Source organism: Devosia nitrariae (assembly GCF_030160115.1).
Classification (GTDB): Bacteria; Pseudomonadota; Alphaproteobacteria; order Rhizobiales; family Devosiaceae; genus Devosia; species Devosia nitrariae.
The window spans coordinates 344,069-457,653 of sequence record NZ_BSNS01000020.1 but is presented as its reverse complement, the minus strand read 5'-3'; the positions used below and the strand labels follow the sequence as shown (position 1 = coordinate 457,653).

Genomic DNA, 113,585 nt, shown 5'->3' with positions numbered 1-113,585 from the left:
CTTTCTTCCGCGTTCGGATAGTCGATGCTCGGTATCGGTAAACGCCAGCTTTCCCTCTCGACGGTGACCGAGCGAATATGGACTAGCCTCGAAACATTGATTGGTCCGGTGAGACCGCAAGTCGGTCTGCGTGAATCAGACGCACTGTCGTCCGCCCTCCCCGATAAGCTCAAATCACTGTCGGCGGTTGGTGTTACAGATGGTTGAGCAGCCTAAGTCAATGCGGCGGAACTTGCGCCGAGGGTTCGGTCAACTACGAATGACCACCGCGCGCCGACGCATTCCTTCGGCGGATCTCGGTCTTGCGCTGGTCCTCGCGTTCGTTGCCGGCGCAGTGAATTCCGGAGGCTTTGTCGTTCTCGGTATCTACACGTCTCACATGACGGGCCTCGTTTCCATGGTTGCGGTCGGTTCGGTGAGGGGTGCCCTGCCCATCGCCGCATTGGGTGTTGCTGCCCTCGCCGCGTTCGTTGCGGGGTCCGCGACCTCGACGATCACCATTAATTGGGCGCGACAGCACCATCGTAGATACCAGTACGCGGCCCCACTCCTGTTGGAGGCGCTTCTTCTTGTGATCGTGGGGGTAATTGGCGTCACGCCAATTACTGCTTCGGCCGCATTCACCATTCCCGTCCTCTGCTTTGCCATGGGGCTACAGAACGCCACCATCACAAAGATCTCCGGCGCCAGGATGCGAACTACCCACGTAACAGGAATGCTTACCGACATCGGTGTGGAGATGGGCAGGCTCATTGTGGCCCGCTCATCTGGGGGGCTCGTTTCGCCCGCAGTGATACCCCCAGACCGGCGCAAGCTGATGCTGTATGCCTCACTCGTAGCGATGTTCGTCGTCGGCGGCTTCGCGGGTGCATTGGGCTTTTTCGTGTATGGCCTCGGCTTCGCCTTCGCGCTCTCGTTGCCTCTCGTCATGCTTGCGGCTCCCCAGTTTGCCGGCCGCACGAAATCACCGCCTCGGAAGAAGGCGGCGGAAATTTCCAGCGTGGAGTAGGTTTGGCCATCATCAGGACGATAGGTTCGGACCCGTGGAGATCTCTCGTTTGCTGAAGGATCGCATTCGGGATTCACATTTGGAAATCTACCACACCGAGGGCCATATTTGGCTCGGACACGACAATGACGTGGCCGACGAAATCGCAGCTTTTGTTGAGAGCTCCTAAGCAGGCGACCGGCGGTTTGCGGCTCGGCGCTTCGTTCTCCTAATGGCTACCGCGGCAGATCACGGCAAGCGCCTAGTGGGGATACTTGGAACGCACCACATTCGGCCACCTTTGATTTCGATCAAGGTCGTCATTCGCGTTCAGCTTAATCTCTGGACTATGAACCGATTGACCGAACAGCTCCGAATTGTCGCTGCAGTGCTGATCCTCAGCCTGCTTGTGGTGAGCTTCGGATCCCAACCGGCAACGGCATCGCCGTGTGCAAATGGTCATGGTGTCGTTGCCGTGGAACATGGTGCCCACACACACGAGAACTGCGAACAGCAGCCCTGCGCTGATCAGGGAAGGGACCATTGTTGCCTTGGCAGCTGTGCCGCCATCCTTGCTACACAAAAGTCGAGCTTCGCCGCCCGGCTGAAAGACTTGTGGGACGCGAGGCCGGTGGCGGCCTTCAGCGGCCTCGGACCGCTCGTCAACAAGCACCCTCCCCGCGATCCCGCTTGAGTTCGTGGCGCCTCGGCGCCCGAGACCGATGTGCCTTGCCTGCGCTCCTTCATGGACGCTGCAACGGGTGCATCAGCAGCCGTCAACCATCGCATAACGGGAGATTCCAGATGCGCCTCATTCAATCCCTCGCCGCGGCGACCCTGCTCTTGGGGCTGGCCGCACCCGCCTTCGCCCAGGCCGACCCACACCATCCAGAAGGGGCCGAAACGCCGGCCGGCGATGCGCCGGCCATGCCGGTCCCCGCCGATGGCGAAGGCGCCACCGCAACGCCCGGCTGCCCTGATCCCATGGGCGGAATGATGGGCATGATGGACATGATGCAGCCCGGCCAGAACGGTTCGCCGCAGATGCAGGTGATGGGCATGATGCAGATGATGCAAATGATGCAGATGATGCAGATGATGCAGATGCAGCAGATGCAGATGATGGAGCAGATGCATCAAATGCAGCAGGCGATGCCTGCGGCCGAGGCCCCCGTCGAGGAGGGTTCGCCATGAGGGGCTCCCTCGCCAAGGGTGCCGGAGCATCCTTTGTCCTGCTGGCTGCCGCGGGCGTGCTGGTCGCCGGAATAGGCGTCTACTTCATGCTCCTACGCCCCTCTTTCCTGCCTGAGGACCTGCGTTTCATGCAGCTCACGTCGGAGGAACTCGCTCTCATCACGCCTCGGCTGCAAAACTGGCTGGACCACGTGTTCCTGGTCCTTGGCGGCTACGCCCTGGCCACGGGGATACTTACGCTGGCGCTGGCTGCAACAAGCTTTCGCCGGCGCCACCTGGTCGCCGTCGTTGCGGCCATTGTCGGCGGCATCAGCTCGATCGGGCTGATGAGCGCCGTCAATTTCGCCATCGATTCCGACTTCAAATGGCTCCTGCTGAGTTTCGCCCTGGTCTGGGCACTGAGCTTCGTCGCCTACGGAATCGAGGGCCAGCGCGGCCCATTCGTCACACGCCCCGCAAAGGAACCACGTAAATGAAGCGCCGCGATCTGCTTTCTGGCTTCCTCGTCGCAGCGGCCGCCATCTCGTTGCCAAGAGGATTGCAAGGTTCTGCCCTTGCTGGCGAGGACGACGTGAAACGCCTCAGCATTACCCGCCGAACCATCGAGGTGAACGGCAAGGCCGCGAGCGTGTTCAGCCTCACCGGACCCGATGGAAAACCTGGGTTGAAGCTCACGGAAGGTGGGGCATTCAAGGTGCTGCTGCGCAACGAGTCCGGACAAGGCACCATCATACATTGGCACGGGCTGACGCCCCCATGGCCCCAGGACGGGGTGCCCGACGCCCCGTCGCCGCTGATCGCAGCTGGCGACGAGCGGAGCTACGACTTTCCGGTCGGCAAGGGCGGCACGCATTGGATGCACGCCCACACGCTGCAGGAACAGGCGCTGCTCGCCGCTCCGCTCATCGTTTCGCCTGCAAGCCCCGCCGACGAGCAGGAGGTCGTGATCCTGCTGCACGACTTCTCGTTCAAGTCGCCCGAGGAGTTGCTGGCGAGCCTGACTGAAGGTCAATCCGCCGACGCGATGGCCGACATGAACCACGGTGCCCACGGCAACATGTCCGCAGGCACAATGGTAATGGATCTCAACGACATCGAGTACGATGCCTATCTGGCCAACGACCGGACGCTCGATGATCCGGAAGTCATCGATGTGGACCGCGGCGGGCGGGTTCGCCTGCGCATCATCAACGGTGCGACGGCGACAGCTTTCACCATTGATCTCGGCGAGATCGAGGGAGAGCTCATCGCCGTGGACGGGCAGGACATCGTTCCCATCATTGGTCGCCGCTTTCCAATGAGCATGGGGCAACGGATCGATATCAGGCTGGCGCTGCCCGCAGGGACGCGTTCGTTCCCCATCCTTGCGCTGCGCGAAGGCGCGCCGCAGCGCACCGGGATCATCCTCAGGGCCCGCGGCGCGGAAGTGACGAGGCTGGCAACCGAGGACAGCAAGAGCGGACCGGTGCTCGACCTCCAGCTCGAATCGCAGCTGCGGGCGGTCGTGCCGTTTTCCCAGCGTGATGCAACCCGGTCCTACGAGATGAAGCTTACCGGGGACATGGCCGCCTACAAATGGAGCCTTGCCCTCAACGCGCCGATCCTCGTGAACGAAGCCGACCGGGTGGAGATCAAGCTCATCAACACGAGCATGATGGCGCACCCCATGCACCTGCATGGTCATCACTTCCAGGTCGTAGCGATCGACGGGCAGAGGTTTCCCGGTGCCGTGCGCGATACGGTTCTCGTCCCGCCAATGCGTTCGGTAACCATCGCCGTCGATGCCGGCAACCCGGGCCAGTGGGCATTCCATTGTCACCACCTCTACCACATGGCCACGGGCATGATGACGACCTTCGGCTACCAGACCTGAGGCGGGACAAGATGAAGACGGTCACACTCGATGTCGCCGACCTCCTCAGCATTCTCGGCTTTGCCGCCGTGGAAAAACGTTTGACATCCTTCGACGGGGTCGACCGTGTCGCCATCAACGCCGGCTCGAGCACGGTCAGCGTCGACTTCGACGAGACCATCACCAATCCTGAACGCCTCGCCGAGCAGGTCCGCGCCTGCGGCTTCCACTGCCGCGGAGAGGTCGCCCCGAGGCACGTTTGCGTTCCCGGTGAAAGGCTGGTCGAACCGACTCAGACGGGTGAAGCGGCTCATGCACATGCCGGGCATGTGCATGCCGGGCACGCCGGATCCGATACCAAACCGGCCGCTCCAGCCCCGAGTCATGATCCGATGGCCCATGAGATGGGCCATGGTGCCGGCATGAGCATGGATGAGATGGTGCGTGACATGCGCAACCGGTTCCTCGTGAGCCTCTTGTTCACGCTTCCCATCTTCGCGCTTGATCCCATGGGCCTGGCGCCGCCGGTGTTCGAGCCACCGTTCGGGCTCAGCATGGACGTCACCATGTTCGTCCTGGCGAGCGCGGCAATTCTCTGGCCGGTGTGGCCGTTCCTTGTCGCCGCGGTGCGGGCCCTGTGCAACGGCATCCTCAACATGGCGGTGCTGGTCATGCTCAGCGTCGGCACCGGCTACCTGTTCAGCGTCGGCTCGACGTTCATCTACGGAGGCGAGCAGTTCTACGAGGCTGCGTCGGTGCTGCTGGTTTTCATCCTCCTCGGCCACTGGCTCGAAATGCGCGCGCGCGCCGGCGCATCGGCCGCGATAAGGGCCTTGCTCGACCTCGCCCCGCCAAAGGCGACGGTGCTGCGTGACGGGCGGGAGATCGAAGTTGCCACTTCCGGAGTGGTGGTCGGCGACATCGTCGTGCTCAGGCCCGGCAACAAACTGCCGGTCGACGGGGAGGTGATCGAGGGAGAGTCGACCGTCGATCAATCGATGCTGACCGGAGAGTCGCTGCCGGTGACCAAGACGGTCGGCGACCAGGTGATCGGGGCGTCCATCAACAAGAGCGGCACTCTGCGTTATCGCTCGACTAAGGTCGGGGCCGATACGGCCCTGGCCCAGATGGTCAAGCTGGTGCAGGAGGCGCAGAACTCCAAAGCGCCCGCGCAACTACTCGCCGACCGCGCCTCGCAGTGGCTGGTGCTCGCCGCCATCGTCATCGGCCTGCTGACATTCGTGGTGTGGTTCTGGGGTATGGGCCAGCCGCTCCTCTTTGCGCTCACCCTCACCATCACCGTCTTCGTTATCGCCTGCCCGGACGCCCTGGGTCTCGCCACCCCAATGGCAGTGATGGTCGGAACAGGGCTGGGCGCCACTCACGGCATCCTCTTCAAGAACGCTTCCGCGCTCGAGCAAGCCACCAAACTCAACGTGATTGTCTTCGACAAGACCGGCACGCTCACCATGGGCCAGCCCAAGGTGATAGACGTCGTGCCTGCCGCAGGCATTAGCAAAGACCACCTGCTCGCCCTCGCTGCAGCCGTCGAAGAGAATTCCGATCATCCCATTGCACTGGCCATCCGCGAGCGGGCCGAAGGTCTGGTCTGGCCGGACCTGCGCCGGTTCCACTATATGGATGGGCGCGGCGCCAGTGCGCAGGTCGAGAACGCGACTGTGCTGATCGGCAACCGGCGCCTGATGGATGAGAATGCCGTCGAGATGGGCGATCTCTTTGCCCGTGTAGAAGCTCTTATGGGCGAAGGCCGCACCGTGACCTATGTCGCGCGTGCCGGCCGTCTGGACGGTCTCATAACGGTCGCCGATGCGCCGCGTCCAACCTCCGCCGCAACGATCGCCAGGCTTCACGAACACGGCGTGCGGATCGCCATGCTTACCGGCGACAACGAAGGCACAGCCAAGCGGATTGCCGGCATGCTGGGGATCGACATCATCCTCGCCGATGTCCTGCCTGGACAGAAGGCGGAAAAGATCAGGCAGCTGCAGGAGCAGGGGTTGATGGTCGGCATGGTCGGCGACGGCGTCAACGACGCACCGGCCTTGACGCAGGCCGACGTCGGTTTTGCCATCGGGGCTGGTACGGACGTTGCGATCGAAAGCGCCGACGTGGTGCTGATGAAGAGCGACCCCTACGACGTCGTCGGCGCGATGATCCTGTCGAAGGCGACGCTGCGCAAGATGCACCAGAATCTCTGGTGGGCCATCGGCTACAACCTCATTGCCTTCCCGATCGCGGCGGGAGTGCTTTATCCATTCCTGCTCAGCCCGCAGGTCGCGGCGCTTGCCATGTCGGGCAGTTCTGCTCTTGTGGCAGTCAACGCGCTCCTGCTCAAGCGTCTGCGGCTGGAGGGGATTGGCCGGACAGAGCAAACTGCCGCGGCAGCTTCGCTGCAGCCGGCGGTGCAGAACTAGCTAAGACGCCCGGGCCAATCCCGGATGTGCGAAATGCGCGCGCGCATCGGAAACCATCTGCCGCGTGCACCAGTGGGCATAGATGCCGCCAAACAGGAGGCCGAGAGCGCGCGGCAGTCCCCGCGCCGGCAGGTCGTAGCTTATGTCCACCTGCAGCCTGGTTCCGTCTCGCTCGGGCGTCAGCCGGAACCCCATCTCGTACCGGCCGATGACCCAGAGCCGGGGCTCCGTCATCGTCTCCCAGCGCTTGCTGATCGGGGGGTCGCGGGCGATGACGACTTCTGCCACCGCCAGCGGCACGCCTAACAGGCGTCCGCTGAACCCAAATTTCGAGCCGACCCGGCGCGTGCGATCGGCGTCCATGTAGATTTCCATGGTCGAGCCGAGCATCATGCCCGACGGCTTGCTCATGTGGGCGGAGAGGTTCGACTGGTCGTCGAGGAAGTCGAACAGGGTGGCGACTGGAGCGTTCACCCTGCCCAACGCCTCGGCGTATCTGCTATAGGAGCTCATGGCGTCCTCCCGGAGGAAAACTCCAACCGAGCATGGGTCTGCAGACGATGGATTGATCCTGCTCAATTCGGCATTGGCGAGAACTCGATGGTGTGATCATGCCAAACTAGCGAGTCATCACTGTAGGCCCGACCTCGGGCAAGGCCATCACCATTTAAACAAGCCCCGCGGAGTGCCGCGGGGCCGACATTCTTCATCAGACGCTGCGTCAGAGACCGAGTTCGGCATAGACGGCGCCGAAGCGCTCTTCGACCTTTTTGGGTACCGACGTTGCCTTCACCTCTTCGAGATTGGCGGGATCGTCACCAACCAGGATCAGTGCGGCCATGCCCATGGCGAAGTGCGGCGTGCATTTTATGCCATAGGCGCCTGGCACGTCGAAGGTGACCGTGACCTCTTCATTGAACCCGCTTTTGAACGCCTCTGCGCCAACCGGCAGCATGCCGGCAATGGTTTCGACATTGTGGCCCTTGTCCGTCGGAACGAACGTCACCGTATCGCCCGGCTGGATCTGCACGAACGCGGGTTCGAAGACCATTGTGCCCGTCGCGCCCTTGTTGAGCATCTGCACCTCATAGTTGGCGGCCACTGCCGGCATAGCGGCAAATAGCGCGATCGCAGCCCCCGCGATACCGACCCCGAAAATGTTTCGCATTGCTGTTCTCCTTGTATGCAGGCCGTCGAGAAACCTCTCCGGCCGGCACACCTAGTGAATCACGCCCTGCTGTCACGTTGATCCAAATCAAACAAAAAGGCGAAAACTGACAGCCGTCGACAAAGGCAAACGACTTTGCTCCAGATCAAAGATGCTAGCCACAGCTGCTATATTTTCCATCCTGCAGGTAAGGGCGTTCCTACCGGCAGCCATGGAGATAAGAATGACAAATATACACGGAGTTACGCGCCGGGCTTTACTTGTGGGCGCGATGGCCGCTGGCACCGTGGCCCAGCTCAGCACAATGTTGCCCGCGGCCGCCCAGGAAGCCGAAGCCGCACCGGTGGATCTGAGCACGCTCCGGCGCGAGAAGGTCGAACTGCTTCCACCGCCTTTTGCGCACCCGCATGAGCAGATTGCCAGCGGGGGGCCCAAGATCGTCGAGTTCACCCTCACGATCGAGGAGAAGCTGCACGAGGTCGACTACGAGGGCACCAAGCTCTGGGCGATGACCTTTAATGGTTCGGTGCCTGGTCCGCTGATGGTGGTGCACGAGGGCGACTATGTGGAGCTGACCCTCGTTAACCCCGAGGCGAATATGATGCCGCACAACATCGACTTCCACGCCGCGACGGGTGCGCTTGGCGGTGCCGGGCTGACCAATATCAACCCGGGCGAGAAGGCGGTGCTGCGCTTCAAGGCAACGCGGGCCGGCGTCTTCGTCTATCATTGCGCCCACGAAGGCATGGTGCCCTGGCACGTGACCTCGGGTATGAACGGCGCCATCATGGTGCTGCCGCGCGACGGTCTGAAGGACCACGAGGGCAACCCCCTTGCCTACGACCGTGTCTTCTACATCGGCGAGCAGGATTTCTACGTTCCACGCGACGAAGCGGGCAACTTCAAGAGCTACGAGAGCATCGGCGACGGCTATGCCGACACGCTCGACGTGATGCGCAAGCTGACCCCCAGCCATGTGGTGTTCAACGGCAAGGTCGGTGCGCTGACCGGCGAAAACGCCCTGACTGCTGCCGTCGGCGAGCGGGTGCTGATCGTCCATGCCGTGGCCACTCGCGACACGCGGCCTCACTTGATCGGCGGCCATGGCGACTATGTCTGGGCGACCGGCAAGTTCCGCAACCGGCCAGAGGTGGACCTCGAGACCTGGCTGATTCCGGGTGGAACAGCCGGCGCAGCGCTCTACACCTTCCTCCAGCCGGGGGTCTATGCCTACGTCAACCACAACCTGATCGAGGCATTCGAACTCGGCGCGGCCGCTCACCTCAAGGTGACCGGCGAGTGGAACGACGATCTGATGACGAGCGTCTACGCCCCTAACCCGCTCTGATCGGCCGCAACTGGGCTGCACGGCATGACCGGTCGTGCAGCCACTTTTCATTGATGAGGCACCCCGTGGCTGCCGTGACCCACCCGATCGAGAATGCTGCCAAGTCCCTGCTGCTGCCGGCCTTGCTCCTTGCCTGTGGGCTGGTGCTGGTCGCGGTTCAACTGGGAGCGTTTACGTTCGCGATACGGCCAGCCACCGTTGCCTCTCCCGAAACCGTCGTGATCCCGGCGGGCAGCTTCACCTACCGCCCCGAAGGTCACTTCTTTCGCGACGAGCGGGCAATCGACGCCCCGATGATGACAGTCGAGCTGCAGCCGGTGGCGATCATGAAATACCAGGTGCGCCTCGCCGACTATGCGCTTTGCGTCGCCGAAGGAGCCTGCGAGCCTGCCGAGCCGCGGCTTGCCGGCGGGGGTGATGTACCTGTGACCGGCGTCAATTACGAAGACGCCACTACGTACGCCGTCTGGCTCAGCGGGCGCACCGGAGAACACTGGGAGCTGCCGACCGATCGCGAATGGGCCTATGCCGCCGGGCAAACCTTCGAGGCGGAGGCACTGGGGATCGCGGCAACCGACGATCCCGCCGCACTGTGGCTCGCCAAGTACGAGAAGGAGGCGGCACGCGAGACTGATGCTAGCCGCGTTCCACAACCGCTCGGCAGCTTCGGGATCAACGCCAATGGCATCGCCGACATGGGGGGCAATGTCTGGGAGTGGACGCAGACCTGCCACCGGCGCGTGCACATTGATGCCGAGAGTACTGTCCTCAGCGAGGTACCGGCCTGCACCATCCGTGTGCTCGACGGCCAGCATCGCGCCTCGATGAGTTTCTTCATCCGCGACGCCAAGAGCGGGGGATGCTCTGTCGGCATACCCCCCGACAATCTCGGGTTCAGGTTGGTGCGTCGGCATAGTTGGCTGGAGCAGATTCTTCTGGCGGCCGGCTTCGGCGGCTGACTGCGGCGGATTGCCGAGTGCCCCGCTCAGCAACTATCCTATATGTCCAAGCGCGGACTAACGATGGAAGCCCTGCCGTGGCCGGAATTGATCGCAGCCTGGTGCGGGCGCTGCCGCTGTTTGCCCGAATGAGCGATGCCGATCTCGACCGAATGCTGGACCAGGCAACCGTCCGTCGTGTGCCTGCCGGGGAAGCGGTATTCGAGCAGGGGCAGAAGGCGACAGCGTTCTTCCTGCTCCTGCATGGCCGACTCAAGGTCATGCAGGTCACGCCTGACGGGCAGCAGATCATTGTGCGCATGGTCCACCCTGGCGACATCTTCGGCTTCGCCAAGGCGCTCCAGCGCGACGACTACCCAGGAACGCCGGTGGCGGCCGCCGAGAGCCTTGTCCTCTCCTGGCCCGACACACTGTGGGAGGAACTCGTCGAGAAGAATCCGAACCTCGTCGTCAACGCCATGCAGTCGATGGGCCAGCGTCTGCAGGAGGCGCATGTGCGCATCCGCGAGATGGCGACCGAGGCGGTCGAGCGGCGCGTCGCCCACGCCGTGCTTCGCCTGGCTGAAAAGGCCGGCAAGCCCGATGGCGATGGCGTGCGCATAGACTTCCCCATCACGCGCCAGGACATCGCAGAAATGACTGGAACTACGTTGCATACGGTTTCGCGCATCCTCAGCGGATGGGAAGCGCGAGGCTTCGTCGAGGGCGGCAGACAGAAACTCGTCGTGCGCGACAGGGGCGCGCTGGCGACCCTCGCCAAAGGCGGCGAATAGCTTTCGTCCGCGTCGTTGCGCCAGGTCAAGGAACGTGCCGTGGCGGGCATGTAGGGCAATTCGGATGTGAATTCGAGGAGCTCCTGCATGGCAACCACCGACATCGCAGACAAGAGAAAGCCCGTCCCGCGCGGGATCGCCAGTACCGGGCCGGCACTGTTCTCCTACGGCTTTCGGCCGTTCTTCCTCCTCGCGGGCATCTGGGCGGTCGCCGCCATGGGCTTGTGGATTGCCGCACTATCGGGTGCGGCAGAGGTTGGCGGCAGCTACGGCGCGCCGGCCTGGCATGCCCACGAGATGCTCTTTGGCTATTCCTCGGCGGCACTCGCCGGTTTCCTGCTGACAGCGGCCCCCAACTGGACGGGGCGCCTGCCCGTTTCGGGATGGCCGCTGGTGGGGCTCGTCCTCGTGTGGATCGCCGGCAGGCTCGCACTGCTGCTTCCCGACGAACTCGGCATCGGCCCTTCCATCACCATCGATGCCGCATTCCTGCCCCTACTGCTGGCCATCTGCGCACGCGAGATCATTGTGGGGCGCAAGTGGAAGGACCTGAAGGTGCTCGCGGGTCTGTCGGCCCTCGCAATCGCCAATATCGTGTTTCACCTGATGGTCGCACGTGGCGGCGATGTCGCCGTCGCCAACAGGTTGGCGGTCGGCGCCTACGTCATGTTGATCAGCATCATCGGCGGGCGCGTCGTCCCGAGCTTTACCCGCAACTGGCTCGCCAAGCGGCACGCCATCTCGCTGCCGGCGCCCTATGCTCACTTCGACACAGCGACCCTTCTTACCGGCGTCGTTGCCCTGGTGCTCTGGGTCCTCCTGCCGGGAACGCCGTTGACGGGGGCGGCGTGCGCGCTGGCCGGCTCGCTGCACGCCGTGCGGCTCGCCCGCTGGCAAGGCTGGCAGACGGGCGCGGAAGCCCTGGTGCTTGTGCTCCACGTCGGTTACGCGTTTGTGCCGCTCGGGTTCCTCATCACCGGTATGGCCCAGTTCGGCTGGATTGAGCCCGTCGCGGCCCTGCACGTCTTTACTGCCGGCGGCATCGGCGTGATGACGCTGGCCATCATGAGTCGCGCCACGCGTGGTCATACCGGGCTTGAGCTGGCGGCGAGCCCGACGACGGGCATTTCATATCTGCTGGTGCTGACGGCCGCGCTGTCGCGGCCATTGACAGCAATCCTGCCCGAGCTGACCCAGGAACTGCTGGCTTTGAGCGGCATCTGCTGGATGGCGGGCTTTGGCCTTTACGTCCTCGAATACGTGCCGGCTCTGACGAGAAGACGGCGCGACCGGGCCTGAGCGTTACGTCGTTGGCAACCAGCCGACGTCGGCAGGCGCGCCGTCGTCGTCATCTTTGTGGGCACGGCACCACCACCCTGCCGACGGTGACAGCGTAGATCAGGCTAAGATCGACAGTGTTCACCCCGAACTCCGGGTCGATGACGGATCGCATCGGCGAGCGCTTCGGTCCCGCTCATGCCTGCCCTCCGCCCGCAACACACACCAGCAGCCTGTAAGTGGCCCCCGATTCGTCGAAATTGCCGACCCAGGCGTGACCGCGATTGCGCAACTCGGGAATCAGGAAGACCGGCTCGCGGCCGAGCAAGGCAAAGAGCACCTCGCCGGCTTGCATCTCCTCGAGGGCGGCCAGGATATCGACCATAGGTCGAGGCGGATCGAGTTCGGTACAATCGAGATAGCGGACAGGATCCGGCCAATGTAGCGTATCGACCTCATCGAGGCCCGAACCATCACCCGCCTCGCCGGAAACGGCGGACGGTGAAAAGACGACCTCCCAGTCTCCCCCTTCAAGGTGGCGCGGCGCGCTCTCGTAGCCCCGGCGGGCCATGACCTGGAAAAGTGGGATCGGCTTGAAGGTTGCCACCAGCCTCAGCTTTTGGCCGGGCTGAAGCCGACCCACCGCCGCCATGATGGCGGCGAAGGGCTCGCCGCCGCCCCGCAGTATGGGGCGCACATCGAGTTCGAGGTCGTCCATAGATAGCTCCGTGTAGTGACAGTGCCGCGCGGGCTCTTCGAGTGTCAGGCCGGCAGTTGACGGCAGAGCTCCACCCGCCAGACTTCGGGCCCCTGCTCCAGGTAGGTCCAGGAGAACCGGCCTGGATATTCGACCTGGAGCTGGTAGCGAAGCGGGACCGGGTCATGGTCATTGACGATGACGAAGGCGTCGCCCGGCGCGAGCGACTTTGCGAGGACGAAAATACGGGGGTGACGCTCGGCCCTCGGCACGATGCGCACGTCCAGCTTCTGAAGCTGACCTGACACGACAGAGTCTCCTTGATGGCAACGACCTGAACCCGCCGAAGGACTGGCTTCGACGCATCTATCTAACGCCATCGCCGCCGCACCACTTTGTCGTAGGTCAAACAAGCTGCTTCCGGACCCATGTCCGGGGTCGCAACAGCGTTCAGCGTCGATCTTTGAGCCAGATCAAAGACTGCGCGCGCTTTCCCTTTAGGCGTGAGCCAACGGAATTGCTCTCATCCGTAGGGGGACTGCCGACTATGATTGCCGACCTGACGCGCACCGAGCGGCGCTGGGCCTTGACCATTCTTTCGGGCCTGACGGCAACGGGCCTGGCCATGGCGATCGCCGGACGTAGTGATCCGCTCGGAGTTCATGGCTGGGTTATCCTGGCCGCTGGCCTCTTCGGTTGCATTGCCGTGGCGCGGCGCTTCGACCTGCCCGAACCTGCTGCCGAGCGGCTCCACCACTACTACGACGGCCCCACCAAGGCCGGCATCGTCCTCACCCTCATCTGGGGGGTGGTCGGCATGGCCGCCGGCTTCTGGGTGGCTGCGCTCCTCGCCTTCCCCGAGTTCACCTTCGATGCCGCCTGGGCCAGCTTTGGACGCCTGCGTCCGGTCCATACCAGCGGCGTCATCTTCGGCTTCGGCGGCAACGCGCTTATCGCCACGTCCTTCCACGTCCTCCAGCGCACGACACGCGCACGCCTGCCCGACCAGTTGAGCCCCTGGTTCGTGCTGCTGGGTTACAACCTCTTCTGCGTGCTCGCGGCAAGCGGCTATTTGATGGGCCTGACCCAATCCAAGGAATATGCCGAGCCAGAGTGGTACGCCGATATCTGGCTGGTCATCGTCTGGGTCGTCTATTTCGCCATCTACCTGCGAACGCTCGCGCGGCGCAAGGAGCCGCACATCTACGTGGCCAACTGGTACTACATGGCCTTCATCCTTGTGGTGGCGATCCTTCACATCGTCAACAATTTGGCCGTACCGGTGTCGCTGGGCAGCGCCAAATCCTATTCGCTGTTCTCTGGCGTGCAGGACGCCATGACCCAGTGGTGGTACGGGCACAATGCCGTGGCATTCTTCCTGACCGCCGGGTTCCTGGGCATGATGTACTACTACCTGCCCAAGCGCGCCGGGCGGCCGATCTTCTCCTATCGCCTCTCGATCATCAGCTTCTGGGGCATCACGTTCATGTACATGTGGGCGGGCTCGCACCACCTGCACTATACTGCCCTGCCTCACTGGGTTCAGACGCTCGGCATGGCCTTTTCGGTGGTGCTCCTCGTGCCCTCCTGGGCATCGGCGGGCAATGCCCTGATGACCCTCAACGGCGCCTGGCACAAGGTTCGTGACGACGCGGTACTGCGCTTCATGGCGCTGGCGGCGATCTTCTATGGCCTGACCACATTCGAGGGGTCGTTCATGGCGATCCGCGCGGTCAACTCGCTCTCCCACTATACCGACTGGACCATCGGCCATGTGCATGCCGGCGCGCTTGGCTGGGCTGCGATGATCACCTTCGGCTCGATCTATGCCTTGACGCCCTGGATGTGGAAGCGGCCTCGCCTCTACTCGGCCAAACTGGTCGAAGTCCATTTCTGGCTCGCGCTCGCCGGCACCGTCATCTACGTCTTCGCCATGTGGAATTCAGGCGTCATCCAAGGCCTGATGTGGCGCACCTACACCGAGAACGGGACGCTCGCCTACTCGTTCATCGACAGCCTCGTCGCCATGCACCCCTACTACATCGCGCGGGCCGTCGGCGGGCTCCTGTTCCTGCTCGGCGCCATCGTTGCCGCCTACAACGTCGCCATGACCATTCTCATGCCAGTTTCCGCCGACGATGAGATTGCCAGCGACCTGCCTACACAACCTGTCCTTGCCGCCGGAGAATAAGCATCCATGTTCGGGCTTCACTACAACCTCGAGCGTAGCGCGATCGGCATGGTGGTCGCCATCGTGCTCGTTGCCTCCATCGGCGGCTTCATCGAGATCGCGCCGCTCTTTACCATCGACGAGACCGTCGAGGCAGCGCCCGACATGCGGATCTACACGCCCCTCGAGGTCGCGGGACGCAACATCTACATTCGCGAAGGGTGCTACGCGTGCCACAGCCAGATGATCCGCACGCTCCGCGACGAGGTGGATCGCTACGGACCCTATTCGCTGGCCGTCGAGAGCCAATACGATCATCCCATGCTTTGGGGCTCCAAGCGCACGGGCCCGGATCTAGCCCGTCTCGGCAACAAGTACTCGGATGCCTGGCACAGCGCCCATCTCGACAATCCGCGCGACCTCGTGCCCGAGTCCAAAATGCCGGCCTATCCCTGGCTGCTGCGTACACAGCTGCGGACCGATGATCTCGCAAACCACCTGGCGGCGCTGCGCACGGTCGGCGTGCCCTATACCGACGAGATGATCGCCTACGCCAGCATCGATGCCTTCGGCCAGGCCAATCCCGAGAGTGCTCAAGCCTCGGGCGTTGCCGAGCGCTATGGCGAAGCGACCAATATCCGGCTCTTCGATGCATCGGGCCAACGGCTGACGGAGATGGACGCGCTCGTCGCCTATCTGCAGGTGCTCGGCACACTGACTGGTGCCACCGCTCCAACCCAGACAGCAGAGGCCGAATAAGCCATGCCTTTCGATCACGACACGATGGTCGCCTTCTCCAAGTCCTTCGGGCTCTTCTACCTCGTCGCGCTCAGCATCGCCGTCCTCGTCTATGCCTTCTGGCCGAGCAACAGGAAGCGCTTCGAGAACGCCGCCCGCAATCCGGTCAGCAATGAGGAGGACCGGCCGTGGAACTGAACGAACGCGACAAGTTCACCGGTCACATGACGACCGGACACGAGTGGAACGGCATCAAGGAGCTCAACTCGCCGGTGCCGCGGGTGGTCTGGCTGTTCCTCGGGGTGTTTGCCACATTCGGGATCATCTGGACGCTGTTGATGCCGAGCTGGCCGGGGGTGAGCGGCTACTTCCGGGGACTGCTGGGCGTCGATCACAGAGTTGCCGTCGAGCAGACGATCAGCGAGGCCGCCGCGGAGAAGGCCGCCTGGCTCGACCGGATCGCCAGCGAGGATTTCGACGCGATCGGGGCTGACGGCGAGCTGATGGCGGTCGTGCGCGATACCGGCAAGGCGCTCTTTGCCGACAACTGTGCGGCTTGCCATAGCGCCGGCGGCACCGGCAATGCCGGCTATCCCAGCATCGCGGCCGCCCCGATGATGTGGGGCGAAGATCCCGAGACCATCGCCGAAACCATTCGGGTCGGCATCAACTCAACTCATCCGGAAACGCGCTATGCCCAGATGCTGGCCTTCGGGCGCGACGGCATGCTGGGCAGGGCCGAGATCGATGCGGTGGTCGCCTATGTGGAGACGCTCTCCGATCCCGCTATCGCCGAGGCGCAGCCCGAGCCCGTTGCGACGGGAGAACGGCTTTTTGCCGACAATTGCGCTGGCTGCCATGGCGTCGACGCCAAGGGCATGGTGGAGACGGGCGCCCCCGACCTCACCGATCCCTTCTGGACCTATGGTGGAGATCGCCGTTCCATCCGCACCAGCGTCTATGGCGGCCGGCAGGGCGTGATGCCGAGTTGGGAAGCCCGCTTCTCCCCGGCCGAGATCAAGCTGCTGGCGCTCTATGTCCTCGATCTGCGCGAGGGCCGGCAATGAGCGGACCGGTTGGCAGGCGCCGCGCGCGGCGCACGGTCATCAGCGCCTTACTGGCGATCGCCGCGCTCGTGGCCGTTGCCAATGCGCATCTCGTCTACGTGGCCGTCGCGACGCAACCGGCCTGCGTCGACCATATCAAGGACCACGGGGCGCCAGGCAACTTCCGCGCCGCAAAATCGGCCTGCTGATCAAGGATCGGAGAGTTCCATGGCATTGCAATTCCACCAGATCCCCGCCACCGTTCCCCCGCTCCCGCGCGCCGTCGACCACCGTCGGCGTCTGCCGGTCACCGTTGCCTTCGGCTGGCTCGCCGCGGGCTGGCAAGACCTTTGGACGGAAGCAGGAGCAAGCCTTGTCTACGGCCTCGGCGTCGCTACCCTCTCGGCGATCGTCATCTCGGCCATGTTCGTGTTCGGTTGGGAGCAGGTGCTGTTCCCGGCACTGGCTGGCTTTCTGGTCGTCGGTCCGGTCCTCGCCACCGGCCTTTATGAGAAGAGCCGGCGGCTTGCAGCTGGCGAGCCGGTCTACCTCTCGGCAATGATCTGGCCACGCCAGAGCCCGGGCCAGCACCTCTTTTATGTCGGCGCAGTATTGATGACGCTCATGCTCGTTTGGATGCGCGCTGCGGTCCTGCTCTATGCGCTTTTTTTCGGGTGGCGCCCATTTCCCGGTTTCGACCGCGTCATCGAAATGCTGTTCACCACACCTACCGGCATTGCGATGCTCGCGACAGGCGCGGCGGTCGGTGGGCTCTTCGCCGCCTTCGCCTTCGCCGTCAGCGTCTTTTCCATTCCGATGCTGCTGGACAGGCGACTCGATGCCTTCTCGGCCATGGGTAGCTCGGTGTCGCTCGTCTGGAACAACCTGCCGGCGCTCCTCGTCTGGGGTGCCATCGTGCTCGCCCTGACGCTGGTTAGCCTCGCGACAGGGCTCGCCGGGCTTGTCATCATTTTTCCCCTTCTCGGCCACGCGAGCTGGCATGCATATGCGGCGGTACGGGACTAGGCCATGAGCTGCTGCGTCCCGCCTCCCGTGTTCGCCGAAGCGATAGCCGGTCCGCAGCGGGTCGGCCCGGCGGCTGACGAGATACTGCTTTCGAGCCGCGAAGTGGACAAGGGCGTCCGCCAGACGGACCTCTCCGTCCCCTCCATCCATTGCGGGGCCTGCGTGCAGGCGATCGAAAAGGCATTTGGTGCCCTCGATCGCGTGGAGAGCGCGCGTGTCAACCTCTCGACCAAGCGTGTCGCCGTGCGCTGGAAGGGTGAAGCCCCGCCACCGCTGTTCGCGACGCTGGCGCGGCTCGGTTACGAGGCGCATCTGTATGAGACAGGCGACGACGGCAAGGATCCGGCGCTCGGTGCTTTGGTCCGCGCGCTCGCGGTCGCGGCCTTTGCCTCGATGAACATCATGATGCTCTCGGGCTCGGTGTGGTCGGGGGCGGATGCGGCGACCCGCGACGTGTTGCACTGGATCTGCGCCGGATTGACCCTGCCGACTCTCCTCTATTCCGGCCGCGTCTTCTACGTCTCGGCCTGGAAGGCGCTGCGGCACGGGCGCGCCAACATGGACGTGCCGATCACGGTGGGTGTGTTCCTCGCCTTCGCGCTCTCGGTCTACGACACCATCCATTCGGGCACCGAGGTCTACTACGACGCCACGGTTTCCCTGCTGTTCTTCCTCCTGATCGGACGTACGCTCGACCACGTCATGCGCGAGCGGGCCCGCACGGCGGTCAAGGGCCTCGCCCGGCTGGCCCCGCGCGGGGCGCTCGTCGAGCAAGCTGACGGCACACGCGAATACCTGCCGCTGCGCGAGATCGGACCGGGCATGCGCATTCTTCTTGCCGCCGGAGAACGCGTCCCGGTCGATGCGACCATCCTCTCCGGTTCGTCCGACGTCGACCGCAGCCTCGTCACCGGCGAAAGCGCGCCGGCGCCCATGGAAGCGGGAGCGCGCCTCGAGGCCGGCACGCTCAACCTTACCGGGCCGCTCACCATTCGGGCCGAAGCGGGCGAGCGTGAGTCGACCCTTGCCGAGCTCCTGCGGCTGATGGAAGCCGCCTCAGGTGGTCGCAGCCGCTACCGGCGCATCGCGGACCGCGTCGCGGGAGTCTATGCCCCGGTCGTACATCTTGCCGCGCTCGTCACCTTTCTCGGCTGGATGGCGGTCAACGGCGACGTCCACAACGCCGTCACCATCGCCATTGCGGTGCTCATCATCACCTGCCCCTGCGCGTTGGGGCTCGCAGTGCCGATGGTGCAGGTGGTGGCCGCCCGCCGGCTGTTCGATGTCGGGATCATGGTCAAGGACGGTTCGGCGCTCGAGCGACTGGCAGAGATCGACTGCGTCGTTTTCGACAAGACCGGCACATTGACCACCGGCCAACCACAGCTTGCCAATGCAGAGGCCATCTCGGCCGAAACCCTGGCGCTTGCCGGCGGGCTCGCCGTCCATTCGCGCCATCCGCACGCCCGCTCCATCGCGCTTGCGACCGGCGATACCATCGCCGTCGCCTTTACCAACATGCGGGAGGTTCCGGGCGCTGGAATAGAGGGCGTGCTGAATGGGGCCCAATATCGGCTCGGACGAGCCGATTGGGCCCTCACCCGGCCTGCTGGGACGACCGGCACCGTGTTCGCCCGCGACGGAGATCTGCTCGCTCACTTCGACATCCGCGATGCGCTGCGGGCCGGCGCCCGGGAGGCCATCCAGGTTCTGATGGCCGGGGACATGCCGCTGGAGATCGTCTCGGGCGATGAGGCGGTAAGCGTCGACGCGGTCGGGGACGCACTCGGGATCGCCAATCGGTCGGCGGGCGTGATGCCGGGCGGCAAGAGCGCCCGTCTTGCAGCCCTCTCGGCGTCGGGGCGACGGCCGCTGATGGTCGGCGACGGGCTCAATGACGCGCCAGCGCTTGCTGCGGCCTATGTCTCGATGGCACCCGGAAGCGCGGCCGACATCGGCCGCAACGCCGCCGACCTCGTTTTCCTGCGCGACAATCTCGATGCGGTGCCACAGGCAATCGCGATCGCCCGCGAGGCCAGCCGGCTGGTGCGGCAAAACCTGGTGCTCGCGCTCGTCTACAATGCCGTGGCTCTCCCGGTCGCGACCATCGGCCTGATCAATCCATTCCTGGCGGCGGTTGCCATGTCGGCTTCGTCTGTCGTCGTTGTGCTCAACGCGCTCCGGCTTGGCTGGTCCTTTCCTGGCCGCAGCTCGCACACCGCGCTCCTACCGGCGGAGGCAACTGCGTGACGGACTTTTTCTATCTCATTCCCATTTCACTGATCCTGGGCACGGGCGGACTGATCCTCTTCCTCTGGACGCTGCGCAACGGCCAATACGAGGACCTCGACGGCGCTGCCGAACGAATCCTCTACGAGGAGGACGAGCCGCGCCGGGACTGGGATGGGATTTGATCCGGGCCAAAGGCGCGCGCCGTCCCGTTGGGCATAGCGTGACGCCATGCCATCCTGTCCGCGGCCTTCGGAGACGCCATCTTGACCCAGTTCCTAGCGGCACTCGCCGTCTTCATCCTGCTCCACTCCGTTCCCGCGGTTCCGGCGCTTCGCTCGCCACTCATCGGGAGACTCGGGCGCCCTACCTATCTCATCGCCTATTCGCTGGTCTCGCTCATGGCTCTCGCCTGGGTCTTCCATGCCGCCCTGCGCCTCGACTACGTGCCACTCTGGGACGCACAGCCCTGGCAGGCCTGGGTGCCGCTGGTCCTCAGCCCCATCGCCGTCTTCCTGCTGATTGCGGGCCTTGCGAGCCCCAATCCGGCCTCCATTTCGCTGCGCCGAGCCGACCGACGCCCTGGCGCCGTCACCACCATCACCCGCCACCCCGTGCTCTGGGGTTTCCTGCTCTGGGCTGGCAGCCATCTGGTGCCGAACGGGGATTTGCGCAGCGTCATCCTCTTCGGCGCGCTCGCCGCGTTCTCGGCCTTCGGCATGGTGATGGCCGAGCGGCGCGCCCGCCGGCGGCTAGGCGCGGAGTGGCACGTCATCTCCTCCACCACCTCGGTCATGCCTTTCGCCGCGGCAACGTTCGGCCGCACCCGCCTGCGCATTGATCGGACCACCCTCGCCTCGCTGGCAGCGGCCGCAGCCCTGACCGCTTGGCTGCTGACCGGAGGCCACGCCGCGCTCTTCGGTGCCGATCCCCTTGCTTTGGCAACGAGCTGAAATGACAACCGGTACTTCCGACTTCGCGGACCTCGTCGACCGCTACGCAACGCCCGTCCCCCGCTACACCAGCTATCCCACCGCGCCGCATTTCCATGCGGGCGTCACGAGCGATACTTACGGCCGCTGGCTGCGGGACATCCCGGAGAGAGCGACGATCTCGCTCTATCTCCACATTCCCTATTGCGACCGTCTCTGCTGGTTCTGCGGCTGCCATACCAAGCACACGCTGCGCTACGAACCGATCGCCAGCTATGTGGAGGCTCTGCGGGCCGAGATCGACTGGGTCGCCGCGCAACTCGCCGGGCGCGGGCGGGTGACTGCCATACATCTGGGTGGCGGCTCGCCGACCATGTTGACGCCCGCGGATCTGCTGGCGCTCAAGGCGCATCTTTCGGCTGTCTTCACCATAGAAAGAGACGCGCAGATCAGCATCGAGATCGACCCCAACGACCTCGACGACGGGCGGTACGATGCCATGGCCGCGTTCGGACTGACCCGGGCCAGCATCGGCGTTCAGGATTTCGAGCCGAAGGTGCAGCGCGCGATTAATCGACTGCAAAGCTTCGAGCAGACCGCGCACGTCATCGAGGCTGTACGGGCGCGGGGCGTCCGCTCGGCCAACATCGATGCGCTCTACGGGCTGCCCTACCAAACACTTGCCAGCATTGAGGCGACGATGCGAACGATCCTTTCTCTCGCGCCGGACCGCATCGCGCTCTTCGGTTATGCGCATGTACCGTGGATGAAGAAGCATCAGACGATGATCGAGGAAGAGGCACTGCCCAACATCCACGCCCGATTCGCCCAAGCCCAGCTCGCAGGCGAATTGCTGACGGCGGCCGGTCTGGTTCCGGTCGGGTTTGATCATTTCGCTCGACCGACGGACAGCCTCGCCATCGCCGCCGCCAATGGCAATCTGCGGCGCAACTTCCAGGGCTATACCGAAGACGCGGCAGATGTCCTCATCGGTCTTGGCGCCTCGGCCATTGGTAGTCTTCCGCAGGGCTATGTGCAGAACATCACAGCGACCGGCGATTACCAGAAGGCCACCCATCAGGGCGGTGCCGCGACGGCGAGGGGCTTTGCCCTTTCGCAGGCTGACCGCCTGCACCGGGCCGCAATCGAATCGCTGCTCTGTCGCTTCGAGATCAAGCGCAGTGAACTGACTGCCGCATATGGGCACGCCGGCGATGCATTGTTTCGAACCGCGCAGACTATCGCGAATTCCGACCAGGACGGCCTGGTTTCAGCTGACGTTACCCGTTTCTCGGTGACCGAACGCGGGCGCCCCTTCGTGCGCTCGATAGCTGCCCGGTTCGACAACTATCTGGAGGCAGGCGCGGCACGTCATAGCGTAGCGGTTTGACGCGCCTCGAGCGCCGCCGACCCACAGGGAACGGCCGACCATCCCATCCCGGTTCAATGCGAAAGCAGAACCGGCAAGCGCAGGTCGGAGAAAACGCCCGTCGTTGCGCCGCCAAGAACGAAATCGCGAATGCGGGAGTGGCCGTAAGCGCCCATCACGAGCAGGTCAGCGTCGATCTCGATCGCCCGCGCTTGCAGCGCAAAAGACACGGACCTGCCGTTCAGCGAGAGGTTCTCGGCTCCAGCTTCAGTTCCGCGCAATTTGAGGAACGCCGCAAGGGAGGCGGCGACCCCGTGGTCGGACAGTGGTTTCTCGTCGTGAACTGTCAGAACCGTGACTCGGACACCGTGCCCGAGAAGTTGCACGGAATCAGCCAGAGCGCGGGCGGCTACGCGACTTTCATCCCACGCAATCGCGACATGCTTGATTTCGCTTGGCGCCTTGCGGGCGGGTAAGAGGATTGATGGCCGGCCAGATCCGAAGACTATCGATTGGGCAAGATCCTGCACCGCGAGTTCTTTCGACCATGCCAGAAGTGATATGTCGAAATAGCGTGATTTGACGATCGCAATGTCGTCCATTTGACCCGGAACGGCCTTCTGAATAGAGCAAGTTATTGGAACAGCGAGGCTTTTCGCTCGTTCACCGGCCAGATTCGTTAGCCGTCTGCAGTGTTGCCGGCTGTCCTCTTCCGTTGCGCGGATCATGTCGGGAATATTGATGATCCTTCCTGCAAGCGGCGTGTAGACAGGCGGGATATCGACAGCGAACGCCGTGACGTGCACGCGCGCGCCCAGTACAGCCGCGTAGTCTAGCACTGTAAGTACCGTCTCATCGGGTACCGGTTCCGGGTAAGTGGCAAGAGGAACATAAGCGAGACGGTGCGGGTCCATCGGAATCATTCTCCTTCGGCCTCGGTGCGCCCAGCATCTTCCGCTCCGGAGGAGCGCCGCTTGATGCAGGTCAAGCGTTGTTGCGAGGTGCGGATCAGCCGCTCTCCCAGCCGCGATGCAGGTGAAGCACGGTGTCGCGCTCGCCTTCGGCAGTGGCGACCTCTCGCTTGACGGCGATGAAGCTGTCGGGGCTGACCGAGATGCTGTCGATGCCGCACTCGACGAGGAAGCGAGCGAACTGCGGATGGTCGCTCGGCGCCTGACCGCAAAGGCCGATCTTGGCGCCGGCCGCATGGGCCGCATCGATGACGTTGTGGATCATCCATTTGACGGCCGGATCCTGCTCATCGAACAGCCCGGCGAGCTCGGCCGAATCCCGATCGACGCCGAGGGTCAGCTGTGTCAGATCGTTGGAGCCGATCGAGAAGCCGTCGAACCGTTCGGCAAATGCGTCTGCCAGGATGACGTTGGAGGGGATCTCGCACATGACGTATACTTCGAGGCCGTTCCGGCCACGCTCGAGACCGTTTTCGGCCATCACGGTCAAAACCCTGTCGGCTTCCTCGACCGAGCGGCAGAACGGGATCATCACCACCACGTTGGAAAAGCCCATCTCCTCGCGCAGGCGATGGATCGCGCGGCACTCGAGCGCGAACCCCTTGCGGTAACGTTCCGAGTAGTAGCGCGAGGCGCCCCGGAAGCCGATCATGGGGTTCTCCTCGGCGGGTTCGAATTCGGCGCCGCCGAGGAGCCCGGCATATTCATTGGTCTTGAAGTCGCTCATGCGCACGATGATCGGGCGGGGATGGGCAGCGGCGGCGAGACGCGCAAGCCCGCGCGAAAGTCTGTCGACGAAGTATTCGGTCTTGTCCTCGTAGCCTTCGGTCAGATAGCCGATCTGGAGTTTTGCCCCCTGGTTCTCAAGGCGATCGTAGCCGACCAAGGCCATCGGATGGGCCCGGATGGTGTTGGCGATGATGAACTCCATGCGCGCCAGGCCGACGCCGTCCGCCGGCAGCCGCCACCAGCGGAATGCCGCGCCCGGATTGGCAAGGTTGAGCATGATCTGCGTCTGCGTCGCAGGCAGATGGGTGACATCGAGAGTCTCGACCTCGTATTCCGCCTCGCCGGCATAAACGAAGCCCTCGTCCCCTTCCGCGCAGGAGACCGTGACCTCTTGGCCGGTGTGCAGCACTTCGGTGGCGTTGCCCGTTCCCACCACGGCTGGCAGGCCGAGCTCGCGGCTGACGATGGCGGCGTGAGAGGTGCGTCCGCCATGCTCTGTGATGATCGCCCGGGCACGCTTCATCACCGGCACCCAGTCGGGGTCGGTGGTGCTGGTAACGAGAATCGAACCATCGACGAACTTGTCGATATCGCGGGCATCCTCGATGAGGCAGACGGTTCCCGAAACGATCGCATCGCCGACGGCGAGACCGGCGGCGATCAGCGGACCCTTGCGAACGATGCGGTAGGACTGGAAGCTCGAGGCCGTTCGCTGCGACTGCACGGTCTCGGGCCGGGCCTGGACGATGAAGATCCGTCCGGTCTCCCCGTCGCGCGCCCATTCCATGTCCATCGGGCAGCCATAGTGTTTCTCGATAGCAACGGCCCAGCGGGCAAGGTCGAGGATCTCGCTGTCCGAGAGCACATAGGCGCGGCGCTCAACCTTCGAGGTCGGTACATTGCGGGTCGGGGGCGTGCCCTTGGCATAGACCATCTTCACGACCTTTTCGCCGAGGCGCTTCTCGATGATGGGGGAGAAGCCGTTATCGGCAAGTAGCGGCTTGAAGACCTGGTACTCGTCCGGATCGACGATACCCTGCACGACGTTCTCGCCAAGCCCCCAGGCGGCGTTGATCAGCACGACCTTGTCGAATCCAGTCTCGGTGTCGATCGAGAACATCACGCCTGAACCGCCGAGGTCAGAGCGCACCATCTGCTGCACGCCGATGGAAAGCGCCACCTGCATGTGATCGAAACCCTTGGTCTGCCGATAGGAAATGGCTCGATCGGTAAAGAGCGAGGCATAACAGCGCCTGCAGGCGTTCAGCAGTTCGGTTTCGCCGGAAATGTTGAGGAAGGTCTCCTGCTGACCAGCAAAGCTGGCGTCCGCGAGGTCCTCAGCCGTGGCGCTCGAGCGTACGGCAACGTCGATCTCGTGCTTGCCGGCCCGTGCCGAGAGCTCGCGATAAGCGCCCGTGATCGCGTCGGCGATGCGGTCGGGCCAGGTTCCCTTGAGGAAGAGATCGCGGATGGCAGATCCAGTCTCCTGCAGGCTTGCCCTGCCCTCCTGCCAATGGGCGAGCAAGGTCTCCATTCGCTGGCGGATGTCGTTGTGCTCGACATAGAGCCAGTAGGCATCGGCAGTCGTGGCGAAACCGGGCGGTACGGCGATGCCGCTGGACGAGAGCGCAGCCACCATTTCGCCGAGCGAGGCGTTCTTTCCACCAACGCGACCTACGTCGCCGCGCTTCACGTTCTCGAACCAGAGCACCAGTTCATCGGGTGTCGTCATCCCAGGTCTCCCAAGCAGCTTCGTGCGGAGTGCGGGATCCGCAGAACTCCATCCCTGACACTCACGCGGCGCAACGAAGAGCGCCTTGATCCTGATCAAGCTTGCCTGCGGCCGGCAGCATGACGCAGATCAAGATGCCTGGCGTCGAGCCGGGGTACTTCATCGTCAATGAACCCACTCCGAACAGGGAGCAGACGGATATGAAGGACTATTCGCGCAAGGCACTCGTGGCGGACGTCGGCGGCACCAACATCCGCTTTGCCATCACCGACATCGACGAACTGACCATCGACCATTTCGCACTGTTGGCGAGCCACGACTTTTCCCGGTTCGAAGATGCGCTCAACCAGTATCTGCGCAGCATTCCGCGTTGCCCCGACAAGATCGGCATAGCCGTTGCGGGGCCCGTCATCGGCGGCAGTGCGCAGATGACCAATCTGCCGTGGGCGGTCTCGATTCAGGGCATACGCGGGCTCACCGGCGCCGCGCATATCAGCCTCATCAACGATTTCGAGGCACTGGCCCTGGCGCTGCCGCACTTGACCGACTACGACCTCTACCGCATCGCCGGCGGCACGCCGGCCGAGACCGGCACCAAGGCCGTGCTGGGACCTGGCACGGGCCTCGGCGTTGCCGCTCTCGTTCACGACAGCGACGGCTGGATCACAGTCCCCGGCGAGGGCGGTCATCTCGCCTTTGCCGCGCACGATCAGGAGGAGTTCGACATCGTCTCGGCGATCAAGGGGGACAGGGACTATGTCTCCGCCGAACATCTCATCTCGGGTCCCGGGCTCGTCGCCCTCCATCAACTGCTTGCTGCCCGCCAGGGCCGGCCGGCTGCCGCCCTCACGCCCGCCGACGTGGTCGAGGCGGCGCGCGACGGCAACGACCCGATTGCCATCGAGGCGCTCGACCGGTTCGTGACCTGGCTCGGTCGGTTCGCCGGCGACATCGCCCTGGTCTACGGAGCTCGTGGCGGGGTTTATCTCGGCGGCGGCATCGCACCCAACATCATCGACCTGCTGAATACGGATCGCTTCCGGACTGCGTTCGCGGGCAAGGGGCGGCTCGCCGCCTACCTCGCCGACACACCGGTCCATGTGATCAAGACCGGCGCCGATGCCGGCCTGCGCGGGGCAGCGGTGGCGCTGGCGCGTGTAGTGACGACGGCGCTCGCGGCATAGTGGTGCTGCAATGCGGATCAGCGAGGCCGTCCAAAGAGTCCTCAATAACTATGGGGGCGAGCGGCCGGGTGTCAAAGCGAACCTCGCCCGCCTATTGATGCATGGGCGCACCGGCGGGTCGGGCAAGCTCGTCATCCTGCCGGTCGACCAGGGCTTCGAGCACGGGCCGGGACGCAGTTTCTCGGTCAACCCGGCAGCCTACGATCCGCACTATCACTTCGAGCTGGCCATCGAGGCGGGGCTGAGCGCCCTCGCTGCCCCCCTGGGCCTGCTCACGGCCGGGGCCGACCGCTTTGCTGGCGCCTTACCGCTGATCCTCAAGGCCAACAATGCCGACAACCTTTCCGACGATAGGGACCAGGCGGTGACGGCAGGCGTGCGCGATGCGCTCCAGCTCGGCTGCTCAGCCATCGGCTACACCATCTATCCAGGGTGCGACCGTCAATACGAGATGTTCGAAGAGGTGCGCGAAGGCATCGCTGAAGCAAGGGACCATGGCCTCGCGGTGGTGGTCTGGGCCTATCCGCGGGGGCGGCATCTGGGCAAGGACGATGAAACGGCGCTCGACGTCGTTGCCTATGGTGCGCAGATCGCCGCTCAACTCGGCGCCCACATCATCAAAGTCAAGCCACCTTCGGCCGTCATCGCGCAGGCCGAGGCGCGCCCGGCCTATGAGGGCATGGATCTTTCAGGGCTTGCGACGAGGGTCAGGCATGTCATGCAGGCGGCCTTCGCAGGCCGGCGCATCGTGGTCTTCTCCGGCGGACCGGCGAAGGACGTCACGGCCCTTTATGACGAGATCGCGGCCATCCGCGATGGTGGCGGGCATGGCTCGATCGTCGGTCGCAACAGCTTCCAGCGTCCGTTCGGCGAGGCCCGTGACATGCTCGGCAGGATCATCGACATCCATCTGTCGCAGGCCGGAGGGCAAGGGCCATGAACCAGGAGCCGATCCTGACGGTGACACTCAATCCCGCCCTCGATATCACCACGTGGACCGAACGTGTGCTGCCACACGGTAAGCTGCGGTGCAGCAGCCCGCGCTACGATGCCGGCGGGGGTGGGGTCAACGTGTCCCGTGCCATCGAGGAACTAGGCGGGGAGAGCGAAGCCTTCGTTGCCCTCGGTGGCGCCATAGGTGATCAGTACGCGGAGCTTCTCGCCGTCACCGCGACCGCCACACATTTTTGGCCGCTTGAGGGCGAGACGCGGTTCTCCCTGACGGTGATGGAGACCGAGACCGGGCAGCAATATCGTTTCGTGCTTCCTGGTCCCCTGCAGGTGGTCGAGGATGGCACGCGTCTGCTGGCAGAGCTGGAACGCGCTATCCAGGGACACATCAGATTCGTCGTCGCGAGCGGCACACTGCCTCCGGGCCTTGCAGAAGACATCTACGCCCGGCTGATCCGGCATTGCCACACGAGAGGCGTGCGGGTGATCCTCGATACCTCCGGGCCGCCGCTTCGGGCTGCGGCTGTGGAACGCCCCTTCCTCATGAAACTCAACCAGTTCGAAGCCAGGGATCTGGCGGGTGACGGGGCTGACGCAATTCCGACCGGCGAAGCGCTCGCCCGGACTTTAGTCGATCGTGGCGTGGCCGAAACGGTTGTGCTCACGCTTGGTGACATTGGCACGGTGCTCGCAACGCAAGGCCAGCAGCTGCTCATTCGCCCCCCGCTGGTCAAGGTGGTCAGCGCCGTCGGGGCCGGCGACAGTTTCGTCGGCGCCCTGACCTTGTGCCTCGCGCGTGGCTGGGAACTGGCTGACGCGGTTGCCATGGGCGTTGCAGCTGCGGCCTCGGCAGTGACCACCGAGGCGACCGAACTCTGCGAGCGCGACAGCACGGAGCGCTACTTCAGGCAGATCCTCGGTGACATCGAACAGATTGCCTGAGCGTGAAAGCCCGCTGCGTGACGCAGATCAAAGCGCCTCCGGTCGTCGCGGCCTAGCGTTGGGCAAAGGCAGTCGGAGGTCGGCATATGCGCCTATTCGCCCTTGGTGGCCAGAGCGCCCTGGCGGACGCGGTGGCCGCATCCATCGGAATAGAGCTGGACCCGCTTGAGGAACGTGAGTTTCCGGACGGCGAGCACAAGTCACGGCCGCTGGTGAGCGTACGCAAGCAGGACGTCTATGTCGTCGCGGGCCTCCATGGTCGTGGGGGGCGCACGGCGGGCGACAGGTTGCTGCGCCTGCTGTTCTTCATGGCGACCTGCCGGGAGAACGGCGCCGACAGGGTGACCGCAGTGGTGCCCTACCTGCCGTTCATGCGCAAGGAGCGGCAGACCAAGCCGCGCGATCCCGTTACCAGCCGCTATGTGGCGGAACTGTTCGAGGCGGTCGGGACTTCGATGGTCGTCACCCTTGAGGTGCACAATCCCGCCGCTTTCCAGAACGCCTTCCGCTGCCCGACGACCCATCTCGATGCGCATCACCTGCTTGCCCGCCGCATGAAGGAGATCGCCACCGGCGGGGCGGTGGTGCTGTCGCCCGACAGCGGCGGAATGCACCGAGCGAATCTCGTGCGCGATGCCCTCCAGCGCGAGGCCGGCGCTGAGATCGGCATGGCGATGATGGAGAAGCACCGCAGCCTGGACATACTTTCGGGGAATTTGTTTGCCGGCGAGGTGCATGGAGCCGACGTCTTCATCGTCGACGACATCATCGCGACGGGCGGCACGATCCTGCGCGCGGCCGAGGCCTGCCGCGAGCGCGGGGCCAACAGGGTCTTCGCGCTCGCCACCCATGGCCTCTTCTCGCCCGAGGCGGGCCAGCTCTTCGAGCAGGGGCGGCTCGACGGGGTTATCGTCACCGACAGTACGGCACCGTTCTCCCTGCCGGCCGGTGCCACGGATAGGCTGGAGGTTCTTGGTTGCGGACCGCTCCTCGGCCAGGCGATTGCGCGCCTTCATGGCGGTGGATCTATCAATCGCCTGCTCAATCCGCAGGGATGACGCTCACCCGCGCGCCTGCAAAAGCCTTGACGCACATCAAACCGGGCGGCCCGCCCGGAGGTAATCTGCGAGCCGCTAGGTCCGATCAACTCCCTGCCACGAAAGGCTAGGCAAATGGCACATAAGCAGGTTCTGTTCCGTTCCGAGGCACGCGGCAAGATCCTCGATGGCGCGACCCGGCTCGCTGACGCCGTCAAGGTCACTCTTGGTCCGCGCTCAAAGTCGGTACTGATCGACAGGAAATGGGGCGTGCCGCTGGTATGCAATGACGGCGTGACCATCGCCAAGGAGTTCGACCTCAAGGACCCGGAACAGAATCTCGGGGCGCGCATGCTGCGCCAGGCAGCCGAAAAAACCGGGGAAATGGTTGGCGACGGCACCAGCACCGCTACCGTTCTCGCCCACGCCATCTTCGCCGATGGCGTCCGTAATGTCGTGGCAGGCGCCAGCGCCATCGACATCAAGCGCGGTCTCGACCGTGCGGCGGCGCGGGCGATCGAAGAGCTCAAAACGATCTCGCGGCCGGTCACGGCGCGCAAGGAGAAGGAACAGATCGCGACGATCTCCGCCCACAACGACACTACCATTGGCACCCTCGTCGCAGAGGCCATGGACAAGGTGGGCGAGGAAGGCGTGATCACGGTCGAGGAAGCCAAGACGACGGAAACCACACTGGAAGTGGTCGAGGGCATGCAGTTCGACCGCGGCTTCATCTCGCCCTATTTCGTCACCAATCCCGAACGGATGGAGGCGATCCTCGAGACCCCATACGTCCTTATCGTATCCGGCAAGATCAGCGCACTCGCCGACCTTTTGGAGCTGCTCGAGGGGATGGCCAAATCGGGCACTCCGCTCCTCGTCATCGCCGAGGACGTCGAGGGGGATGCGCTCGCAACCCTCATCGTCAACAACCTGCGCGCCACCTTCCGCAACTGCGCGGTCAAGGCACCGGGTTTCGGCGACCGGCGCAAGGCAATGCTGGAGGATATCGCGGTGCTGACCGGCGGGCAGGTGATCGCCGCTGAGCTCGGCATCAAGCTTGAAAGCGTGACGATCGATATGCTCGGGCGCGCCGAGCGCGTCGTCGTCGACAAGGACAAGACGACCATCATCGGCGGCAAGGGGAACAAGCCTGCCATCGACGGCCGCGTCGACATGATCCGCCGCGAGATCAAGGCGACCACCAGCGACTACGACAGGGAAAAGCTCGAGGAGCGTCTGGCCAAGCTTGCCGGAGGCGTCGCCGTCATCCGTGTCGGCGCTCCGACCGAGGCCGAGATGCGCTCGCGTAAGGATGCGCTCGATGATGCCATCAGCGCGACAAAGGCGGCGGTTGCCGAGGGCATAGTGCCGGGCGGAGGCCTGGCGCTGCTGCGCTGCGCCGAGGCTATCGACGACGAAACCACCAAGTGCGAGGGCGACGAGCGTACAGGCGTCCAGATCCTGCGTCGCGCGCTCGAGGTCCCTGCCCGCCAAATTGCCGAGAACTCGGCGGTCGATGGCGGCGTTGTCGTCGCCCGCATGCTGGAGGCCAAGGGCAATACCGGGTTCGACGCGGCCAGCAAAACTTATGTCGACCTGATGGAAAGCGGTATCATCGACCCGACCAAGGTGGTGCGTGTCGCCCTCGAAAACGCGGTGAGCGTGGCGAGCGTCCTGCTGCTGACCGAAGCGACCATGACCGAAATTCCCGAGCCAGAGCCCGCGCACACTCCGCTCGCGGAGATGGCCGGCTAGCACATGGCGGAAGGCACAGCGCCCCGAGGAGGCAATGGCATGGACAAGCGCCGCCAGTACACGCTCTGGTACTGGATTGCCGCCATGATCGTTTTCGCTGCCATCCAGTTCTGGCTGGCCTATCGCGCCGTGGTGACGATTTCCTATAGCGAGATGCTCGACTATCTCGGCAACGGCGCCATCGCTGAAGTGTCGATTTCGGACAGCCTCATCGAAGGCCAGTTCCACGAGCCGCAGGACGGATACGACTATTTCGTCACCCGCCGGGCGGACCCGCAACTCGTCGACCTCTTCACCGATGCAGGCGTGACCGTGCGCGGCTCAAGCGACGAGAACTGGCTGACGATGCTCCTCTCCTGGATCGCGCCGGCGCTGATCCTGGTCGGGCTCTGGTGGTTCGTGTTCCGCGGCGTTGCCGAGCGCGGGGGCCTCGGCGGCCTGACCGCCATCGGCAAATCCGGCGCCCGGGTCTATGTGGAAAAGGACACGGGCGTCACCTTCGACGACGTCGCCGGGATCGACGAGGCCCGAGCCGAACTCATGGAGATCGTCTCCTTCCTCAAGGACAAGGAGACCTATGGCAGGCTAGGAGCGCGCATCCCCAAAGGCGTGCTGCTGGTTGGCCCGCCCGGCACCGGCAAGACCCTGATGGCGCGGGCCGTCGCCGGAGAAGCGGGTGTGCCGTTCTTTTCGATTTCGGGATCGGAATTCGTCGAGATGTTCGTGGGCGTTGGGGCTGCGCGCGTACGCGACCTTTTCGAGCAGGCCCGCAAGGCTGCGCCCTGCATCATCTTTATCGACGAGCTGGACGCCTTGGGGCGCGCCCGTTCGCCATTTGGAAATCTCGGTGGCGGCGACGAAAAAGAACAGACGCTCAACCAACTGCTCTCCGAGCTCGATGGGTTCGACCCGCGCGTTGGCATCGTGTTGCTGGCGGCGACCAACCGGCCGGAGATCCTCGATCCCGCACTGCTGCGCGCCGGCCGGTTCGATCGCCAGATCGCCATCGATCGCCCGGACATCAAGGGACGCGCCGCCATCCTTGCGGTGCATATGCGCAAGATTAGGACAGCCCCGACCGTTGCCGTCGAGGAGATCGCCGCACTCACCCCCGGCTTTACCGGGGCGGACCTTGCCAACCTCGTCAACGAGGCGGCCATCCTCGCAACGCGGCGCCACGCCGACATGGTTTCGATGGACGATTTCACCGGCGCGGTCGAGCGAATCGTTGCGGGCGCCGAACGCAACCGGCTGCTTTTGCCCAGCGAGCGCCGCCGTGTCGCCTATCACGAGATCGGGCACGCCCTGGTTGCCGCCTCGATCCCCGGGTACGACCCCGTTCATAAGGTCTCGATCATCCCCCGAGCGATCGGCGCCCTGGGCTACACCATGCAAAGGCCGACCGAGGATCGCTACGTCATTACCTCGGGCGAACTCCTCGACCGAATGGCCGTACTGATGGCTGGAAGGGCGGCCGAGTTGATCGCTCTTGGAGACATATCGACGGGGGCTGCCGATGATCTGGCAAAGGCGAGCGACATCGCCCGCCAATACGTAGCCCGCTTCGGCATGCACGAAGCCACGGGCCAGGCGGCTCTCGAGCAGGCGAGGCAAACCTATCTCAATGTCGCCGAGCCGCGCGTGCAGCGCGACTATTCGGAAGCGACGGCTCGCGAGCTCGATATTGCCATGCGCGAACTCATCGCGTCAGCCTTCGAACGGGCAAAGACCATCCTCAGCGGCCGCCGGAACGATCTCGAACAGGGCGCCGGCCTGCTTCTGGAGCGCGAAGTGATCACTCCTGAAGATTTCGAGTCGTTGAGGCCTGCGCAGGTACCCGCGAGAGACGAAGCCCCTACCGCCGCTGCGCCCGCGAGGGCTGCCGGCTCCCGGGCGTAGATTGTCCTCCGCGCAGGTTGATGAAGGTCAATGCAGGTCTGCTTGTTGTCTGCAACTCTGGCCTGCAAACGAGGGAGTACGAGATGGACGGCGCTCCAAAACGCAACCGCCTGCTGCCGTGATTCATCGGCCTGGCGATAACCATCGTGGCCGTGGGATACGTGGGCTACCAGATGGTAGTCACAAACTGTCCCGTAACCCTGCCGGTCGTTCTGCTGGTTCTGGGTGTTGTGCCGATCGTCTATCTTGCTTTGATGTATCTGGCGTTCGTCAGCCAGGACTAGCCCGTCATAGGAAAGTTCTTGGATGCTTACCTTCGGACGTTCCGCGTCGCGATGAGCATCAGAACCACAATGGAGGCAAGCTTGTGAAGCCAGACACGAACGCTAAGGACGACCCCACGACCATGCGGCAGAAGCGGAGTCAGGCGCACCTCGACCACCTTCTCGATGAGGCGCTTGAAGATACGTTCCCCGCCAGTGATCCTCCCGCGATCCTTGAACCGGCCGCGGCCTCGAACGACCCCGCGCCACATCGCCCAGAGCGCGCGGACATGCCGACGTGGCGGGTCAAGGCATCATGGATCGAGGACGAGGCCGAAGCCAGCCAGCAATGGGAAGTGCGCGCCGCCACTGCTCAAGAAGCGGTGCAAGGGTTGGCAAATCACCTGCACTTCCTGCCCCATCACGTTGAGGCTACGCGCAAGGTCGAAGAGAAGGAATAGGGCGAGGGGCTCGCAAGTCACCGCCGGGAAGACAGTACATCAGTCCACGACATTCGGGCCGGGCGGGCTCGACATGTCCCTGGCGAGGGGGGCGAACGAAGCGCCCAGCCGCGCAGAGCCTTACGCGCTCTGATGGTATCAGAGCGCCGGCACTAGTTGCCGCAACGTCTCTTGCGAAAGCCGGCATCCACCTTTTCGCACGTTGCTCTAGTGTTTCCCCTTGTGCTGCTGTTGCTCGAGCTTGGCGAGCTTCTCTTCTTCTTCCTCGAGCAATTGGCGCAGGGTCGCCAGGCGAGTGTCGTCCGTCTCTTCGGCCATCCGCTTACGGAAATGCTCGATGTTGAGACGGGCCACCGCCATGTCCTGATCTTGCATCTGACCGTCCGGGTCATCATGAGCAAGCAGGATACAAAGGCGATTGCCCCTCAGCAAGGATTGCTTCAGTCTATTCTTTCGGGCGACCCTCTCAAGTACCATGGGGGATGCCCTCCAACTGGGACCGGGCCATGAGCGAAGGCGGCGGTATCAGACGCAGCTTCCCTTCCGTGACGGGTGCTCGGGCCTATTTGCTGGCGGTTGGCGCCGCGCTCTCGGCTGTGTTGGCTCGCCTTCTGGTGACGCCCGCCCTGCAGGACAGCCCGGGGTTTCCACTTTACCTGATCGCCGTCATTACAACGGCCGCGTTCGGTGGGGCGGGTCCGGCCATCCTTTGCGCGGCGCTGTGTGCGGCACTCTACGAGGCGGTCGTTTTTCCCCTCCATCCGATCGATGCTCCCGCGCATCTGGCGCAACTGGCGATCTTTGCGGCAACTTCGGCGGGCGTTGCCGCGCTCAGTCACCTGCTGCGCAATGCGCAGGCGCAATCGGACGCTCTTCTGGCAGAGCAGACGAGATTCGCCGAGGAGTTGAGAAGCCGGGAAGCGCATCTCAGATCAGTCCTCGATACCGTACCGGACGCGATCATCGTCATCGATGAACTCGGCAATATCGAATCTTTCAGCAAGGCCGCCGAGCGCCAGTTTGGCTACAGACCAGACGAAGTGGTTGGAAAGAATGTCAAGATCCTGATGCCGGCGCCTTATCGGCAAGCCCATGACGGTTATCTGGCACGGTACCGCGCGACAGGTGAGAAGCGGATCATCGGGATCGGCCGGGTGGTGGTCGGACAGCGCAAGGACGGCACTACCTTTCCGATGGAACTGGCAGTGGGGGAGGTTGCAGCGAGCGAGAGCCGGCATTTCACCGGATTCGTGCGCGATCTGACCGAGCTCCAGCAGGCCGAAGCCCGGCTGCAAGAACTGCAGGCCGAGCTCGTGCACATGTCGCGGCTTACGGCCCTGGGCGAAATGGCTTCAGCCCTCGCGCATGAGCTCAACCAGCCTTTGTCGGCATCCGCCAACTATCTCAAGGGCGCACAACGGCTTATCTCCGATCTCGGCGACTCGCGGTTCGATAGGATCAAGACGGCCCTCGGCAAGGCAGCCGAGCAATCCCTGCGCGCTGGCGACATCATCCGGCGCCTGCGCGAGTTCGTCGCGCGCGGCGAGGCGCAAAGGAGTGTCGAGAACCTTTCCAAGCTCATCGAGGAGGCGAGCGCGCTCGCTCTCGTAGGTGCCAGGGAGAAGGGGATAGCGGTGCACTACGAGCTCGACGACGCGGCGGACATGATCCTGGCTGATCGCGTGCAAATCCAGCAGGTGGTTCTGAACCTTCTGCGCAATGCCATGGAGGCGATGGAAGCCAGCCCCGAACGTCGGATGCTCATCAAGACGTCGCGAACGGCAGACGACACGGCGCTGGTTTGCGTGTCGGATACGGGCTCGGGCATTTCCGATGAAATGCGCCAGCAGCTGTTCCAGCCTTTCGTGACGACAAAGGCGCACGGGCTGGGCGTGGGCCTGTCCATCTCGCGGTCGATTATCGAGGCGCACCGCGGCAAGATCTGGGCGGAGCCCAACCCGAGCATCGGGACCTCCTTCTGTTTCACCTTGCCATTGGCAGAGGAGAGCGGGATCGTAGGCGCTGGCGCCTCGTCCACGTCTTCGTGAGAGGTCGCAGAGACAGGATCAGCATGCCGCAGGCCATCGTGCATGTCATTGATGACGACGAGGCAGTGCGTGATTCGCTCGACTTTCTGTTGGGCGCCAACCAGTTTCAGGTGAAAACTTACACTTCAGGTCGGCAGTTCCTCGAGACGTGGTCTGCAGAACGGGCGGCATGCGTCATCTGCGATATCCGCATGCCGGAACTGAGCGGCCTTGAGGTCGTGTCCGAATTGCGCCGCCGCGGATACGACTTGCCGGTGATCATCATGACTGGCCACGGGGACATGGCCCTTGCCGCCGAGGTCACCGAGGCCGGCGCGGATGGCCTTCTCGAGAAGCCCTTCAGCGAGGAGAGCTTGCTCGCCGCGCTCCATTCGGTCCTCAGCAGATCCATTTGATTTCGGTCAAGGCAGGCCACGGTGGGCGCGAATAGCCTCAATCATGATCGAAATGGCACACCGCATAGACGGACCAACAACCACCGAGCTCGCTCCGCTCGTCTATGTAGTGGACGATGACGTGGATATTCTCGGCTCACTCGCCTTTTCCCTCGGGACCGAAGGTTACGACGTGCGCGGCTACGAGAGCGCCGAGGCAGCTCTGCGTGATCAGGGCGAGACGTTCAACGCCGCACCCAAGTGCTGGGTCGTCGACTATCGCCTGCCCAACATGGATGGTTTAGACCTCGCGGTCGCCATACGCGCGATGGCCCCCGAGGTTCCCGTCCTTCTCATGACCTCACACCCGACTTCGACCGTTCGTGCCCGGTGCGCGGTACTGGGTATCCCCATCATAGAAAAGCCGCTGCTCAACGATGCCTTGGGCAAGGCGATCCGCCACGCGCTGGCCAGCCAAAAGCGCTGACCGCGGCCGCGATCTGCACGGGTGCCGTTCCGGATTAATCGGGCTCAAACGCGTGGACGCTGCCACCGTGCAGGACCTGCATCGGCGCCTGCGACGTGAATGCGCGCTTCGACCTTTTTCTCTCGACATCGATGCCAAGGGCAACTTGAGCCTGGTCTTGTAAGCAGGCTGACAGGGCGGCACGTCTTCACCTGCAGGAGGGCGCGCCCCAGTCACAAACTTGTCCTCACTTGACGCGCATCAAGCCAGCCGCGATCCGACGGAGTTATCCAAGGGATCATCCACCAGAAGGAGGACCCGACAAATGGTTGAGACTGCCACCAAGGTTCCGGTGAAATCGGAAAGCAACAAGCCCGCTCCGGCAAAAGCACCTGAATGGGGCCCCGTTGAAACTTTGCGAACCGAAATCGACCGGTTGTTCGAAGACTTCAATCGCAGCAACTGGCCATGGCCATTCCGGCCGCGCGCGTTTGGCGCGCAGCCGTTCTTCCGGCGCACCTTCGAGTGGGCGGCGCCGGCTGTCAACGTCGTCGAGAAGGACAAGGCCTACGAGATATCGGCCGAGGTGCCGGGCATCGACGGGAAGAACATCGAGGTGATGCTGCGCAACGGCAACATCGTCATTAAGGGCGAAAAGCAGGAGGAGAAGGAGGAGAAATCCAAGGACTACTACCTGCACGAGCGGCAGTTCGGTTCGTTTGAGCGCGCCTTTGCGGTTCCCAACGGAGTTGAAACCGAAAAGATCGAGGCGAGCTTCAGGAATGGCGTGCTGACTGTCGTCCTCCCCAAGACGGCGGAGGCCCAGAAGCCAGAGAAAAAGATCACGGTGAAAGCGGCGTAGCGCCGCCCGGGCTGCCTGCCACAGCGCCGCAGGCAGGCAGCCCACTTCTGTTTATCATGGCCCGTCGCGCGCGGCGCCGGCGGGCGCCACTCCCCGGAGGAGGCGATGGGTTTCGTTGACAGGCAGGACGCCGGCCGCCGGTTGGCAGATCTCCTCGGGCCCTACAGGGCCGACCATCCGATCATCCTCGCCCTGCCGCGTGGAGGCTTACCCGTTGCCGCCGAAATCGCCAGGGCACTCGATGCACCGCTCGATCTGGTGCTGGTTAGAAAAATCGGGGTACCCCAACAGCCCGAGCTCGCCGCTGGAGCCGTGGTGGACGACGAGGAGCCGATCATCGTGCGGAACGAGGACGTCATCAGTATGGCGGACATTTCCGAAACCGACTTCAACCGGATTAAGGACGCAGAGATCGCCGAAAACCGTCGTCGTCGCGCGATATACCTCGGCAACCGTCCGCATCCGGAGCTCAGGGACCGTACCGTGATCGTCGTCGATGATGGCGTGGCAACGGGTGCGACTATGCGCGCAGCGCTGCGTGCGTTGCGCAAGCGGCACCCCCGGCTTCTGGTTTTTGCTGTCCCGGTTGCGCCGACCGACACGATCGAGCGACTGCGCAGTGAGGCCGATCGGGTCGAGTGCCTCGAGTCCCACGTAATGTTCGATGCCATCGGCACCTTCTACCAAGATTTCCGCCAGATCGAGGATGCCGAGGTCATCGATCTGCTGTCGGGCGCGACGCCCGCACCCTCTACTGCAACTCGCCCATAGCGGTCAGTTGCCGCTCGATCTCGTTTGTCGGCAGCTTCACCCAGTCCTTGGCGACGTCAGTAAACAGCACAGCCCGTGTCGTCGGCGAGAGCGCATCGCGCAGCATTCCCAACGCCCTGGGCGGCGCTATGACCGCCACATGCTTGGCATGCCTTTCCCGGACCAAGCGGTCGAGGAGGTGCGCGGTGTCGCCAAGGAACCGGGCCTCGGCTTCAGCGTGCCAGTCCGTCTCCTGCGTTCCGCTACGCGATCCGTCCATGCTGTCGAAGACGCGGGTCGGTCGGTCCGAACCGAACTCGCGGTTGGGCAGATGCGGCTCGACACGCACATCGAGCGCATTGAGGTTCAGGTTGCGGTCATCGCCCATGTTCTCAAAGACAAGAGCCTTGGAGCCGTCGCAGACGAGGTTCAAGGTGCCGGTGGGAAAGAGGGTGCGCGTCATTTTCTTTCGTTCAGGGGTCTTGTTGTATCGCCGTCATTCGAGCTGCCATCGTCGGGCCGGAGTCTCGATTACAGGTGTCTGCGTTCCATGTCGCTGCAGGAGAGGCCGAAGGCCGTCAGGCCCTCTTCCAGATAGTCAGAGAGCAGGGGGAGCCCGAGGAGATATCGCCAGGTGCGGCCGGTGCGCGCCTCTGCGGCTGCTTTCCGCAAATCCTCCCAATCGGTGATGTCACCGTCGCCGCGCCCAAGCCAGGCCAGCGCGACGAGGTCGATCTGCTCGTCCTCGCTGAGACCCGCAATGGCTGCGGCAATTTCCTGACGAACGGGATCGTCGGGATGATCCTCGAGCACCGAATACATCCTGTCGTCGGCGGGATTCGAAGCCGGATCGGTCTCGCTCGGCTCGTCCTTAGCATCGTACTCGCGGGCCTTTATCGCTATGAAGCAGACGTTTTCGGGCGATATCGCCAGCTCGGGTAGCCCGGTTTCGCTCGCAGTATCCGTCATCGTGTCCGGTTCCTCGCTTTCGACCATCATCATGCGGCGCCAGGCGTTTTGGATTGATGCAAATCAAGAGCATGGATCGCATACATCGCGGAAAGCCAGCACTGCTGCATGATCGGCAAGGGAGCGCATGTTCTTGAGCTGGATCAACGCCGCTCCGACGGAGATCGAGTTGACTCTGTTGGCACCAATCGTGGATGCGGCAAGGAGGAAAGGATGAAAGACAGTATCCTTCGACAGAGCATCATGGATGAGCTCGAGTTCGAGCCCTATATCGATGCCAACGATATCGGCGTCGCCGTGGAGGACGGCGTGGTAACGCTGACCGGTCACGTGCCGAACTACGGCCAGAAGCAGGCCGTCGAACGGGCCGTGGCCCGCATCAAGGGCGTACGGGCGATCGCGCAAGAGATGCAGGTTCGCCCGCCGGGGACCCCGGGGGTGTCCGACGACGAAATCGCCAAGCACGTCGTCAATACGCTCAGGTTCAGCACCCTCGTGCCTGCCGACAAAGTACATGTCAGGGTCCAGCAGGGCTGGGTCACGCTGACCGGCAATCTGGAGTGGAACTACCAGAAGACGGCAGCAGCCGACGCCGTCCGCGATATCAGGGGTGTGAAGGGCGTGGACAATTCAATCACGCTTTCGCGGAGACCCACGTCGTTGGACGTCAAAAAGCACATTGAGGATGCACTCAAACGCTATGCCGAACTTGAAGCCGAAAAGATCAAGGTCGAAGTGGTCGGGAATACGGTGACCCTCAGGGGAACCGTTCGTGCTCTCAGCGAACGTAGTGCCGCCGAGGATGCCGCGTGGGCCACGCCGGGTGTTCACTCAGTCGACGATCGCCTCACGGTCTCATGATCGCTATACGCTCAGCTGCGCCGCCATCGGCGCAGCTGCTCTTCGGGAAACAACTTGCACGCCCGCAGCAGATTCTGACACGCGAGGCGGTGAGGCGCCGCTGCCAGTCAGAGCCTCGATTGATGACGCGGCATCGCGCACACGCCCTCGGGCTTCACGGACATGAAGCCATGCAGCGTGGCGACCGGCGGCCCGGCTTCATTCGCCGTTGCGAGGATGGACGGGCCGAACCGTGCTGGCCTGCACCCCCTCTCTCCATCCTCGGGTACGAAAGTAACCGGCGAGCCGACCTGCAGCCGATCGAATCCGCCGTTGATGACGGCGTTGCGATGGAAGTAGACCTCCTGGGCGTCATCGGCCTCGATGAATCCGTAGTCCTAACCCGCCACGAAGCGCGCGACGCGCCCGCCGGTTTCACCGGCATGGACCTTCACCTGGCCACGCATCCTGCGCGCGGTATCCTCAATCTGGCGGTGTGCGGCGGCGAAGGCTTTTCTCACCGCGACCAGGGGGTGCTCGTTTTCCGGCTCGTCCCCGTGGGTCCTGTCGACGACGATGTCATTGTGGCGCGGCATGGCGATGCGAAGGTCAATTCGTAGACGTCGCCATGCCGATGACGGGTCTGCGGTCCGATGACGACGACGCGGCAGCTGGTGATCCTGTCGCTGAACCGCTCGAGGCTGTCGACCTGGCGCTAGATTTCCGACCGCAAAGTCTCTGAAGGCTCGCAGTTCTGGAATGTGATCTCCACAGGAACCTGCATGTTGGCGTGCTCCTTTATGAAGGCATTTCAAGCCAATTCCCGGCTCCGCCCGCATGGACGGGGAGCCGGGGCCCGACTCGAAATCCGACGTCGATCTCAAGCCCGTTGAACAATCTTCGGCCACAGGCTTCGCAACGCCGTTGGCAGTTGATCAACCAGTTTGGCCGTTTCGCCGACATCGAGCTGGGTCGAGATCACCTCGAACACACCCTGCGCCACAGTTTTCGGATCCATCGGGAAGGCCGGCGGCAACTCGGCGGAAATGCGCGCGTAGAATTCGTCTCATCTTCCAACCCTCGAAGAAGAGGCCACGGATCAGCATCGGAAGTTGCGCGGACATGTGCACGGCACTTTCCGGCGCCAGTCGATCGCGCAGCGCATGCAGCGTTGCCCGCAGCGCCGAATAGGCGTGGCGCCGGTCCTCGAAGTGCAGGCGCTCGGCCACTGCCTTGAGCCAGATGTTGGCCTCTTCAATCGTGTGATTGAAGCTCGGATGTCCGCTCATTTGAGCCGCTCCCTCGTCCTCGGCCGACACTATCCGCTGCCGGCTCGCGCATTGTTGCTGAGCTCGGCAGGCTAGCCCTGTCGCAGCGAGGTGATTTGATGTCGGTCAATCCCGTCTCTCCACTTGACCCTGCTCAATCGTGCCTGGTCCTGCACCGATATGCTCGGACACCTGCGGCCGGCATGGCCGTGAACGTGGGAGGCGAAGATGGTTACACGCAGAAGAGTGCTCGGTCTCGGCATCGCGGCGGCGGGTGTTGCGGCCGTCGGCGGAACGACGGCCTGGGCGTATGGTGACGCAATGACGAAGGCCGAGGCGCTGGTGGCGCCGGAGTTGAGCAAGGTGATCCGCTCGCGCTTCGGCGATCTTGAATACGCTGAAGCGGGCAGCGGAACACCCTTGTTGATGGTGCATGGTACCGGCGGCGGCTTCGACCAAGGCCTGTTCTTTGCTCGGCGTTTCAGCGAGGCCGGCTACCGCGTCATCGCTCCATCGCGCTTCGGCTATCTGCGTTCAGTGTTCCCGGCCGAGCCGTCGTCGGAAAACCAGGCGGATGCCTTCGTCGACCTGCTCGATACGCTCGGGATCGAAAAGATCGCGATTGTCGGGGGCTCGGCGGGGGCGCTGTCGGCCATGGCCTTCGCCATCCGGCATCCCGACCGCTGTGATGCGCTGGTGCCGCTGATCCCGGCGAGCTACGTTCCCCGGAACGAACCGGTGCAGTCGGTACCGCCCGACCAGATGCAGATCGCCATGGCCGTGCTGCGATCAGACTTCTTGTTTTGGCTGGCGATCGTCCTCGCGCCGGACCTTTTGACCGAGGCGCTGTTGGCGACCAAGCCCGCACTGATCAAGGCTGCCGACCCGGCCGAGCAGGCGCGGGCGAGGCATATCCTGGAGTCGATCCTGCCGGTCAGCCGCCGTGCGCAAGGCCTCATCAACGATGCGCGGCTTGCCGGAAATCCGGCAAAGATGGCGATCGAAACCATTACCGCGCCGACGCTTGCCGTTTCCTTCGAGGACGACGGCTTCGGCACTGCGGCCGCCGCACGCTATATCGGCGAGCATGTGCCCGGTGCTCGGGTGCAGGTCTTCGCCGAGGGCGGGCATATCGGCATCGGGCACGATGCTGAATCCTTCGCGCTGATCGACGGGTTCCTGCGAGAAATCGGGTACAGGTGATCTGAGGCGCGAGTTCGCATCGTCGCCGATTCCGTTTTTCGCTTCCTCATCTATGGATCGGAGGTCGATGATGCCAAAACAAGGACGCAAATACTCGGGATCGCAAATGTGCGTGCCCTAAGTCATAGTTTTCCCATTGCTCCGGGGTTTCCTCCCATCGAAGATGGACATAGCTCCCCATCGAAAACGGCAGGGCCAAAGGGCACTCCTCGACCGTTCCAGACGGTCGCAACTGAAACCAGACCGGGCGCCCATCGGCGTCCGGAAATGGTCAAGGGGACAAAACGGGACCACGGCATCCTCAGCAACCACCGCCTGCGGAACGATGAAGCACGAGGGCAGAGTCCCAGCAAAGTTGAAAACAGTGTCCAGTACGGGGCCGACTGCGGACCGTCCGCTGCCAGGCCATAGTTTGCCATTTGCGCGAGCCCATCTGGCACGAACCCTGCCGCAGGGTTAGCCACAACGTACAGGCGGTCTACCCCGAGTGCCGACAATTTCCGCGCTATGAAGTCCGTCAGTTCGGTGCCAATGCCCTTGCGCCAGGAATCGGGTTCGACAAACATCGCCACGAGGTCCGCTTGGGAGAGGTTTAGCTCAACGCTCGCTACAGCAAATCCCGCGAGACGCTCTCCACGTCGAGCCGCCACGAACACGTTGCCCTCTGACAGGCGCCCACTGGTTTCTTCGATAACAATTTCAGGGTTGGCTATGAGCGGCGCTCGTATGGGGTCAGGATAGCCTGCGTTCACCGATTGCATCTGCACCCTGATCATCGCCGGAAGATCGTCCGTCGCTGCCATCCGAATGTCGGTGTATGCGTCCTCATCGAGTGATGACACTCACAACTCGGTCGAGAGCACAGACGGGGCGGCATGGTTGCCAGTAACCGCTAGTGGCGCCAGCAGACGTCCGGTTCTGGCCCCAGCAGTCATTGATCTCCCCTAAAATGCGGTAGCTTTACGCGCTGTTAGGAGGATGTAGTGGCTCGATATCTAGCGCTGTACATGGGTTCGGCTGCCAACGACAAACAGAACGACGAACCGACACCGCGACCGAACAGAAAGGAATGGCGGCCTGGGGGCAATGGGCGAAGGAGCTCCGCGGCTCTATTGTGGATCCGGGCGCACCCTTGGGAAAGACGCTCAAAGTTAATCAGAGCGGCGTCTCCAAGACTGCGAACCTCATCACTGGCTTTGTCGTGGTCAGCAGCCACGAGGAAGCAGCCGCAATTTTCAAGCGGCACCCGCACTTCGCTGTTGTTTCCGCTGACAACTCCGTCGAGATCATTCAGTGCATGGAAATGCCTAGCACCTAGGGTCGTTCGCCGACTAGCGACGCGCAGAGGACGTGAGGTTGCGCCGTGTAAGGTCGCCTACAATGTGTAGCAGGTGAACAACCCTATCGTCGCGACCTGCTCCCTTCTTTGCGGCTCCTGATCGGTTTGGAAAGGCCCTTGAGCGTTTCCACGACCCGCCTGGTCACGAGATCGAGTCCTCGTTTGAGGTCGATCGCGCTTGCACCGTCGACAACGTCGCGAACCCCATCGGCCAGGATCGCGTGCGCAAGGATGGTCGCGGTACCGGTGCCATCGCCGACAAGATCACCGGTCTTTCGGCGGCCTGCCGCAGCATACGGGCTCCGAGATTCTCCTCGGCATCCTTGAGTTCAAATTGCTTCGCGATGGTCACACCGTCATTGCAGACGCCCCCATTTCTTCTGGATGAGCACGGACTTCGAGCGCGGTCCAAGTGTGACTCTTACAGCGTCGGCAAGCTGTGTGGCTCCCCTCAAACTCGTGTCACGGGCCTCGGAGCGAAAGAGAACCTGTTTTTAGGGCATCGCAGTGTGCCTCTTTCGTTGTGCCCCCTCGCGTTGACCGACGGTCAGCGCTTGGGATGACGTTGATCTAGCGCCTAACGATCACTGAGTGTGGGGCCGGACGCGTTGATTTCGTTCAAGGGGCCACTCCTGGTGTTCCTGGCGGAAGCCGCCCGTGCCGCGACCTGCAGAATCCTTTCTCTCAACACACGGTCGCTGATGCCCTCCATCTGGGTGCGGCCAAGATGACGGTTGATCCGGCGCGCGGCGGCGATACCTTGTACGAGTTCCATGTTTGAGAGGACCGTGTGCCACGCGTCCATCGGCCTCGAGCGGCCCAGGCTGCTATGGCGGGCCATCCAACAGCAATAGTTCAAGCGATGCCGCGGGAATGCTGAGCCTGATGAGCCAGCAATCAGCAGAAGCCTGACGTTCGAGACGTCCTCCAAGCTCAAGCTCGATCAGGCGGGACACCAGAATCGTGCCGAAGCCCTGGTGGACTGGAGTCGGAATGTCAGTCGGCCGGACATCCTCGCGCCATGTCAACTCGAGCCCCTCATCCGACCTGCGCCAATCGATGGATAGAAGAGAATCTGGTTGTCGCAGTGCACCGTACTTGATCGCATTCGTGGCCAACTCATGGAAGATCAGCGCGAGCACTTCTGAAGCACGCTGGCCTACTGTCAATTTGGGGCCCTGCAATGAGACCCTACCGCTTTCCGCCTCCGTCCAGATAAACGGGGATAGCACGGCGCGAAGGATATCTTCGATGGATAGCCGGGCGGGGGTTGCATGCGGCGGACCCTTCTTGATTGCCAGGTCGATTACCGACGAAAGAGCTAGGACCCGCCCTCGAAGGCTTTCTTCCAGTTCCTTCGGCGTATTTGCCGAGCGAGCGCTCAGCGAAATCAGCGCGGCGATCGTCGCCATAAGATTCTTGACCCGGTGCGCCATTTCCCGAGCCACGACCTCCTGGTGAGCCAACTCAAGCCCGAGTGCCTTTTCGTGAGCCTCCGAGGTAACGGCGCGAACATGGTCGGTGCGATCGGAAACCACGGCAAGAACCAGCGTCTCGTCCATGGCCTGCACCGCTTGCAGGCCGACCGCGATAGGAAAGACGGTGCCGTCCCGGCGTCTGCCGTGCAGGGATCGTCCGGCACCCATTGTGCGGATCTGGCCAGGCACGAGAGAAAGGGGCCGTTCATCGGCATGACGACTGCGGAGCGCTTCAGGCACCAAAATTTCCACCGGTCGGCCCAGCAGGTCCCCCGGCTCGTAGCCGAATTGTCCGAGGAGTTCAGCATTCATCGCCAGGATGGTTCCATGTGCGTTCACGACGACAGCCCCGGCTGGTACGATATCGAGGAAGTCCGGAAACGAAAGGCTGAAACCAGCCATGCTGCTTTGCGCTGGTTGATAGACGCGCTCTTCGAACCTCCCCTCGCCCATAGCCGTCCCCGATCTCCCCCTACGACGAGTCTAGTTTCGCAAGGGCTATGTCGGATCTCCTTGATCGCGATCAAACGGCACGACGCCAAGATGGTAGGGAGGAAGTACGCGCAGACTCCGGTGAAGGGGTTGCCCGGTGCGGGGTCCCGCGGTTCAGGCAACAGAGCATGCCACGCCTCAAGCGACGTGCTAGCACCAGCCGTCGGTGGTGCCGTGGGGGACGCGCTCGAGAGTCTTGGTCAGGCCTAGTACCGGGGTTGTCTCGAACAACCGAACTACGATCAGATCGTCTGATACGAGCTCTCCGGCGACATTGTATATCTTTCCGTCGTCGGGATTGTAGAACCTGCCGTCTCCCCAATGGTTGTCGCCAAGGGCCTTGAGCCCGGTGATTATCGTCAGACCGCACAGTTCACGCTTCCGAAGCGACGGTTCCGGGTTCTTTCGATCGAGCATCAGGTCTCCAGCACTGTCCCGGGGAACCTTCAACCACAAAATCCTGCCGCATGTCGAATAGCCAGACCCCGGATGGAATTGCCGCTGGCTTACCGCGCTGGCAACCAGAGGCACCAGACACAAGAACAATGCCGGCAGACCAAAGCATGCGGCGCGCCGCCAAAGGAAGCATCCTTTTTGGGACTCCCGCAAAGGAATTAGGTGTCCCCAACGCGTCCTCGCCAGCCTGCTCTGCCCGTCTCTCCTGGAAGCCAACCCCTTTTTGCCGAACCGGGTCCAGCCGGGCTGGGAGGAGACCGTTTGACCTCAAATCACCCGCATCAGCATCAGAATGACGACGATGATAAGGACGGTTCCGATCACGCCCACGCCGCCGTGACCGAAGCCATTGCCGTAGCCGCCGAAGCGACCGCTAAAGCCACCCAGGAGGAAGATGATTAAGAATGATGATGAGGATGAGGCCGATTGAACTGGTTACGTCTCTATTTGGAAGCCAGCGGACCGCGAGTTAGCCCCCGATCTCAACGCACAAGGTGGGGTGCAGGGCTTGGCCTAGCCTTGACCCAGGTCATACTACCGTGGTCAAGACCTCCAAGTGTCGCGTATGCAAGCACTTGTTCTGAATCAAATCGTCGGGAGGTGACGTCCGATAGCCTTCGATTAGTCGAAGGCCAAGCCGTCTACCGTTGCTAGCGGCCGCCTGGAACCGGAGGGACAAAAATGGTGGACAAGAACCGGATCATCGGATCAGCCAAGGAGGCCACCGTCAAGCAGGCGGTCGGCAAGACCATCGGCGACACCAAGCTTGAGGCCGAGGGCACCGCCGACAATGTCGAAGGCAAGGTGCAGAACGCCATCGGCGGGCTCAAAGGCGCCCTAAAGGGTAAGTAGGCCGCGCCATGAGCAGAAACACACTCTACCTTCTCATCGGGCTGCTGCTGGTTGTCGTTGTCGGCTTCGGAATCTACTTCTTCTACCAGGAAACACAGAAGCCGAGCCTCGAAATCAAGGTCGACGGGCAAGGGATAACGGTGAAGTAGGCGGTGTCGATCATGAATGGCTTTATTCAAGACCTCGAGACGCTAGCCGTTAGAAATGAGGACTTCCGACGCGTCCTCTATACGGCACGGAACTGCCAACTCGTCCTCATGGCGTTGAAGCCCAAAGAGGAGATCGGCGCCGAAGTCCACGAACTGGATCAATTCTTTCGCGTCGAAGAAGGAAGCGGCGAGGCCGTCCTGGATGGGGTTCGGACGCCGATACGAGCAGGCTTTGCGATAGTCGTGCCGGCTGGCGCCAAGCATAACATCGTCAATACGGGCGACGTCGCCCTGAAACTGTACACGCTCTATGCGCCACCCAATCATCGCGACGGGATCACCCACAAGACTCGGGCAGAAGCGGAGGCGGACACCGAGCACTTCGACGGCAAGACCACCGAGTGATCGCCGCCGCGCCCAGACCGAACCGCTGCCGTTGCGGCGCTGACCGGTTACGCTGCCATGGACCGATCGTCACTTGCCTGGACCCGCATGGGTCCTGCCATCGGTCCCGAAGGCGTCACCTTTCGAGTTTGGGCACCTCATGCAAGCGAAGCGTTCGTAACAGGAATGGCTGGGCCCAGGCCGAGAACCGTAGCGTCGTGCGCCACCCATCGAACGACCGCAACCAGCGCAGAGCAGGCGTCGCCTACAGCCGCTCTTGACGAGCTTTCGGTGACGCCGCTTGAACCTCTCGACGATCCCCTTCGGTCGCTCATGACCTAGTAGCAGAGCATGATCACGTCGCCTCCCCTAGGGAGGGCGCGCCGGTGTCCATCTAGCATGACCAGACGAACCGCTCTCCGTTCGATGGTGGGAAGCTCCTTGAGAGCCCGGCCATTGCGTTGCCGGCCGCCTCGCTGGCCTGCTTTGCAACGAACCTGCAGTATCCACGTTTCCTCCGGCAGCGCCGGAGATTTCACTGTGCCGATATTGCTGATTATTCTCCTTGCCATCCTCATTGCCCAAGTGGGGTTCTGGGATACCTTGGCCGCACTGTTCGGCGCAGTGGCCCTCGTGGTTCTGTTCCTCCTGGTGCTGGCAGCCGCCATCGCCATAGGCGCGTATTTGCTGTTCCGCCGAGTCTGGCGTTAGCGCTGGACGATGGGGAAAATCGTCACCTCCTCCTACCGACCATTGGCGTCCGCTGGCTTGTAGATGTGAGACAGCCGGCCCAATCGCCGGAGGCCTCAGCGGCCCTGCTGCGCTCTCCGTCGCTCACCTTGTGCACCAGGCCGAGGTTGTAGGCGCCGGTCGATATCCTATAGGTCGCCGGATGAACTCAGAAGGAACTCGGCATGCATACCGAAACAGAACTCGAGCGCGGCTCGGCGTGGCGTTCCTCGTCGGCCACGGCCTATGACGCTAGGGGTTTCGAAACGCAGGTACCAAATTCGTCATTGTCCTGAGGACTGTCTAGTCCAGCTTAGTCTAGCCGTTACTAGTCCAATCTGGACTAGCTAGAGTGTGATGTCCGATTTCAGAATGAGGCAGTCTCTGCCAACATGGGCGCAGAACCCTCCGCATATGGGGGAAAAAATCTCGATTGGGCGCGACCGTGAGCTTCCGCCACCAGAGGCGGCTACCACCGCTCCTGCGCCACAAGTGGCCGCGAGAGATCTGGGAAACGACCTCGACGCGCCTGCTTTAAGGCTGAGGTTGATCGGACGGCGAGGACTGATGTTTGCCGCCGTTGATGGACTGACCTCGGTTCGCCGCCTGTCATTTAAGTTCTATGGTTCAATTCGTGCCGCTATGGGTCAAGGCACAAGGACTCAGGCCCTCTGCAGCAGCATCACCCCTACTCCGGCTTTTGTCGTTAGGAACTCGATGCCCGCGTCTTCGAGTGCGCTCTGGAGTTGCGCTATTGTTTGCGCGTACGGATTGCGGCTTCCCGACTCGAACAGCCTTATCGTGCGAGTGGCTACACCCGCCCTGGCAGCCAGCTCTTTCTGCGTCCAATTCAGCAACGCGCGAGCTGCCCGCAGCTGATCGCCTGTGATCATCGAGAATCCTTGCTTACAAGGATTGTCCGTTGCGCCCTAGCAAACGTCAAGAATTCTCGCGCCCAACCTCAGCGTTAACCATAACCTAACAAAGTGTGCCGATTTGGAGTACACTTTGTTGCTATTTTCAGCAAAATGCTGCATAAATGACATCGTCAACTCCGGCCATTTGTTAACCATGGCTGTCGAGCTCCACGCACGTAACCGGCGGAAGGCCACCCCGCCGCGGACATGAATTTTCCGAGAAACCCGGCGGCTAATGCCGCCTTGAATTGTGGCCTCGAGGCCCAGGAGTGAGGTTATGTCTCTACTTGCGGTCAACCGCAGGCAGGGCTCGCAGCCCCTGCCCGTCGCTTCCCCGGAAAAATCGACCGGAGTTTCGTCACCCGGCGACTCCAACGAAATGCGGTCACCCTCATCAACGCGCACCCAAAAGCAGAGCTGCTCGGCTCAGATGAATTGGTCGAGACACTGGCCCGCAGCCGGGCTTTTGATTCCACCGACCTTGTCATCCTTCGCATTGGTCTCGGCCCCGAACGTCATACCCTTCTGTGCACTCCCGAACGAGTCTGGCACGGGCGCAAGGACGATCTGCTGGAATTGAAGCGGCTCGCGTCTTGGTCCGGCAGGAGTTGCTTCCTGATCCCAGAGGCGGCAGTGCAAAAGCAGCCCCGACTAGACTGTGCGCGCGCCATCGACGATGCCACGGGAGTCGAGGTCACGATGGAGCAGCGAATGGAAATTCTCGTGCACCTGATCGAGAGGGGAAATTCGACTCTTTTCGAATGCGCCTCTGCCATAAGCCACGCTTCGCCGTTTTCGGCAATTCTTCACCTCGTCGCCGTCGGCGTGCTGAAGATGGATTCGGCGGTTCCGCTTTCCCCTGAATCGACCATTGAGATCGCACACCCGTGACGGGCGGCGCCCGCCCTAGGCGGCAACCCCATGTGCAGAACATCGCGCCTCTCGGCGCGAATTCGGTTCCCTCTTCCACGAGTGGAGTCACAATGACCGGATCGTCGCAGGGTGCATCGTGCTTACCTGGCGAGCACCCCGATCTTGCCGATCTGGTGCAAACGCTACGGGTACTTGGAGCGGCGGCGGTGTTCACGTTGGACCCGCCCGTACCACCGGATCTCGCATTCGTCCGCTTTGATGACGATGCCGGTCTCGAGCTGGTGAGCAGATGGCTGGTCCGGAGCTCAGTAGTGGCAACGGATCCAGAGACACGAGCCCGAGCGCGGGCACTACTCGTGCGGTTTCGCAGCATAAGGCGTGCGCTGCTTCTCCAGCCGCAGAGGCCGTCGGAAGATACAATCGTCTGGCGCTACGTCTGCGGCGAAATCGACGGTTCCACAGCCTGTTCGATTGCGGACTGGAGCGAAGCGGATTTGGTTCGTGCCTGCGCATCACGTGGATTTCCCAACTCGATGGCGAGCAATCTCGGGGATGACGGCAGAGGCAGTGGTCTCTGAGCTCCCGAGCGAAGCTCACGCCGTTCCACTGAACTCGGTCGCGCTATTCGGCGCGACCTCCCACTGTCGATCGCGATCAGAGACTGGAACTCCCATGACGCGCCCTCCTCTTCTCGTTCGTCCAGAACTCATAGTGAGTCTCGCCGAAGACCTGAGCCGCCTGGAGGCAGGAGACCTCGATATACTTGGTGCCCTGGTAGACGCCCCCGTTATCAGTGACTGGCGGTTCACACCCTACGTAACCAGCAGCCTTGTTGGTGCCGTCACAGGTCATCCAATACTCGGGGACCGCCCATTTGTCGCGACGTCCGGCCTGTACGCTATCGACCCGGACGCGGGTTGGGCACGTACCCTCAGCAGGTGGTACGGATTAGGTCGCCGAGCGGGAGTGCGCATCGATGGCTGACAGGGACGACGAGGGGTTGGTCATGGAAGCCGCCTCGAACACGGATGGCGTGCAGTTGGTCGGCAAGGGAAAGAAGCGCTTCAAGAACCCGCGCGTGGTTTTGGCCGACGAGGCGCTACGGCTCTTCTTGACACGGCGCGTTGAGCGGCTGGCTAGGATCGGTCAGGTGAAGGCGATCATCGTTATCGCTCCAAGCATGCAATGGCTCACAGCGCTCCGGGCCGCAGTAGCCGTGCGCCTACCGAGCGCCAAAGTGTGTGCCTACCCGGGAGGAAAGAAGGGGAGCGACCGCACCGATGACCGTGCGGCTGAGGCGCTCTCGACTGCTCAGCTGTTCGTCGGCATAGGTTCGAGCGTCGCAGACCTACCGCCTGCCCTTGTTGCCTGTGCGGACGTGACACTGAGGTTTCAACGGTCGATGTCGCTCTCATAAAACGCGTGGCTCGAGGTTGCTTGCGCGGGCGTTTAGACTATTCGTTCCGCGCCGCAAACGTCGACCTGGGTGCCCGCCTGCATATCACGCCGGCCAAGAGCCCCACGGCGCGTGCTCGCCATGAGCGCCTCTATCGGACGCTCCATGACATGCTCATCTCGCGCTACTCCGGGCGCTCGTTTGAGAACGTCGTCGTCAAGGGTGACTACGACTCCGAAGCCAACGCCGTGCTCGATTACGAGGAGCTCGGCCGTGCGATCGTCCGCTTCATCGTCGACGTCTACCACCTGGCGCCCGCACGCCGGTCTGCAGGGTGCGACGCCCTACGACACGTGGCTGGAGCTCCAGAAGAAGTATCGCGTCCTGCCTCCGCCGGATGACGACGTGGCACGCCATATTTTCGGCGTGACGCTCGAACGCCGCATCGGCGGGCACGGAATTCGCGTCCTAGGGCTGAACTACCAGTCGGAAGACCTGCAACGCATGCGTAGCCGATCGATGGGCAAGCCCGTGTTCGTGCGCCTCGATCCGGATAACATCGGCTACGTCTCGGTGAAGACAGAGCATGGCTGGATCTCGGTAAAGTGTCAGCGCCAGGGTTTCGACGGTGTTTCGATGACCCAGTGGCTCATGGCGACGATGCGCATCCGCAAGGAGAACGAATCCAAGGCAAAGGTTCACGAGATGGTCATCTACGCGGCCATGCAGGCCATCCGCGGCCTGGCGGCAAGGGCCGTGACGTCGCGCCGGGATCGCATCACCCGTGATCTCCCGACAGGACATTGAGCGGTTCGAGCGTGACCTCTTCAGCACCTTCAGGGTCGATGAGTCGGACGACGTGGATGCAGGCTATCAGGCTCTGCACACCGATGATGCCGATGCGCCGGCAGCGCTCCCCGCGCCGACGAGGAGCGACGGGACATCGGTTGCACAAGCGACGTCCGATCTCGCGGACATTGGCAGCACCGCGGCCACGAATTCGAACTACGGTGTGGAGGACTAATGGCCGAGCGGAACGACTTAATTGGGGCGGGCGCTCTCGAGCGCCTGCTTGCCGGACGCACCGATGAGCGCCGCCAGCCGCATTCGCAGGATCACCCAGACCTACATCCAGAATCCTCGCGACGACGTTGTGGGAAAGGCTATGGATGATCTCGTCGACGCCAAAATACGACACTTCGAGGCTGTCGCGGAGGGACCGCACCGCAATGTCGGCAGACTGTCCGAGGGCGGGGTTATGGCCGTGCTCGGTGCTTCCGGCGCCGGCAAGACCCGCCTCCTCGAGCGCGAGTTCCATCGCCGCGACGAGTTCAAGGGCTACGGCACCTCCGACTGCCTCCTGATTTCGGTCAAGGCGCGATCACCCTTCTCGTTTGCCGGCTTTGCGCTCGACCTGGCTGCCGGCGTCACTCTCGACAACAAGACGTTCAAGAACCGCGATGCGGCATTCCGGTTCGCACGCAAGCAACTGGTGAACCGCGTCGCGTTCGTCCATATCGACGAAGTCCAGCTCTTCCTCGCCTCATCGAAGGCACTCTCGATATGCACGTTACCGCCGATCAACGCCTGCGTCTCTTGGCGTTCCTGATCGACTCAGGACCGTCCAGCCTGGCGCAATGCGCGAGTGAAATCGGGCGCCCCGACCCTGCCAGCGCAGTTCTGCAGTTGAGCGCCGCAGGGATCGTCGACGTCGACCTGACAAGGCCTATCGGGCCCGCCACGCTTGTCGACCTTCCCCAGCCGAAATTCGCCAGCTAACGACCTGATTTCAGGGACGCCAAAACATCGGCGTCCCTGGTGACCGCGCGGAAGCGCCGGCGCCGAACGACGCCTTCGCGACCACTCCCGAACCCCACCCCCACCACCACGTTGCGGCACCAGGTTACGGCGCCCTGCCCGTGTGGCATCTCAACGGACTGTAAAATGGACCTGTCGGAAAAGATCATCCGTTTAGCAACGGATCTGAACGCAATCGCGCAGGGCAAGGGCCCAACGGCGGAAGATCTGGCCCAAGCACCGCTGCTCCTCAACTGGAGCTCCATCAGCGTCCCAAGCATCGCCTTGACCGGGCTGGTACTGGAGCACCCCAAGTTGGGTACAACTCGGGTTACGACCTCCCTGGTCTACGCATTGTGCCCTGATTTGACGTGGGCCCGCACCCTTTCCCGCTACTATTCTCTCGGCCCCCGCGACACGGCATAGCCGCAATCCATCGACCCGCCTGCTTGACCTACCCTGGGCACGGGCCCGTCCCTCATTAGCGGCAGTTTCGCCTGTGCATATCAATGGACCGTTCATGGAAACGCTCGAGGAAAATCTTTCGGACGCAATCGAGGCGACGACCCAAGCAACGACCGACAAGCTGATCAATGCCAGGGCCGCGTTGGCCGAGGTCGCACTCCTGCAAGCCCTCGGCACGCGGGGAAAGCGGCTGTTTGCAGGGACCGGCCCGATCGCTGCGGTCGTCAAAGTGCCTTCCCAACAATGGGTCGAACCTATCAAGACCGCGATAGGCCATGTCAGCAAGGTACCTGTCTTCTTTCCTGACTCGCCCAAGAAGCATGGAGACGCTGCCACCGTCGGCGCCGAGATGTCGTCGTTGATCGCCCGAGGCGAACGGGTGATCGGCATATCTGCTTCGCCTGCCAGTCTGCCCGACACGCTAATTGCTGCCGCAACGCACGAATTCGGTATATCGCGACCCTCGGCATCCCTACTGGCGTCTGTGATGAACTTGTGCCTGACCGGCCGTCTGCCGCGCCACTTCTTGACGCTTGACCTGCTCGGCCTGGATTTCGACACCATCTGCGCCTGTATGCCGAAGGGCGTCACCAAGAAAGAGGCAGCCGATCGGATCGTCAAGGCTGCCGACCGCGTCCGCGGGAAGTCTAACACTTCTACCATTGCACTGCCGACGCTCGAATCTGCAATCGAGTATGGCGAGGCAAGGGAGTGGGGGCTCGACCTCAAGCGGGATATCAATGACGTGCGCGCGAACAAGATTGGATGGAGCGCCGTCGACCGCGGCATTGTGCTTTACGGTGAGCCCGGCACGGGCAAAACAACCTTTGCTAGAATTCTTGGCCAATCCTGTGGTCTGACGACGTTGGTCAAATCGACGGCGGAGCTGTTTGCAACGTCGTCGGGGGATCTGGGATCGGTGGTCAAGGCGCAGCGCCAAATGTTCGAAGAAGCGGCAGCGTCGGCGCCAAGCCTCTTGATCCTCGATGAAATCGATTCGTACCCCGATCCCTATACGATTTCCGAGCGGGGCAAGGATTGGTGGATGCCGGTGATCCTGGACCTACAGCTGTTGCTTGATTCTGCAGTGTCGGCGCGAGACGGCGTCATCGTTTGCGGCGCAACCAACAGAATTGGTGATATCTCACGAGCTCTGCTCCGCAAAGGCAGGCTTGAACGGGCCGTTTATATCGGGCCACCCACTTTAGCCGGTCTTGTCAACGTCTTGCGCACACACTTGGGATCCGATCTTCCTGAGGCGTCGCTATTGACCCTCGCCAGAGCTGGCGAAGGGGCCTCGGCTGCTGAAGCCATGGACTGGGTTAGGTCTGCTCGGCGAAGGTGCCGGCGCGAGGATCGACCGATGACGATCGATGACATGATGGAACAGATCCATCCGCCAGATCATCGATCAGATACCGAAAAACTGCGGGTGGCGGTCCATGAATCCGGGCACGCCATCATCGGGATGATGCTGGGCTATGAGCTGACAAAGGTGTCGATCAGGCGGGCCGCTGGTCGTGGAGGGCGGGTTACCTTTGCGGGTCGGCAACCAACGATCCTGATGAAAACAGAGATGGAAGATCAGGTGGTCTGCTCGCTGGCCGGAAGGGCTGCGGAGATCGTCTTGCTCGGAGCGCCTAGCAGCGGGTCTGGCGGAAGACCGGAATCTGACCTTGCACAGGCGACGCAAACGATCGCTGACCTACATGCGAGCCTTGGCTTGAAAGATGGGTTGACCTGGCACGGCTTCGGCAAGAGCGCTGCCGAATTGATCAAGCACAGCCCCGACCTGAGGGAGGCAATAGAAAGCGACCTTCAACGGCTGCACGCCGTCGCGATCGACATGGCCAAGACGCACCTTCGCCTGATCGAGATCCTGGCGCGAACGTTGGTGGAAAAGCAGTCGATGACGGGCACCGAGGTTGCCCATTTGCTTCTCGGCGGCTCCCTGAATTCGCCTGGCGATCAACGTGTCGGTACCGACATTTAGTCCCAGGGGCGCGATAGACGAAGAAAATCTGTGTCGTATCGTCTGCTGAATCCCGCTCCTCGTGAGGAAGCCCTCTCCCGCCCGGATCCTTCATCACATCGAGCAACTGGCGTGCGGCCCCCACCATCCGCCGCGTGTCGTCCTCGAAGCCCTCGACCCAGAAGTCGCCCATTTCAGCGAGCATTCCGCAGAATGTAGTCATAGGTCCAAAAGTGCGCCGCCATAGCACCCGCCGACTGACCGAAGGAGGTGAGTTTGCCGGTGCGGCCGCGCTTGTCGAACCCCATCAACTTCTGACCGAAGCGCGCGGGGCCGGACCGACGGTAGAGGAACTCACGCGAGCACCACTTCTCCGCTCCTGGCAACCTGTAGAGGTAACTAGCCTCGCCCTGACTGGACTGGCCCTGGACCATCCCAACCTGGGCACAGCCTTTGTCACCACGTCACAAGTCTATGCCGTGGCGCCTGATTGGAGTTGGGTGCGTACCCTGTCCCGCTACCACCTCCTAGGATCTAGTGACGCGGCATAGCGGGCGTTGAGGTTGACTAGCTGCCATCGGCAGGAGCGTCCAATTCGATAGATTGCTCCCCGTCAGCACGGACCGGTGTTTTTGACGATTTCATACGGGCAATTCTCTGATCGAGCCTATCCGCCGCGGTTTGAGGGATCTGCGATGCTTGCCGCCTTTTCTTCATTCGAAGCAAAACCTTGCGCTGCTGCTCGTTCCTCCTCTCCTCCTCCTCGTCCACTTCTGGCTCCATCGCCTCGTTGATGAGGTTGTTGAAATACCCGGACACCTTTTCGATCAAAGGGATCATGTCGATTTCTCGAAGATCGTAGTACCGCGCCAGGTAGGGACGCTGGAGCAACCACACGGCATAGATCTCCTCTCCTTTTTCGGTAAGGCGAAGTTCGTGAGCGCCTACGGCCTGCTTTGTGATTGCAGTCTTAAAGCGTGTGTTCAACCTTTTCAGAAGCTTCGAGAACGCACCAGGTGAGTATCCTAAGGCCTCACCGATGCGCTTTTGGCTGACCTTCAGTCCCTCATTCTTGTGGTCCTTGATGATCCACGCCACGTCAACGAATGTCAGCACCTCGTTCACGGTTAGGTTGGGATCGTAGGGCCCTTTGGGTAGGTGGCTCTTCGGTTTCTGGGGTCGTTGGGCTCCCTTGGCATCCGGTGATTTAGCGTTCGCTCGTTTGGTGATCATGGCTCCCTCGACACTTTTGCCTCAGTCACCACAAGGTCTCTCTAGAAAGGATTAAAGCCGGAATCCTTGCGCAGCGTGTTGGCGATACTTTGCTTCCAGTTTTTGCCTTACTTCCTCGATGAGTTCTTCGTCGTCCGTCAGCCTGTCGTGGAGGCAAAACCAGATTTTTTCCAGGATTTCGTCGACGTAGTCGTCGTGAAGGTCCTCAGAGACGATGGCGAAGACCGCATCGAGAGGAAGCTTCTTGAACGCATTCTTTTCCCGCGCTACCCAGCCGTCATCGAGGAGAATGTCCATCGCCCGATCTTGCGAAACTTCGGTCAGATCGACACCATCGTCGACCTGCAGGTCAGAATTCAGATCGTCGACCGCGGCGTTACCGTGCTTCAACAGCCTGGCTTTCAACGCTTCGAGATATGTACTCATCATTCGGCTCCGCTAGAACGAAGGCAATGATGCACCCACCCTTGGCAAGCCACAAAAGCGAAAGCAAATATTTACCACTGGCATAGGAACTCAGGAAAACCCGAGCAGAGCCACAAAAGGTCTTCGGTCACGTGATTTCGGAAGCCTGATCCCGCAGGCTCAACACCGTCTTAGTCATGTTGTCTCCTGCAAGCACTTTTTAAGCTGCATTTTCGGCGCAACCTCGATTGGCCTCCACCAAACGCGTCCTTTAGCGCTTTCCCATCGACGCAATTGTGCGTCTGGGAACAACCGCAATGCAACACTATAGCGATCCAGCCAAAGCTTATGCCGCTGATGGCGGAAGGCACCTACGCTCGGCGAAGGCGCACGCCCGTCTCCCTTACCGAGGAGGTGCGCGCGGGAGCCATCCGGCCGGGCGCAATGACCATCCGATGCTTCATTTCGATCTGCCCAAGGGCCCTCCGAAGTCTTGGGTGCCATTCGTGCACAATTACGCCTTGGGCGTCGCTGCCGGGTACCTAGACCTTCGTCCGGATGCCGTTGGCCGTCACTTGGAAGCGGAGCGCCTCGCCGGTTCGATCAACGCCGCAGCACCCAGCGTCACGGCCTTCATACGCTGGGTCAAAGACGCAGTCGAACAGCTTGATGTGGACGCAAATTGATCCTTCGCCGGGCGAACGCCCGGCTCCACACCTCAAGCCGAAGCGGTAGCCGACGATGTTGCTTGCCATGAAGAACAGGTCGCGTCCCTGGAAGCACTGGAGCTCCCAGCCCACGCCCCCGGCGGTGGACGGGCGCATTATACGTGTGCCGACGCTGAAGGTCGGCGGAAGAAAGATCGCCCGCCACAACCGCGGGAGCAACACCGGGTACATTCTCGATCCCATCGAGTTTGTGCTTCGCGAATGCGAGTCCGACAAAGAGTACCTGGCGGTGCTCCTTGCGTTCTCCGAGAAGGAGGTCGCTTCGGTTGTTTGTCAGGCACCAATCTTTCGGTACTTCGACCAAGACGGTGCAGAGCGCTCGACCTACTTCGATTTGGTCATCACTTTCACCGACGGTCGGAAGATCGTGGTGATGGTCAAGACAGCCGAGCGCGTGTGGAAGAAAGACATCTCACGGCAGGCTGCGCAGATGTCCACTCAGTTGAATGGGTTTGCCGATTCCATCCGGTTGGTAACGGAAGCCGACATGCCCTTTTGGCTGGTTCACAACGCTCGGCTCTTCCATTCGGTGCGCCAGGATTCTGACACGCACCTGGATCAACTCGTCCTCGCTCGAGCTCAGGGCCTCAATCGTGACGTTTCGATCGAAGATCTGGTCGCTCCTTTTCAGGGAGGTTTTCGCTCAACGGCACGACTGCTGTTTGACGGCAAGCTCGCTTCCGTAGTGCCCGAGGCGATCTTTCCCGAAACCATGGTCAAGGCGACGTCCGTCTAATGGCAAAATCTCGGCAGAAGCCGCCGTCTCAGACCAAAAAATCAAAGATCATGCACGACCGCGTGAGACCCAATGATCGTGTGATCATTGGTGGCCTCGCTCATCGGGTCATTCGGCCTGCTGTCGAGGGCTGGGTGCTTGGAGAGCCTAACGGAGATCTCTTGATCCTGACGAGGGACAACCTCGATCAAGGTGAGGAAAGCGGAGACATCCGGGTCGAAAGAGAGAACAACTACGGCCAGCACATTCTGCCACAGCCCGTCCGTCTTGATCTGCGTATCAAGGAAATCTGGTTCAGCCTGATCAAAGAGGCGCATGAGGCCAATCTATTCTCGGGCTGCGGCGATGCCGCCCTGACCCCCTTCATTGAAGAGAACAAGCCGAAGGTGGAGGGCCTGATACTCGACTGGTTACGAGATCCGAACGCTAGTCCAGCGGAGCGCAAACGCAAGGCGCAAGTGGGTGCCAAAAAGCAGAATGCGCTGACAATCGATGTAACGATAGCGCCGCGAACGATCCGCCGACACTTCGACAGCTGGAAGTCTACGAACGACATCCTGGTCGCCCGCAAGCGCGTGGAGAACTGCACCAAAGGCGGGAAACGGGTTTCAGCGCATGTTCGAAGCGAAATTCGGCGCCTTGTGAAAGAACATTCGGCAGCAAACAGACCCACAATAAATGGCGCCCACCTTCTGATCAAGGCGGCGATCGAAGAACACAACAAGGGTCTTCCCGAGGAAGTACGGGAAAACGTGCCGGATCGTCGAACCGTAAGCCGCCATGTTGCGAAGCTGCCCGAGGCGATGAAATACGGAGGTCGGTATGGTGCGATTTCTGAGTTTTATAACTTTGGGCCCTTCGGTGAGGGCCACTTGTTCACCCGGGTCGGCGAACTGGTAGAAGCGGACTTTTGGAACATCCCGCTATACCTGTTGTTGAAGCGGGCGGACGTTCTTGCCGAAGTTCCGCCCGAGCTCATCGATCAGCTTCTGAGCACTCGAATCTACGTCTTCGCTCTTGTCGACAAGGCCACTGGGTACATTCCTAGCCTTGCCTTCAGCACAACGGAGAATTCGTACACGGCCAGAGTAGGACTGCGTCGTGCGGTGAGCGATAAGGCTCGCCTGGCTACGTGGGCGGGCTGCAGTTCTGAGTGGTTGCATTTCGGGTTCGACAATATCGTCACGGACGCTGGACCTGCCTTCCAAGCCGACGATTTTCACACCACTGCCGGAGCTCTGGGCAGCCACTTCTTTGCAGCTAGCGGCCTGCCTCATCTTCGAGGTCTGATCGAGTCCGTGTTCTCGACATTGCATAAGGGCTTTATCAGCTCCTTTATCGCGAGGGCATTCAGTAACGTCGTCGATGCGGGTGACCATGAAGGGCAAAAGCGCGCCCACATGGAGCTTGAAGCCTTCCTGATGCTCATGGTCCGCTACGTGGTCGACGTCTACAATAACCGGACGCGAAACGACGGGCTGCGCCGGAGCCCTCTCCGCGAAGTCCAGGCGCTCGCCGGCAACATGGATGCGAAGCCGCCGCCGTCGCAAGATCAGCTGACAGTGTTTTTTGGGGCGCAGTACTCCCGGCCTATGACTGCCGAAGGCATTACCTTTGAGCACATCCGGTACGACAATGAGTGGCTGGTTCACCACCGGCGCCATGTCGGTCTGATCAATGTCAACATCCGAGTTGACCCGGACGAACTGGGTTGGATTTCCGTAGAGATAGACGGTGAGTGGCTGACGGTAGCGGCTCTCGATACCGAGTTCCGGGGCATGCCCCTGCCGGAATGGCTCGAGTTCAAGAAGCACCTTCGCACCACGTTTGCTGCTGAAGACGCCATCGACTTCCGTGAGCACGTGGGACCAGCGCTTGTCGACATCACCAACGAGGTGCGTCGGAGCGAGCGCGCCATGGGCCTTGATCGTGAAATCTGGACCGAGGAACGGCTGGCGGCGCATTCCGAACAGTGTCGGATCCGGATGGTTAATAACGCGCCGCCTCTGACGCCAGTGGCGCCTAGTTACGGCAACAGGCGCATCGGGGTCGATTTCCCTGGTCCTTCGACCGAGACCTCCGGTGTCCAGATCTCCGGCAACCAGCCGACGCCAGAGCCCCCATCACCATCAACGCGTCGGCCGCTCAAGCTCCGTAGGGATGAAAAATGAGCAAAAGACTATCCGAGGCTGACACGGCCTCACTGGCAGAGGCCATGCTCCAAAGCCCGCTCGACACGGCGGATTTGAACACGATCCAAGACGCTATCAATCGCTTGGACCATGCTCTCCTTGTCCGCCGGGATCCAGACGAGCCGTGGTCGCCAAAAAACCGGCAAACGGCAAAGGCTGTTGTAGTGATTGCTCCTGCTCGGACGGGAAAGACTTATTGCATTGACTACGCTGTCCGACACCTTTCCCCCTTGCCGGCGCCGCTCAATGAGCAGGTTGCGGCTCCCTTCGCGGTAACAGCGCCGAGTTTCTTCACGATCGAGGAACTCGGCCGCAGCCTTCTGGCGCCGATGAATCTTCTCCCCGCACGCGCCTTGGGTGCCGGGATGACCATGAGCAGGCTTTATACGCGCGTTGGCCTCAAACGCCCTCGGCTTGTTCACATCGACGAATTTCAGCGAGTGCTGACGCCCGAACGTGTAGCCCCAAGCAGAAGACAAGAAGCTCAGGTCAAGATTTTCTCGCACATTCGCGATCTGTTGGACCTCGCTACTTGGCCACTGCCACTCGTTCTGAGCGGTACCAGGGCGCTGCAGGAGGTGCTTGAGCGCCCGGATATGGACTTCATCCGAGAGCGTTGCACCTTCATCGAACTGAAACCTATGTCTATCGACAACGCGGACGACCGGCTGGACCTTGCCGATGCGCTGGATGCCTACGGTGAGATCGCGCAGATGCGGATAGGCATCGAGAAGAAGACTGACTTCTTCGGCCGCCTGATCCTGGCAAGCAACTACAACCGAGGTCTGGCTTTCGAGGTGTGTCGCGAGGCGATCCTGTTGGCCGCGCAAGTCGACGACATGGTCGGACCTGAACACTTTGCGGCCTTTTACGCTCGGAAGGTCGGCTGTCTCCCAACCGCCAACCCCTTCCTGGCGTCCAACTGGAAGCTCGTGACACCGGGCGCGCTTTTCGCGGAACTTCTTTCAGAGCGGGGTGTCAAAAAGTGAAACTCAACGAACAATCGTCTGCAGATCCCGAGCCGCTAACTGAAACGCTAGAACTGCGGGAAAATGAAATCCCTGCCAGCCTTGCATCCCGGTTGGCCGCCATGAATGGCGCCGGCAGCGCACGAGAATTTTGTCGTGATTTCTTTCTTGATTTTGTGAAGATCGCTGCAGGTGACGATGAGGAACTACGGCGCTTTTCGGTGTTCTGCGGCGCCAACCTCGCCGATCTGAGACGCAACGCCATCCGTAGATCCGCAGAAGGCTGGATTGAACTCAACGGGCAGAGCCTATCAAGTTTCGCCTCAAGGCGAACAAGGATGCGCATGTGCCTGGCTTGCGCCCGTGAAGATATGGCAACGTTGCCGCACCTCTCCCCAGATGCCGCAATAGCGTGCCGCTTGGACACCATTGCCGGCATGATCCGCACTTGCCATCGGCACGATCTTTCGTTCGTGCAGATTGCCGATAAAGACACCATGGGTGAGCATCGTGGTGACTACTCCCTCGCGGTGTCGGACGCCTGGGAACTCATGAGTGAGTATGAGTTCACTGTCTCAAGGCGTGCGCCCTCGGACGCAGAAATCTACTTTATCGGACGCATTGGTATCCTGCCTGGAATTCCATGCCCTCTTCTTGATGCAATGGAAATGGGAATGGCCGCTAGGGTCTGTCAGACGCTGGGGGTCTACGCCGAGAAGGGTCCAAAGGGAAAGCAGAGCGGGTTGAACGAAGACGAACTACAGTCTGTGATGCAGACGGGATATTCGATCGTTGCTGCTGGCGAAGAAGGTCTGCGGAAGATGGTGCAGACGCAGCACGCGAACATGGTGCGACCGGGCCGCGAACTCGGCGCAGCAAGATTGCTGGGCAAGCTTCGCCACCTTCTGCAAATCAGTATGGGGCGCGATCTCGATCCCCTGCGACAGCTCATTGTTGACATCATTTCTGAACTGGAACCCCTAGGGCCAGACGACCCGAAAGTTTTCGGAGTTTCTCCAGTAAAGCGGCATTGGCACACCCTCGAAAGTGCCTCTCGTACTTATGGTCTCTCCGCACGCACCATTCTCGGCGACCTCAAACGCTCCGGAACGTTTGGTGTACGAAAGGGCGCTCGTACAGGTGACCACAAGATTTCCGCTTGTACCCTGGAAGCGCTCTATAGATCGCGTGATGCCCTCCTTGGCCAGGTGCGCCTCTTCGAGCTCACGGGTATCAGAAACCGCTACCTGTCCGCGTTCGAGGAAGCCGGGCTTATTGGGCGGGCCGGGCGACATGGCGAGAAGAGATACTCTGCACTTTTTCGCCGGGGAGCTGTCGACGACCTCATCGATCGGATCAATGGCGTCGCTCCAACAGTTTCGGAAGCTCCATCTCCGGACTACGTGACATTGGTAGACGCGTATTTGGAATCCGACTGGACCTTGCCAGAGGTACTAATGAAGATCGTCAACGAGGAGGTCGCAGCCGTGCAGTTGCCAGGACTTCCAATGTTCGACGCACTCCTCGTCGACCTCTTCAGCCTGAAAAGACTTCACCCTTTTTTTGGTAAAGACCACATGTCGGTCGAAGAGGTAGCAGAACTCCTTGCGATCGGTGAAACGGCGGTATCGCGGCTTGCGCATCACCAGATTTTACCGTTCGCTCGGACCAGGTCTGGTTTGCGTCACAGTCGCTTGAGACGCTCCATCCTACGTGAACACGCCTTGGAATTCGCGAAGCGATACATCACTGTCGCTGAAATTTGGCGAGCCGGCATACCCATGATCAAAGTTCGGAAGTGGCTGGATAGTCTCGGTCTTCGTCGAGTTCCGTTTCCACCCGACGTCAGGTGCACCTTCTACCTTCGAAACGAAGTAGAGCCACAGCTTCCCAACTGGACCCGAGAGTTTAGGAGCCCCGATTAGTCGGGGCTCTTTTTTTGCGTCCGATGATGAAACGCGACCTGGCGGTGATGTAGCGCCACACACCTCAAGGACAAAGGAAATGGACAGCGAGGACAAACCTATTGGCAGGCGGGCCTGCAAAGTCCCGGAAATCCGGTGGTACGGGAGGTGCGCAAGGAAAGTTCAATTGCCCAGACGGAGCCGACGACGACCACGCTAGTTCGGGCCTTCATCCCGAATGTCATATTTTTTCGGCACGATAGATTTGGTGTCTGACGAGAAGGCCCGGGCAACCGGGCCTTTTTGCTGCTCCGACAGGGCATATGAACCGCCCTGCCGATGCCGCAGCTAGCCCCATCAGTTTAGGCTCAGCGCCGCGCCTTTGCGGAACGTCCCGTAGGGCGATCATCGTCAAACACGGTTCGGCCACCGTACTCGCGAGCACGCGCGCGTTCACGCGCCATGTACGACTCAAGCGACGGTCCGGTAGCAGTCCTCTCGAGGATCCGGGCCTGCGCGTCGATGCGCTTGATCGCGGCCGCCTGTTCGTCCTGGCCGAGACGCGATCGCACCACCGCTGTCTTCAACACCTGGATGGTTTGGTCGTAGACCGTCAGCGGAACAGGAAACGGGTGACCGTCCTTTCCGCCGTGAGCCATGGCGAACCGGGCTGGATCGGAGAACCGGTGCGGCGCACCGTGCACGACTTCGGCGACCATTGCCAGGGATTCCACGGTCCGCGCGCCGACACCTGGAACCAACAGCAGTTGCGCGAAATCCGCCGGTCCGCGATCTGCCGCGGCGGCCAGGCTACCATGGAGCCTGCGAAGCATCACGTCGGCCGGCCGGATGTCGTGATGCTCGGGCATCACCAGATGGGGGAGCAGTGGCTCATCCGACGAAACCGGAACCGGCCTGCCCCGCAGCAGGCCGACCTCCCGAACGATCCCCTCCGGGCCAAGCGACGTCAGCAAGTCGACACTGCCGGCGCGCGACTCGGCGGCACGCTTATCGGTCAGGTTGACGATCTCGCCCTGAGGTTCGCCTTCGATTGCGGAATGAGGGCGCTCGACGAAGCTGCCCAGGCCTTGCGACGTCCAATGGTATCTGCGGGCCAGACCGGCATCGCCCTTCATGCCCTGCTGCACGACTACCCACTTGCCGTCATCGGCGACGATAAACCCATGAAGGTAGAGATCGAAACCGTCCTGAACCGCTGCGCTGTCGACCTTAGCGACAAGTCGGCTGGCGGTAGCCAGGGCAGCACCGTCAAATCCAACTCTCTGTCCTATGGCGACCAGTTCGTCGGGCGTGTTTCTGGAGTGCCTGCCACGCCCGCCGCAGACATGAAGGCCTAAGTCCTTCTCGAGCGGACCAAGTCCTCTCTTGAGCGCTCCGATCACGCTGGTGGTGATGCCGGAGGAATGCCAGTCCATGCCCATCACGGCACCAAAGGACTGGAACCAGAAGGGATGAGCCAGCCGCTGCAGCAGTTCGTCGCGACCGTATTCAACGATCACCGCCTCGCATATCAACGCGCCGAGCCTGGCCATACGCTCGCTTAGCCACCGCGGCACTCGACCACCGTGGAGAGGAAGATCAGCGCTGCCGGAGCGGATCGTCACGTACGTTCCTTCATAGGACCACCTTTGTAGATCGAGAACAAAGCATAAACAAGGGCGAGGACTCACCTCCACCGCAACTCCCGTAAGGCAATCGGGGTTGGAGGAGGCAGGAGCCGACGATGCCGTCCGCGATCATCGATAAATTCAGCTACGATCCCGAAACCCGGGTGCTTTCCATATGGCTGGTGACCAATGGGAGACGGTATGACTACCAGGAGGTCCCCCTCGAGACCTACGGGGCCTTCCGGGCCGCGTTCTCCAAAGGACGCTTCTTCAACCGCCATATCAGACCGCGATTCACCGTCACCCGAGGCGATGCCGGGAATGCCGACGCGCGGCCCGAGGCGTGAGCGACTCGCCGACCGGGCGCCTTATCCGTGCCGGTGGCATGGAATACTCCAGTTACGACGCGGTGCGCTGGCGCTCGATCATGTCGATCGCGGCCAACAGGCTCAGCCCCGTGTGGTAGCCGGGGTCGAGGTCCGGCGTTGCGGGCACGTAGTCGACAGGTCCGCTCTCGGTCAGGCATTGATAGGCGATCGATGCCTCGGGGCGCCAATAGTCACGAAAGAAGATCGTGTCGCACTGCCGCCAGACGGCGAGCACGTCTTGGTCGCGCGTGCGTTCCCAGCATAGTGATGCGGCGCGGATGGTTTCCGGCAAGGACCACCACGGGCAATAGGGGCTGATCGGCGCTCCCGTCTCTGCCGAAACCACCAGCCGGATCCCCGGCCCCTTGAGACCGAACCGGACCGAGGAGACCAGCACTGTCCGAAGGACACGCAGCAATTCCGGGTCGCAATCGGCCGGCAGGTAGTCCAGCGCAAACCCGACGAACTCGATGGCATGACCGACATTGCACGGTTCAAGCCCGGGCGCATTGCGCAGGAGCCCGGATCGCGGATCGAAATGACGATCGATGACATGAGCGATGAAGCGATCGGCAAAGATCGCGGCGGTGCCACGCAGGCCGGCACGGCTGAGCATTCCGGCAGCACCCAGAAGGATCATGCGCGGCCCGAAATCATCGGGTTCGTCGGCGATGGCGGCCTCTTCGAGCGGGCGCTTCTCGTCCATCTGGAAGCGTCCATTCTCTATGGCGTCGACCAATGTCTCGAGCGCTTCAATGTAACGGGGAAGCGCTGTCGGCTGACGGGCCGCTGCTGCTGCGACCAGGCCCTTGACGACGAAGATGTCGGAATAGGTGTAAATATCACCTGGTGTGCGTTGCGGAACCGGTCTGCCATCCACGTCGAACCGGATGGGCTGCATGTGCCCGTCATAGGCAAAATAGGCGTGTCCATCGGTCGCGCGCAGCGCATCGAGCGCCCGCATCAACGCAAGTCCGGCGGCGTCGAGATCGGCCGACAGCGTGGCATCGTCGAACGCGCGAGCGTGAGTGACGACCGCTTCGAGCCCCCTGCCCTGTATCCAGCCATAGACATAGTCCGGGCCGCGCCAGCCGTCCTCCGGCCCATAGTCGACGAGGGTCAGAGGGTTGAGCTTGGTGTTCAGATAGACGCCCCGCAGGCGCGGGCGGTCCAGCATCCAGCGCAGCGTTGCCGCATTGGCGGCAAGATAGCATCCACGGGCGGCCTCGAAAAAGTCATCGGTCATTCCTTAAGGCCTGTACTGGCAACGCCTTCCACGAAATTGCGGCGCAGAAGGACGAACAGAGTGACGGACGGAACCAGAACGATGGCGGAGGCAGCACTGAGCCGCCCGAGATCCACGGTAAAGCCGGTCTGGAACAAGGCCAAGCCCACCTCGATGGTGTAGTTCTGGGCCGTGCTCAACACGATCAGCGGCCAAGCGAAGGCAGTCCATGCCTGGAAAAACGCCAGCACGAAGAGTGCCCCGAGCGCACTGCGCAGCAAGGGAAGCACCACGTGCCAGAATATCCACAGTTCGCCGGCTCCGTCGATGCGGGCGGCCTCCAAAAGCTCATCGGGAATGGTGTGTATGACGTTCTGGCGCACGAGGAAAATGCCAAAGCTCATCACCAGATAGCCCAGGAGAATGCCTGGCAAGGAATTCAGTAGGCCCAATTGCTGCGCCTGAAAATAGAGCGGGATCATATAGACCTCGAACGGCACGATGGCGGTGGCGAGGACGATCGCAAAGAGCACGTTCATGGTCCGCGACGGAAATTTGGCAAGCAGGTATCCCGCGATGGCCGAGGTTGCCGAGATGGCGATGGCCGATAGCGTTGCGAAAGTGAAACTGTTGAATATCCAGGTGAGAAGCGGCGTGTCGCCGAGCACGGCGGTGATATTTTCCGTTGTCGGCTTGGTGGGTATGAGCGTCGGCGGCCAGGCAAGCAGTTCCTGCGGCGCCTTGAAGGCATTGGCCACCAGCATGATCAGCGGCAGCACCATAAGGAGACCGAAGACGGTCAACACGACGTCGATCGCCAGATCGGTGAGACGCCGTTTAGCGCGGCCTACGGGACCACCTGTGGTAGCGGGCTCGACAGCGGTGTCGTCGGCAACATCGATCATCAGCGTGTCCCCTTCTCGCGCAGGAGGGAGAACTGGATCGCCGTCAGGATCAGCACGATGACCAGCAACACGACGGCCTCGGACGCGGCATAGCCCACGCGGTAGTTGCGGAAGGTATTCTCGAGCATGTCGAGCACCAGCACGCGCACCTGGCGCCCCGGTGCTCCCTGGGCGTCCGAGGCCAGCACATAAACCTGCGCATAGACGTTGAAGGCCGAAACGAGTGTCGCGACGGACACGTAGAGCGTGATGGGCTTGAGGAGCGGCACGGCGACATACCAGAACTGCTGGATGCCCGAAGCGCCATCGAGCTTTGACGCCTCGAAAAGAGAACGCGGCAGGTTCTTGAAACCGACAAGGTAGATCAGCACGGCAAAGCCGAGCGCCTGCCAGGAGCAGAGGATGATGACGCTGACGATGGAGAGGACCGGATCGAACAGCCAGGCCTTGGGCGCCACACCGAATACGCCGAGGAGCGCATTGAGGGGACCCAGCTGGGCATCGAAAATCCACTTCCAGGCCATGGCGGCCGGCACCAGCGAGACGACATGCGGAATGAACACCGAAGTTTCATAGAAACTGGCGAAACGCGACCGGGTGCGGTGATGAATGAGCGCTGCGATCACCAGCGCCAGCGGCACGGTGATAAACAGCACCCCGAAGGCGATGATCGACGTGTTGATCAGCGCGGTACGAAAGAGGCTGTCCCGCAGCAGCTCGGCAAAATTGGCCAGACCGATGAAAGGTTTATTGCGAGAGAGTATATCCCATTTGTGGAGGCTGAGGCGCAGGACTTCATAGATGGGATAGACACGCACATAAGCAAAGATCGCCATAACCGGCAGGATGGCAACGAGCGAAAAAAGCCAGAGCTTGCGCTTGAGCATGAACGTCTCCCTGAATACGGCTTTCGGGAGCACAGGCCCCCGAAAGCTTGAGACCGAGTGGAGCCGTTATTCGGCGAGCAAACCTTCACGCGAGAGGATAGCGTTCACTTCGGCGTCGATGTTCTCGAGCACACCCATGATGGCAGCATCGTCGCCCGCGAGCGACGGATTGGCAAAGGCTTCCTGCAGCAGCGCGGCAACGCGGGTCATGACTTCGTCGATCGGACCGATCGCCGGGGTGGTGAAGAACTCGTAGCTCTCGGGATAGTCGACGAAAGCGCCGAACGCCGGCTTGGCGGCGATGATCTCGGAATAGTCGAGGCCGGCGCGGTTGGGCAGCCAGCCCACATTGTCCAACAGCCAGAGCAGGTTTTCAGGCTCTTGCGTTGCCAGGATATAGCTCCAGGCGGCGTCGGCCTGTTCGCCCTCGGCCGCCACATAGAGTTGCACCGAGCTGACGATCGAGCCGCGCGGCAGTGTGCCGGTGTCGTAGTTCAGGTCCGGTGCCTTGCTCGCAATGTCCCCGATCACCCAGGACTCGCGGATGAACATTGCCGTCTGCTCACGCTCGAACGCCTCGGCGTCAGCGGGCATCTCCACGGTCACCGTACGCGTCTCGAAGAGGTTATGCAGATACTGCTTGAGCGTTGCGACACCAGCGTCGGTGGCAAAGCTGGACTTCCACATGCCATCGCCCGAAGAGGCGAGCATCTCGCCGCCGTGCTGGAACATGTTGATGGCGAACTTCTCGGTGATCCCCGAGCCACCACCCGACAGGCGCAGGCTCCAGCCCGAAACGGTCGGATTGCCGCTGCCGTCGCGTTGCGTAAGCTTTTCGGCATAGCTATCGAACTCGGCCATTGTCGCGGGCGGACCTTCGAGGCCAGCCGCCGCCAGCATGTCGGTGTTGTAGTAGACGGCGCTCTGGCCACGGAACAGCGGCACACCATAGACGGTGCCGTCATAGCTGGCGGCATCGGCAAAGAAGGCGCCGAAATTCGCGGTGTCGCCGACAAAGGCCTGCACGTCTTCGGGCGGCGTGCTCAGCAGGCCGTTCTCGAGATAGCGGGCGGCGATGGAGGTCGCGAGTTCCAGCACCTCGGCCGATTCACCCGAAGTTATGCCCAAGGCGACACGGCGTTCGTGCTCGCGCAGTGCGATGGCGTTCACCTCGACGGTGATGTCGGGAAACTCTTCGCGCATCGATTCCGCGACATGCTGGTAAAACGGCACCAGCTCCGGATAGCCGCTCCAGACAGTGATGGTTTGCGCCCAAGCCGACAACGCGCTGGCGGCGTAGGCAACCGAAACCGCCGAACCCAGCAGAAGGGCGCGGCGAATAGTTGGAGAAGTCGTCTTGGACAGTGTCATGTTCCCTCACTTCTAATGACGGCGGATTGTTCCCTTGCAAACTCAGCTTCTCGTGCAACCGGTTGCATGTCAAGCTATCGAAGGAAGACTGGCGCAATTAATGCCACTTCATTGCGCAATCGCGCGACGTGACGCTTTGTCGAGCAGCTCTATCGTCTTTTCAGCCAGCGCCTCGGCCGAACCCGGCGCAAACCGGCCGGGAAGGCCGATGAAACGGTGTGCTTCATCCACTTCGTATCCCCCATAGGGATATTCCTCGCGCGGCGGGATATAGCCGGGCGTATCGTCGGCATAGGCAAGAACGAAGCTTATGCGATCGCCGCACGCGGCACGGATGTCGAGCCCGGTACGGGAGAATATCTCTCCAGGCATGGCGGTGATCACCACCCCACCCCAATCGAGAACGCTTACCCGTCCCTGCCATCGGCCAGGTGGCACATGCGCATTGGCCTTTGCCCAAGCGATCCAGTGGGGCAGCAACAGGGACCGCGGCACCATGGCGCCGGCGTCCAATTCAGCCTGCCAGGCACGTGCCGCCGCCTCCAGATCGCCTTCGGGGCGATCGAGCTCGAGGGCAATCATGCCATTGGATGCAACGGCCTTTGCCTCCACAGGCGTTATTGCCGCGGCAATAGCCGCGCGGCCGATGCGCCGGCCAAGTCGTTCGGCGTTCTCGAACGTGCGGGTTTCGTTGGCCGCGACCGTCCAGGACGCCTTGGCCGCATGGCCGATATTTGCATCTCCGGCGCAGCCGATGAGAAAGAGGGCGACGGCTCCGGGAAAGGCGGCTTCGATCTCCTGGCGCACATAGCCGGGATAGTCGGCCGTTACGAGACGGTTGTCGGCTCCCAGGACCGTGGGGTGACAGGCGTAGGATGCCATCACAGCGATTGTCCGGCCGTCCTCGGCGAAAACCCTGAGCACCGGCAGGTTCCGGTCAAGCGGTCCGTCGGCATGGCGGCGGTTTCGCGCCACATCCGGATCCGGGCCGAGGCCAGCCGCAAGGCCGGCGGGCACGGCGGAAGCTGCTGCCCTGCGGATGGCGGCAACGCAGCCATCTTCGAGTTGTTGCAAGAACTGCGGGTCTGCTTGCGCGCCCAGGCGTTCGGGCATCGACAGCGGCGCCCCGTGGGTGTGGGTTGCCGTTACGATGACGTTGTCCGGAGGCAGGCCGCAGCGTTGGCGTATACGCGCGCTGGAGCCTTGGTGAACACCGATAACATCGGCGACCACAATGGCCGTGTCACCTATGACGAGTGCCCGCGCCGTCAGCGGATCGTGTACGCCTGTGGAAGGCTGACTGCGCGCGGCAAAACCGGCCAGCAACAGTCCCGACGGCGGGGTGATATCGACAGCGGCCGCGCCGGCCTTCAATGTTGCCATACAACCTCGCCTCCAGAAACCGTGGTGCGGATGTCGAGGCGGTCCGCGCCCGGTTGCCATCCAAAGACGATGAGGTCTGCCACAGCCCCGAGCTCGAGCCGCCCTCGACCGTCGAGGAAGCGCCCCGGCGCTGTGGTCGCGAGTGCAAGCGCTTCGGCAAGAGTAAGTCCGGCCATGCCGGCCACGCGGGCGACGCAATAGTCCAGAGTAAGCGCGGCGCCGGCCAGGAATGGCGTTCCCGGCGTGCCCAGGCGGCCATCGGGCCACAACTGCACCCGCCCGCCAATCGGCTGGTCGTAGATGCCAGGCTCGAGCCCGCCCGGTGCGGCCACGTCTGAGACCAGAAGTGCGCGCCCCAATCCCTTCACCCGCAACATGCTCTTGAGCGTATCGGCGGGCAGGTGATGCCCATCGGCAATGAAACTGGCGGTAAGCCGGTCATCGGCCAGTTGCGCCCAGATGAAATTGGGGTGCCGGGGGAGCAGGGCCGGCGCACCATTGCCCAGATGTGTGGAGAGCACGGCGCCGGCCTCGGCGGCCGCATGGATCTGCTCCGGCGTCGCCTCGGTATGGCCGAGAGCAACGTGAATGCCCATCGCGGTGAGGCTTCGCGTCAACTCGATTGCCTCGTTCGAGTGCGGCGACAATGTCACGATCCGCACCAGATCTCCCGAAGCAACCTGCCAGCGCTCCACCTCCGCCAGATCCGGAGCTCGGACCTGGTCCTTCGGATGGGCACCACGAGCGCCGTCGTGGGGTGAAATGAAAGGTCCCTCGACGTGGACGCCTGGTATCGCGCGCGCGAGCAACGGATCGGCCTCCCGCGCGGCAGCATTGGCCGTAAGCGCCGCAATCAAGGACTGTTCCGAGGCGGTGATGAGGGTCGGCAGGTAAGTGGTGACGCCATGCTCGAACAGCTTGCGGGTCAATTGCCCCACCCGCTCGGGCGTCAGCGCGTGATCGTTGAGATCGAACCCGAAATAGCCGTTGACCTGAAGGTCCACCAGCCCCGGACCGATAAAGTACTCACCATCATAGTCCACCGGCTCGATGACAGTGATCACGCCGGCGTCGAAGCTGACGCGAATGCCCTTCCCGTCCTGCGGGGAGCGTCCCGTCAGCTGCCCACTCACAGCTTCCTCACCCGGTCATGGAAGCGGGAGATGAACCGGGCATTGGCTTCATCACCGCCTGGGGCATTGCCGCTGCGCCAGACCGGAGGCTCGATTCCCCGGGCCCTGAGCCTGGCAACAGTCTCGATGACCAGGCAATTGAGCGCGAAGGCGTTGGCAAAGGTGGAGACGGCGCCGATCCGCTCGCCCATGTCCGGCACCTCAACCAGTGCATCACCGATCGGCACCTTGCAGTCGATGGCTATGTCGACCAGGTCATGCAGGTTGGCTTTGCTCGGATGGCGCGCCGGGTGATCCGGCGAGGTCGCACTGGCGTGGGATCGCGAACTCACGCCGATAAGGAACACACCGCGAGCCTTGGCCTCGAGCGCCGCGTCGATCAGCGCGGCGTTGATACCGTAGGCATTGACCAGGATCAGCAAATCCCCTGCCCCCAGTCGCTGATCACCAATGACGATCTTGCCGTAACCTGGGGTGCGTTCGATGGCCATGGAGCGCAGTGCGCCATTGGAGAGCAATGTGCCCTCGTCCAGAATGGCGCTCACATGCATCAGCCCCCCGGCACGGAAGAAGATCTCCTGCGAGGCAAGGTTCGAGTGGCCGCCGGGACCATAGACGTGAACCAGCCGATCCTGTGCGATCTGCTCGGCCATCCGGTCGGCGGCCGAGGAGATCGTGCCGCCCTCTTCGTCCATGATCTGCTGCATAAGGGCGGTGACGTCATTGAAATATCTTTGGCAGAGGCTTTCTGAGGGGCTGCTCATAGTTCTCAAACCTCCGGGTCGGAATCAGCATCGAGGTAGAGTGTACAGGCCGGATGCCGGCGCAGGACCGAGGCCGGACAGGACGTTGCGACCGGTCCATTGAGTGCGGCATCGACGGCCGCACGCTTGGCGCGTGTGGGGACCATGCAGAACAGTCTGTCGGCCCGCAGAAGGCGCGGCACGGTCAGTGTAATGGCTTGCTCGGGCACCTGCGAGACCTCCTCGAAGCACTCATCATCGACCTGCTGCTGACGGCATTCAAGGTCGAGGTCCACCACCTTGACGTCCAGGGGATCCGCAAAATCGGCGACCGGCGGGTCGTTGAAGGCAATGTGTCCGTTGACGCCGATGCCGAGCTGGACGATGTCGATCGGAGCGGCCGCAAGGCGCTCGGCATACTGCCGGGCGGTCTCAGCAGGATTATCGCCCGGGTCTATCCGGTAGACCGCCGCCAGAGGGACACGGTCGAAAACATACGCGTCCAGCCAGTTGGCAAAGCGCTGCGGAGCTGCCTTGGGCAGGCCGATATATTCATCCATGTGGAACGCAGTGACGCGAGCCCAGTCGATGCCCGGCGCGCGCACCAGAGCATTCAATACGTCAGCCTGACTCGGCGCCGAGGCGAAGACCATGCGCACACCCGCCTGGGACGCCAGCCGACGACGCAGTTCGACTGCAATGTCGCCTGCCGCCGCGTCGCCCATCGCTCGCCGATCCGGGAAGCTCCTGATCTCCAAATTATCGACACGACGACCGGAACGCTGCGGGTCGAGACGAACACTATTCATTGCGGGTTACTTCCATTTGTGACGACGCCAATGACTGCGCACTCGAAATCGCGGAAACTATTTCGTGCAACCGGTTGCACGTCAAGTGGCGTCGGTTGCAAAGTCGGTGCTGACGAGAGAAAAGCTTTCGAGGCCATTTTTTGAGAGGTGCCGCCATGCAGCATGGTGCCGGCGGGAAGACCCACACCATGGCAGACGTGGCCAAGGCAGCGGGGGTTTCGAAATCGACGGTGTCGCGCGCCTTTACCCAGCCGGAACGCCTCGGGGCCGAAACGGTGGACCGCATCGTCAAGATCGCCCAGCAACTGGGCTATGTGCCCAACCATACCGCCCGGGCATTGAGCACCGGGCGGCACGGCAACCTGGCGCTTATTGTCTCGGACGTCGCGAACCCCTTCTTTCCGCCGCTCATCCGCGCGGCGCAACTTCAGGCGGACCGTTCGGACTTCTGCGTGTTCCTGGGCAATTCCGACGAGGATCCCCGGCAGGAAGACAAGTTGATCGATCGTTTCGTGACCCAGGTTGAGGGTCTGCTTCTGGTCGCATCGCGTCTCAGCGCGGAACGCATCGTGTTTCATGCCAAACGCCGCCCCATGGCGCTGATCAACCGGGACGTAGCGGGCATTCCACGGGTACTCATCGACAGCACCACGGGCGTACGACAAGCTATCGACCACCTGGCGGACCTGGGCCATAAGCACATCATCTATGTCAGCGGTCCTTCGAGCTCATGGGCCAATCGCCAACGTCGCAACGCGCTCAAGTCTGCAGCCAGGCTCCATGACATGGCGGTGGATGTGGTGAGCCCGCATGTCCCCAGTTACGACAGTGGCCGGGCGGTTGTGCCGGAGATCCTCGCCAGCAAGGCAACGGCGGCGGTCGCGTTTGACGACCTGACCGCGCAAGGCATCATGACGGGCATGGCGGAACGCGGCATATCCATCCCCGACCAATTTTCGGTGGTTGGCTGCGACGACGTCCTCGGCGCTGCGACTTACCCTTCGCTGACCACGGTATCCAACCGGTCCGATGAAGCCGGGCGTGCCGGCGTCCGGCTGCTGCTCGACATGCTGAACGGCCATATGGCGGGAGATACCCGACTGGTACTGGATACCCACCTGGTGATCCGCAACACGACGGCCTCCCCCGCAAGGCCGGGGTTTCACAGCCGGCAGGCCGGTACCGCGATCGGATAAACCACCCCTCGCATCCTCGATCACGAACTCGTGTCGTCGCGCCACGTAACATTGGCGCCGCCGGACCGAACTCCCTTTTGCTCGCTCGATGATCGGGCGGGCTGTGCACAACCCAAACGGGAGAAGAGAAATCATGTCTAAGGGAACAACAGTGAGCGCGGCGATCCTGACCAGCGCCGTGGCCGCCGCGCTTTCGTCCTTTGCTCACGCGGCACCGATGACGGAAGCGGAAATGTCGGCGGCAATGGATGCCGGCAAGGAGAAGTGCTATGGCGTTTCGCTCGCTGGCATGAACGACTGTGCGGCCGGACCTGGCACCACGTGTCAGGGCACGTCGACCGTCGACTACCAGGGCAATGCCTGGACGCTCGTTCCCGGCGGAACCTGCACCTCGATCGAAGTCCCCGGAGACCGTGCCGGCTCGCTGGAGCCGCTCGATCGCGACCTGCCGGCGTAAAGCCTGAAAAACCGGAAAGCGGAGGCCACAATGAACCAGCAGGCGAACATTCAGCGCGCCCCGGTCTCGGCGGCCTCGCGCTTTCCGGCGCATCCCGTCACTGGCTTGGCGGGGACGAGTTTCAAGCATCAACACCTACCGACCATTTTAGCCGACGGTCCACAGCGCGGCTTCTTCGAAGTACACGCGGAAAACTACATGGGTGCCGGTGGACCGCCGCATGATGCCCTGACCCGCATCCGCCGCGACCATCCGGTGTCATTACACGGTGTGTGCATGTCCATCGGAGGGCCGCAGCCGCTCGACAAGGCTCATCTCGGCCGGTTCAAGGCGCTGGTCGATCGTTATGAGCCGGCGCTGGTTTCCGAACATCTCGCCTGGTCGACCCATGTGACCTCCTATTACAACGACCTGCTGCCGCTGCCTTATACGCAACCGACGCTCGCACGGGTGGCGGAGCACATCGAGGAGGTGCAGGAGGCGATCGGCCGGCCGATCCTGCTCGAGAATCCGTCGACCTATGTCCTGTTTACGCAGTCGACGATGAGCGAGACCGACTTCCTGCGCGAGCTTGTGCGGCGTACCGGCTGCGGGCTGTTGCTCGACGTCAACAACGTCTTCGTCTCTGCCACCAACCACGGCTTTGCCGCGCTGGATTACCTCGCCGACTTTCCGCTTGCTCATGTCGGCGAGGTTCACCTCGCCGGGCACGCCGAGCAGACGGACGACGAAGGCGACCTGCTGCTCATCGACAGTCATGACGGTCCTGTAGCCGACGCGGTGTGGAAGCTTTTCGACATTGTCATCGCTCAACGCGGACCTGTCCCGACCCTTGTGGAATGGGACAGCGACATCCCCGAGTGGCCGGTGCTCAAGGCCGAGGCAACCGCCGCCCAGGCGATCCTCGATCATCATGCGCAGAGTATCATACCTGGAAATGCCTATGCGGCCCGCTAACCTCAACAGCCATGGTGTCGACGACCGGTCAGGCTACGCCGCCGAGTTCGTCGCCGCGCTGCTCGATCCGGAGCGAGCACCGCCGGTTTTCATCTCGGGTCCCAACGGGAAGGCCGCAACCAAACGCTACGCGGTCTATCGCAACAATGTCACTGTCAGCCTCATCAACGCTTTGGCAGCGACTTTTCCTGCGATCCTGAGACTCACCGGTGAGGATTTCTTCCGCGCCATGGCGAGGCTTCACGTGCGCACCACGCCGCCTACCTCACCGCTCCTCTTCGAATACGGCCGCGATCTTCCCGAGTTCATCGAACGCTATGAGCATGCCCGGTCCCTACCCTGGCTCGCCGACGTGGCGCGGATCGAGCGGGCCTGGCTCGACGCCTATCATGCCGCCGACGCCAAGCCGCTGTTGCCTGAAACTTTGGCCGCCATCCCTCCCGAGCAACTCGGGGGTGTCGTTCTGACGCCGCATCCGGCGGCACGTGTCGTTCGCTCGCGCTATTCGGCTGTCACAATTTTCGCGGCCAACCGGCGCGACGGCCCGGTCCCCCGGATCGACGCCGGCGAACCCGAAGATGCACTGATAGCCAGACCCGCTCTCGATGTCGTGGTCCGGCGGTTGCCACCCGGGGGCGCAGAGTTCCTGTCGCGCCTCTCAGCCGGCGAACCGCTCGGTGCGGCGGCCGAGGCCGCCTCAACCAGTGCATCGGATTTCGACATCTCCGCCAACATAGCCGGAATGCTTGAGGCCGGTGTCTTCACTGACGACCGCAAAGGAAACGAACAATGACTGGGATCGAACGGCGCGGAATTGGCGGACTGGTCGAGTGGGTGAACGGCATCGTGCGCACCATCGCACACCCTTCCCTGACACAACTCGTTCTGCGCCTGGCGCTCGCTGTCCCCTTCTGGCGGTCGGGCGTCAACAAATGGGACGGCTTCCTGCAACTGAACGACGTTGCGATCTTCCTCTTCAGCGAGGAATTCAAACTGCACCTGCCCGGCGGTCCCTACGGGTTCCCCGCGCCCGAGCTCATGGCGTTCGCTTCGGCGTCAGCCGAGATCATTTTACCCACTCTCCTTGTCTTCGGCTTTGCCTCGCGACTGGCGGCAACTGGTCTGCTGGTCATGACGCTGATCGTTCAACTCACCGTTCCGGACGGCTGGCCATTGCACATCACCTGGGCGGCAATGGCGCTGGGGATCATGGCGTGGGGATCGGGCAGGCTCTCACTCGATTACGTGGCCGAAAAGCTCTGGATGCGACGTGCGGACGAACGGTAACTGAGGCGTGGAATCCGCCGGGGATGCCGCCCTGCCTGGTGCGAACTCAAGACGTTGCGTCATCGACGGCTTCAGCGGGTCGTCAATCTCGGGAAAGCGTGTACGGGCAGTCCGCTATGACCGCTCTGGCGGAACAGGTCATAGCGGAAGATCTTGCTGGAAGGCTCATAGCTGCCCTCAAGACGCCGCTTGAGGTAGCCGGCCGCTCCTCGTACATATTCGTCCTCGTCTTCGATCAATCCGGCGATCACCGGCAGCGAGACGCGGGACGGATGCGGCATTTCCGTGAGGGCACAAAGGGCTTGCAGGCGCAGGCGCGGGTTGTGTTCGCTGGCGATGAAGCGGGTGAGATATTCGGCTTGGGTCATCCCGTCGCCGGCATGGCCTAATGCTTCGCTCAACGCGATCCTGACCGTCGGCTCGTGCTCGCTCGCCCAGGCCGAGCGTAGTTGGGGGGGCATCGGACCGCCCTCAACGGCAAGCATCAGCAGGCCTTGGGCCGCCCAGAACCGCATCACCAGCGATGGATGGTCCAAAAGTCCGCAAAACCTTGCGATGTTGCTTGCGTCTCGAGCGATCGCCAAGCCCGCAAGTGCGATCACCTCCCGAAGCGGGTAAATCGTCTCGTTGCGGTTCGCCTGCCAGCCTTCTGCCTGACTCGCCTCTGGAATGAATCCGCAATCATGTATCTCGAGCATGTGCCGATCGAGCGCATCGCGCGTCTTCTCCAGTTCCGCCGCGTAAAGTGGATCAGAGGCGAGATTGACCGTTGCGTCGGGATCTTCGGCGATATCGTAGAGTTCCTCGGCGGGCTTGCGCTGCCAGAACCGCTCCTCACGCGGAGTTAGCCGGCCGGCGATATGGTCGGTTTCGTAGTCCTGATACGCTTTGCTCTCCCAGGCGAAGGCATAGTGCTGCCCCCAAATGCGATGGGGTGAGTAATTGCGGATGTAGCGGAAGCGCGCGCTTCGCGCGGTGCGCGTGAGGTCGTAGCGCTCGTCCATACGGTCGCGCCCGCCGAACACGTACTCGCGCTTGCGCCGCTTCGGGCCGATGAAGGCCTGGCCCTGCAGGCCCTCGACCAAGTCGAGCCCAGCCACCGACAAGAACGTGGCGAACAGGTCGACAAGCGAAACGGGCGTGTCGACCATCGTGCCAGGCGCTACGTCGAGCAAGTGTCGCCAGCGCGACGGAACGCGCACGATCATCGGCACGCCCAGCCCCTCGTCGTAACAGAAGCGTTTGCTGCGTGGCAGCGGACTGCCATGATCCGAATAATAGAAGACGATGGTGTCCTCGGCGACGCCATCGGCTTCGAGCTCTGCCAATCGCTCGCCCATGAACGCGTCCATGCGCTCGACCTGATTGTAGTAGCTGGCCAAGCTTTGCCGTATGCCGTCGCTGTCTGGCAGATAACTCGGCACCGTCACGTCCTGCAGCCGGACAGGCCCGTCCTTGCGCTCGAACACACACGATTCATGGGTGAGCATGGTGTTGAAGACGGCGAGGAACGGAGCGCCGGCGGGTCGGTTTCGCCAATGGGCGGTGCCGCTGGTCTCGTCCCAGAGCGTGTTGGGATCGATGTCGCAGTTGTAGTGGGTCTTGGAGTTGTTTGTGCAGTAGTAGCCGGTCGCACGGAAGACCTCGGGATATGTCGCGATGCCTTCGGGAAACGGACCGAAAGCGGTCATCTGTTGGGCCGGCGGAACGCTTTCGGCGTGTCGTCCCGTCAGAATCGCAAAGCGCGACGGTGCGCAGACCGGCGAGGTGCAGTTGGCTACCCGCCAGGTGACGCCCTCCCCCGCCAGCCGGTCGAGGTTGGGCGTGCGCGCCAGCCTGTCGCCATAGGCGCCGAGCCGTGGCGGGCAATCTTCGCTGACGATGCAAAGGATATTCGGACGGGTCTGGGACATGCTGGTGTTCGCTAGGCCTTCGACTGAACGGCGAGGCCGGCGGCCTCGTCTGGAAAATGGCAGGCGCTCTTGTGTTCGCCCGGGCCGACAAGGAGCGGGTCCTTTTCGATGCAGATCCGGCGGGAGGGATCGGCGAGCGGACCGATGGGGCAGCGGGTACGGAACCGGCAGCCGGATGGCGGGTTGCGCGGGCTCGGCATGTCCCCGCCAAGCACCAGTTTGCGCTGCATGGCCGAAGGGTCCGGCACGGGCTTCGGGGTCGAGGAGAGCAGCACCGCCGTATAGGGATGCAAGGGGTGCTCATAGACGTCGCTCGCCGGCCCGATTTCGACGATCCGCCCGAGATACATCACTGCCACCCGGTCGCTGAGGTGACGCACCACCGAAAGATCATGGGCGATGAACAGGATGCCGAGCCCGAGGCGATCGCGCAGGTCCGCGAGAATGTTGATCACCTGCGCCTGGATCGACACGTCGAGCGCCGAGACCGGTTCGTCGCAGATCAGAACCCGCGGTTCGACGGCCAGGGCGCGGGCAATACCGATGCGCTGGCGCTGACCGCCGGAGAAGGCCTTCGGATAGCGGTCGAGGTAGGCGGCATCGAGCCCGACCATGTCCATGAGCGCTCGCGCGGCTGCCTCGCGCTGCCGCCCCGGCAGTCCGCGCTGCTCGAGGGCTTCCGAGAGGATCTGGCGGATCGAAAGCCTCGGATTGAGCGAGGCGTAAGGGTCCTGGAAGACATACTGCACTGTCCGGCGCACATGGGCGGCGGCCTCCGCGCCGAAATCCGTCACGTCCTCGCCCGCGACCCGGATGTAGCCCGAACTCGGCCGGTTGAGCCCGACGATCGTACGAGAGAGGGATGTCTTGCCGCAGCCGGATTCCCCAACGAGCCCCAGCGTTTCGCCCGGGCGCAGCGACAGGCTTACCCCATCGACTGCCACGATCGGCTTCTCGCGCCGCAGCCAGCCGCCTCCGCCAGGAAAGGTGACGCTCAGGTCTTCGATCTCGAGGATCGCGGGCGCTGATCCACTGGTCCTGACACCCGCGAGCGGTTCACTGGAAGGCGTCGGATCTGGATCTGGCGGCAAGCCCGCGTTCTGGCGGGCGACATGGCAGGCGGCTTCGCGTTCCGGGCTGCCGGCCATCGGCAAGAGGACCGGCACTTCACGCAGGCAGATGTCCTCAGCAAATTGGCAGCGCGGGTGGAATGCGCAGCCCGAGGGCAGACGCGAGAGATCCGGGGTCGAGCCGGGAATGGTCGGCAGCCGAGCCGTGCGCACGCCCTCGATGCGTGGCATCGAGCGCAGGAGGTTGCGCGTATAGGGGTGCTGCGGCGCGGCAAAGACACCAGCCACGGCGCCGCGCTCGACAACGCGCCCGCCATACATCACCACGATATCGTCGCAGATCTCGGCGACCACGCCCATGTCGTGGGTGATGAGGATCACACCGATGTCGAGACGAGACTTGAGGTCGACGAGGAGGCGCAACACCTGCGCCTGAATGGTGACGTCGAGTGCCGTGGTCGGCTCGTCGGCGATAATGAGCTTCGCCGAATTGGCAATGGCGATGGCGATGACCACGCGCTGGCGCATGCCACCGGAAAACTGATGCGGAAAGTCGTCTATCCGCTTGTCTGGTTCGGGAATGCCGACCTGACCCAGGAGCTCGATGGCGCGCGCCCTCGCCCGGCTCTTGTTCATGCCGTGGACAACGAGGGCTTCCTCGATCTGCCATCCTACGGTCTTGACCGGGTTGAGTGCCGCCTGCGGATCCTGGAACACCATGGCGATCTTGCTGCCGCGAATGGAGCGCATGCGCGCTTCGGGCAGATCGAGGAGATTGCCACTCTCGAACAGCACCTCGCCATTGGAGACCGACGCCGTCTCGGGAAGCATGCGCATGATGGCCCGCGCGGTCAGCGATTTGCCCGAGCCGGACTCGCCCACGATGCCAAGAACACGTCCGGTGCGGGCTTCGAAAGAAACCTCGTGCAGCGCCTGCACCTCGGCCTGCCCGAAGCGGAATGTGGTGCCGAGATTGCGGACTTCGAGCAGGTTGGCCGCCATCATTCGCCTCGTGTCTTGAGCACCTGGGCATTCAGCGCGTCGGCGATCAGGTTGAAGGCGAGCGCGAGCAGCAGGAGCATGATGATGGGACCGGCCGTATACATGGGCTGGGCGTAGACGTAGCGGATACCGACGTTGAGCAGCGTGCCGAGCGAGGGTGTCGGCGGCTGGATACCCAGCCCCACGATCGAAAGCGCGGCCTCGATGAAGATGCCGCCGATCATCGACAGCGACACCTGGACGAAAATCGGATCGAGCGCATTGGGCAGGATGTGCCGGATCATGATCTTGGGTCTGCTGACGCCAAGCACGCGAGCCGCGAGCACGTATTCCCGCCCCTGCTCGGAGAGCAACGCACCGCGCGCAAGCCGCCCGAACTGGGGCAGCGAGAAGACGACGATGGTGGTGGCGAGCGCGAGCCAGCCGGGCCCGATGACGATGACGATGCAGATGCCGAGCACCAGGCTTGGAAAGCCGAGGATGATGTCGAACACGCGCTGGAACGCCTCGCCGAGCAAGCCGGAGATGGCGCCCGACAGGCCCATGAGCGTACCCAATACAGCCGCGATCGGCACCGCCACGATGACGAGGCTGATCGAAACCTGCAGCGCATAGACGCAGCGCACGAAGATATCGCGCCCGAGTTCGTCCGTGCCAAACGGATGCAGGAGCGAGGGCAACAGGAAGCTGTCGCGGCTCTGCTGGTCGACACCGCCCGGAAAGAGGATCGGGGCAAACACTGCCGCCAGCACGAGCAGCACAAGGAGGCCGGAGCCGATCAGCCCCTTGGGCTGTCCCAGGGCGGCAATGTACCGGCCAAGCCCCTCGCCCATCAGGCGGCGTCTACCGCCGGCATGCGTTTCAGTCGGGTTCGTCGCGGTCATTGCAGGCGAATTCTCGGATCGAGTGCGGCGAGCAGGATTTCAGAGAGGAGATGCACGAGGACTGCGATGACCACCGCCCCAAGAACCACGATCTGGACCACCTGATAGTCGCGCGAGCTGACCGCATCGACAGCCATGAGCCCGAGCCCGTTGCGTGCGAAGATGGCCTCGATCACCACTGCCCCCGCCAGGAGTTCCCCGACCCTGATGCCGGTCGCCACTACGGCCGTCCCCATGCTGTTGCGCAGGATGTGGCTCAAGACGATGCGGCGCGGCGGAACGCCCTTGGCAATGGCTAGATCGACAAATTCTTCCTGGCGCACCTGATACATGCGCGCCTGGATCAGCCGCGCGATCATGGCTGCCTGCGGCAGGGCGAGGGCCAGGGCCGGCATGATCAGAAGCGAGATACCGACCAAGGGATCGCGCAGCACCGACACCTCGCCACTGATCGGCAGCAGATTGAAGGTGATGCCGAGCACGAGAATGAGGATGAGGCCGGTAACGTGCGGCGGTGTGGCAAGCAGCACGCTCACTGCCCCATCGAGGCCAGCCCGACCGGCACCCTTGCGGATCGAGCCCGCGAGTATCCCGAGCCCGATACCGAGGACCACCATCAGCACGGTGGCGGCAATCGCCAGCTCAAGCGTGCTCCCGAGCCGCGCCATGATCAATTGCCCGACCGGACGGCTGGTAATCAGGGACGTGCCGAGATCCCCAACAAGGAGATCGCCGAGCCACCGGCCGTATTGAGCGTAGACCGGCTGGTCGAGCCCGAGCTCGACGCGGATGGCCGCCACCTGTTCGGCCGTGGCATCGGCACCTGCTATCGTCTGGGCCGGGTCGCCTCCCGCCAATCGCGGCAGCAGGAAAGCGATGACCGAGGTCGCCAGCAGCATGAAGACTACGGATGGCAGTCTCCGGGCGAGAAAGCCGAACATCGACTAGCCGTTCAAATGCGCGCCGGCAAGGTGCAGGAAACCGACATTGTTGAAGGTAAAGCCCTGGAACTGCTGCACTTTCGCGTGCAATGGCGGCGTATGCAGAAGGATATGGCTGAAAGCCTCGTCCAGCATGAACTGGCCAAGCTCAACCAGTGCAGGCGCGTAGGCATCGCCCTGAGCGGACTGTAGCGCGTCCTTGAGCTCGCGATAACGCTCGGGCGTGAACTTGGAGGGGTTGGTGTCGCGCAGCGCCGGCAGGGCATCGACGAGCGTTGCCGCCGAGAACCCCTGCAGGCCATGGATCTGCTGGAAGGCTGGTCCCAGGTCTCCCGCCGTCTGCCCCTGGTCGAAAGCCGCCGTTTCGACAACCTGTCCCATGGGATTGAGCCCGACCTCGCGCAGATTGTTCTGGACGATCTCGTAGATCGCTGGCACGGGTGCAAGGCCGATCACCGTCAGGTCCACCTGTGCGCCCTCGGCGCCTGCCGCTGCAATGAGTTCACGCGCCCGCTCCGGGTCATAGTGATAGTGGGTGACCATCTCCTCGGTCGTGCCGGGCTCGTTCGAGCGCCACCACAGGCAACTCGCGTTGCCGACTCCGTTGAACACCTGGTCGATGATGCGCTGGCGATCGATGGCGTAGCCGATCGCCTGGCGCAGTTCCCTCTTGTCGAAGGGCGGCGCGGTGACGTTGAGGCCAAGCGGAAAGATCTGCGCGCCCGGTCCTTCGATCAGCTCGACGCCTGGGTTGCCGCGGAACATGATGGCGTCGCGCGGCGTCATCGCCAGCACCATGTCGACGCGCCCCCGCATGGCGTTGGCCATGGCCGTCGAGTCGGTGATGATCGAGATTTCAACGCCGTCGAGCAGCACCTGGTCGGGTGCCCAATAGTCATCGTTCCGCTCGAGCCGCAGGCTGGCTCCCGGCACCCAGTCGACCCACTTGAACGGGCCTGTGCCGACCACCTGCGATCCGTCCGCTAGTCCGGAAAAGGTGTCCATGTCGAGAATCACGGCGAGCTGGAACACGTCGAACACACGCGGCGCGACAGGTGTATCGCTGGTGATCGTCACTTCATGCGTGCCGGTCGCCTCAATCGAGGTGTAGGCCCGCACCAGCGGCGCCATCTGCGAGGCATTCTCGGGCACCATCACCTGCTCGAGGGTGAAGACGACGTCCTCGGCGGTCAGTGGCCGGCCGGTGTGGAAGCGCGCATCGTTGCGAATACGCACGACGAACGTGCGCCCGTCCTCGCTCGACTCCCATTCAGTCGCAAGGACGGGACGAGGCTGGCCGGTCTCGCTATCAAGGACCGTCAAGGCGTCGAAAACCTGGTGGCGCCAGGTATTGTTGCCCGCACGCCCGGCGAGGATGTTCTTGGGCTGTGCGTCGGCCCCCTGCGCAAGGCGCAACGTGCCACCTGGCTGCGGTGCACCCTGCCCGTAGCTCGCGCCGCCGAGCACGGCCAGGCCGCCAGCTAGCGCGATGCCTCCTGACAGCACCTGACGTCGATTCAGCCGAAGTCGGCCCCCGGAACGCTCAACCATCGCTACCCTCCCCTGGGTGATCGGTTATTTGATCAATTTTCTTGATCATATACGCGAGACAAGGGATGTCAACCTGCAGAGGCGCAGGTTCAGGCGACGCGACGCCGGGCGATCAGGTTCGGCAGTTCGGGGTTGGCCGAGTGGCTCAGCGTGCTGACGGCGGCGCCGAGCGGAATGGCTTCGGCTCCACGTTTGGCTCGAAACAGGCGCGGCATGAGCCGGCGCGGGTCGCCATCCGGCGGAACGACGGAATCCGAAAGCGGATACGCGCGGGCGATCAACTGGTCGATGAGTACGGTCGGCATGAAGCCGCCCATGGCTATTCCATCCGGCCACATCGCCGCTTCGACGAAGTTGACCAGGAAACGCAGAATGGGCGCGGTCTCATCCAGCCAGGGTTCGAAGACGGCCTGGTTGTGGGCGGCGAGATGTTCAAGCGTGGCCTCCATCTCACCCTGCGGCAGGTCGAGCTTGATCGACTCGCGCAAACCGGAGGCGGACATCACTGAACTGAGCGTGCGCCCCCGATAGATGACGTGACCGATCTCGCCGCCGTGCTTCCACACATCCTGGCTGAGCGCGCGTCCACACACATACGAGGCCCCGAGCCCGAGACCGGCGAGCACGTAAACGAACCGTGCCTCAGCCGGCAAAATCATCGACTGGGCGAGAGCGGCGGCCTGCGAATTATTGAGGAGCCTGACCGGCAAGCCAGTCGTTCGTTCCAACCGGGTCCGAAGGGTCGCGGTACCAACACTGGCTGCGAAAGATTGGAACCACCGCTGGTCGGTCCATAGCCTCGGCAAGGAAAGAGTGTGGCTGGGCATGTTGGGCACTTCGATCGGCAGCGGCCCGGAGACGCCGACAGTCCAAATGTCCTTGCCCGCGTAGGACTCGATGAGGCCGAGAATGACTGCCTCGAGCCTGGCGAGGTAGCCATCGATATCGCTTTGGGGAACGTCGATCGGAGTCGTGCGTATGTCACGCACCTTGTAGTCAAGATCGACCAGAACGCTGAGGCAGGCATTCCACCTGAACTGAATGCCCAGCGCATATCCGCGATCAGCCACTACCTTGAGGCCGCGATGGGGGTTGCCACGTATGCGCGCGCCGGTCCGCTCGACTTCCTCGACAAGCCCGATGCCGATCAATTCCTGGACGACATTGGTCATCGTCTGCAGGCTGAACGGCATATCCAGGCCGATTTCCTTACGCGACGCGCCAGCCCGATCGCGGATGGCATCGAACACTGCCGCAAGATTGCGATTACGGGCGTCGTTGGTGTTTAAGGCCGTTACATACACTGGTCTGCTCGTCGCTGATCTCGGAGGCAACTGAAATTGCTATACCCGAGTCTAGCACTACCTGCTTTGGTTCGTAGAATTGCTTTCTCGGCGGCATCGGATGTCGCTCCGGCGGCCAGACGAGAGCCAAGGTTTCCGATTGCAGTCACCGCTCGGACTCATTGATAGGCAGGTCCCGGTCGCGGCCTCAGGCAATACCTGCGCTAAGCGTGCCGGTTGCGACCTCGCCCTCATGGGCTGGCCTTGAGCGCGAACCGCAGAACCATTTCCACCACGTGTCGGCGGAGGGTTTCCTGACCGCTGGCACTGTAGAGGTGGTCTCCGAAAATCCTCGAGAAGGTGGCGCTGTTGGACACGTTGAAAAAGCTGAGCGCGCTGATCTGCCAGTGCAGTTCGAGCGGTTCGACGTCTTCTCGAAACAGTCCTTCCTCCTTACCACGCCGGCAGATCGTTTCGAGCTTCTCGATGGCGCCCGCATTGAGGCTTCCGATCAGGTCCGACTGGGCGAGATAGGCACCGTGGTGGATGTTCTCGATCATCACGAGGCGGATGAAGTCGGGATGGCTGCTGTGATGATCGAAGGTGAACTCGACTAGTCGCGTCAACGCCTCGACCGGCGGCAGATGGTCGAGATCGAGTTGGCGCTCCCCCTCTCGCACCTTGCGATAAGCCTCCTCCAGAACACGCCGGTAGAGCCCATCCTTGTCGCCGAAATAGTAGTAGATCATGCGTTTGGACGTGCGCGTCTTGGCTGCGATTTCGTCGATACGCGCACCCGACAAGCCGTTTGCAGAGAACTCTGACGTGGCTACGGCGAGAATATTCGACTGCACTCCCGCCGGGTCCTGCTTCCAGCCGCCGCGCCCTTCCCTCTCCACGTCCACATTCACCGCGCTCATCCGCTACCTCCTGTCGGCCCAACTCATACACAAATTAACTGCACAGTACAAAGCTTGACTGAATTAACTGGATAGTTCAAAACGAGGGCGAGGTAACCTGAGGGAGGAAGGGTTGGAGCCTGCGACACGTTCGGCAGCAACGGCTCCTTCAAGCGCGCTCGAGCGTAGCCGGGCGGTGCTGGTGGGCCTGCTTGGCTCCGGCATCCAGATGTCGCGAACGCCGACCATGCATGAAGCAGAAGCAACTGCGCGCGGCATTCCGTTCGTCTACAGGCTGCTCGACACCGACCTGATGGGCAGCCCCTCCCCCTCGCTGTCCGACATCCTGCGGTTTGCCGAATATCTCGGGTTCAGCGGCCTCAACGTCACCTTTCCGTTCAAGCAGGCGATCCTACCGCTACTGGACGAGCTGTCACCGGCAGCGCGCGAGGTCGACTCGGTCAACACGGTCGTGCTCAGGAACGGTCGCCGCTTCGGCCACAACACCGATGTCTGGGGCTTCCGGGAGAATTTGCGCCAAGGCATGGATGGGGCCGCGCGAAGCCAGGTGCTGTTGCTTGGCGCAGGCGGGGCGGGCGCGGCCGTCGGGCATGCCCTGCTCGACAGCGGCGTCGACCGGCTCGCCGTCAGCGATACTGATAGCGAGAAAGCGAATGCGCTCTCTGACCGGCTATGCGCCCGCTTCGGCGCGGGCCGGGCGACGGTCACGCAGGATGTTGCTGCCGCAGCGAGCGCGGCCGATGGAATCGTCAACGCCACGCCTGTCGGCATGGCTAAACTGCCGGGCATGCCGCTGCCGGCCGACTGCATCGCTCCCCGGCACTGGATCGCCGACGTCGTTTATTTCCCGCTCGAGACAGAGTTGCTTCGCCATGCGCGCGAAAAGGGCTGCCGTACGCTCTCGGGCGAAGGCATGGCGATTTTCCAGGCGGTGCGAGCCTTCACGCTTTTCACCGGTGTCCAACCGGACACGGATCGGATGAAGGCGGCCTTTGACGCCTTCAACGGAGGGTCCGCCATAGAGCGGGCGGTTGTTTCCAACACAAAGGGAGGAATTTAAATGAAACTGCATGCAACACGCCGCCAGTTCCTTATCGGAACAGGCATGCTCGCCGCCGCGACGGCCTTTCCGGCTTTCGCGCAGGACAAGCCGAAGCTGCGGTTCTCGGCCGTGTTCTCGGAGCAGGACATCCGCGCCGAGATGATGACGCTGTTCTCCTCGATGATCGCCGACGACTTCACCTTCGAGGGCTATTACGGGGGCAACCTGTTCAAGCAGGGCACCGAGCTCGTCGCGCTGCAGCGCAACAACCTCGAGATGGGCAACATCGCGCCTCAGGACATCTCCAATCAGATTCCGGCCTGGTCGATCCTCACTGCTGGCTATCTCTTCCGCGATGCCGCCCATCTCAAGGCATTCTTTGCCAGCGAAGCCGGCGCCGAGATGAAGCAGATGACCGAGGACCAGCTCGGTGTGAAGGTGCTGGGTCCCACCTACTTTGGCGTGCGCCAGGTCGGCCTCAGAGTGGACAAGGAAATCCGCACACCCGCCGACATGGCCGGCATCAAGCTACGCATGCCCGGTGGCGATGCCTGGCAGTTTCTCGGTGAGGCGCTCGGCGCCAATCCGACACCGATGGCCTATGCCGAGGTCTATACCGGCCTCCAGACCGGGGCCATCGACGGCCAGGACAACCCGCTGCCGAACGTCGAGAACATGAAGTTCTATGAGGTGATGAGCCAGATCGTGCTGACGTCGCACCTCGTCGGGTTCGACCTGTTGACCGTATCCAAGACAGTCTGGGACGGAATGGACGCCGACCAGCAGGCGAGATTCCAGGAAGCGGCGGACGCTGCAATCGACTTCTCGACCGAAAGGCACCTCGAACGCGAGACTGAACTCGCCGAGCAATTCAAGTCGGTCGGGCTGAAGGTCTACGAGCCCGATGTGGCGGCGTTCCGCACCCACGTGCAGGAGAAGTATCTGGCTTCGGACCTCGCCGCGAGTTGGCCCGAAGGTATGCTCGAAAAGATCAACGCTCTCTAGATCCGATGCTGTGACTGCCGGCCCTCAGGCCGGCAGTCATGCTTTGTGTCAAGGGCGGCATCTGGGAGGCAAGCCGATGTTGGAACGTGCGCGGGCCGTGGCGGGATGGTTCTATCGCCGCTGCGAAAACCTTGCGGCAGTGATGATCGGCGTGATGTTTGCCGCCTTTCTGCTCCAGATCCTTTTCCGATACGGCCTGCAATGGCCTACGGGCTGGAGCAACGAGCTCACCGTCGTCATGTGGATCTGGGTCGTTCTGTTCGGTGCAGCCTTCGTGGTGCGCGAAGAGGAGGAGATCAGATTCGACCTGGTCTACGGAGCCGTACCCTACCGTGTCCGGCGAGTGATGATATTGGCCTCGGCCGTCGCGCTCATCACACTCTACGGTTACTCCCTTCCCGCCGTGTTCGACTACGTCACCTTCATGAAGGTGCAGAAAACCGCCTATCTCAAGATCCGCTTCGACTGGCTGTTTGCCATCTATGTGATCTTCGTCGTCGCCGTCATTGCCCGTTACCTGTGGCTCGGATGGCATGCGTTGAGGCGTGAGGACGTCAGCGAACCCGATCCGACCAAAGCGAGCTCGGGCATATGATGATTTTCCTCGATCCATTCACGATGGCACTGATCTCGATCTGTATCCTGTCACTGCTCGGCCTGCCTATCGGCCATGCCATGATCGGCTCGTCGATCCTCTATCTATGGCTCGCCGGCCTCGATATGGGCACGGCGGCAGAGCAGATCCTCAACGGGCTCTATACGAGTTACCTGCTTCTTGCCGTGCCCATGTTCATCCTGGCCGCCGAAGTGATGAACGCCGGGACGATGACATACCGCCTCCTCCATTTCTGCAACGCGGTCGTCGGCCGGTTCCGCGGCGGGCTCGCCCAGGTCAACGTGCTGCAATCCCTCATCTTTGCGGGCATGTCGGGTTCGGCGATCGCCGACGCCGCCGGCACGGGCAAGATGATGCAGCAGCTCATGACCAAGGACGACAAGTATCCCGCGAGCTACGCTGCGGCGTTGACCGCGACCACCGCGGTGCTGGCGCCAATCCTTCCCCCCTCCATTCCCCTGGTCATCTACGCGCTCGTCTCGGATGCGTCGGTCGGATTCCTGTTCCTCGCCGGCATCGTGCCGGGCGTGATGATGGCTCTCGCCCAAATGTCGATCGTGGCCATAGACGCCCGCCGGAAGAACTTTCCGGTCGAGGAACCCGTGCCGCTGCGCAAGTTGCCGGGCCTGACCCTTCGGGCGTTTCCGGCGCTGATGCTGCCGGTTGTCCTGCTCGTGGGAATTCGGGGCGGCGTGATGACGCCGACCGAGGCTGCCGCCGTGGCGGCGGGCTACGCCCTGCTGATTTCCGTTGCGATCTATCGCAGCGTGACGATCCGGCAGTTCTACCGCGCCCTGCTCAATAGCGGGCGAACGACTGCCTCGATCGGCATGCTGCTGGCGGGCGCCATGGTCTTCAACTACGTGATCACGGTCGAAGACATCCCACACTCCCTGTCCGAGCTGCTGCTCGCCTGGGACCTGTCACCGATCCAGTTCCTCCTCATCGTCAACGTGTTGCTGTTGGCCCTGGGATGCCTGCTCGAGGGCACGACGATCCTGCTGGTGATGGTGCCGGTGCTGATCCCTACGGCACAGGCACTGGGCATCGACATGGTGCATTTCGGCGTCGTGGTCGTCCTCAACATCATGCTCGGACTGATCACGCCGCCTTACGGGCTCCTGCTCTTCATCATGACCCGCATCGCCGAGGTGCCGCTGGCTCACATCGTGCGCGACGTCCTGCCGTTCCTCCTTGCCATGTTCGCCGCGCTCGCCGTCGTCACTTTCGTGCCGGACGTCGTTCTGTGGCTGCCGCGTGTGTTCGGATATTCGGGGTAGGACAATGAAGCCGATCTTCATCATCAACGGACCCAACCTCAACCGCCTCGGCATGCGGGAACCCGAGATCTACGGCACGACCACTCTCGCCGAGATCGAAGCTATGTGCCGGGACGCGGCAGGCACCAGGCCGGTTCGTTTCCATCAGTCGAACGCGGAACATCAACTCGTCGACTGGATCCACGAGGCAATCGATCAAGGGGCCGGCATCCTCATAAATCCGGCGGGCCTCAGCTTCAGGTCCATTCCCCTGCTCGATGCGTTGAAGATGTTTCCCGGCCCGATCGTCGAGTTCCACATCTCGAACATCCATCGACGTGAGGAGATCTACCACCGCTCCCTCGTCTCACGCGTTGCCACCGCGGTGCTGGCGGGGCTTGGGCCACGCGGCTACGCGCTGGCGGTGAACGCGTTGATCGACATGATATTGGAGCGCGAGAAATGAAGACCTCGATAGCCACCGTATCGATCAGCGGGGACCTGCGCGAAAAGCTCGCAGCGATCGCTTCGGCCGGTTTCGACGGGGTCGAGATCTTCGAACAGGATTTTTTGGCGTTCGACGGCACGCCGGCGGAAGTGGGGCGCATGGTGCGCGATCATGGGCTGGAGATCACGCTGTTCCAGCCCTTCCGCGATTTCGAGGGATTGCCCGAACCGCAGAGGTCGCGTGCCTTCGATCGTGCTGAGCGGAAGTTCGACGTGATGCAGGAACTGGGCACGCAACTGATGCTCATCTGCTCCAATGTCGCACCGATCGCGCTCGGTGGGATCGACCGGGCCGCTGCCGATTTTCGCGAGCTGGGGGAACGCGCAGCCAAGCGGGGCCTGCGCGTTGGTTATGAGGCGCTCGCCTGGGGCCGCCATGTCAACGATCATCGCGATGCATGGGAGACCGTTCGCAGGGCCGATCATCCCAACATCGGCCTCATCCTGGATTCGTTCCACACCCTGGCGCGCGGGATCGACGTGGATACGATCCGCTCCATTCCCGGGGACCGCATCTTCATCGTGCAACTCGCCGACGCGCCGAAGATGGAGATGGAACTGCTCAATTGGAGCCGGCACTATCGCAGCATGCCGGGGCAAGGCGACCTGCCGGTCGTCGATTTCATGCGGGCGGTGGCCGCCACCGGTTATGCCGGGCCCTTGTCGCTGGAGATATTCAACGACCAGTTCCGCGGAGGCTCGCCCAGATCGATCGCCATCGACGGCCATCGTTCCCTCGTCAACCTCATGGACCATGTTCGACGCGTTGAACCGGCAGCGGTAGCGGTCGAAGTTCCTGCCATGCCCGACCGAGTGCGGGTCGAAGGGGTGGAGTTCGTCGAATTCGCCGCCAACGAGCAGGAAGCAGGCGAGCTCGGCAAGCTGTTGGCGACCATGGGGTTCGCCCCGAAGGCCAAACACCGCAACAAGGACGTCGTGCTCTGGCGCCAGGGGCCAGCCTCGTCCGCCATCAACATCGTCATCAACACAGAGCATGAAGGCCTCGCCCATTCCTCCTATCTGGTGCATGGAACCAACGCCTATGCGCTAGGCATCAGGGTCGAGGACGCGCAGGCAACTGTCATGCGCGCACGCGCACTCGGCGCCACACTTTTCGAGCAGCAGCACGGACCGGGTGAGCTGGCCATCCCCGCCATCAGGGGAGTTGGCGGTGGCGTCATCTACTTCATCGATGGGCGCAGCGAACTTGCGGGGGTCTGGGACATCGAGTTCGAGCCGCTGCCGGATTCCAAGGCCAACGACGCGGGCCTCATTGCGGTCGACCACATCGCCCAGACTATGAACTATGAGGAGATGCTGACCTGGATCCTGTTCTACACGGCGATCTTTCGAACCGAAAAATCACCGATGGTGGACGTGGTGGACCCAGGTGGCCTGGTGCGCAGCCAGGTCATGGAGAGCCAGGACGGCGCGCTGCGGCTCACCCTGAATGGCGCGGAGAGCCGCAAGACGCTTGCCGGACACTTCATCGCCGAAAGTTTCGGTTCCTCTGTGCAGCACCTGGCCTTCCGCACGCGCGACATATTCGCGACCGCGGCCGCCATGGAGAAGCTCGGGTTTCGTCCACTGAAGATTTCAGCCAACTACTATGACGACCTGGAGGCACGCCTCGGCATCGAACCCGCCATGTCGGCCCGGCTGCGTACGCGCAATATCCTTTATGACCGTGACGAGGCGGGGGAGTATTTCCAGCTCTACAGCACCAACTACGGCGAAGGCTTCTTCTTCGAAGTGGTAGAACGCCGCGGCGGCTACCGCGGATACGGCGCCGTCAACGCACCCTTCCGCATCGCCGCACAGAAACGGCAGCTTCGACCGGCGGGAGTGCCCAGACCAGTGAGCGGCTAGTTCGAGGCCATCTCCTGGAGCCCTACCCGGTTGCCACGGCTGTTCGCACTTCAGGTCCGCCTACTTGGCCGGCGGTAAAAGAACCCGACCGCAGGCCATGGTCATGCTTTCGACAATGGTGGATGCCCTGATGCTGCCGCGAGTCGTCGATTCCGGCCTCGCCGGCGCACGGATTGACCCGAGACACTGGCGGCAGACCCGCTGGCACGAATGGATATGAGCATGACCGATACCGCCAAAATCGTTGAGCTGAAGCCAAGGATCACCGTGATCGGGGTGGGCGGCGGCGGCGGCAATGCCGTCAACAACATGATCGCGCAGAACCTCGAAGGTGCCGAGTTCCTGGTTGCCAACACCGATGCGCAGGCGCTTGCCATGTCGAAGGCGCCGCGGCGTATCCAATTGGGCGCCAGGATGACCGAGGGCCTCGGTGCCGGCTCGCTGCCCGAAGTCGGGCGTGCGGCCGCCGAGGAGTCGCTCGACGAGATCATGGACCACCTGGCCGGCACACATATGTGCTTCGTGACCGCGGGCATGGGAGGGGGAACCGGAACCGGGGCCGCGCCGGTCATTGCCGGTGCCGCGCGCGAGGCCGGGATCCTGACCGTCGCCGTCGTCACCAAGCCATTCGAATTCGAGGGCAAACACCGGATGCGGTCGGCGGAAGAAGGGATCGAGCGCCTGCGCGAACGCGCCGATACGGTCATCGTCATCCCCAACCAGAACCTGTTCCGGATCGCCAATACCAAGACGACCTTCGCCGATGCCTTCGCCATGGCGGATCGCGTACTCTATGCGGGCGTGGGATGCGTCACCGACCTCATCGTCAAGGAGGGGCTGATCAACCTCGACTTTGCGGACGTGCGCGCAGTAATGCGCGACATGGGGCGGGCGATGATGGGCACCGGAGAGGCGTCAGGAGAGGATCGGGCAAGGGCCGCCGCCGAAGCGGCGATCGCCAACCCTCTATTCGATGAAGCATCTGTGGGCGGGGCAAAAGGCGTGCTGGTGTCGATCTCGGGCGGCGCGGACATGAAGCTCTACGAAGTCGACGAGGCGGCCAGTTGCATCCGCGAGCAGGTCGACGCCGAGGCCGACATCATCGTCGGGGCCATATTCGACGCTGCGCTCGAGGGAAAGTTCCGGGTATCGGTGGTTGCGAGCGGGCTGCCGCCGTCGGCAGAGGTGATCGAACTCAGGGAGAGGATCGCCTGACGCAGAGGTGCTCGATGCCGTCCAGCCGCCGGCGGCTGGAGCGGCAGGGAACTATTCGATCGTCGTGGCCGCAGTCCCTCAAACCTTCAACGTCGGGTCATGCCAGAGGGCGAATCCTCCCTTGAAGGCATTCGCGTTGTCGCCGCGCCGGGCCTTGGGAGGCAGAGAATCAAGCTTTTCGACATTGCCGCCGCCAATGACGACATAGTCGGGCTCGAGCGCTGCGGTGAGGCGTTCGACGGCATCGAAGACGTACCCGGTCCACTTCTTGCGGCCGCGTTTCCTGATGCTCGCCTCTCCCAGATAATCCTCGAAACTGCGTCCTTTGCGGTAAGGCAGATGGGCAATCTCCATGGGCTGGGCGACATTGTCGACGATCATGGCTGCACCGAGCCCGGTACCGAGGCCAAGAAAGAGCATGCGGCCGCCTTCATAGCTGCCGATGGCCTGCATCAGTGCATCGTTGACGATCTTGACCGGTTTGCCAAAGCGGGCGCCAAAGTCGAAGCCGACCCACCCTTGGCCGAGGTTGTGCGGTTCGACGAGGATGCGGTTGTGGACGACCGGGCCAGGATAGCCCAGGGCAACGACGTCGTAGTGCAAGCCGGCCGCCAGCTCTTCGACAGCGTCGGCCATGGCGGCGGCGTCCATTCCGGGGCCTGAAACAGCCCTGCGTTCCCCGCCTCCGGTGCTGGCGAGGATCTTGACGTGCGAACCGCCGATATCGACGGCGAGCACCGTGGGTTCGGCCCGACTGACGTCCTCGCCGCTCATATTCGCCTCACGACCTGCAATTCACCGGCGACCGCGCCGAAATCATGCCGCCCCCTCGCCTCAAGGCTTCTCGGTATGCCCGCCAAAGGCATAGCGCATGGCCGAGATGAGCTTGTTGGCGAACTCATCGTTGTCGCGCGAAGCAAAGCGGCCAAACAGCGCCGAGGAGAGGACGGGCGCCGGAATGCCGGTCTCGACGGCTGCGCGCAGCGTCCAGCGACCTTCCCCGGAATCCGACACGATGCCGTCGAAATCGGCGAGTGAAGGATCGTGTTCGAGCGCTTCAGCGGTAAGATCGAGTAGCCATGAGCTGATGACACTGCCGTGGCGCCAGAGTTCGGCAACGTGCGCGACGTCGATGTCGAACTGGTAGTACTGCGGGTCGTGGAGGGGCGCAGTCTCGGCATCGGCCGCGCGCTTCTGCTGGCCGGCATCGGCAGCCTTCAGGATATTGAAGCCCTCCGCATAGGCCGCCATGATCCCGTATTCGATGCCGTTGTGCACCATCTTGACGAAGTGGCCGGCGCCGGTCGGGCCACAATGCAGGTAGCCGAGCGCTGCCGTCTCGGCGCTGCCGGGCTCGGCACCTTTGCCGTCAAGCCCGGGCGCCAGCGCCGCCAGGATCGGATCAAGTCGCTGCATCGCTTCCTCTGTTCCGCCCACCATAAGACAATAACCGCGCTCCAGCCCCCAGACGCCGCCGCTGGTCCCGGCATCGACCACCTGGATGCCCCTGGGAGCGAGCTCGGCGGCAAGATCGACGGCCTCGCGATAATAGGAATTGCCTCCGTCGATGAGCATGTCCCCGGCCTGCATCCGGCCGGCGCACTCGCGCGCGATGCGATTGGTGATGGCGGCCGGCAGCATCAGCCAGACGGCGCGGGGTGGATCGAGCTTTTCAACGAGGTCCTGGATAGAGCCCGCGCCCGTTGCGCCCTCGGCAACGAGGTCAGCAACATTCTGCGGATCGATGTCGTGGACGACGCATTGGTGCCCAGCCTTCAACAGGCGACGCACCATGTTGGCGCCCATGCGTCCAAGTCCGACCATTCCAATTTGCATGTCTCGACCCCTATGTTGGGTCTCGATCCTAACGCCTGGCGGGCAAAGATAAACCCGTGGTCCGCCCCTGAGATCAAGGACTCCGCGTTTCGCAGTTCAGCGGCCTGGTGCAGCCAACATAACCAAATTGCCGTCGGGGTCTTCGACATAAGCCGAGCGCTCGCCCCAGGGCAGGTTCTGCGGCGCCATCACCACTGGCGCGCCCAGGTTCTTGAGCGCTTCCACCGCCTCGTCCGCGTCTTCGACATTGACGCACAACTCAACGCGATGGCCGGACGCCGGCCGCTGCGGCACGCCGTGGAGCGGCGCTTTGGACAGAAGGCCTATGCCCAGTTCGGTCTGGCCGAAGCGCAGTGTCACAAATCCCGGCTCGCCGTCAGGCGGGAACTGATAGATCTGCTCACCCCCCAACGCGTCGCGATAGAAGACCAGCGATCGCGCCATGTCCGCGACCGACAACATCGGCATTATCCGGCTTGCCTGCTTCATCGACAATCTCCATATTAGAACGGTTTCCATCTATATAGACAATCATCGATATACACAAGACCCATGGACGTCTTCACCGCACTCGCCGACCCCACGCGCCGCCGCATGCTGGAGCTGCTGGTCGGCTCCGCCAAACCCGCCGGCGCCTTTGCCGAGGCCTTTCCGGACGTGCGACAGCCGACGCTGTCGCATCATCTGAAGGTGCTGCGTCAGGCGGGCCTGGTGCAGGTAGAGGCCGACGCGCAGCGCCGCATCTACTCCCTGCGCACCGAACCGCTGCGTGAGATCGGCGACTGGCTGGCGCGCAACCGCCTCTACTGGCGCAATGAGCTCGACGCGCTGGAAAATCACCTCGACACCATGCCTGAAGCCGGGGAGCCGTCGAATGAACGATAACGCGTTTGGCCGGGTCGAGATGGAGGGTACGCAGGCGAGCCTCGTCTTCAAACGGCGCCTCAATCACAGCCCGGAGCGCGTCTGGCGCGCCCTGACCGACAGCGCCGAATTCGAAGCGTGGCACATCGGCACCGCCACCATCATCGGCGGCGCCTCCGGCCACATTGAGATGACCACCGGTCCGGCAAGCTTTCATTGGACGGGGCGTATTCTGACCTGGCAGCCATTCGAGCTGCTCGAGTACGAAATGAATGCCGAGCCGCAGGAGCACTTGCATGGGGGCGAGCAGAGCATCGTCCGCTATGAGCTCTCACCCGTCGACAACGGCACGCTGCTTACCCTTCGCCACACCCGCCTCAATCAGCGCACCGCAGTGGGCTTTGCGCCGGGCACGCATGCGCTGCTCGACCGCCTCGCCGCCCACCTAGACGGCCGACCGCTGCCGAATTGGTCGACGCGCTATGGCGAGGTGCAATCCGGCTATCCCGAGTGGCAAGATTAGACTGTGTCCGGCGCGGTGCCCTCAAGCCGCTACCGCTGCCGGACCACGTCTGCTTCGAGCGCCGGCTCGCCTGATCAGTCGGCGCCTTTAGCCAGCGTGCGCGGGGTCACGAACCGTTTCTGGTAGGCAAAGACCGCAAGGCCGGCGCCCAAACCCATGATGTCCGAGATCCATCCACCCTGGATCATGCCGAGTGCCGCCAGAAGCAGAACGACGCGCAGCACATTGCTGACATTGCCGAAGAAATAGCCTTGGACCGCCGAGGACAGCAGATAGATGCCGATCAAGGCGGTTGCGACCACGTGCAGGATCTCGTGCCATTCGCCCTGCATCAGCAGGGCATGCGAATAGAAGAACATGAAGGGCACTATGAAGGCGGCTAGGCCGAACTTGAACGCCTCGACAGAGGTCTTCATGGGGTCCGATCCCGCTAGGCCAGCCCCGGCGTACGCGGCCAGCGCCACGGGTGGTGTAATGGCGGACATCACTGCGTAATAGAACACAAAGAAGTGGGCGATGAGGACAGGGATACCGAGCTGGATCAGGCCCGGTGCCACCACGGCCGCCGCTACCGCATAGGCGGCGGTTGTCGGCATGCCCATGCCCAGCACGATCGAGATGCACATCGCAAAGAACAGGGCGATGAGCTGGTTCTGCTCGGCAAGGCCCAGCAAAAGTGAGGAGAAGCGCGCACCGACCCCGGTCAGTGCTATGACGCCGACGATGACACCGGCGGCGGCACAGACCGCGACGAGCTGAATGCTCATCTTGGCAGCCAATTCCAGCGCCTTGAGAACGGCGCGCGGGCCCATCTTGTAAGGCGTCAGCCAGGACACGACCGCGGCCGCGGCCATGGCCATGGTGCCGGCGCGGATCACCGAATAGCCGGCGAACAGGGTATAGATGAGAATGACGATAGGCAGGAAGAGATAGGCCTGCCGGGCCAGTACGGCGAACTTGGGCAGTTCGTCCTTCGGAAGCCCCTTCATGCCGAGCTTCGTCGCCTGCAGGTCGACCATGAAGTAGACCGAGGCGAAATAGAGCGCCGCCGGTATGATCGCGGCAACCACGATGTCGGTGTAGGGGATACCGGTCACTTCGGCCATGATGAACGCGCCTGCGCCCATGATCGGCGGCAGGATCTGGCCGCCCGACGACGCTGTTGCCTCGATGGCTCCAGCACTGCGCGCGGGATAGCCGACCTTTTTCATCAGCGGAATGGTCAGCGAGCCGGTCGACACCACATTGCCCGCCGATGTGCCGTTGATCATCCCCATGAGGCCGGAAGCGAACACCGCCACCTTTGCCGGGCCACCACGCCAGCCACCGGCAACGGCGAAGGCGAAGTTGACGAAATAGTCCCCTACCCGCGAGGCCTGCAGGAAGGCGGCGAAGGTGATGAAGAGAATGATGTAGGTGGAGGAGACCGCAATGGGATCGCCGAGGATTCCCTGGTCGGTGAAGATATAGGTGAAGAAGCGTTCGGGCGAATAACCGCGATGGGTAAGGAAGCCCGGGAGCCACGGCCCCAGGAACGAGTAAGCGATGAAGATGCCGGCGATGACGACCAGTGCCAGTCCGGCGACGCGGCGGGTCAATTCCAGGATGAGGATGACGCCGACCAGGGCTGCGAAGAAGTCGGGGGCCTGTGCCAATGCCGTGCCGGCACGCAGGCGAATGGGGCCGACGTTAAACAGGATATAGCCCAGCACCGCGATGGACGCTGCCCCCAGCATCCAGTCAGCCCAGTGAATGCGCGCCTTCGACCGCTCGGGAAATATCCAGCCCGCAACCACCGCGGCCGAGGAGCCGACCAGAAGCGGGATGCCGAACGTGTGGAATACCAGGGGATCAGGGGCACGCAAGCCGGCAAACCACAGGCCGCCGAAGGCGATAGCCACCATTAGCAGACCGTAGCCGACGCCGGCGACCGCCACGGCGCCGAGCGCGAGCTCCAACGGACCGCGGCGGGCTGGCTGCACATGCGCATCCGCCTTCAGGCTCAGGGCGGAATAGATGAGGAAGCCAATGAACAGGCCGCCCGCGAGGTGGATCATGCGATAGGTCCACGTCTCCAGCGGATAGAGGTTCATCACCGCCACGTGGAAGGTGGTATAGGCGATACAGATGGCGACCACGACCATGTTGAGCCGCCCCCCGAGATCGCGCTGATTGGTGGCAAGGGGTTCGTCGTCGACGCCCTTTGCTATCACTGGGCCGGCATCCTGATCCGGATGCGTCGCAGTCTGTTTCAATTGTTGAGACATCTCAGGTCATCCTCCCAGGCCCGTTTGCGGGCGTTGTAGGGACGGCGGCCATCGGGCCGCCGTCCTGTTCGCGCGTCAGTTTCAGAGGCCGGTCGGCAGTTCGACGCCGATCTCCTCGAAGTAGCGCTTGGCGCCCGGGTGATAGGGCAGGAAGGTGTTCTTGTCGGTATTTGCCGACACGGTCTCAGCGGCAGTCGCATGGATCTGCAGCATCCGGTCGTTGTTCTCCATCACCAGCTTGGTGATTTCGTAAGCGAGGCTTTCCGGCATATCGGCGTGGACCACCGCAAAGTTCCACAGTGCCACGGTCGGGCTTTCATCGGGGAAGCCCTGATAGAGACCGCCGGGAACGTCAAAAGCCGCCAGCTCCGGCATTGCCGACAGAATGACCACACGTTCTTCCTGGCTGAAGCCGAAGATGTTGACTTCGTTTTCAGCGGCGATCTGAGCAAAGGCCGAAATGGGCACGCCGGCGGCGAAGGCGAAAGCGTCGATCAGGCCGTCCTTGACCTGGCTGACCGCATCATTGGCACCGGAATACGACACTTCTGGCGCTACGCCCGCGCTTTCGAAGAAGCGTGGCCAATAGGTTGCGGCAGTGCCGCCGGCAGGGCCGACCGAAACGCGCTTGCCATCCAGATCAGCGACCGACTCGATGCCCGACGACTTGAGTGCCACCACCTGGAAGGGCGTCTGATACATCGGGAACAGGGCGCGCAGGTTCTTGTGCTCGAGACCTGGCGCCAGCTCCGAATTGCCGGTCCAGGCCTCAAATGCCGGCCCCATGGTGACAAGGCCGATCTGGTGATCGCCGGTTTCCACGAGCGTTGCATTCTGCACCGGGCCGCCGGTGACTTCGCCGGAAGCGTTGACGCCGAGTTCTTCGGTGATCAACCCGCCGAGGCCGGTGCCGTAGATGAAGTATGTGCCGCCCTGGCTGGCTGTGCCGATCGTCAGGCTGGAGGGCCAGCCCTCGCGGTCTTGCGCCACTGTGGGCGCGGCAACCAGTATGGACGCTGCCGCCAAAGCAGCAAGTGTGGTCAAACGCATTGCGTTCCTCCCTGGGGACTATTTTTGAAACAGACCCATCCGCTCCGATGGTCCTCCACCAGACCGGATGCGTGAGGCACTCAATCGCTGCCTGTTGCGCGGTTTCAATCGCCCAGGGCCTTGGAGGGCTTCTTTATTTGAGGGAGTGGCAGTGCAATGGGTGGATTTGGTAACATCGGGCTCTGAGCATGGGCGGAAATCCACCCAAGCCTAGTCCTGGTCAGAACCGCCGGAACCAAAGCGGGTCTTGTCGAGCCCGTATTTCTGCATCTTCTCGTACAGCGACTTGCGCGACAGCCCGAGTGATTCATAGACGGGTCTAAGCATGCCGCCATGGGCGATGAGCGTATTTTCGATGACGCTTTTTTCAAAGGCGGCGACACGGTCCGCAAGCCGTGTGGGCGTATCGTCCCCTGCCCCACCCGAAAGGTCCTGCACCGGAAGGCCGAGATTGAGGGCATAGCGATCGGCGGCGTTGCGCAATTCGCGGACGTTGCCGGGCCAGGCGCGATCGGCCATCACGGCAATAGCACTTGGCGGCACCGTCACCGGCTCGCGGCGGTAACGGGCCGCCGCCTCGATCAAGAGCTGCATGAACAGCAGGGGAATATCCTCGCGCCGCGCCGAAAGCGGCGGGATTTCCAACGTAATGACATTGAGCCGGTAGAGCAGGTCGGCACGAAACCGCCCTGCCCCGACATCGTCTTCCAGCCCGGTCTTGCTTGTGGCGATGAAGCGCACGTCGAGCGGCAGCGGGTCATTGGATCCCAGCCGTGTGATCACCCGTTCCTGGATCACCCGCAGCAGCTTGCCCTGCACATCGAGCGGCATGGACCCGATCTCGTCGAGCAGGATGGTCCCGCTTTGCGCGAGTTCGAACTTGCCGAAGCGCGCCCGCATGGCGCCTGGGAAGGCACCGGCTTCGTGCCCGAACAGTTCGCTTTCGATCATGTTGGCGGGGAGGGCCGCGCAATTGATGGCGATGAAGGGCTTATCCGCGCGAGCGGATAGATCGTGCAGCGCGCGGGCGGTCACTTCCTTGCCGGTCCCGGTCTCGCCGACGATGAGCACATCAGCATCGGTCGGGCCGATGGTGCGAATCTTGCGGCGCAGGTCGACCATGACATTGGACCGCCCGACCAGGCGCTGCTCCAGATCATCGCGCTGCCCGGCGGCGGCCCGCAGCACCCGGTTCTCCAGCACCAGCCGGCGATAGTCGAGCGCCCGCGCCACCGTGTCGGCCAGGTGCGAGGACGGAAACGGCTTCTCGATGAAATCATAGGCGCCCTCACGCATCGCCCGCACCGCCAGTTGCACATCGCCATGCCCGGTGATCAGAATGACCGGCATTTCCCGGTCGAGCTCGTGCAACCGGTTCATCAGGGTCAGGCCATCCATGCCCTGCATGCGGATGTCGGTCACCACGATACCGTTGAAACCGAAACCCGCAAGCTCGAGCGCCCGCTCAGGATGGGCGAAATCGGCGACTTCGAAGCCAGCCAGATCGAGGGCCTGCGCCGTGGATAGGCGCAGATCCTCCTCGTCATCGACAAGCAGCACTCTGCCGACGCTCATTCGGCCGGTTCCGCCATGCTTTCAGCCTCGCTGGCCGCGGGCGTCGCTGCCTTGAGTTCTATGATGAAGATGGCGCCACCATCGGGGTGGTTTTCGACCCGCAGATCGCCGCCGAAATCCTTGACGATGTTATAGGAGATCGAGAGCCCCAGACCCAGCCCCTTGCCCACCCCCTTGGTGGAAAAGAACGGGTCGAAGATGCGCTCGCCCAGCCCTGCAGGAATGCCCGCCCCGCGGTCGCGGATGGTGATGGTCACTTTCGAGGCGGACCTGCGTGCCACCAGATCGATACGTTTGTCCGTGGCTTGGCTGACGGCATCGACGGCGTTGGCGATGATGTTGACCAGCACCTGTTGCAGACGCACCGGGCCGGCCTTGACCCAGAGCGGCGTGGGACCGAGGTCGATGACCAGCTCCGCACTGCCATCCTTGATGCGCCAGCCGATGATCTCCAGGGTCTCGCGCGTCACCAGCTCCAGGTCGACCGAAGCGAGCTTCTCGTTGGGCTTGCGGGCAAAGTTGCGCAAGTGACGGGAAATCGAGGCCATACGGTCGATCAGCCCGGCAATTCTCGACATCGTGTCGCGGGCGTCCTCTATACGGCCGCGCTCGACAAGGACGATGGCATTGTCTGCATAATTGCGCGCCGCCGCCAGTGGCTGGTTGAACTCATGGGACAGGGCGGCCGACATCTGGCCCAACGCCGCGAGCTTGCCGGCCTGTATAAGGTCCGACTGGGTCTGCCGCAACGTCGCTTCAGTGGCCTTGCGCTCGCCGATCTCCGCTTCAAGCTGCGCGTTGACCTGCGCCAGCTCCCGGGTGCGCTCGATGACGCGATGCTCGAGCTGTTCATGCGCCCGCCGCTCGATGTGCAAGCGTTCCTGCAGCTGGGCGCGGCGCTGCAGATAGATGGCGGCCGACAGCGCCACCAGGCCGATGAGCAGGACCGCCAGCACCACCGTAACCGCGGCCTGAGAGCGTGCCGAGGCTGTATCGAGCAGCACCGTGACCGTCCAGCCGGCCTCGTCCATCTCCTCGGAAACCATCAGGAATTCCTTGCGCGGAGCGCCATCCTCGACAATCAGCAACTGATGATCGTCCTGATAGCGTTGCTGGCTGGTGGGAAGATCGCGCAACTCGGCATTGGCATAGCGGATGGTCTTGGCCGTTCGTGCCAGCAGATCCTCGGTCAACGGGGGCACCGACATGAACAGCCAGTCGGTCTCGCTTGTCATAAAGATGATGCCTTCGGGATCGGTGACGATCACCTCGTAGTCGCCGCCTCGCCAGCTGCTTTCCATCTCGTCGAGATCGATCTTGATGACGACCACTCCTGAAATACCCGCCTCGGTATGGATCGGCGCGCCAAAATAATAGCCCCGCTTGAGCGACGTGGTGCCCAGCCCGAAGAACCGCCCGAGCCCGCCCGCCAGCGCGTCGATGAAATAGGGGCGATAGGAGAAATTGCCACCGACAAATGAGGTCTCCGTATCGAAATTGCTGGCGGCAACGGTATTGCCGTCCGGCAGCATGACGTAGATGTCGGAGGTTTCGAGCAGGCCGTTCACCTCGCGCAGGTAGTGATTTATCTGGTCGACGAATGCGCCATCATCCGGAGCGGTGACGAGGCGCTTGATGTCCTCATGATCAGCCAGCAATTGCGGCAATCGCTCGAAGCGCGCCAGATGGCCGCGCAGAACGGCGACGGCCAGACCCAGCGTATTCTGGCCGCGCGCCTCGGATTCATTGAGGTAGACCCGCGTCGCCCAGGCTCCGCCCCAGCCCAGCGTCATCAACAACAGGATGGCCGAAGCCAATCCCAGCCAGGACCAGGGATGCCGCAATCCAGCCTGCCATGACCTGATCAGTTCCCGCACGCCTGGATCAACCTCCGAGATGCTTGTGCCTCCTGGGCGTCAGCATCAACCCGCTCTCAAGTCCAGGCGGTCGTTCGCTCAAAGACCGGCGCGCCTGTTGCGTGTGGACTATCTCATACCGAGCCTCAGTGCAGCAACAAGCCTAGGCCACGTTCACAGTGCCGTCACCTTTATCCGCTTACGGCCTCAGCAGCTGCTCTTCGAGCCGCTCGAATGGTCGACGCGCTGCGGTGAGGCTCAATCCGGCTATCCCAGTGACGCGACTGGCCGTGGCTCCCGTTGTCCCGGGCGGACGCTCAACAGCCGGCGGGAGCGACCATCCTGACATAGCCCTGTCATCCTGGCCTGGAATAAGCAGGTATGATAATTTCCATACTGGAAATTATATGACAGGGAGACCATCCATGAAGCGTTCAAGCCCCTTCGCCGCCTTGGTGCTCGTCGCGGTTTCCGGCCAGGTTCTGGCCCAGGAGACGGTGCTGCGATACATGTCCTGGGATCCAGCCCAGCTCGAAATCGAAGGCCCCGCTATCGAGGAATTCGAGACGGCGCACAATGTCACGGTCGAGACCCAGGCGCTGCCGCCGGACGACTATTGGCCGCGCCTGTCGGCGCTTGCCGCGGCCGGCGACCTTCCGGACGTTTTTGCGATGTCATCAGGTTTCGTGGCCGAATGGGCCGAGGCGGGCAACCTTGCCAACCTCGGTGAACAGATGGAGGGCGTCGACCTCAACGCCTATTACGGTGCCGCCATCGAAGCCGGCATGGTCGACGGCGAACCCTACGCCTTCCCGCAGAATTGGGTGGCGCCGGTCCTCTATTACAACAAGGATGCCTTCGACGCCGCCGGCGTCGACTATCCCTCCGACGATTGGACCTGGGACGATTTCCTCAATGCTGCAAAGGCCCTAACCATCGACGAGAACGGCGACGGCGAGCCCGAACAGTGGGGCTATTATTTCTACGGCCGCTACGCCCATACCGATGGCTGGATCTTCCGCAACGGCGGCAGACTGATCAACGCCGAGGAAACCGCGCTCGAGCCCACCCAAGAGGCAGTCAATGCCCTGGAGTTCCTCGTCGGCCTGGTTTCCGAGCACACGGTGGCGCCGCAGCCGCAGTCTCTCGAAGGTGTGCGCCAGCAGGATGTCTTCCCCCTTGGCATGGCCGCCATGTGGGTGGACGGCACCTGGAATATCGACAACACACGACAGGTCGCGGGCGACAGCTTTGCATGGGGTATCGCGCCCATCCCGATGGGACCCGACGCGACGCCCGAGACGGCCGTGACCTATGCCTGGGCCGACATGATGTCGATTGCCGAGACGTCCGAACAGAAGGATCTCGCCTGGCAGTTCATCCAGCACATGGTGGGCGAGGGTCGCACCCCCGCCGACTTTCCGGGTGGCAAGGTGCCGGCCTACAAGGCGATCGCTGAAACCGAAAGCTGGCTCGAGGAGGGCCTGCAGCCGGACAACAAGGGGCTCATTCTCGAGCTCGGCGCACAGCCGACCTATACCGGCTTCAGCAAGAACTGGAGCGCCTGGCGCGGCTATGCTGCGGCCGGTTCGGGCGGCATGAACGGCGAGATCGACGAAGTCCTCAACGGGCGCAAGTCTCTTGACGAAGCCATCGACGCCTTCGTCGCCTACGGCAACGACGTCCTCTCGCGTTGACCTCTAGAGCCTTTCCCGTTCCGATTGAATCGGAACGGTAGCTCTAGTTGTTGTCGCGTTTTCGAACCGCAAAAGTGGCGTCCACTTTTGCTGAAAACGCTCTAGGGCGCGGGAACCGATCCCGCGCCCGCCAGCCTCGGGACCGGTTCATGCGCAAGCGGCCGCAAATCTCTCCAACCCTGTTGGCGGTGCTGTTCCTGGCGCCAAGCGCAATCGGGTTGCTGGTCTTCCGGCTCGGTCCGATCGTCTGGTCGTTCGCGCTCTCGTTCTACGACTGGCGCATCTTCGACACGCCCGTGTGGGCCGGCCTCGACAATTACGTCCATATCCTGAACTCGCCGATTGCCGGACGGGTTTTTCTCAACACCCTCTGGTTCGCCATGCTCTACGTGCCGGGTTCGGTCGGCATTGCCCTCGTCCTCGCCGTTCTCCTCAACAACAGCCTGCGTAGTTCGGCTTTCTTTCGCGGCAGCTTCTTCCTGCCCTACATCACCTCGACCGTCGCGGTGACGCTGGCGTGGCGCTGGATATTTTCCACCCGGTTCGGGCTCCTCAACAATCTGCTCAAAGGGCTGGGGTGGTCGGATCCGCCGGCATGGCTCGCGGACCCCGCATGGGCTCTGCCATCGGTTGCCATCGTCTCGATCTGGAAGGATTGCGGGTTCTATATGCTGCTGCTGCTTGCCGGCCTGCAAACGGTCGATCCGACCTTCCACGAGGCGGCAAAGATCGACGGGGCGGGCCCCCTGAAGCGTTTCTGGCAGATCACCGTGCCGCTGATCTCGCGCAGCCTCTTTTTCGTGCTGATCCTGGCGCTGGTCCGCTCCACGCAGACCTTCGAGATCACCTACGCGTTGACCGGCGGCGGGCCCAACCGGGCGTCCACGACGCTCGCCTACTACGTCTACGAGAACGCCTTCGTCCATTTCGACATGGGGTATGCCTCGGCCCTTGCCTATCTCCTCTGCATCGCCGTCGGCCTCGTCACCCTCGTCAATTTCCACTTCCGGAGGCGTTGGGTCCATGAATAGAGCTTCGAGCCTTCTTGCGCTCTATTGCGCACTCATCGCCTATGCAGCCATCAGCCTTTCTCCCTTCGCCTGGATGCTGATCACCTCGTTCAAGCAGCCGGGAGACCTCTTCCGCCTGCCCCCGACGCTGGTGCCGTCGATGCTCCTGACCGAGCATCCGTTTGAAAACTATGCCACCGTGCTCGTCGAGCGGGACTTCCTGCGCTTCTTCCTGAACTCGACTTTCGTCTCGTTCACGGCCGCGATCGGTCAAGTGCTGACCTGTTCACTTGCCGGCTATGCCTTCGCCCGACTGCCCCTGAAGGGCAAGAACGTGCTCTTTGCCGCCATCCTCGCCACGGCGTTCGTGCCGACCGAGGTCACCATCATTCCCGAGTTTCTGCTGATGCGCTGGTTCGGCTGGATGGACACCTTCCTGCCCCTGATCGTGCCGTCATTCTTCGTCGGCTCATTCGGCACCTTCATGCTGCGCGAGTATTTCGCCGCGCTGCCGGACGAGTTCGCCGAGGCCGCCCGCATGGATGGGGCCGGTCCGTTCAAGGTCTTCTGGCAGATTTACCTGCCGCTCGCGCAGCCGGCGCTGGTCTCGGTCTTCGTCGTCGCCTTCATTACAAACTGGGACGAACTGCTGCGTCCCATCCTCTACCTCAACTCGCCCGAGCTCTATACGGTCCCGCGCGGGCTGATGAGCCTTTTCAGCGAATACGAGGCCGAGTGGACCCTGTTCATGGCCGGGTCCGTCGTCTCCACCTTGCCGCTGGTCCTGGTCTATGTGCTGGCGCAAAGGCACGTGCTCCAGGGTTTCATGGCTGGCGGCGTCAAGGGCTGATCCAAGATGTCCGTTTCCAAGACCAATATCGTGCTGTCTTCGGGCGCTAAAGCCCGGATCGTGGTGGCGGAAGCCGCTGCCTTCGCCGTTGAAGCCTATTCCCTTGAGCCGGCAGTTCCCGCCGTCCGCCGCATCGCCGCGCGCCTCGCCCGCGCGCGCCTCGGTGCACCGGTCTACGACGTACCGCACCCTTCGGTGCGCCAACCGGCACGATCCTACGCCTGGGGGGATGGGCGCTCGGCCGAGGTCCATTCGGCGCGGGTCGGAGCAATCCTCGACCGGCTGGCCGAGGTCGGGACCAGCCCCGTCGATCTCTGGTGCGACCGCCGCGGCACGGCTCCGACCCGGCTTCCGGTTCCCATGGCAGGCACGGATCTGCTGCGCCTGCGCAGCGCAAGTCTCGAACGGCACCAGCTTCTCGCCAACGGCAGCTATTTCCTGTTCCACCACGAGGAGTTCGATACGCCGTTCGAAGCCTATGGCGATCCCATCGGCCTCGTCGCCGTCGGCGGCACGATCCTGGCACCCGCTCAGGTGAACCGTGCCAGCCTCACGGGGCGTGCCGGCCGTTTCGCGGTCGAGCGCGTGCAGTTCTGCGATCTGCGCATCGTCCTGCCGGGCGGACAGGTCATTGCGACCCATGCCTTCGGTGACCACGATCCCGGCCTCGTGGCGGGGCCGATCGCCATGGCGCGCTATTTCGGCGCCCTCGACGGACGAACGCCCGTGGCCCCTGCGGTCACCGAGGTCGTCATTGTGGGACGACATGCCGTAGCGGTGATCGCAGGCGGCAACGTGCCCATTCCACGCACGGGCTGCGTACTTCGCTTCCCCGGCCGCCCTGATGCCAAAATGCTTGATGCACTGATCGCGGGCGAACCGCTCGATTATGTCATCGAAGGACAGGCGCTCAAGGACGCCGTCCAGGCTGGACCGCGCATCGTTTCAGGCGGACAGGTGTCGGTTGACGAGGCGACAATGCTGGCCGAGCACGTCTTCGTCAGGGAGGCGAGCGGGGACCTGCGCCAACCGTCTCCCTTCCGGTGGCACGCCGACGCTCATGAGACTCGCGCGGCGCGGCTCGGAGCGGGTGTTCGCGCCGACCGGACGCTGTTCTTCTGTGCGATCGAGGGCCGCTCTTCCTATTCGGGCGGAGGGCAGGCGCGCGGAGCCACCTTGCACGACCTTGCGTACCTGCTGGTCGAGTGCGGCGCTGTCGATGGGCTTCATCTCGACGGTGGCGGCTCGATGCAGCTGTTTCGTCCTTATGGCGGCGCGCTCCTCACGCCTGGCGATGTCTGCCATGATTTCGCCGATCCCTTCGCCGAATACGACCGTCCGGTGCCCTTGGGGCTACGGCTGGATCTTTCATGAGTGCCTGAGGTTGCCAGGTTCAGAGTTTTCACCTGTCCAAAAACGCGTCCTGCAGCTGGCGCTCGGTGCGCCCGCGCCGAACCGGCTGGAGCTGTCGCGCATCATGGGGCTTTCTCCGCAGACCCTGACGCGCGCGGTCCGACCGTTGATCGAAGACGGGATACTCTCCGAGCGGGCGATCCATAACGGCAGGCCAGGCCAGCCCGTGCGAGAGCTCGCCTATCGGGAGGGAAGGCTTGCCGTGCTTGGTCTCGTTCTCACCCAGGAGCGCATCTCGGTCACCGCCGAGGACCTTGCCGGCACACAATACTTCAGGAAGCAGGTCACAGGCGCGGTTGGAACGCCGGCTCGCGCGCTTCCGATCGCAAGCGACTTGATCGCGGAGTGCCGGAGCGCGCTACCAGGACATTCCGACCTTCTCGGCCTCGGCGTTGCCGCACAAGGCTTTTTCCTCGAGCGCGGGCGGCGCATAGTCGCCCGCGGCGATCCAGCGGGTTGGTTGGAGGTGGACCTTCAGGCACGCCTGCGTGCCATGGCCGACCTGCCAATCGCCCTTCAGAACGATGCCCGAGCTATCGCGGCCGGATTGGTCCGAATGCCGGTCGGCAGAACCTACAGCCACTATTTCTGCCTCTTCCTCAGCACCGGCGTTGGTGGCGCCCTGGTTGTCGACGGGCAAATCCACGATGGACCGCATGGGAACGCGGGCGAGATCGGCGCCTTGCTGCCCGAAAGCCGCGCTCGCCCGACCATATCGAATTTCCTTGCCGCGTCGGAACTGGGGGCGATCGAAGAGTGGGCCGGGTTTGAGGCGTTGCCCGGCGAGCGCCGCACACGGCTCGAGGCTTGGTGCGCCGAAGCCGGAGCGCAACTCTCGGCCCCGCTGCAAGCCGTCCTGGCCTTGCTCGATGTCGAAGCCGTGGCGGTCTTTTCACAAATCCCGCGTGAGGTTGTCGAGCGGATCTGCAGAGGCATAAGGCTCCTTCCCATAGGAGCTGACTTTGCGGGGATTCCCAAAACCGTGCTCAATCAACCGGAATTCGTCGTTTATGACGACACATCCCTCGAGCGGGGCGCTTGCGCGGTCGCACGATCGCATTTCTTCAGCGGTGACTAGAGCGCGATGTGATTTGATTGGATCAAATCTCGCGCTCTAGATTCTTGTTATCGCGGTATTTTTTGCGAAAACCGATTTCCACTTTTTCCCAGCCCGCTCTAAAAAGGGCCCTTGACTGCCCGTCACAAAATATGCTGCTAATGCGTATAACTTGCTAATACGCATTAGCAGCAGCTGCGGGAGGACGAGGATCAAGGTGGCACCCAGCGGGCGGCTGACTCAGAAGGACATTGCGCGGCTTGCCGGCGTCAGCCAGGCGACCGTGTCGCTGGTCCTCAATGACGCCGCGGCGGCAGCCGGCCGTATCCCGCAGGAGACGCGCGAGAAGGTCGCCAGGGTCATCCGCGATACCGGCTACGTCGCCGACCCGGTCGCCCGCCGCATGGCCAAAGGCCGCAATCAGATCCTCGGCGTCTTCACCTATGAACCCGCCTTCCCCAGTGCCCAGGCAGATTTCTTCACGCCGTTCCTTCTCGGCATCGAGGAAGCCGCGCAGGATCTTGGCTACGATCTGCTGCTGCTGACTGGTGCGGGTAGCGCCAACAAGAAGATTTTTGCCGAGAACAATCGCCTGCGCCTCGCCGATGGCTGTCTGGTGCTCGGCCGCGACTTCGACCGCGACGAGCTCGAACGGCTGGTCTCAGGCTCCTACCCATTCGTTGCCATCGGTCGACGTGACGATGCAGGAGGGCCGGTGCCCTATGTCGGCGGCGCCTATACCGAGGCAACCGCGCGAATGGTCGAGCGTGCTATCAGCCTCAGGCACCGCCGCTTCGCCTTCATTGGTCCGGCAACCGGCGCAGAATCGACGCGTGACCGCTGGCAGGGCTTTGAGGAGGCGCTCCTCGCGCCCGCTGAACTGGTGCTGCACCTGAAGCAGACGGGTCTCGGCGCCGATGAAATGCTCGACGCCATCGCCAGCACCCGCGCAACCATCGCCGTCATGACCGAACTTGCCGACGCCGTGCGCCTTGAGGCCCTCGTACGCGAGCGCGGCCTTACCGTTCCCGCCGACTTCTCGATCCTCGTGCTCGGCAGCCACTATCGCGCCGAGCCGACTGGCACGCGCTTTACCTCCTACGTCATTCCCCGCGAGGAGATGGGCCGCGAGGCAACGCGCATGCTGGTTCGTCGCATCGAGGGGAGCGATGCCCTCGAGCAGCGGCTCCTCCCTTGCGAGCCCTTCGAGGGCGAAACCCTCGCATCCCCAAACCAACGGTAGTCACTCGTGAAAGAATTGCATGCAGACGTTTTGATCATCGGCGGCGGCCTCGGCGGGGTCGCCGCGGCGCTCGGCGCGTTGCGCGCCGGCAAGCGCGTGATCATGAGTGAGGAGTTCGACTGGATCGGTGGTCAGTTGACCAGCCAGGCCGTGCCGCCCGACGAGCATTCCTGGGTCGAGCAGTTCGGTGTTACCCACTCCTACCGGCAACTGCGCAACGGCATCCGACAGTTCTACCGCGACCACTATCCATTGACCGAGGCCAGCCGCGCCTGGACCGACCTCAATCCCGGCGCCGGCTGGGTCAGCCGCCTTTGCGCGGAACCGCGCGTCGGTCTGGCCGTGCTCGAAGCCATGCTGATGCCGTGGCGCGGCAGTGGCAAGCTCACGGTGCTGCAGCCCTATGTGCCGGTTTCGGCCGACGTAGACGGCGACACAATCCGCGCCATTACGCTGCGTCATCGCGATACAGGAGACCGCCTCGTTGCCTCGGCCCCCTATGTCATTGACGCGACCGAACTCGGCGACCTGCTGCCGATGACCG

Annotated in this window: 116 protein-coding genes and 2 pseudogenes (2 of these 118 running past the window's edge); 76 read left to right on the top strand and 42 right to left on the bottom strand. The window is 62.7% G+C overall.

The window, feature by feature from the left end; genetic code table 11:
* The 6 genes from QQK18_RS19420 to QQK18_RS19395 all read left to right on the top strand — a co-directional run.
* On the top strand, positions 1-41 hold the 3' end of the coding sequence (locus tag QQK18_RS19420; protein WP_284342016.1) for a DUF6544 family protein. It extends 808 nt beyond the left edge of the window; 41 of the gene's 849 nt are visible here — the last part of the coding sequence; its start codon lies beyond the left edge, outside the window; its stop codon occupies positions 39-41.
* 218 nt (positions 42-259) lie between these two features.
* Positions 260-1,009 (top strand): YoaK family protein, encoded by a 750-nt coding sequence (locus tag QQK18_RS19415; protein WP_284342015.1) that lies wholly within the window; start codon positions 260-262, stop codon positions 1,007-1,009.
* A gap of 783 nt (positions 1,010-1,792) precedes the next feature.
* The gene (locus QQK18_RS19410) at positions 1,793-2,182 is read left to right on the top strand and encodes a hypothetical protein (protein ID WP_284342014.1); all 390 of its coding nucleotides are present in this window, start codon (positions 1,793-1,795) and stop codon (positions 2,180-2,182) included.
* A complete protein-coding gene (locus QQK18_RS19405; RefSeq protein WP_284342013.1) occupies positions 2,179-2,658 on the top strand; it encodes a hypothetical protein in 480 nt (159 codons plus the stop codon). The genes QQK18_RS19410 and QQK18_RS19405 overlap by 4 nt, the downstream gene beginning before the upstream one ends.
* Positions 2,655-4,055: a multicopper oxidase family protein gene (locus QQK18_RS19400; RefSeq protein WP_284342012.1), complete on the top strand. Its 1,401-nt coding sequence runs from the start codon at positions 2,655-2,657 to the stop codon at positions 4,053-4,055. Before QQK18_RS19405 ends, QQK18_RS19400 begins: the two co-directional genes overlap by 4 nt.
* Positions 4,056-4,066: 11 nt before the next feature.
* The gene (locus tag QQK18_RS19395; RefSeq protein WP_284342011.1) at positions 4,067-6,469 is read left to right on the top strand and encodes a heavy metal translocating P-type ATPase; all 2,403 of its coding nucleotides are present in this window, start codon (positions 4,067-4,069) and stop codon (positions 6,467-6,469) included.
* On the opposite strand, the gene QQK18_RS19390 is transcribed toward QQK18_RS19395, so the two are convergent.
* Together QQK18_RS19390 and QQK18_RS19385 are read right to left on the bottom strand one after the other, a co-directional pair.
* Positions 6,470-6,982, bottom strand: a complete 513-nt coding sequence (locus QQK18_RS19390) for an SRPBCC family protein (RefSeq protein WP_284342010.1) — start codon at positions 6,980-6,982, stop codon at positions 6,470-6,472.
* A gap of 208 nt (positions 6,983-7,190) precedes the next feature.
* Positions 7,191-7,637 (bottom strand): pseudoazurin, encoded by a 447-nt coding sequence (locus tag QQK18_RS19385; protein WP_284342009.1) that lies wholly within the window; start codon positions 7,635-7,637, stop codon positions 7,191-7,193.
* Between the two features lie 223 nt (positions 7,638-7,860).
* Here QQK18_RS19385 and nirK point away from each other — a divergent pair, with 223 nt between their 5' ends.
* From nirK to QQK18_RS19365, 4 genes are all read left to right on the top strand, one after another.
* On the top strand, positions 7,861-8,985 hold the full coding sequence (nirK, locus tag QQK18_RS19380; protein WP_284342008.1) for a copper-containing nitrite reductase: 1,125 nt from the start codon (positions 7,861-7,863) through the stop codon (positions 8,983-8,985).
* 65 nt (positions 8,986-9,050) lie between these two features.
* Positions 9,051-9,944, top strand: coding sequence for an SUMF1/EgtB/PvdO family nonheme iron enzyme (locus tag QQK18_RS19375; RefSeq protein WP_284342007.1), 894 nt, complete (start codon positions 9,051-9,053; stop codon positions 9,942-9,944).
* Positions 9,945-10,072: 128 nt separating this feature from the next.
* The gene (locus QQK18_RS19370) at positions 10,073-10,717 is read left to right on the top strand and encodes a Crp/Fnr family transcriptional regulator (RefSeq protein ID WP_379995935.1); all 645 of its coding nucleotides are present in this window, start codon (positions 10,073-10,075) and stop codon (positions 10,715-10,717) included.
* Between the two features lie 87 nt (positions 10,718-10,804).
* Positions 10,805-12,016 (top strand): NnrS family protein, encoded by a 1,212-nt coding sequence (locus QQK18_RS19365; protein WP_284342005.1) that lies wholly within the window; start codon positions 10,805-10,807, stop codon positions 12,014-12,016.
* 175 nt (positions 12,017-12,191) lie between these two features.
* Here QQK18_RS19365 and QQK18_RS19360 read toward each other — a convergent pair whose 3' ends face one another.
* Positions 12,192-12,713, bottom strand: coding sequence for a DUF2249 domain-containing protein (locus QQK18_RS19360; RefSeq protein WP_284342004.1), 522 nt, complete (start codon positions 12,711-12,713; stop codon positions 12,192-12,194).
* A gap of 44 nt (positions 12,714-12,757) precedes the next feature.
* On the bottom strand, positions 12,758-13,000 hold the full coding sequence (locus QQK18_RS19355; protein ID WP_284342003.1) for a DUF2249 domain-containing protein: 243 nt from the start codon (positions 12,998-13,000) through the stop codon (positions 12,758-12,760).
* Positions 13,001-13,239: 239 nt separating this feature from the next.
* Between QQK18_RS19355 and ccoN the strand changes: the two genes are divergently transcribed.
* From ccoN to hemN, 10 genes are all read left to right on the top strand, one after another.
* On the top strand, positions 13,240-14,883 hold the full coding sequence (ccoN, locus tag QQK18_RS19350; protein ID WP_284342002.1) for a cytochrome-c oxidase, cbb3-type subunit I: 1,644 nt from the start codon (positions 13,240-13,242) through the stop codon (positions 14,881-14,883).
* Positions 14,884-14,889: 6 nt separating this feature from the next.
* The gene (ccoO, locus tag QQK18_RS19345; protein WP_284342001.1) at positions 14,890-15,621 is read left to right on the top strand and encodes a cytochrome-c oxidase, cbb3-type subunit II; all 732 of its coding nucleotides are present in this window, start codon (positions 14,890-14,892) and stop codon (positions 15,619-15,621) included.
* Between the two features lie 3 nt (positions 15,622-15,624).
* On the top strand, positions 15,625-15,798 hold the full coding sequence (locus QQK18_RS19340; protein ID WP_284342000.1) for a cbb3-type cytochrome c oxidase subunit 3: 174 nt from the start codon (positions 15,625-15,627) through the stop codon (positions 15,796-15,798).
* A complete protein-coding gene (gene ccoP, locus QQK18_RS19335; RefSeq protein WP_284341999.1) occupies positions 15,789-16,667 on the top strand; it encodes a cytochrome-c oxidase, cbb3-type subunit III in 879 nt (292 codons plus the stop codon). Before QQK18_RS19340 ends, ccoP begins: the two co-directional genes overlap by 10 nt.
* Positions 16,664-16,855 carry a hypothetical protein gene (locus tag QQK18_RS19330; RefSeq protein WP_284341998.1) on the top strand — a complete coding sequence of 64 codons (192 nt, stop codon included), beginning with the start codon at positions 16,664-16,666 and terminating at the stop codon, positions 16,853-16,855. Before ccoP ends, QQK18_RS19330 begins: the two co-directional genes overlap by 4 nt.
* 19 nt (positions 16,856-16,874) lie before the next feature.
* Positions 16,875-17,672 carry a DUF2189 domain-containing protein gene (locus tag QQK18_RS19325; RefSeq protein WP_284341997.1) on the top strand — a complete coding sequence of 266 codons (798 nt, stop codon included), beginning with the start codon at positions 16,875-16,877 and terminating at the stop codon, positions 17,670-17,672.
* A gap of 3 nt (positions 17,673-17,675) precedes the next feature.
* The gene (locus QQK18_RS19320; RefSeq protein ID WP_284341996.1) at positions 17,676-19,922 is read left to right on the top strand and encodes a heavy metal translocating P-type ATPase; all 2,247 of its coding nucleotides are present in this window, start codon (positions 17,676-17,678) and stop codon (positions 19,920-19,922) included.
* A complete protein-coding gene (gene ccoS / locus QQK18_RS19315) occupies positions 19,919-20,086 on the top strand; it encodes a cbb3-type cytochrome oxidase assembly protein CcoS (RefSeq protein ID WP_284341995.1) in 168 nt (55 codons plus the stop codon). Before QQK18_RS19320 ends, ccoS begins: the two co-directional genes overlap by 4 nt.
* Before the next feature lie 81 nt (positions 20,087-20,167).
* Positions 20,168-20,854: an NnrU family protein gene (locus QQK18_RS19310; RefSeq protein WP_284341994.1), complete on the top strand. Its 687-nt coding sequence runs from the start codon at positions 20,168-20,170 to the stop codon at positions 20,852-20,854.
* Between the two features lies 1 nt (position 20,855).
* On the top strand, positions 20,856-22,223 hold the full coding sequence (gene hemN, locus QQK18_RS19305) for an oxygen-independent coproporphyrinogen III oxidase (RefSeq protein WP_284341993.1): 1,368 nt from the start codon (positions 20,856-20,858) through the stop codon (positions 22,221-22,223).
* 53 nt (positions 22,224-22,276) lie between these two features.
* On the opposite strand, the gene QQK18_RS19300 is transcribed toward hemN, so the two are convergent.
* Both QQK18_RS19300 and ppsA read right to left on the bottom strand, forming a co-directional pair.
* Positions 22,277-23,116, bottom strand: a complete 840-nt coding sequence (locus QQK18_RS19300) for a universal stress protein (protein ID WP_284341992.1) — start codon at positions 23,114-23,116, stop codon at positions 22,277-22,279.
* A 94-nt stretch (positions 23,117-23,210) separates the two neighbouring features.
* Positions 23,211-25,634, bottom strand: coding sequence for a phosphoenolpyruvate synthase (gene ppsA, locus QQK18_RS19295; RefSeq protein ID WP_284341991.1), 2,424 nt, complete (start codon positions 25,632-25,634; stop codon positions 23,211-23,213).
* A 119-nt stretch (positions 25,635-25,753) separates the two neighbouring features.
* Between ppsA and glk the strand changes: the two genes are divergently transcribed.
* From glk to QQK18_RS19255, 8 genes are all read left to right on the top strand, one after another.
* Positions 25,754-26,818, top strand: a complete 1,065-nt coding sequence (gene glk, locus QQK18_RS19290; protein WP_284341990.1) for a glucokinase — start codon at positions 25,754-25,756, stop codon at positions 26,816-26,818.
* Positions 26,819-26,828: 10 nt separating this feature from the next.
* Entirely contained in the window at positions 26,829-27,758 is a 930-nt protein-coding gene (locus tag QQK18_RS19285; RefSeq protein WP_284341989.1) for a class I fructose-bisphosphate aldolase, read from the top strand.
* The gene (locus QQK18_RS19280) at positions 27,755-28,711 is read left to right on the top strand and encodes a 1-phosphofructokinase family hexose kinase (RefSeq protein WP_284341988.1); all 957 of its coding nucleotides are present in this window, start codon (positions 27,755-27,757) and stop codon (positions 28,709-28,711) included. Before QQK18_RS19285 ends, QQK18_RS19280 begins: the two co-directional genes overlap by 4 nt.
* Before the next feature lie 86 nt (positions 28,712-28,797).
* Complete coding sequence (locus QQK18_RS19275; RefSeq protein WP_284341987.1) at positions 28,798-29,769, top strand: ribose-phosphate diphosphokinase; 972 nt, start codon at positions 28,798-28,800, stop codon at positions 29,767-29,769.
* A gap of 114 nt (positions 29,770-29,883) precedes the next feature.
* On the top strand, positions 29,884-31,506 hold the full coding sequence (gene groL / locus QQK18_RS19270; protein WP_284341986.1) for a chaperonin GroEL: 1,623 nt from the start codon (positions 29,884-29,886) through the stop codon (positions 31,504-31,506).
* A 39-nt stretch (positions 31,507-31,545) separates the two neighbouring features.
* On the top strand, positions 31,546-33,405 hold the full coding sequence (gene ftsH, locus QQK18_RS19265; RefSeq protein WP_284341985.1) for an ATP-dependent zinc metalloprotease FtsH: 1,860 nt from the start codon (positions 31,546-31,548) through the stop codon (positions 33,403-33,405).
* Between the two features lie 146 nt (positions 33,406-33,551).
* Positions 33,552-33,689: a hypothetical protein gene (locus QQK18_RS19260; protein WP_284341984.1), complete on the top strand. Its 138-nt coding sequence runs from the start codon at positions 33,552-33,554 to the stop codon at positions 33,687-33,689.
* A gap of 83 nt (positions 33,690-33,772) precedes the next feature.
* Positions 33,773-34,129, top strand: coding sequence for a hypothetical protein (locus QQK18_RS19255; protein WP_284341983.1), 357 nt, complete (start codon positions 33,773-33,775; stop codon positions 34,127-34,129).
* A 207-nt stretch (positions 34,130-34,336) separates the two neighbouring features.
* Here QQK18_RS19255 and QQK18_RS19250 read toward each other — a convergent pair whose 3' ends face one another.
* Entirely contained in the window at positions 34,337-34,504 is a 168-nt protein-coding gene (locus tag QQK18_RS19250) for a hypothetical protein (RefSeq protein WP_284341982.1), read from the bottom strand.
* Between the two features lie 131 nt (positions 34,505-34,635).
* On the opposite strand from QQK18_RS19250, the gene QQK18_RS19245 reads away from it, so the two are divergent.
* From QQK18_RS19245 to QQK18_RS19225, 5 genes are all read left to right on the top strand, one after another.
* The gene (locus QQK18_RS19245; RefSeq protein ID WP_284341981.1) at positions 34,636-36,177 is read left to right on the top strand and encodes a PAS domain S-box protein; all 1,542 of its coding nucleotides are present in this window, start codon (positions 34,636-34,638) and stop codon (positions 36,175-36,177) included.
* A gap of 23 nt (positions 36,178-36,200) precedes the next feature.
* Positions 36,201-36,572 carry a response regulator transcription factor gene (locus QQK18_RS19240; RefSeq protein ID WP_284341980.1) on the top strand — a complete coding sequence of 124 codons (372 nt, stop codon included), beginning with the start codon at positions 36,201-36,203 and terminating at the stop codon, positions 36,570-36,572.
* Positions 36,573-36,615: 43 nt separating this feature from the next.
* The gene (locus tag QQK18_RS19235; protein ID WP_284341979.1) at positions 36,616-37,038 is read left to right on the top strand and encodes a response regulator; all 423 of its coding nucleotides are present in this window, start codon (positions 36,616-36,618) and stop codon (positions 37,036-37,038) included.
* Between the two features lie 304 nt (positions 37,039-37,342).
* Positions 37,343-37,879 carry an Hsp20/alpha crystallin family protein gene (locus QQK18_RS19230; RefSeq protein ID WP_284342069.1) on the top strand — a complete coding sequence of 179 codons (537 nt, stop codon included), beginning with the start codon at positions 37,343-37,345 and terminating at the stop codon, positions 37,877-37,879.
* Between the two features lie 105 nt (positions 37,880-37,984).
* Positions 37,985-38,650: a phosphoribosyltransferase gene (locus QQK18_RS19225; protein WP_284341978.1), complete on the top strand. Its 666-nt coding sequence runs from the start codon at positions 37,985-37,987 to the stop codon at positions 38,648-38,650.
* Here QQK18_RS19225 and QQK18_RS19220 read toward each other — a convergent pair.
* Both QQK18_RS19220 and QQK18_RS19215 read right to left on the bottom strand, forming a co-directional pair.
* Positions 38,631-39,092: a host attachment protein gene (locus tag QQK18_RS19220; RefSeq protein WP_284341977.1), complete on the bottom strand. Its 462-nt coding sequence runs from the start codon at positions 39,090-39,092 to the stop codon at positions 38,631-38,633. The genes QQK18_RS19225 and QQK18_RS19220 overlap by 20 nt on opposite strands.
* Before the next feature lie 68 nt (positions 39,093-39,160).
* Entirely contained in the window at positions 39,161-39,598 is a 438-nt protein-coding gene (locus QQK18_RS19215; RefSeq protein ID WP_284341976.1) for a DUF3775 domain-containing protein, read from the bottom strand.
* 213 nt (positions 39,599-39,811) lie between these two features.
* Between QQK18_RS19215 and QQK18_RS19210 the strand changes: the two genes are divergently transcribed.
* Positions 39,812-40,459 carry a BON domain-containing protein gene (locus QQK18_RS19210; RefSeq protein ID WP_284341975.1) on the top strand — a complete coding sequence of 216 codons (648 nt, stop codon included), beginning with the start codon at positions 39,812-39,814 and terminating at the stop codon, positions 40,457-40,459.
* Positions 40,460-40,566: 107 nt separating this feature from the next.
* Here the strand turns inward: QQK18_RS19210 and QQK18_RS27615 are convergent, their stop codons facing one another.
* Positions 40,567-40,776 (bottom strand): hypothetical protein, encoded by a 210-nt coding sequence (locus tag QQK18_RS27615; protein WP_379995932.1) that lies wholly within the window; start codon positions 40,774-40,776, stop codon positions 40,567-40,569.
* A 597-nt stretch (positions 40,777-41,373) separates the two neighbouring features.
* A complete protein-coding gene (locus QQK18_RS19200; RefSeq protein WP_284341973.1) occupies positions 41,374-41,757 on the bottom strand; it encodes a DUF2267 domain-containing protein in 384 nt (127 codons plus the stop codon).
* Positions 41,758-41,934: 177 nt separating this feature from the next.
* Here QQK18_RS19200 and QQK18_RS19195 point away from each other — a divergent pair, with 177 nt between their 5' ends.
* Positions 41,935-42,909 carry an alpha/beta fold hydrolase gene (locus QQK18_RS19195; protein WP_284341972.1) on the top strand — a complete coding sequence of 325 codons (975 nt, stop codon included), beginning with the start codon at positions 41,935-41,937 and terminating at the stop codon, positions 42,907-42,909.
* A gap of 122 nt (positions 42,910-43,031) precedes the next feature.
* Here the strand turns inward: QQK18_RS19195 and QQK18_RS19190 are convergent, their stop codons facing one another.
* Positions 43,032-43,751 carry a GNAT family N-acetyltransferase gene (locus QQK18_RS19190; RefSeq protein ID WP_284341971.1) on the bottom strand — a complete coding sequence of 240 codons (720 nt, stop codon included), beginning with the start codon at positions 43,749-43,751 and terminating at the stop codon, positions 43,032-43,034.
* 227 nt (positions 43,752-43,978) lie between these two features.
* Between QQK18_RS19190 and QQK18_RS19185 the strand changes: the two genes are divergently transcribed.
* Positions 43,979-44,227 carry a YciI family protein gene (locus tag QQK18_RS19185; RefSeq protein ID WP_284341970.1) on the top strand — a complete coding sequence of 83 codons (249 nt, stop codon included), beginning with the start codon at positions 43,979-43,981 and terminating at the stop codon, positions 44,225-44,227.
* A gap of 104 nt (positions 44,228-44,331) precedes the next feature.
* On the opposite strand, the pseudogene QQK18_RS19180 reads toward QQK18_RS19185, so the two are convergent.
* The 4 genes and pseudogenes from QQK18_RS19180 to QQK18_RS19165 all read right to left on the bottom strand — a co-directional run.
* Positions 44,332-44,703 (bottom strand): annotated as a pseudogene (locus QQK18_RS19180) (TCP-1/cpn60 chaperonin family protein); the annotation flags it as partial.
* Positions 44,704-45,075: 372 nt separating this feature from the next.
* Positions 45,076-46,179, bottom strand: coding sequence for an HWE histidine kinase domain-containing protein (locus QQK18_RS19175; RefSeq protein ID WP_284341969.1), 1,104 nt, complete (start codon positions 46,177-46,179; stop codon positions 45,076-45,078).
* A gap of 189 nt (positions 46,180-46,368) precedes the next feature.
* Positions 46,369-46,749: a DUF2147 domain-containing protein gene (locus QQK18_RS19170; protein WP_284342068.1), complete on the bottom strand. Its 381-nt coding sequence runs from the start codon at positions 46,747-46,749 to the stop codon at positions 46,369-46,371.
* Positions 46,750-46,941: 192 nt separating this feature from the next.
* A pseudogene (locus QQK18_RS19165) lies at positions 46,942-47,101 on the bottom strand (DUF3309 family protein).
* 254 nt (positions 47,102-47,355) lie between these two features.
* Here QQK18_RS19165 and QQK18_RS19160 point away from each other — a divergent pair.
* The 4 genes from QQK18_RS19160 (at position 47,356) to QQK18_RS19145 (ending at position 48,770) form a co-directional block, all read left to right on the top strand.
* The gene (locus QQK18_RS19160) at positions 47,356-47,526 is read left to right on the top strand and encodes a CsbD family protein (protein WP_379995870.1); all 171 of its coding nucleotides are present in this window, start codon (positions 47,356-47,358) and stop codon (positions 47,524-47,526) included.
* Positions 47,527-47,534: 8 nt separating this feature from the next.
* Positions 47,535-47,675 carry a hypothetical protein gene (locus QQK18_RS19155; RefSeq protein ID WP_284341968.1) on the top strand — a complete coding sequence of 47 codons (141 nt, stop codon included), beginning with the start codon at positions 47,535-47,537 and terminating at the stop codon, positions 47,673-47,675.
* A 12-nt stretch (positions 47,676-47,687) separates the two neighbouring features.
* Positions 47,688-48,080: a cupin domain-containing protein gene (locus tag QQK18_RS19150; protein WP_284342066.1), complete on the top strand. Its 393-nt coding sequence runs from the start codon at positions 47,688-47,690 to the stop codon at positions 48,078-48,080.
* A 519-nt stretch (positions 48,081-48,599) separates the two neighbouring features.
* The gene (locus QQK18_RS19145; protein ID WP_284341967.1) at positions 48,600-48,770 is read left to right on the top strand and encodes a hypothetical protein; all 171 of its coding nucleotides are present in this window, start codon (positions 48,600-48,602) and stop codon (positions 48,768-48,770) included.
* 680 nt (positions 48,771-49,450) lie between these two features.
* Here QQK18_RS19145 and QQK18_RS19140 read toward each other — a convergent pair.
* Positions 49,451-49,681 carry a helix-turn-helix domain-containing protein gene (locus tag QQK18_RS19140; RefSeq protein WP_284341966.1) on the bottom strand — a complete coding sequence of 77 codons (231 nt, stop codon included), beginning with the start codon at positions 49,679-49,681 and terminating at the stop codon, positions 49,451-49,453.
* 459 nt (positions 49,682-50,140) lie between these two features.
* Here QQK18_RS19140 and QQK18_RS19135 point away from each other — a divergent pair, with 459 nt between their 5' ends.
* The 10 genes from QQK18_RS19135 to QQK18_RS27605 all read left to right on the top strand — a co-directional run bounded on the left by QQK18_RS19135 (position 50,141) and on the right by QQK18_RS27605 (position 56,759).
* Entirely contained in the window at positions 50,141-50,596 is a 456-nt protein-coding gene (locus QQK18_RS19135; protein WP_284341965.1) for a hypothetical protein, read from the top strand.
* Positions 50,597-51,130: 534 nt separating this feature from the next.
* Positions 51,131-51,562 (top strand): DUF6634 family protein, encoded by a 432-nt coding sequence (locus tag QQK18_RS27610; protein ID WP_379995865.1) that lies wholly within the window; start codon positions 51,131-51,133, stop codon positions 51,560-51,562.
* Entirely contained in the window at positions 51,555-51,995 is a 441-nt protein-coding gene (locus QQK18_RS19130; protein WP_284341964.1) for a hypothetical protein, read from the top strand. The genes QQK18_RS27610 and QQK18_RS19130 overlap by 8 nt, the downstream gene beginning before the upstream one ends.
* Positions 51,996-52,015: 20 nt before the next feature.
* On the top strand, positions 52,016-52,375 hold the full coding sequence (locus QQK18_RS19125) for a hypothetical protein (RefSeq protein WP_284341963.1): 360 nt from the start codon (positions 52,016-52,018) through the stop codon (positions 52,373-52,375).
* 4 nt (positions 52,376-52,379) lie between these two features.
* Positions 52,380-52,781, top strand: coding sequence for a Mu transposase C-terminal domain-containing protein (locus tag QQK18_RS19120; protein ID WP_284341962.1), 402 nt, complete (start codon positions 52,380-52,382; stop codon positions 52,779-52,781).
* Entirely contained in the window at positions 52,759-52,998 is a 240-nt protein-coding gene (locus QQK18_RS19115) for a hypothetical protein (protein ID WP_284341961.1), read from the top strand. The genes QQK18_RS19120 and QQK18_RS19115 overlap by 23 nt, the downstream gene beginning before the upstream one ends.
* Before the next feature lie 63 nt (positions 52,999-53,061).
* Positions 53,062-53,583: an ATP-binding protein gene (locus tag QQK18_RS19110; RefSeq protein WP_284341960.1), complete on the top strand. Its 522-nt coding sequence runs from the start codon at positions 53,062-53,064 to the stop codon at positions 53,581-53,583.
* Positions 53,584-53,918: 335 nt separating this feature from the next.
* Entirely contained in the window at positions 53,919-54,197 is a 279-nt protein-coding gene (locus tag QQK18_RS19105) for a DUF6634 family protein (RefSeq protein ID WP_284341959.1), read from the top strand.
* Positions 54,198-54,291: 94 nt separating this feature from the next.
* Positions 54,292-56,229: an AAA family ATPase gene (locus tag QQK18_RS19100; RefSeq protein ID WP_284341958.1), complete on the top strand. Its 1,938-nt coding sequence runs from the start codon at positions 54,292-54,294 to the stop codon at positions 56,227-56,229.
* 134 nt (positions 56,230-56,363) lie between these two features.
* Positions 56,364-56,759, top strand: a complete 396-nt coding sequence (locus QQK18_RS27605; RefSeq protein ID WP_379995857.1) for a DUF6634 family protein — start codon at positions 56,364-56,366, stop codon at positions 56,757-56,759.
* 16 nt (positions 56,760-56,775) lie between these two features.
* Here the strand turns inward: QQK18_RS27605 and QQK18_RS19095 are convergent, their stop codons facing one another.
* Positions 56,776-57,441, bottom strand: a complete 666-nt coding sequence (locus QQK18_RS19095) for a LexA family transcriptional regulator (protein ID WP_284341957.1) — start codon at positions 57,439-57,441, stop codon at positions 56,776-56,778.
* A 51-nt stretch (positions 57,442-57,492) separates the two neighbouring features.
* Positions 57,493-57,867, bottom strand: coding sequence for a hypothetical protein (locus tag QQK18_RS19090; RefSeq protein ID WP_284341956.1), 375 nt, complete (start codon positions 57,865-57,867; stop codon positions 57,493-57,495).
* Between the two features lie 720 nt (positions 57,868-58,587).
* Here QQK18_RS19090 and QQK18_RS19085 point away from each other — a divergent pair.
* The 4 genes from QQK18_RS19085 to QQK18_RS19070 all read left to right on the top strand — a co-directional run bounded on the left by QQK18_RS19085 (position 58,588) and on the right by QQK18_RS19070 (position 64,395).
* Positions 58,588-59,310, top strand: coding sequence for a hypothetical protein (locus tag QQK18_RS19085; RefSeq protein ID WP_284341955.1), 723 nt, complete (start codon positions 58,588-58,590; stop codon positions 59,308-59,310).
* Between the two features lie 161 nt (positions 59,311-59,471).
* Positions 59,472-61,481 (top strand): Mu transposase C-terminal domain-containing protein, encoded by a 2,010-nt coding sequence (locus tag QQK18_RS19080; protein ID WP_284341954.1) that lies wholly within the window; start codon positions 59,472-59,474, stop codon positions 61,479-61,481.
* Positions 61,478-62,491: an ATP-binding protein gene (locus tag QQK18_RS19075; RefSeq protein WP_284341953.1), complete on the top strand. Its 1,014-nt coding sequence runs from the start codon at positions 61,478-61,480 to the stop codon at positions 62,489-62,491. The genes QQK18_RS19080 and QQK18_RS19075 overlap by 4 nt, the downstream gene beginning before the upstream one ends.
* The gene (locus tag QQK18_RS19070) at positions 62,488-64,395 is read left to right on the top strand and encodes a TniQ family protein (RefSeq protein ID WP_284341952.1); all 1,908 of its coding nucleotides are present in this window, start codon (positions 62,488-62,490) and stop codon (positions 64,393-64,395) included. The genes QQK18_RS19075 and QQK18_RS19070 overlap by 4 nt, the downstream gene beginning before the upstream one ends.
* A gap of 347 nt (positions 64,396-64,742) precedes the next feature.
* Here the strand turns inward: QQK18_RS19070 and QQK18_RS19065 are convergent, their stop codons facing one another.
* Complete coding sequence (locus QQK18_RS19065; RefSeq protein ID WP_284341951.1) at positions 64,743-65,999, bottom strand: DUF763 domain-containing protein; 1,257 nt, start codon at positions 65,997-65,999, stop codon at positions 64,743-64,745.
* A gap of 119 nt (positions 66,000-66,118) precedes the next feature.
* On the opposite strand from QQK18_RS19065, the gene QQK18_RS19060 reads away from it, so the two are divergent.
* The gene (locus QQK18_RS19060) at positions 66,119-66,349 is read left to right on the top strand and encodes a KTSC domain-containing protein (protein WP_284341950.1); all 231 of its coding nucleotides are present in this window, start codon (positions 66,119-66,121) and stop codon (positions 66,347-66,349) included.
* A 52-nt stretch (positions 66,350-66,401) separates the two neighbouring features.
* Here QQK18_RS19060 and QQK18_RS19055 read toward each other — a convergent pair whose 3' ends face one another.
* From QQK18_RS19055 to QQK18_RS19020, 8 genes are all read right to left on the bottom strand, one after another.
* Positions 66,402-67,616 (bottom strand): AGE family epimerase/isomerase, encoded by a 1,215-nt coding sequence (locus QQK18_RS19055; RefSeq protein WP_284341949.1) that lies wholly within the window; start codon positions 67,614-67,616, stop codon positions 66,402-66,404.
* Positions 67,613-68,500, bottom strand: coding sequence for a carbohydrate ABC transporter permease (locus QQK18_RS19050; RefSeq protein WP_284341948.1), 888 nt, complete (start codon positions 68,498-68,500; stop codon positions 67,613-67,615). The genes QQK18_RS19055 and QQK18_RS19050 overlap by 4 nt, the downstream gene beginning before the upstream one ends.
* Positions 68,500-69,387: a carbohydrate ABC transporter permease gene (locus QQK18_RS19045; protein WP_284341947.1), complete on the bottom strand. Its 888-nt coding sequence runs from the start codon at positions 69,385-69,387 to the stop codon at positions 68,500-68,502. The genes QQK18_RS19050 and QQK18_RS19045 overlap by 1 nt, the downstream gene beginning before the upstream one ends.
* Positions 69,388-69,453: 66 nt before the next feature.
* Complete coding sequence (locus tag QQK18_RS19040; RefSeq protein ID WP_284341946.1) at positions 69,454-70,758, bottom strand: ABC transporter substrate-binding protein; 1,305 nt, start codon at positions 70,756-70,758, stop codon at positions 69,454-69,456.
* A 108-nt stretch (positions 70,759-70,866) separates the two neighbouring features.
* A complete protein-coding gene (locus tag QQK18_RS19035) occupies positions 70,867-72,141 on the bottom strand; it encodes a neutral/alkaline non-lysosomal ceramidase N-terminal domain-containing protein (protein WP_284341945.1) in 1,275 nt (424 codons plus the stop codon).
* Entirely contained in the window at positions 72,129-73,274 is a 1,146-nt protein-coding gene (locus QQK18_RS19030; RefSeq protein ID WP_284341944.1) for an N-acetylglucosamine-6-phosphate deacetylase, read from the bottom strand. The genes QQK18_RS19035 and QQK18_RS19030 overlap by 13 nt, the downstream gene beginning before the upstream one ends.
* Positions 73,271-74,038, bottom strand: coding sequence for a sugar isomerase domain-containing protein (locus QQK18_RS19025; protein ID WP_284341943.1), 768 nt, complete (start codon positions 74,036-74,038; stop codon positions 73,271-73,273). Before QQK18_RS19025 ends, QQK18_RS19030 begins: the two co-directional genes overlap by 4 nt.
* 5 nt (positions 74,039-74,043) lie before the next feature.
* A complete protein-coding gene (locus tag QQK18_RS19020; RefSeq protein ID WP_348523240.1) occupies positions 74,044-74,826 on the bottom strand; it encodes a 6-phosphogluconolactonase in 783 nt (260 codons plus the stop codon).
* A 188-nt stretch (positions 74,827-75,014) separates the two neighbouring features.
* Here QQK18_RS19020 and QQK18_RS19015 point away from each other — a divergent pair, with 188 nt between their 5' ends.
* The 5 genes from QQK18_RS19015 (at position 75,015) to QQK18_RS18995 (ending at position 78,723) form a co-directional block, all read left to right on the top strand.
* On the top strand, positions 75,015-76,022 hold the full coding sequence (locus QQK18_RS19015) for a LacI family DNA-binding transcriptional regulator (protein ID WP_284341942.1): 1,008 nt from the start codon (positions 75,015-75,017) through the stop codon (positions 76,020-76,022).
* Between the two features lie 133 nt (positions 76,023-76,155).
* Positions 76,156-76,479, top strand: a complete 324-nt coding sequence (locus QQK18_RS19010; RefSeq protein WP_284341941.1) for a BufA1 family periplasmic bufferin-type metallophore — start codon at positions 76,156-76,158, stop codon at positions 76,477-76,479.
* Positions 76,480-76,509: 30 nt separating this feature from the next.
* Complete coding sequence (gene bufB, locus QQK18_RS19005) at positions 76,510-77,436, top strand: MNIO family bufferin maturase (RefSeq protein ID WP_284341940.1); 927 nt, start codon at positions 76,510-76,512, stop codon at positions 77,434-77,436.
* Complete coding sequence (locus tag QQK18_RS19000) at positions 77,423-78,229, top strand: HvfC/BufC N-terminal domain-containing protein (RefSeq protein WP_284341939.1); 807 nt, start codon at positions 77,423-77,425, stop codon at positions 78,227-78,229. Before bufB ends, QQK18_RS19000 begins: the two co-directional genes overlap by 14 nt.
* Positions 78,226-78,723: a DoxX family protein gene (locus QQK18_RS18995; protein ID WP_284341938.1), complete on the top strand. Its 498-nt coding sequence runs from the start codon at positions 78,226-78,228 to the stop codon at positions 78,721-78,723. The genes QQK18_RS19000 and QQK18_RS18995 overlap by 4 nt, the downstream gene beginning before the upstream one ends.
* 71 nt (positions 78,724-78,794) lie before the next feature.
* On the opposite strand, the gene QQK18_RS18990 is transcribed toward QQK18_RS18995, so the two are convergent.
* The 7 genes from QQK18_RS18990 to QQK18_RS18960 all read right to left on the bottom strand — a co-directional run bounded on the left by QQK18_RS18990 (position 78,795) and on the right by QQK18_RS18960 (position 88,287).
* The gene (locus QQK18_RS18990; protein ID WP_284341937.1) at positions 78,795-80,636 is read right to left on the bottom strand and encodes a sulfatase-like hydrolase/transferase; all 1,842 of its coding nucleotides are present in this window, start codon (positions 80,634-80,636) and stop codon (positions 78,795-78,797) included.
* An 11-nt stretch (positions 80,637-80,647) separates the two neighbouring features.
* A complete protein-coding gene (locus QQK18_RS18985; protein ID WP_284341936.1) occupies positions 80,648-82,708 on the bottom strand; it encodes an ABC transporter ATP-binding protein in 2,061 nt (686 codons plus the stop codon).
* Positions 82,708-83,592: an ABC transporter permease gene (locus tag QQK18_RS18980; RefSeq protein ID WP_284341935.1), complete on the bottom strand. Its 885-nt coding sequence runs from the start codon at positions 83,590-83,592 to the stop codon at positions 82,708-82,710. The genes QQK18_RS18985 and QQK18_RS18980 overlap by 1 nt, the downstream gene beginning before the upstream one ends.
* Positions 83,589-84,533, bottom strand: coding sequence for an ABC transporter permease (locus tag QQK18_RS18975; protein ID WP_284341934.1), 945 nt, complete (start codon positions 84,531-84,533; stop codon positions 83,589-83,591). The genes QQK18_RS18980 and QQK18_RS18975 overlap by 4 nt, the downstream gene beginning before the upstream one ends.
* A 3-nt stretch (positions 84,534-84,536) precedes the next feature.
* On the bottom strand, positions 84,537-86,084 hold the full coding sequence (locus tag QQK18_RS18970) for an ABC transporter substrate-binding protein (RefSeq protein ID WP_284341933.1): 1,548 nt from the start codon (positions 86,082-86,084) through the stop codon (positions 84,537-84,539).
* An 89-nt stretch (positions 86,085-86,173) separates the two neighbouring features.
* A complete protein-coding gene (locus QQK18_RS18965; protein ID WP_284341932.1) occupies positions 86,174-87,388 on the bottom strand; it encodes an ROK family protein in 1,215 nt (404 codons plus the stop codon).
* Positions 87,389-87,618: 230 nt separating this feature from the next.
* Positions 87,619-88,287 (bottom strand): TetR/AcrR family transcriptional regulator, encoded by a 669-nt coding sequence (locus QQK18_RS18960; protein ID WP_284341931.1) that lies wholly within the window; start codon positions 88,285-88,287, stop codon positions 87,619-87,621.
* A gap of 112 nt (positions 88,288-88,399) precedes the next feature.
* On the opposite strand from QQK18_RS18960, the gene QQK18_RS18955 reads away from it, so the two are divergent.
* The 7 genes from QQK18_RS18955 (at position 88,400) to ftsZ (ending at position 95,800) form a co-directional block, all read left to right on the top strand.
* Entirely contained in the window at positions 88,400-89,347 is a 948-nt protein-coding gene (locus tag QQK18_RS18955) for a shikimate dehydrogenase (RefSeq protein WP_284341930.1), read from the top strand.
* On the top strand, positions 89,348-90,334 hold the full coding sequence (gene dctP / locus QQK18_RS18950) for a TRAP transporter substrate-binding protein DctP (protein ID WP_284341929.1): 987 nt from the start codon (positions 89,348-89,350) through the stop codon (positions 90,332-90,334).
* Positions 90,335-90,410: 76 nt separating this feature from the next.
* The gene (locus QQK18_RS18945) at positions 90,411-90,929 is read left to right on the top strand and encodes a TRAP transporter small permease (RefSeq protein WP_284341928.1); all 519 of its coding nucleotides are present in this window, start codon (positions 90,411-90,413) and stop codon (positions 90,927-90,929) included.
* Positions 90,929-92,230, top strand: coding sequence for a TRAP transporter large permease (locus QQK18_RS18940; RefSeq protein WP_284342064.1), 1,302 nt, complete (start codon positions 90,929-90,931; stop codon positions 92,228-92,230). The genes QQK18_RS18945 and QQK18_RS18940 overlap by 1 nt, the downstream gene beginning before the upstream one ends.
* 4 nt (positions 92,231-92,234) lie before the next feature.
* Entirely contained in the window at positions 92,235-92,675 is a 441-nt protein-coding gene (locus tag QQK18_RS18935) for a type II 3-dehydroquinate dehydratase (RefSeq protein WP_284341927.1), read from the top strand.
* A complete protein-coding gene (locus tag QQK18_RS18930) occupies positions 92,672-94,585 on the top strand; it encodes a bifunctional sugar phosphate isomerase/epimerase/4-hydroxyphenylpyruvate dioxygenase family protein (RefSeq protein ID WP_284341926.1) in 1,914 nt (637 codons plus the stop codon). Before QQK18_RS18935 ends, QQK18_RS18930 begins: the two co-directional genes overlap by 4 nt.
* A gap of 222 nt (positions 94,586-94,807) precedes the next feature.
* Positions 94,808-95,800: a cell division protein FtsZ gene (ftsZ, locus tag QQK18_RS18925; protein WP_284341925.1), complete on the top strand. Its 993-nt coding sequence runs from the start codon at positions 94,808-94,810 to the stop codon at positions 95,798-95,800.
* 78 nt (positions 95,801-95,878) lie between these two features.
* Here ftsZ and QQK18_RS18920 read toward each other — a convergent pair whose 3' ends face one another.
* The 3 genes from QQK18_RS18920 to QQK18_RS18910 all read right to left on the bottom strand — a co-directional run bounded on the left by QQK18_RS18920 (position 95,879) and on the right by QQK18_RS18910 (position 98,125).
* Entirely contained in the window at positions 95,879-96,574 is a 696-nt protein-coding gene (locus QQK18_RS18920; RefSeq protein ID WP_284341924.1) for an ROK family protein, read from the bottom strand.
* A gap of 60 nt (positions 96,575-96,634) precedes the next feature.
* A complete protein-coding gene (gene gnd / locus QQK18_RS18915; RefSeq protein ID WP_284341923.1) occupies positions 96,635-97,636 on the bottom strand; it encodes a phosphogluconate dehydrogenase (NAD(+)-dependent, decarboxylating) in 1,002 nt (333 codons plus the stop codon).
* A gap of 96 nt (positions 97,637-97,732) precedes the next feature.
* On the bottom strand, positions 97,733-98,125 hold the full coding sequence (locus tag QQK18_RS18910; protein WP_284341922.1) for a VOC family protein: 393 nt from the start codon (positions 98,123-98,125) through the stop codon (positions 97,733-97,735).
* A gap of 63 nt (positions 98,126-98,188) precedes the next feature.
* On the opposite strand from QQK18_RS18910, the gene QQK18_RS18905 reads away from it, so the two are divergent.
* Positions 98,189-98,521, top strand: coding sequence for an ArsR/SmtB family transcription factor (locus QQK18_RS18905; RefSeq protein ID WP_284341921.1), 333 nt, complete (start codon positions 98,189-98,191; stop codon positions 98,519-98,521).
* Entirely contained in the window at positions 98,511-99,023 is a 513-nt protein-coding gene (locus QQK18_RS18900; protein WP_284341920.1) for an SRPBCC family protein, read from the top strand. The genes QQK18_RS18905 and QQK18_RS18900 overlap by 11 nt, the downstream gene beginning before the upstream one ends.
* Before the next feature lie 74 nt (positions 99,024-99,097).
* Here the strand turns inward: QQK18_RS18900 and QQK18_RS18895 are convergent, their stop codons facing one another.
* The 4 genes from QQK18_RS18895 to QQK18_RS18880 all read right to left on the bottom strand — a co-directional run bounded on the left by QQK18_RS18895 (position 99,098) and on the right by QQK18_RS18880 (position 105,792).
* Complete coding sequence (locus tag QQK18_RS18895) at positions 99,098-101,290, bottom strand: TRAP transporter permease (protein WP_284341919.1); 2,193 nt, start codon at positions 101,288-101,290, stop codon at positions 99,098-99,100.
* Positions 101,291-101,371: 81 nt separating this feature from the next.
* Positions 101,372-102,340, bottom strand: coding sequence for a TAXI family TRAP transporter solute-binding subunit (locus QQK18_RS18890; protein WP_284341918.1), 969 nt, complete (start codon positions 102,338-102,340; stop codon positions 101,372-101,374).
* Positions 102,341-102,550: 210 nt separating this feature from the next.
* A complete protein-coding gene (locus tag QQK18_RS18885; protein WP_284341917.1) occupies positions 102,551-103,915 on the bottom strand; it encodes a sigma-54-dependent transcriptional regulator in 1,365 nt (454 codons plus the stop codon).
* Complete coding sequence (locus QQK18_RS18880) at positions 103,912-105,792, bottom strand: ATP-binding protein (RefSeq protein ID WP_284341916.1); 1,881 nt, start codon at positions 105,790-105,792, stop codon at positions 103,912-103,914. The genes QQK18_RS18885 and QQK18_RS18880 overlap by 4 nt, the downstream gene beginning before the upstream one ends.
* A 404-nt stretch (positions 105,793-106,196) precedes the next feature.
* Here QQK18_RS18880 and QQK18_RS18875 point away from each other — a divergent pair, with 404 nt between their 5' ends.
* From QQK18_RS18875 to QQK18_RS18845, 7 genes are all read left to right on the top strand, one after another.
* Complete coding sequence (locus tag QQK18_RS18875) at positions 106,197-107,468, top strand: ABC transporter substrate-binding protein (protein ID WP_284341915.1); 1,272 nt, start codon at positions 106,197-106,199, stop codon at positions 107,466-107,468.
* A 149-nt stretch (positions 107,469-107,617) separates the two neighbouring features.
* Positions 107,618-108,499, top strand: coding sequence for a carbohydrate ABC transporter permease (locus QQK18_RS18870; protein WP_284341914.1), 882 nt, complete (start codon positions 107,618-107,620; stop codon positions 108,497-108,499).
* Entirely contained in the window at positions 108,492-109,328 is an 837-nt protein-coding gene (locus QQK18_RS18865) for a carbohydrate ABC transporter permease (RefSeq protein WP_284341913.1), read from the top strand. The genes QQK18_RS18870 and QQK18_RS18865 overlap by 8 nt, the downstream gene beginning before the upstream one ends.
* 6 nt (positions 109,329-109,334) lie before the next feature.
* Positions 109,335-110,702 carry a phosphodiester glycosidase family protein gene (locus tag QQK18_RS18860; protein WP_284341912.1) on the top strand — a complete coding sequence of 456 codons (1,368 nt, stop codon included), beginning with the start codon at positions 109,335-109,337 and terminating at the stop codon, positions 110,700-110,702.
* Between the two features lie 10 nt (positions 110,703-110,712).
* Positions 110,713-111,819, top strand: a complete 1,107-nt coding sequence (locus tag QQK18_RS18855; RefSeq protein WP_284341911.1) for an ROK family transcriptional regulator — start codon at positions 110,713-110,715, stop codon at positions 111,817-111,819.
* Positions 111,820-112,015: 196 nt separating this feature from the next.
* The gene (locus QQK18_RS18850) at positions 112,016-113,041 is read left to right on the top strand and encodes a LacI family DNA-binding transcriptional regulator (protein ID WP_284341910.1); all 1,026 of its coding nucleotides are present in this window, start codon (positions 112,016-112,018) and stop codon (positions 113,039-113,041) included.
* Positions 113,042-113,047: 6 nt separating this feature from the next.
* Positions 113,048-113,585 carry the 5' portion of an FAD-dependent oxidoreductase gene (locus tag QQK18_RS18845; RefSeq protein WP_284341909.1) on the top strand. The gene runs 1,073 nt beyond the window's last position, so only the first 538 of its 1,611 coding nucleotides appear in the window; its start codon is at positions 113,048-113,050; its stop codon lies off the right edge, out of view.

Coding starts and splice junctions, on each gene's coding strand:
- QQK18_RS19415 (WP_284342015.1), top strand. CDS start 260: ATGACCACCGCGCGCCGACGCATTCCTTCGGCGGATCTCGGTCTTGCG.
- QQK18_RS19410 (WP_284342014.1), top strand. CDS start 1,793: ATGCGCCTCATTCAATCCCTCGCCGCGGCGACCCTGCTCTTGGGGCTG.
- QQK18_RS19405 (WP_284342013.1), top strand. CDS start 2,179: ATGAGGGGCTCCCTCGCCAAGGGTGCCGGAGCATCCTTTGTCCTGCTG.
- QQK18_RS19400 (WP_284342012.1), top strand. CDS start 2,655: ATGAAGCGCCGCGATCTGCTTTCTGGCTTCCTCGTCGCAGCGGCCGCC.
- QQK18_RS19395 (WP_284342011.1), top strand. CDS start 4,067: ATGAAGACGGTCACACTCGATGTCGCCGACCTCCTCAGCATTCTCGGC.
- QQK18_RS19390 (WP_284342010.1), bottom strand. CDS start 6,982: ATGAGCTCCTATAGCAGATACGCCGAGGCGTTGGGCAGGGTGAACGCT.
- QQK18_RS19385 (WP_284342009.1), bottom strand. CDS start 7,637: ATGCGAAACATTTTCGGGGTCGGTATCGCGGGGGCTGCGATCGCGCTA.
- nirK (WP_284342008.1), top strand. CDS start 7,861: ATGACAAATATACACGGAGTTACGCGCCGGGCTTTACTTGTGGGCGCG.
- QQK18_RS19370 (WP_379995935.1), top strand. CDS start 10,073: ATGAGCGATGCCGATCTCGACCGAATGCTGGACCAGGCAACCGTCCGT.
- QQK18_RS19365 (WP_284342005.1), top strand. CDS start 10,805: ATGGCAACCACCGACATCGCAGACAAGAGAAAGCCCGTCCCGCGCGGG.
- QQK18_RS19360 (WP_284342004.1), bottom strand. CDS start 12,713: ATGGACGACCTCGAACTCGATGTGCGCCCCATACTGCGGGGCGGCGGC.
- ccoN (WP_284342002.1), top strand. CDS start 13,240: ATGATTGCCGACCTGACGCGCACCGAGCGGCGCTGGGCCTTGACCATT.
- ccoO (WP_284342001.1), top strand. CDS start 14,890: ATGTTCGGGCTTCACTACAACCTCGAGCGTAGCGCGATCGGCATGGTG.
- QQK18_RS19340 (WP_284342000.1), top strand. CDS start 15,625: ATGCCTTTCGATCACGACACGATGGTCGCCTTCTCCAAGTCCTTCGGG.
- QQK18_RS19330 (WP_284341998.1), top strand. CDS start 16,664: ATGAGCGGACCGGTTGGCAGGCGCCGCGCGCGGCGCACGGTCATCAGC.
- QQK18_RS19325 (WP_284341997.1), top strand. CDS start 16,875: ATGGCATTGCAATTCCACCAGATCCCCGCCACCGTTCCCCCGCTCCCG.
- QQK18_RS19320 (WP_284341996.1), top strand. CDS start 17,676: ATGAGCTGCTGCGTCCCGCCTCCCGTGTTCGCCGAAGCGATAGCCGGT.
- hemN (WP_284341993.1), top strand. CDS start 20,856: ATGACAACCGGTACTTCCGACTTCGCGGACCTCGTCGACCGCTACGCA.
- QQK18_RS19300 (WP_284341992.1), bottom strand. CDS start 23,116: ATGGACCCGCACCGTCTCGCTTATGTTCCTCTTGCCACTTACCCGGAA.
- ppsA (WP_284341991.1), bottom strand. CDS start 25,634: ATGACGACACCCGATGAACTGGTGCTCTGGTTCGAGAACGTGAAGCGC.
- glk (WP_284341990.1), top strand. CDS start 25,754: ATGACGCAGATCAAGATGCCTGGCGTCGAGCCGGGGTACTTCATCGTC.
- QQK18_RS19285 (WP_284341989.1), top strand. CDS start 26,829: ATGCGGATCAGCGAGGCCGTCCAAAGAGTCCTCAATAACTATGGGGGC.
- QQK18_RS19280 (WP_284341988.1), top strand. CDS start 27,755: ATGAACCAGGAGCCGATCCTGACGGTGACACTCAATCCCGCCCTCGAT.
- QQK18_RS19275 (WP_284341987.1), top strand. CDS start 28,798: ATGCGCCTATTCGCCCTTGGTGGCCAGAGCGCCCTGGCGGACGCGGTG.
- groL (WP_284341986.1), top strand. CDS start 29,884: ATGGCACATAAGCAGGTTCTGTTCCGTTCCGAGGCACGCGGCAAGATC.
- ftsH (WP_284341985.1), top strand. CDS start 31,546: ATGGACAAGCGCCGCCAGTACACGCTCTGGTACTGGATTGCCGCCATG.
- QQK18_RS19250 (WP_284341982.1), bottom strand. CDS start 34,504: ATGCAAGATCAGGACATGGCGGTGGCCCGTCTCAACATCGAGCATTTC.
- QQK18_RS19245 (WP_284341981.1), top strand. CDS start 34,636: ATGAGCGAAGGCGGCGGTATCAGACGCAGCTTCCCTTCCGTGACGGGT.
- QQK18_RS19240 (WP_284341980.1), top strand. CDS start 36,201: ATGCCGCAGGCCATCGTGCATGTCATTGATGACGACGAGGCAGTGCGT.
- QQK18_RS19235 (WP_284341979.1), top strand. CDS start 36,616: ATGATCGAAATGGCACACCGCATAGACGGACCAACAACCACCGAGCTC.
- QQK18_RS19230 (WP_284342069.1), top strand. CDS start 37,343: ATGGTTGAGACTGCCACCAAGGTTCCGGTGAAATCGGAAAGCAACAAG.
- QQK18_RS19225 (WP_284341978.1), top strand. CDS start 37,985: ATGGGTTTCGTTGACAGGCAGGACGCCGGCCGCCGGTTGGCAGATCTC.
- QQK18_RS19220 (WP_284341977.1), bottom strand. CDS start 39,092: ATGACGCGCACCCTCTTTCCCACCGGCACCTTGAACCTCGTCTGCGAC.
- QQK18_RS19215 (WP_284341976.1), bottom strand. CDS start 39,598: ATGACGGATACTGCGAGCGAAACCGGGCTACCCGAGCTGGCGATATCG.
- QQK18_RS19210 (WP_284341975.1), top strand. CDS start 39,812: ATGAAAGACAGTATCCTTCGACAGAGCATCATGGATGAGCTCGAGTTC.
- QQK18_RS19195 (WP_284341972.1), top strand. CDS start 41,935: ATGGTTACACGCAGAAGAGTGCTCGGTCTCGGCATCGCGGCGGCGGGT.
- QQK18_RS19185 (WP_284341970.1), top strand. CDS start 43,979: ATGGCGGCCTGGGGGCAATGGGCGAAGGAGCTCCGCGGCTCTATTGTG.
- QQK18_RS19175 (WP_284341969.1), bottom strand. CDS start 46,179: ATGGGCGAGGGGAGGTTCGAAGAGCGCGTCTATCAACCAGCGCAAAGC.
- QQK18_RS19160 (WP_379995870.1), top strand. CDS start 47,356: ATGGTGGACAAGAACCGGATCATCGGATCAGCCAAGGAGGCCACCGTC.
- QQK18_RS19155 (WP_284341968.1), top strand. CDS start 47,535: ATGAGCAGAAACACACTCTACCTTCTCATCGGGCTGCTGCTGGTTGTC.
- QQK18_RS19150 (WP_284342066.1), top strand. CDS start 47,688: ATGAATGGCTTTATTCAAGACCTCGAGACGCTAGCCGTTAGAAATGAG.
- QQK18_RS19140 (WP_284341966.1), bottom strand. CDS start 49,681: ATGATCACAGGCGATCAGCTGCGGGCAGCTCGCGCGTTGCTGAATTGG.
- QQK18_RS27610 (WP_379995865.1), top strand. CDS start 51,131: ATGACGGCAGAGGCAGTGGTCTCTGAGCTCCCGAGCGAAGCTCACGCC.
- QQK18_RS19130 (WP_284341964.1), top strand. CDS start 51,555: ATGGCTGACAGGGACGACGAGGGGTTGGTCATGGAAGCCGCCTCGAAC.
- QQK18_RS19110 (WP_284341960.1), top strand. CDS start 53,062: ATGAGCGCCGCCAGCCGCATTCGCAGGATCACCCAGACCTACATCCAG.
- QQK18_RS19105 (WP_284341959.1), top strand. CDS start 53,919: ATGGACCTGTCGGAAAAGATCATCCGTTTAGCAACGGATCTGAACGCA.
- QQK18_RS19100 (WP_284341958.1), top strand. CDS start 54,292: ATGGAAACGCTCGAGGAAAATCTTTCGGACGCAATCGAGGCGACGACC.
- QQK18_RS19095 (WP_284341957.1), bottom strand. CDS start 57,441: ATGATCACCAAACGAGCGAACGCTAAATCACCGGATGCCAAGGGAGCC.
- QQK18_RS19090 (WP_284341956.1), bottom strand. CDS start 57,867: ATGAGTACATATCTCGAAGCGTTGAAAGCCAGGCTGTTGAAGCACGGT.
- QQK18_RS19085 (WP_284341955.1), top strand. CDS start 58,588: ATGTTGCTTGCCATGAAGAACAGGTCGCGTCCCTGGAAGCACTGGAGC.
- QQK18_RS19075 (WP_284341953.1), top strand. CDS start 61,478: ATGAGCAAAAGACTATCCGAGGCTGACACGGCCTCACTGGCAGAGGCC.
- QQK18_RS19060 (WP_284341950.1), top strand. CDS start 66,119: ATGCCGTCCGCGATCATCGATAAATTCAGCTACGATCCCGAAACCCGG.
- QQK18_RS19055 (WP_284341949.1), bottom strand. CDS start 67,616: ATGACCGATGACTTTTTCGAGGCCGCCCGTGGATGCTATCTTGCCGCC.
- QQK18_RS19050 (WP_284341948.1), bottom strand. CDS start 68,500: ATGATCGATGTTGCCGACGACACCGCTGTCGAGCCCGCTACCACAGGT.
- QQK18_RS19045 (WP_284341947.1), bottom strand. CDS start 69,387: ATGCTCAAGCGCAAGCTCTGGCTTTTTTCGCTCGTTGCCATCCTGCCG.
- QQK18_RS19040 (WP_284341946.1), bottom strand. CDS start 70,758: ATGACACTGTCCAAGACGACTTCTCCAACTATTCGCCGCGCCCTTCTG.
- QQK18_RS19035 (WP_284341945.1), bottom strand. CDS start 72,141: ATGGCAACATTGAAGGCCGGCGCGGCCGCTGTCGATATCACCCCGCCG.
- QQK18_RS19025 (WP_284341943.1), bottom strand. CDS start 74,038: ATGAGCAGCCCCTCAGAAAGCCTCTGCCAAAGATATTTCAATGACGTC.
- QQK18_RS19020 (WP_348523240.1), bottom strand. CDS start 74,826: ATGAATAGTGTTCGTCTCGACCCGCAGCGTTCCGGTCGTCGTGTCGAT.
- QQK18_RS19015 (WP_284341942.1), top strand. CDS start 75,015: ATGGCAGACGTGGCCAAGGCAGCGGGGGTTTCGAAATCGACGGTGTCG.
- QQK18_RS19010 (WP_284341941.1), top strand. CDS start 76,156: ATGTCTAAGGGAACAACAGTGAGCGCGGCGATCCTGACCAGCGCCGTG.
- bufB (WP_284341940.1), top strand. CDS start 76,510: ATGAACCAGCAGGCGAACATTCAGCGCGCCCCGGTCTCGGCGGCCTCG.
- QQK18_RS19000 (WP_284341939.1), top strand. CDS start 77,423: ATGCGGCCCGCTAACCTCAACAGCCATGGTGTCGACGACCGGTCAGGC.
- QQK18_RS18995 (WP_284341938.1), top strand. CDS start 78,226: ATGACTGGGATCGAACGGCGCGGAATTGGCGGACTGGTCGAGTGGGTG.
- QQK18_RS18990 (WP_284341937.1), bottom strand. CDS start 80,636: ATGTCCCAGACCCGTCCGAATATCCTTTGCATCGTCAGCGAAGATTGC.
- QQK18_RS18985 (WP_284341936.1), bottom strand. CDS start 82,708: ATGGCGGCCAACCTGCTCGAAGTCCGCAATCTCGGCACCACATTCCGC.
- QQK18_RS18980 (WP_284341935.1), bottom strand. CDS start 83,592: ATGACCGCGACGAACCCGACTGAAACGCATGCCGGCGGTAGACGCCGC.
- QQK18_RS18975 (WP_284341934.1), bottom strand. CDS start 84,533: ATGTTCGGCTTTCTCGCCCGGAGACTGCCATCCGTAGTCTTCATGCTG.
- QQK18_RS18970 (WP_284341933.1), bottom strand. CDS start 86,084: ATGGTTGAGCGTTCCGGGGGCCGACTTCGGCTGAATCGACGTCAGGTG.
- QQK18_RS18960 (WP_284341931.1), bottom strand. CDS start 88,287: ATGAGCGCGGTGAATGTGGACGTGGAGAGGGAAGGGCGCGGCGGCTGG.
- dctP (WP_284341929.1), top strand. CDS start 89,348: ATGAAACTGCATGCAACACGCCGCCAGTTCCTTATCGGAACAGGCATG.
- QQK18_RS18945 (WP_284341928.1), top strand. CDS start 90,411: ATGTTGGAACGTGCGCGGGCCGTGGCGGGATGGTTCTATCGCCGCTGC.
- QQK18_RS18940 (WP_284342064.1), top strand. CDS start 90,929: ATGATTTTCCTCGATCCATTCACGATGGCACTGATCTCGATCTGTATC.
- QQK18_RS18935 (WP_284341927.1), top strand. CDS start 92,235: ATGAAGCCGATCTTCATCATCAACGGACCCAACCTCAACCGCCTCGGC.
- QQK18_RS18930 (WP_284341926.1), top strand. CDS start 92,672: ATGAAGACCTCGATAGCCACCGTATCGATCAGCGGGGACCTGCGCGAA.
- ftsZ (WP_284341925.1), top strand. CDS start 94,808: ATGACCGATACCGCCAAAATCGTTGAGCTGAAGCCAAGGATCACCGTG.
- QQK18_RS18920 (WP_284341924.1), bottom strand. CDS start 96,574: ATGAGCGGCGAGGACGTCAGTCGGGCCGAACCCACGGTGCTCGCCGTC.
- gnd (WP_284341923.1), bottom strand. CDS start 97,636: ATGCAAATTGGAATGGTCGGACTTGGACGCATGGGCGCCAACATGGTG.
- QQK18_RS18910 (WP_284341922.1), bottom strand. CDS start 98,125: ATGAAGCAGGCAAGCCGGATAATGCCGATGTTGTCGGTCGCGGACATG.
- QQK18_RS18905 (WP_284341921.1), top strand. CDS start 98,189: ATGGACGTCTTCACCGCACTCGCCGACCCCACGCGCCGCCGCATGCTG.
- QQK18_RS18900 (WP_284341920.1), top strand. CDS start 98,511: ATGAACGATAACGCGTTTGGCCGGGTCGAGATGGAGGGTACGCAGGCG.
- QQK18_RS18895 (WP_284341919.1), bottom strand. CDS start 101,290: ATGTCTCAACAATTGAAACAGACTGCGACGCATCCGGATCAGGATGCC.
- QQK18_RS18890 (WP_284341918.1), bottom strand. CDS start 102,340: ATGCGTTTGACCACACTTGCTGCTTTGGCGGCAGCGTCCATACTGGTT.
- QQK18_RS18885 (WP_284341917.1), bottom strand. CDS start 103,915: ATGAGCGTCGGCAGAGTGCTGCTTGTCGATGACGAGGAGGATCTGCGC.
- QQK18_RS18875 (WP_284341915.1), top strand. CDS start 106,197: ATGAAGCGTTCAAGCCCCTTCGCCGCCTTGGTGCTCGTCGCGGTTTCC.
- QQK18_RS18870 (WP_284341914.1), top strand. CDS start 107,618: ATGCGCAAGCGGCCGCAAATCTCTCCAACCCTGTTGGCGGTGCTGTTC.
- QQK18_RS18865 (WP_284341913.1), top strand. CDS start 108,492: ATGAATAGAGCTTCGAGCCTTCTTGCGCTCTATTGCGCACTCATCGCC.
- QQK18_RS18860 (WP_284341912.1), top strand. CDS start 109,335: ATGTCCGTTTCCAAGACCAATATCGTGCTGTCTTCGGGCGCTAAAGCC.